Origin of the sequence: Phyllobacterium pellucidum, from assembly GCF_013327855.1 — a bacterium.
In the GTDB taxonomy this organism is placed as follows: domain Bacteria; phylum Pseudomonadota; class Alphaproteobacteria; order Rhizobiales; family Rhizobiaceae; genus Phyllobacterium; species Phyllobacterium pellucidum.
This window is the reverse complement of sequence record NZ_JABUMX010000007.1, coordinates 115,344-208,275: the sequence shown is the minus strand read 5'-3', so window position 1 is coordinate 208,275 and position 92,932 is coordinate 115,344. Positions and strand designations below refer to the sequence as shown.

General features: G+C 58.8%; 84 protein-coding genes (1 of these 84 running past the window's edge). 43 read left to right on the top strand and 41 right to left on the bottom strand.

The window, feature by feature from the left end:
• Positions 1-1,758, bottom strand: a 1,758-nt coding sequence (locus tag HQ945_RS21355; protein WP_174208484.1) for a metallophosphoesterase family protein, incomplete at its 3' end; no start/stop codon positions are given.
• A 214-nt stretch (positions 1,759-1,972) separates the two neighbouring features.
• Between HQ945_RS21355 and HQ945_RS21350 the strand changes: the two genes are divergently transcribed.
• Entirely contained in the window at positions 1,973-2,803 is an 831-nt protein-coding gene (locus tag HQ945_RS21350; RefSeq protein ID WP_091925286.1) for an MBL fold metallo-hydrolase, read from the top strand.
• Between the two features lies 1 nt (position 2,804).
• On the opposite strand, the gene HQ945_RS21345 is transcribed toward HQ945_RS21350, so the two are convergent.
• Together HQ945_RS21345 and HQ945_RS21340 are read right to left on the bottom strand one after the other, a co-directional pair.
• Positions 2,805-3,566, bottom strand: a complete 762-nt coding sequence (locus HQ945_RS21345) for a polysaccharide deacetylase family protein (protein WP_113282260.1) — start codon at positions 3,564-3,566, stop codon at positions 2,805-2,807.
• A complete protein-coding gene (locus tag HQ945_RS21340) occupies positions 3,556-4,650 on the bottom strand; it encodes a glycosyltransferase family 4 protein (protein WP_113282291.1) in 1,095 nt (364 codons plus the stop codon). The genes HQ945_RS21345 and HQ945_RS21340 overlap by 11 nt, the downstream gene beginning before the upstream one ends.
• A gap of 237 nt (positions 4,651-4,887) precedes the next feature.
• Here HQ945_RS21340 and HQ945_RS21335 point away from each other — a divergent pair, with 237 nt between their 5' ends.
• The gene (locus tag HQ945_RS21335; protein WP_113282261.1) at positions 4,888-6,588 is read left to right on the top strand and encodes an adenylate/guanylate cyclase domain-containing protein; all 1,701 of its coding nucleotides are present in this window, start codon (positions 4,888-4,890) and stop codon (positions 6,586-6,588) included.
• Positions 6,589-6,665: 77 nt separating this feature from the next.
• The gene (locus tag HQ945_RS21330) at positions 6,666-7,502 is read left to right on the top strand and encodes an FkbM family methyltransferase (protein ID WP_245273662.1); all 837 of its coding nucleotides are present in this window, start codon (positions 6,666-6,668) and stop codon (positions 7,500-7,502) included.
• On the opposite strand, the gene HQ945_RS21325 is transcribed toward HQ945_RS21330, so the two are convergent.
• The 16 genes from HQ945_RS21325 to HQ945_RS21250 form a co-directional block, all read right to left on the bottom strand.
• On the bottom strand, positions 7,455-7,937 hold the full coding sequence (locus tag HQ945_RS21325; protein WP_027233119.1) for a class I SAM-dependent methyltransferase: 483 nt from the start codon (positions 7,935-7,937) through the stop codon (positions 7,455-7,457). The two genes, HQ945_RS21330 and HQ945_RS21325, sit on opposite strands and share 48 nt — an antisense overlap.
• A gap of 134 nt (positions 7,938-8,071) precedes the next feature.
• Positions 8,072-10,066, bottom strand: a complete 1,995-nt coding sequence (fhuB, locus tag HQ945_RS21320) for a Fe(3+)-hydroxamate ABC transporter permease FhuB (protein WP_174208483.1) — start codon at positions 10,064-10,066, stop codon at positions 8,072-8,074.
• Positions 10,063-10,923 (bottom strand): ABC transporter substrate-binding protein, encoded by an 861-nt coding sequence (locus HQ945_RS21315; RefSeq protein WP_113282263.1) that lies wholly within the window; start codon positions 10,921-10,923, stop codon positions 10,063-10,065. The genes fhuB and HQ945_RS21315 overlap by 4 nt, the downstream gene beginning before the upstream one ends.
• Positions 10,924-10,925: 2 nt before the next feature.
• On the bottom strand, positions 10,926-11,714 hold the full coding sequence (locus HQ945_RS21310; protein WP_174208482.1) for an ATP-binding cassette domain-containing protein: 789 nt from the start codon (positions 11,712-11,714) through the stop codon (positions 10,926-10,928).
• A complete protein-coding gene (locus HQ945_RS21305) occupies positions 11,714-13,885 on the bottom strand; it encodes a TonB-dependent siderophore receptor (RefSeq protein WP_051615356.1) in 2,172 nt (723 codons plus the stop codon). The genes HQ945_RS21310 and HQ945_RS21305 overlap by 1 nt, the downstream gene beginning before the upstream one ends.
• A 227-nt stretch (positions 13,886-14,112) precedes the next feature.
• Positions 14,113-15,006, bottom strand: a complete 894-nt coding sequence (locus HQ945_RS21300) for an alpha/beta hydrolase (protein WP_113282266.1) — start codon at positions 15,004-15,006, stop codon at positions 14,113-14,115.
• Between the two features lie 53 nt (positions 15,007-15,059).
• Positions 15,060-15,689 carry a class I SAM-dependent methyltransferase gene (locus HQ945_RS21295; RefSeq protein ID WP_343051294.1) on the bottom strand — a complete coding sequence of 210 codons (630 nt, stop codon included), beginning with the start codon at positions 15,687-15,689 and terminating at the stop codon, positions 15,060-15,062.
• A gap of 66 nt (positions 15,690-15,755) precedes the next feature.
• Positions 15,756-16,220 carry a hypothetical protein gene (locus HQ945_RS21290; protein ID WP_113282267.1) on the bottom strand — a complete coding sequence of 155 codons (465 nt, stop codon included), beginning with the start codon at positions 16,218-16,220 and terminating at the stop codon, positions 15,756-15,758.
• Between the two features lie 36 nt (positions 16,221-16,256).
• Positions 16,257-16,523 (bottom strand): DUF2277 domain-containing protein, encoded by a 267-nt coding sequence (locus HQ945_RS21285; protein WP_027233125.1) that lies wholly within the window; start codon positions 16,521-16,523, stop codon positions 16,257-16,259.
• Between the two features lie 94 nt (positions 16,524-16,617).
• Complete coding sequence (locus tag HQ945_RS21280; RefSeq protein ID WP_113282268.1) at positions 16,618-17,052, bottom strand: type II toxin-antitoxin system VapC family toxin; 435 nt, start codon at positions 17,050-17,052, stop codon at positions 16,618-16,620.
• A complete protein-coding gene (locus HQ945_RS21275) occupies positions 17,052-17,306 on the bottom strand; it encodes a type II toxin-antitoxin system Phd/YefM family antitoxin (protein ID WP_228020220.1) in 255 nt (84 codons plus the stop codon). Before HQ945_RS21275 ends, HQ945_RS21280 begins: the two co-directional genes overlap by 1 nt.
• A gap of 53 nt (positions 17,307-17,359) precedes the next feature.
• Positions 17,360-17,896, bottom strand: a complete 537-nt coding sequence (locus HQ945_RS21270) for a DedA family protein (RefSeq protein WP_113282269.1) — start codon at positions 17,894-17,896, stop codon at positions 17,360-17,362.
• Between the two features lie 83 nt (positions 17,897-17,979).
• Complete coding sequence (locus HQ945_RS21265) at positions 17,980-19,554, bottom strand: alpha/beta fold hydrolase (protein ID WP_113282270.1); 1,575 nt, start codon at positions 19,552-19,554, stop codon at positions 17,980-17,982.
• A gap of 238 nt (positions 19,555-19,792) precedes the next feature.
• Positions 19,793-20,830 (bottom strand): L-threonine 3-dehydrogenase, encoded by a 1,038-nt coding sequence (gene tdh, locus HQ945_RS21260; RefSeq protein WP_027233130.1) that lies wholly within the window; start codon positions 20,828-20,830, stop codon positions 19,793-19,795.
• A 9-nt stretch (positions 20,831-20,839) separates the two neighbouring features.
• Entirely contained in the window at positions 20,840-22,030 is a 1,191-nt protein-coding gene (locus HQ945_RS21255) for a glycine C-acetyltransferase (RefSeq protein WP_113282271.1), read from the bottom strand.
• A 45-nt stretch (positions 22,031-22,075) separates the two neighbouring features.
• Positions 22,076-23,254 (bottom strand): ROK family protein, encoded by a 1,179-nt coding sequence (locus HQ945_RS21250; RefSeq protein ID WP_113282272.1) that lies wholly within the window; start codon positions 23,252-23,254, stop codon positions 22,076-22,078.
• 106 nt (positions 23,255-23,360) lie between these two features.
• Between HQ945_RS21250 and HQ945_RS21245 the strand changes: the two genes are divergently transcribed.
• The 3 genes from HQ945_RS21245 to HQ945_RS21235 are packed head-to-tail and all read left to right on the top strand — an operon-like array spanning position 23,361 to position 26,356.
• A complete protein-coding gene (locus HQ945_RS21245; RefSeq protein ID WP_246272755.1) occupies positions 23,361-24,113 on the top strand; it encodes a glucosamine-6-phosphate deaminase in 753 nt (250 codons plus the stop codon).
• Positions 24,110-25,129: an amidohydrolase family protein gene (locus HQ945_RS21240; RefSeq protein WP_113282273.1), complete on the top strand. Its 1,020-nt coding sequence runs from the start codon at positions 24,110-24,112 to the stop codon at positions 25,127-25,129. Before HQ945_RS21245 ends, HQ945_RS21240 begins: the two co-directional genes overlap by 4 nt.
• Before the next feature lie 27 nt (positions 25,130-25,156).
• Positions 25,157-26,356 (top strand): extracellular solute-binding protein, encoded by a 1,200-nt coding sequence (locus tag HQ945_RS21235; RefSeq protein ID WP_113282274.1) that lies wholly within the window; start codon positions 25,157-25,159, stop codon positions 26,354-26,356.
• 43 nt (positions 26,357-26,399) lie between these two features.
• On the opposite strand, the gene HQ945_RS21230 is transcribed toward HQ945_RS21235, so the two are convergent.
• Together HQ945_RS21230 and HQ945_RS21225 are read right to left on the bottom strand one after the other, a co-directional pair.
• Positions 26,400-28,214 (bottom strand): ABC transporter ATP-binding protein, encoded by a 1,815-nt coding sequence (locus HQ945_RS21230; protein ID WP_174208481.1) that lies wholly within the window; start codon positions 28,212-28,214, stop codon positions 26,400-26,402.
• A gap of 16 nt (positions 28,215-28,230) precedes the next feature.
• Complete coding sequence (locus HQ945_RS21225; RefSeq protein ID WP_113282276.1) at positions 28,231-29,442, bottom strand: aminotransferase class V-fold PLP-dependent enzyme; 1,212 nt, start codon at positions 29,440-29,442, stop codon at positions 28,231-28,233.
• 105 nt (positions 29,443-29,547) lie between these two features.
• Between HQ945_RS21225 and HQ945_RS21220 the strand changes: the two genes are divergently transcribed.
• Positions 29,548-30,375 carry an IclR family transcriptional regulator gene (locus tag HQ945_RS21220; protein ID WP_425500684.1) on the top strand — a complete coding sequence of 276 codons (828 nt, stop codon included), beginning with the start codon at positions 29,548-29,550 and terminating at the stop codon, positions 30,373-30,375.
• Between the two features lie 11 nt (positions 30,376-30,386).
• Here HQ945_RS21220 and HQ945_RS21215 read toward each other — a convergent pair whose 3' ends face one another.
• The 7 genes from HQ945_RS21215 to HQ945_RS21185 form a co-directional block, all read right to left on the bottom strand.
• A complete protein-coding gene (locus tag HQ945_RS21215) occupies positions 30,387-30,884 on the bottom strand; it encodes a RidA family protein (protein WP_051615331.1) in 498 nt (165 codons plus the stop codon).
• Positions 30,885-30,894: 10 nt separating this feature from the next.
• Positions 30,895-32,106 (bottom strand): amidohydrolase/deacetylase family metallohydrolase, encoded by a 1,212-nt coding sequence (locus tag HQ945_RS21210; protein WP_027233140.1) that lies wholly within the window; start codon positions 32,104-32,106, stop codon positions 30,895-30,897.
• A gap of 2 nt (positions 32,107-32,108) precedes the next feature.
• Positions 32,109-32,978: an ABC transporter permease gene (locus HQ945_RS21205; protein WP_027233141.1), complete on the bottom strand. Its 870-nt coding sequence runs from the start codon at positions 32,976-32,978 to the stop codon at positions 32,109-32,111.
• The gene (locus HQ945_RS21200) at positions 32,978-33,919 is read right to left on the bottom strand and encodes an ABC transporter permease (RefSeq protein WP_162737302.1); all 942 of its coding nucleotides are present in this window, start codon (positions 33,917-33,919) and stop codon (positions 32,978-32,980) included. The genes HQ945_RS21205 and HQ945_RS21200 overlap by 1 nt, the downstream gene beginning before the upstream one ends.
• A 79-nt stretch (positions 33,920-33,998) precedes the next feature.
• The gene (locus HQ945_RS21195) at positions 33,999-35,528 is read right to left on the bottom strand and encodes an ABC transporter substrate-binding protein (RefSeq protein WP_113282277.1); all 1,530 of its coding nucleotides are present in this window, start codon (positions 35,526-35,528) and stop codon (positions 33,999-34,001) included.
• Between the two features lie 142 nt (positions 35,529-35,670).
• On the bottom strand, positions 35,671-36,963 hold the full coding sequence (rhaI, locus tag HQ945_RS21190) for an L-rhamnose catabolism isomerase (protein WP_174208480.1): 1,293 nt from the start codon (positions 36,961-36,963) through the stop codon (positions 35,671-35,673).
• A gap of 20 nt (positions 36,964-36,983) precedes the next feature.
• Positions 36,984-39,080, bottom strand: a complete 2,097-nt coding sequence (locus HQ945_RS21185; RefSeq protein ID WP_174208479.1) for a bifunctional rhamnulose-1-phosphate aldolase/short-chain dehydrogenase — start codon at positions 39,078-39,080, stop codon at positions 36,984-36,986.
• 217 nt (positions 39,081-39,297) lie between these two features.
• Between HQ945_RS21185 and HQ945_RS21180 the strand changes: the two genes are divergently transcribed.
• The 7 genes from HQ945_RS21180 (at position 39,298) to HQ945_RS21150 (ending at position 46,429) form a co-directional block, all read left to right on the top strand.
• On the top strand, positions 39,298-40,107 hold the full coding sequence (locus HQ945_RS21180; protein WP_091944812.1) for a DeoR/GlpR family DNA-binding transcription regulator: 810 nt from the start codon (positions 39,298-39,300) through the stop codon (positions 40,105-40,107).
• Between the two features lie 52 nt (positions 40,108-40,159).
• Positions 40,160-41,158: a rhamnose ABC transporter substrate-binding protein gene (gene rhaS / locus HQ945_RS21175; protein WP_091924972.1), complete on the top strand. Its 999-nt coding sequence runs from the start codon at positions 40,160-40,162 to the stop codon at positions 41,156-41,158.
• A gap of 65 nt (positions 41,159-41,223) precedes the next feature.
• Entirely contained in the window at positions 41,224-42,744 is a 1,521-nt protein-coding gene (locus HQ945_RS21170) for a sugar ABC transporter ATP-binding protein (RefSeq protein ID WP_174208478.1), read from the top strand.
• A 4-nt stretch (positions 42,745-42,748) separates the two neighbouring features.
• A complete protein-coding gene (locus tag HQ945_RS21165) occupies positions 42,749-43,747 on the top strand; it encodes an ABC transporter permease (RefSeq protein WP_027233149.1) in 999 nt (332 codons plus the stop codon).
• Positions 43,744-44,745: an ABC transporter permease gene (locus tag HQ945_RS21160; protein WP_174208477.1), complete on the top strand. Its 1,002-nt coding sequence runs from the start codon at positions 43,744-43,746 to the stop codon at positions 44,743-44,745. Before HQ945_RS21165 ends, HQ945_RS21160 begins: the two co-directional genes overlap by 4 nt.
• On the top strand, positions 44,742-45,065 hold the full coding sequence (gene rhaM, locus HQ945_RS21155) for an L-rhamnose mutarotase (RefSeq protein WP_113282282.1): 324 nt from the start codon (positions 44,742-44,744) through the stop codon (positions 45,063-45,065). Before HQ945_RS21160 ends, rhaM begins: the two co-directional genes overlap by 4 nt.
• The gene (locus HQ945_RS21150; RefSeq protein ID WP_113282283.1) at positions 45,062-46,429 is read left to right on the top strand and encodes an FGGY-family carbohydrate kinase; all 1,368 of its coding nucleotides are present in this window, start codon (positions 45,062-45,064) and stop codon (positions 46,427-46,429) included. The genes rhaM and HQ945_RS21150 overlap by 4 nt, the downstream gene beginning before the upstream one ends.
• Before the next feature lie 46 nt (positions 46,430-46,475).
• Here HQ945_RS21150 and HQ945_RS21145 read toward each other — a convergent pair whose 3' ends face one another.
• Positions 46,476-47,804, bottom strand: coding sequence for a dicarboxylate/amino acid:cation symporter (locus HQ945_RS21145; protein WP_113282284.1), 1,329 nt, complete (start codon positions 47,802-47,804; stop codon positions 46,476-46,478).
• A 245-nt stretch (positions 47,805-48,049) separates the two neighbouring features.
• Between HQ945_RS21145 and HQ945_RS21140 the strand changes: the two genes are divergently transcribed.
• Positions 48,050-49,900, top strand: coding sequence for a sensor histidine kinase (locus HQ945_RS21140; RefSeq protein WP_113282285.1), 1,851 nt, complete (start codon positions 48,050-48,052; stop codon positions 49,898-49,900).
• Positions 49,897-51,255: a sigma-54-dependent transcriptional regulator gene (locus HQ945_RS21135; protein ID WP_113282286.1), complete on the top strand. Its 1,359-nt coding sequence runs from the start codon at positions 49,897-49,899 to the stop codon at positions 51,253-51,255. Before HQ945_RS21140 ends, HQ945_RS21135 begins: the two co-directional genes overlap by 4 nt.
• On the opposite strand, the gene HQ945_RS21130 is transcribed toward HQ945_RS21135, so the two are convergent.
• Positions 51,252-52,382: a LacI family DNA-binding transcriptional regulator gene (locus tag HQ945_RS21130; RefSeq protein WP_162737303.1), complete on the bottom strand. Its 1,131-nt coding sequence runs from the start codon at positions 52,380-52,382 to the stop codon at positions 51,252-51,254. The two genes, HQ945_RS21135 and HQ945_RS21130, sit on opposite strands and share 4 nt — an antisense overlap.
• Positions 52,383-52,549: 167 nt before the next feature.
• Here HQ945_RS21130 and HQ945_RS21125 point away from each other — a divergent pair, with 167 nt between their 5' ends.
• From HQ945_RS21125 to HQ945_RS21095, 7 genes are all read left to right on the top strand, one after another.
• Positions 52,550-53,530, top strand: coding sequence for an ABC transporter substrate-binding protein (locus tag HQ945_RS21125; RefSeq protein ID WP_091924952.1), 981 nt, complete (start codon positions 52,550-52,552; stop codon positions 53,528-53,530).
• A 99-nt stretch (positions 53,531-53,629) separates the two neighbouring features.
• Positions 53,630-55,168, top strand: coding sequence for a sugar ABC transporter ATP-binding protein (locus HQ945_RS21120; protein ID WP_113282287.1), 1,539 nt, complete (start codon positions 53,630-53,632; stop codon positions 55,166-55,168).
• Between the two features lie 44 nt (positions 55,169-55,212).
• On the top strand, positions 55,213-56,160 hold the full coding sequence (locus HQ945_RS21115; RefSeq protein WP_113282295.1) for an ABC transporter permease: 948 nt from the start codon (positions 55,213-55,215) through the stop codon (positions 56,158-56,160).
• Positions 56,157-57,134, top strand: coding sequence for an ABC transporter permease (locus tag HQ945_RS21110; RefSeq protein WP_091924945.1), 978 nt, complete (start codon positions 56,157-56,159; stop codon positions 57,132-57,134). Before HQ945_RS21115 ends, HQ945_RS21110 begins: the two co-directional genes overlap by 4 nt.
• A 2-nt stretch (positions 57,135-57,136) precedes the next feature.
• A complete protein-coding gene (locus tag HQ945_RS21105) occupies positions 57,137-58,156 on the top strand; it encodes an aldose epimerase family protein (RefSeq protein ID WP_113282288.1) in 1,020 nt (339 codons plus the stop codon).
• A 53-nt stretch (positions 58,157-58,209) separates the two neighbouring features.
• Positions 58,210-59,529 (top strand): NAD(P)H-dependent oxidoreductase, encoded by a 1,320-nt coding sequence (locus tag HQ945_RS21100; RefSeq protein WP_174208476.1) that lies wholly within the window; start codon positions 58,210-58,212, stop codon positions 59,527-59,529.
• Positions 59,530-59,718: 189 nt separating this feature from the next.
• A complete protein-coding gene (locus HQ945_RS21095; protein ID WP_174208475.1) occupies positions 59,719-60,093 on the top strand; it encodes a hypothetical protein in 375 nt (124 codons plus the stop codon).
• Positions 60,094-60,119: 26 nt separating this feature from the next.
• On the opposite strand, the gene kynA is transcribed toward HQ945_RS21095, so the two are convergent.
• The 3 genes from kynA to HQ945_RS21080 are packed head-to-tail and all read right to left on the bottom strand — an operon-like array spanning position 60,120 to position 62,961.
• Complete coding sequence (kynA, locus tag HQ945_RS21090; RefSeq protein WP_113282188.1) at positions 60,120-60,959, bottom strand: tryptophan 2,3-dioxygenase; 840 nt, start codon at positions 60,957-60,959, stop codon at positions 60,120-60,122.
• Entirely contained in the window at positions 60,956-62,203 is a 1,248-nt protein-coding gene (gene kynU / locus HQ945_RS21085) for a kynureninase (protein ID WP_113282187.1), read from the bottom strand. Before kynU ends, kynA begins: the two co-directional genes overlap by 4 nt.
• 14 nt (positions 62,204-62,217) lie before the next feature.
• Positions 62,218-62,961, bottom strand: coding sequence for a GntR family transcriptional regulator (locus tag HQ945_RS21080; RefSeq protein WP_162737293.1), 744 nt, complete (start codon positions 62,959-62,961; stop codon positions 62,218-62,220).
• Between the two features lie 106 nt (positions 62,962-63,067).
• Between HQ945_RS21080 and HQ945_RS21075 the strand changes: the two genes are divergently transcribed.
• The 4 genes from HQ945_RS21075 to HQ945_RS21060 all read left to right on the top strand — a co-directional run bounded on the left by HQ945_RS21075 (position 63,068) and on the right by HQ945_RS21060 (position 66,708).
• The gene (locus tag HQ945_RS21075; protein ID WP_113282185.1) at positions 63,068-64,042 is read left to right on the top strand and encodes an ABC transporter substrate-binding protein; all 975 of its coding nucleotides are present in this window, start codon (positions 63,068-63,070) and stop codon (positions 64,040-64,042) included.
• Between the two features lie 109 nt (positions 64,043-64,151).
• The gene (locus tag HQ945_RS21070) at positions 64,152-64,934 is read left to right on the top strand and encodes an ABC transporter ATP-binding protein (RefSeq protein WP_027232997.1); all 783 of its coding nucleotides are present in this window, start codon (positions 64,152-64,154) and stop codon (positions 64,932-64,934) included.
• Between the two features lie 3 nt (positions 64,935-64,937).
• Positions 64,938-65,849 (top strand): ABC transporter permease, encoded by a 912-nt coding sequence (locus tag HQ945_RS21065; protein WP_113282184.1) that lies wholly within the window; start codon positions 64,938-64,940, stop codon positions 65,847-65,849.
• Positions 65,850-65,874: 25 nt separating this feature from the next.
• Complete coding sequence (locus tag HQ945_RS21060) at positions 65,875-66,708, top strand: alpha/beta hydrolase (RefSeq protein ID WP_113282183.1); 834 nt, start codon at positions 65,875-65,877, stop codon at positions 66,706-66,708.
• A gap of 73 nt (positions 66,709-66,781) precedes the next feature.
• Here HQ945_RS21060 and HQ945_RS21055 read toward each other — a convergent pair whose 3' ends face one another.
• A complete protein-coding gene (locus tag HQ945_RS21055) occupies positions 66,782-67,042 on the bottom strand; it encodes a helix-turn-helix domain-containing protein (protein WP_027233000.1) in 261 nt (86 codons plus the stop codon).
• Between the two features lie 779 nt (positions 67,043-67,821).
• Between HQ945_RS21055 and HQ945_RS21050 the strand changes: the two genes are divergently transcribed.
• The 4 genes from HQ945_RS21050 (at position 67,822) to HQ945_RS21035 (ending at position 72,203) form a co-directional block, all read left to right on the top strand.
• A complete protein-coding gene (locus HQ945_RS21050; RefSeq protein ID WP_027233001.1) occupies positions 67,822-68,778 on the top strand; it encodes a sugar-binding protein in 957 nt (318 codons plus the stop codon).
• Between the two features lie 79 nt (positions 68,779-68,857).
• The gene (locus tag HQ945_RS21045) at positions 68,858-70,426 is read left to right on the top strand and encodes a sugar ABC transporter ATP-binding protein (protein ID WP_162737292.1); all 1,569 of its coding nucleotides are present in this window, start codon (positions 68,858-68,860) and stop codon (positions 70,424-70,426) included.
• Positions 70,423-71,421, top strand: coding sequence for an ABC transporter permease (locus HQ945_RS21040; RefSeq protein ID WP_091925249.1), 999 nt, complete (start codon positions 70,423-70,425; stop codon positions 71,419-71,421). Before HQ945_RS21045 ends, HQ945_RS21040 begins: the two co-directional genes overlap by 4 nt.
• Before the next feature lie 17 nt (positions 71,422-71,438).
• Entirely contained in the window at positions 71,439-72,203 is a 765-nt protein-coding gene (locus tag HQ945_RS21035; RefSeq protein ID WP_027233004.1) for an SDR family oxidoreductase, read from the top strand.
• 32 nt (positions 72,204-72,235) lie between these two features.
• Here HQ945_RS21035 and HQ945_RS21030 read toward each other — a convergent pair whose 3' ends face one another.
• Together HQ945_RS21030 and HQ945_RS21025 are read right to left on the bottom strand one after the other, a co-directional pair.
• On the bottom strand, positions 72,236-72,877 hold the full coding sequence (locus HQ945_RS21030; RefSeq protein WP_027233005.1) for a 3-oxoacid CoA-transferase subunit B: 642 nt from the start codon (positions 72,875-72,877) through the stop codon (positions 72,236-72,238).
• 1 nt (position 72,878) lies between these two features.
• Positions 72,879-73,601 carry a CoA transferase subunit A gene (locus tag HQ945_RS21025; RefSeq protein ID WP_091925246.1) on the bottom strand — a complete coding sequence of 241 codons (723 nt, stop codon included), beginning with the start codon at positions 73,599-73,601 and terminating at the stop codon, positions 72,879-72,881.
• A gap of 164 nt (positions 73,602-73,765) precedes the next feature.
• Here HQ945_RS21025 and HQ945_RS21020 point away from each other — a divergent pair, with 164 nt between their 5' ends.
• Positions 73,766-74,269 carry a LuxR C-terminal-related transcriptional regulator gene (locus HQ945_RS21020; RefSeq protein WP_091925320.1) on the top strand — a complete coding sequence of 168 codons (504 nt, stop codon included), beginning with the start codon at positions 73,766-73,768 and terminating at the stop codon, positions 74,267-74,269.
• On the opposite strand, the gene HQ945_RS21015 is transcribed toward HQ945_RS21020, so the two are convergent.
• Positions 74,266-74,814, bottom strand: coding sequence for a cupin domain-containing protein (locus tag HQ945_RS21015; protein WP_113282181.1), 549 nt, complete (start codon positions 74,812-74,814; stop codon positions 74,266-74,268). The two genes, HQ945_RS21020 and HQ945_RS21015, sit on opposite strands and share 4 nt — an antisense overlap.
• 136 nt (positions 74,815-74,950) lie before the next feature.
• Between HQ945_RS21015 and aptA the strand changes: the two genes are divergently transcribed.
• Entirely contained in the window at positions 74,951-76,282 is a 1,332-nt protein-coding gene (gene aptA / locus HQ945_RS21010; RefSeq protein WP_174208474.1) for an omega-aminotransferase AptA, read from the top strand.
• Position 76,283: 1 nt separating this feature from the next.
• Here aptA and HQ945_RS21005 read toward each other — a convergent pair whose 3' ends face one another.
• Positions 76,284-77,498, bottom strand: coding sequence for an ROK family transcriptional regulator (locus HQ945_RS21005; RefSeq protein WP_174208473.1), 1,215 nt, complete (start codon positions 77,496-77,498; stop codon positions 76,284-76,286).
• A 218-nt stretch (positions 77,499-77,716) separates the two neighbouring features.
• Between HQ945_RS21005 and HQ945_RS21000 the strand changes: the two genes are divergently transcribed.
• From HQ945_RS21000 to HQ945_RS20975, 6 genes are all read left to right on the top strand, one after another.
• The gene (locus HQ945_RS21000; RefSeq protein ID WP_091925237.1) at positions 77,717-78,955 is read left to right on the top strand and encodes an extracellular solute-binding protein; all 1,239 of its coding nucleotides are present in this window, start codon (positions 77,717-77,719) and stop codon (positions 78,953-78,955) included.
• A gap of 90 nt (positions 78,956-79,045) precedes the next feature.
• Positions 79,046-79,927 carry a carbohydrate ABC transporter permease gene (locus HQ945_RS20995; RefSeq protein ID WP_091925234.1) on the top strand — a complete coding sequence of 294 codons (882 nt, stop codon included), beginning with the start codon at positions 79,046-79,048 and terminating at the stop codon, positions 79,925-79,927.
• A complete protein-coding gene (locus HQ945_RS20990) occupies positions 79,927-80,772 on the top strand; it encodes a carbohydrate ABC transporter permease (protein ID WP_027233013.1) in 846 nt (281 codons plus the stop codon). The genes HQ945_RS20995 and HQ945_RS20990 overlap by 1 nt, the downstream gene beginning before the upstream one ends.
• Positions 80,773-80,780: 8 nt before the next feature.
• Positions 80,781-81,791, top strand: a complete 1,011-nt coding sequence (locus HQ945_RS20985) for an SIS domain-containing protein (RefSeq protein WP_228020651.1) — start codon at positions 80,781-80,783, stop codon at positions 81,789-81,791.
• A complete protein-coding gene (locus HQ945_RS20980; RefSeq protein ID WP_174208471.1) occupies positions 81,791-82,726 on the top strand; it encodes a carbohydrate kinase family protein in 936 nt (311 codons plus the stop codon). The genes HQ945_RS20985 and HQ945_RS20980 overlap by 1 nt, the downstream gene beginning before the upstream one ends.
• Complete coding sequence (locus HQ945_RS20975) at positions 82,723-83,799, top strand: ABC transporter ATP-binding protein (protein ID WP_174208470.1); 1,077 nt, start codon at positions 82,723-82,725, stop codon at positions 83,797-83,799. The genes HQ945_RS20980 and HQ945_RS20975 overlap by 4 nt, the downstream gene beginning before the upstream one ends.
• A 4-nt stretch (positions 83,800-83,803) precedes the next feature.
• Here HQ945_RS20975 and HQ945_RS20970 read toward each other — a convergent pair whose 3' ends face one another.
• Both HQ945_RS20970 and HQ945_RS20965 read right to left on the bottom strand, forming a co-directional pair.
• On the bottom strand, positions 83,804-84,178 hold the full coding sequence (locus HQ945_RS20970; RefSeq protein ID WP_113282174.1) for a YbaN family protein: 375 nt from the start codon (positions 84,176-84,178) through the stop codon (positions 83,804-83,806).
• A 112-nt stretch (positions 84,179-84,290) separates the two neighbouring features.
• A complete protein-coding gene (locus tag HQ945_RS20965) occupies positions 84,291-85,007 on the bottom strand; it encodes a hypothetical protein (protein ID WP_174208469.1) in 717 nt (238 codons plus the stop codon).
• A 1,016-nt stretch (positions 85,008-86,023) separates the two neighbouring features.
• On the opposite strand from HQ945_RS20965, the gene repA reads away from it, so the two are divergent.
• The 3 genes from repA to repC all read left to right on the top strand — a co-directional run bounded on the left by repA (position 86,024) and on the right by repC (position 89,677).
• Positions 86,024-87,226 (top strand): plasmid partitioning protein RepA, encoded by a 1,203-nt coding sequence (repA, locus tag HQ945_RS20960; protein WP_113282172.1) that lies wholly within the window; start codon positions 86,024-86,026, stop codon positions 87,224-87,226.
• 68 nt (positions 87,227-87,294) lie between these two features.
• Complete coding sequence (repB, locus tag HQ945_RS20955; protein ID WP_174208468.1) at positions 87,295-88,299, top strand: plasmid partitioning protein RepB; 1,005 nt, start codon at positions 87,295-87,297, stop codon at positions 88,297-88,299.
• Positions 88,300-88,456: 157 nt separating this feature from the next.
• Positions 88,457-89,677 (top strand): plasmid replication protein RepC, encoded by a 1,221-nt coding sequence (gene repC / locus HQ945_RS20950; RefSeq protein ID WP_113282170.1) that lies wholly within the window; start codon positions 88,457-88,459, stop codon positions 89,675-89,677.
• Between the two features lie 25 nt (positions 89,678-89,702).
• On the opposite strand, the gene selD is transcribed toward repC, so the two are convergent.
• Positions 89,703-90,770 carry a selenide, water dikinase SelD gene (gene selD / locus HQ945_RS20945; RefSeq protein ID WP_113282169.1) on the bottom strand — a complete coding sequence of 356 codons (1,068 nt, stop codon included), beginning with the start codon at positions 90,768-90,770 and terminating at the stop codon, positions 89,703-89,705.
• 368 nt (positions 90,771-91,138) lie between these two features.
• On the opposite strand from selD, the gene fdnG reads away from it, so the two are divergent.
• Positions 91,139-92,932: the 5' portion of a formate dehydrogenase-N subunit alpha gene (gene fdnG, locus HQ945_RS20940; RefSeq protein WP_113282168.1), read on the top strand. Its footprint extends 1,293 nt past the window's final position; only the first 1,794 of its 3,087 coding nucleotides appear in the window; the start codon lies at positions 91,139-91,141; its stop codon lies beyond the right edge, outside the window.

Below are 92,932 nucleotides of genomic sequence, written 5' to 3'. Positions count from 1 at the left end.
AATTTTTCCGGTTGCGAGATCGATCGTGAAATTGCGTGATGGATGGCCAGATAGATATCGGGCCATCATGCGAAACAACCGCATAAACGTGTCCTGTGCCTCGCCCGATTTCACCGAACTTTGGTCGGAAAAAAGCTCCATGAGGTAGCGGTACATCCTCATCCTATCGCTTGGAATGCGATCCAGCCCCAATTCACTGCCAAGCCGCAGTTTGTACCAGTCCCCGAGTAGTTTCAGGCACGTTATGGCGTCGAGTTCATCGAGAGTAAGCCCCGCGGCTCGCAATGCGCTTCGTATCCGCTCCATGGACTCGTAGCGGCCGCGTTCGGCGTGAAGCAGAACGGTGGCGTCGGCAAGTGCGACCGCCTGATGGTGATGGCCGAGTACGGCCAGGTCCCCCAGATTAATCTGCGCAAGGACCCTAGCTAGATCCTTCGGCCATTCCCTCCGCAGGTAGCGGTGGACGACGAGTTGATCGACATGTTCCGCAATGAAGGTACCGTAATCGGGTGCATCGAGTATTTGGCCGACCTTTTTACCCGTTACGCCGATCTCGACACGGTATTGCTCGATCAGGAGCGGATCGATGGGCACTTTATCGAGCGCCACGGTTTCGACCTTGAGGCTGTCCTCGCCAAACGTGATGATCTTGAAGACCGGGGGAAATGCGACAAGCGATGGTACGCCGATGTTGATAAGAAATGTGTCATCCCGATCCGCGCGTGCCGTATCGTTGACATGCAGGTGGCCGCTGAAGTGGATGTGGATGCCTGCATCCATGAGCGCATCCGCAACGGCGCGGGAGGGTATGCGTTCAATCGAACTCGTTCTGCCGATCACTGCAAGCTCGTCATCCATCGTACCGTCGAGCATGTCGAGCGCCGGATAATGCGAGAAGGCAAGCAACGTCTTGCCGTTGAGCCTCGCCCTTGCAGCGACGTCTTTCGCCCAATCGAGGATGAACGCCTTGTGCTCGAGCATGGCATTCCAGCCGGCATTGGTGCTATCGACAAACGCGCCTGCATGGCCCTCGACGAACTCGCCATTGCGCGGCTCAAATACGTTTGCGTCGATCATCAGCAGCCAAACGCCCGGCTCTGGCTCAACCAGATAGGAAGCATCCATCAAGCGGTATTCGTTACAGCCATCTTCTGAGCGCACCGCGTAAAGCCGCCTCTCGGGTCGGTCGTCGGCCCCGAACGGTGTTTCCCAGTGCAGGTCGGATGCCTTTCGAAAGAAGCCGAGATCGGGCAGCGCGCTCAGCCCGGCCGGATAGCCGGAGCAATACATTTTGTCCGTCGTCACCATGCCGTCCGCATCATCGTCGACGAAGTCACCGTCGCTGGCAACAATCGTATAGGTGCCGTCCGGATTGAGAAGGCGCTTGGCATGGTGGCGTCCGGTGGGGCCGAAAATATCGTGATTTCCAGGAGTTGCGATGAAATTAAGCCCGTGATCGCGCGTATATCCATCAAGAACCTCGCGCAGGGCGCGTATGGTCGCCGCCTGCCCGTCGTCCGAATAGTCGCCGAGCAGCACAACATGCTTCATGCCGCGCTCGATCACCGTGTCCAGGGCCGCGCGCAAGGCGCGATAGCTTTCGTTGAAGACACGGGTCGACCTTACGGTGTCGGTCAGCCGCCGCGCGGACATGTTGCGCCCGGCAACATCGATGCCGCTGAAATCATAATCGCCGTAGAGATCGTGAAAATGTGCATCCGCGATGATAGCAATGGGCGGGAATTGCGAAGACGACATGAACGAAGCATTCCGGTGGAAAGATACGCAAACTTATACATTTGTATCGACAATTGTCATGAAGCTTAAAAAGCGTATGACTATCGCTTATATACGTTGTGTTTTGGGTGTTTATTGCGCCCATGGCAACTAATTCGAAAGCCAACGCTCGCATTAGGAAAGCGGTTTGGCTACGATACCCGACAGGCGCGGGGGATTGGGTGTAAAAATCGGAATGAACGACGAAGTGTTTCGGGTAAAATTCTGGGGGACGCGTGGCAGCGTCGCCGTTTCGGGACCCGAGTTCGAGCGGTACGGTGGAAACACCGCGTGCATTGAAGTTCAGTGCGGCAAGCACAGGCTGATTTTCGACGCCGGATCGGGCGTGCGGCAGGCAGGGGAAGCTCTGACGCGGGAAGGCGCCGATGAGCTGGATATCATCTTCACCCACTGCCACTACGATCATATCATCGGCCTGCCCTATTTTGCGCCGCTCTACAATCCAATGATGAATGTGCGCATCTGGTCGGGCCATCTTGCCGGCGTCATGTCGACGCGCGAGATCGTCAAGCAATTCATGCGTCCGCCCTGGTTTCCTGTCGAGCCGGAAATCTGCAAGGCATGTCTGGGCTTTCGCGATTTCCGTTCCGGCGACGTGCTGGAGCCGTTTGAGGGTGTAAGGATCGAGACGGGTAGTCTCAATCATCCGGGCGGCTGCATCGGCTATCGCATCGAATGGGCAGGCAAAGTGCTGGCATTGATCTACGACACCGAGCACGAGGCCGGGAAGTTTGACCCCGAGGTGATGCGGCTTATCAAGGGCGCCGATCTTGTCGTCTATGATTGCACCTATACGGAAGATGAAATGCCGCGCCGGTTTGGCTATGGACATTCAACCTGGCAGCATGGCGTCCTTCTTGCGAAGGCAGCAAACGTGAAGAGGTTTGCATTGTTTCACCATGCGCCGTCGCGCACAGATGACGAACTCGATGAGTTCGAACATCTGGCAAGGGAGCACTTTCCGGGTGCGTTTTCCGCGCGCGATTTTCAGGAGATCGATCTGTAGATCATCGACCCTGAATGAGCTCGCCGAGCGCGGCCCAGCGGGCATTCGGCGCTGCCGCGATGATCGCAAAGAGCTTATGCAGGAACTGCCAGGCCGCTTCGTCATGGACAAGGTGGTGGGTCAGAATTCCGATGGGCTCGCCCAGGCCGTCAAATCTGCTCTGAAGTTCCTTGACGATAGCGGCAACCAGTTCCTCATGATTGCGGCCACCGCGCGTTCCATGCCAGTCCATGAGATCGACATGGGTGTTGACGACGGGAATGAATGCCGTCTGCTTCGCCTTGGCAGGGCCGAAAACGGAAAGCGCGTCAAATCCAAGTCGAGGCAACTCGGCAATCAATCCTTGGTCGATGCGATTCCAGGGTGGCACCAGCACCGGCACGAAGCGCTGCGGGAACAGCGTGCGAATACGCGCGACACCTTCGCCGATTTCGCCGAGGACCATTTGGCGCGGTCTATGCGAGCCGAGTTCCTGCTTCTTCTCGGTGATCGGGGCGTGATTCTGGTGCGACCAGCCATGGACGGCGACAAGAATGCGCTGTTCATCGGTCAATCGCTCGGCAAGCGTTGCCTCGGCATGAGCAGGGACCACAGCCAAGGTCATTGGCACGTCATTCTTGTTGCTGAGCTCGAGCAGCCGCTCCAATGCGGATGTGGGTTTGACCGCATCGTCATCGCGCAGCCAGAATTGCGCTTGGCGCCCGGCGTCGAACCAGCGCTGCAATTCGGAGCGCAGAGGCTGCCAGGTCGCATCAATTCCCATTCTGCTGCCCCAGATATTGTCGCAAAATTTGATCAAGCCGCGCCGACGCCCCCTCGAGGGAACGCTCTTGCGCAATGAAGCGGTGTGCCTCCAAGCCCATACGTGTGCCCCTTCCCTCATCGTCAAGCAATGTGGCAATGGCCCGGGCATATGCCTGGGTGTCACCGGCCGGAGTGAGGATGCCGGTCTTCCCATCTTTTACGACTTCGGGAACACCCGCTAGGGCTTGCGCGACGACTGGCACCCCTGCCGCCTGCGCTTCCATGTAGGCGATCCCATAGGCTTCGCCGACACCCGGCCAAACGTAGACGGACGCCTGTTGCAGGACGCCCTGGATGACGGCTGGAGGCTGTTCCCCCAACCATTCGATGCGTTCAGGCTCGAACCTTGAGAAAAGTGCTCTTGTCTCGGAGGCCGCCGGTCCGTCACCGATGATCGTCAATGTCCAGTGCTCGTCCTCGATCGCCATCAGGGCGTCCGCCAATATTCTATAGCTCTCTAGCTTGTCGCCGCTGCGCATCATGGCGATTGTCATCAGCTTTCGCGGCTCTCTTTGCGCTTTTGACATCTTGAAGGGCGCGACATCGATGAATGGAAACAGACGTTCGAGCCGTGCCTCGGGGATCGCCGCCGCAAGACCCTGCCGGTCCCGCTCGGTAAAGCAGAGATTGACGTCCGCCTGCCGCACGGCGTCCGCCACGAGCGATTGCAGGGCTGCCCATCCGCTCTTGTCGCGCCGATGCGAAAAGGAGGCCTCCGCCGTGACATAGGGTATGTTCAACGCGGCAGCCACTCGAGGGCCGATGAGGTCCGGCGCCTTATAATATGGATGGTAGGAGAGCCAGACATCCGGCCTCTGCTCCGACCGGCGGGCAAGCCGCTCTACCTCCTGCGCCGCTGCGGCTGCTATCTCCCCGCGCCTGCTATCCTCGGGAGTGGCGGTAAAACTCCGCAACTCCGATGCCAGATCGACGCTATGGCCGGCAAGCTCCAAAGCAGCGATCAATAGCCGCGCCATCTGACGGTCACCCGACGGGACCGGATGGTTGGGCGATTTCAATGGTGCATAGAACGCTATGCGCATGAGCAATGATTGACTTTCTGTCGGCAGCAACTGCCATCCTGATGGAATCTGCATGGCACGATTTCCAGCGCGGCGCCAATTGCTTCGGATGTTGCTAACGATATTTTGATGGTTCGTGCGTTCTGGAATGTTCAAAAAGCCATTGTTGTAGACCACCAAGCTTGCGTTTGAGTTATACAGCCCGTATCGCCAAAGGGCCGGGCTTCGCATAGACTGGTCGAGGAAAATCAGGTGTTTATGACAGCAGCCACGACCAAGCCGACCGGTATTTCAGAACGATCCTTGCGCCGGACAAGGCTGGCCTCCGGCTTGATCATGCTTGTCTTCGTATCATTCCATCTCGCCAACCACGCACTCAACCTCATTTCGCTCAGTGCCGCCGAAGCGGGTCGCCTGTGGTTCATTGCCATCTGGCGCAGCCCGCCTGGCACGGTGCTGCTCTATGGAGCGGTTGTCGTCCACGTGGCGCTGGTCATGCGTTCGCTCTATCAGCACCGCACCCTGGTAATGCCTGCGCGCGAAGCGCTGCAGATCGTGCTTGGATTGCTCATCCCTCTTTTCATCATCGAACACGTGGCGGCGACACGTATTCGTTTCGATCTAGCGGGAATTGAGCCGACCTACGAAAGCGTCATTCGTGGATTGTGGATCGACTCGCCAGCCAATGGCCTGCGGCAAAGCATTGCTCTCTTCATTGTCTGGACCCATGGCTGTATCGGCGTCCACTTCTGGCTGCGTTATCGCTCCTGGTACAACAAGGCTGCGCCGTACCTTCTGACCGTTGCCATCCTGCTTCCTGTTCTAGCACTCCTCGGATTTGCCGATACGGGCCGCGTTCTCGAAAGCGAGCCGATTCAGTCAAGTTATGGCCGGGCCGTCGAACCGGCGCCTGCAAGGCACCTTCGTGAAGCGAGGCTTGAAGACGTTCAGACCGTCAAATACACGCTCTACGGCGCTTTCGCTGCAACGCTGCTCAGCGTTATCGGCTTGCGCACACGCCGAAGCTGGCGGGAGCGCATCGACCAGATCGAGGTTCGCTATCCGGGCGGTGAAACGGTGCGGGTTCCGCGTGGATTCAGCGTTCTCGAAGCAAGCCGCCTTGGCGGAATACCGCATTATGCCGTCTGCGGTGGCAAGGGGCGATGTTCCACCTGCCGGGTTCAGGTCATTGAGGGTGTATCGAAACTTCCGCCGCCCGAATCCACTGAGCTTGCGACGCTGAAGCGTATCGGTGCAGAGCCCGGCGTGCGGCTGGCCTGTCAACTGCGCCCCTCCGGCGACATCAGTGTCGTTCCCCTCCTGCAGCCGTCAAACGAGGGCATCGTGCCCGTCGGCAGCCAGCAAACCAATCCGGGACGTGAACAGGAAATTGCAATTCTCTTCTGTGATATCCGCAGTTTTACCATGCTGACGGAGGCGCGCCTTCCATACGACATTGTCTTCCTCCTCAATCGCTATTTCGCCATTGTCGGGCAGGCTGTCGAGCGGTCGGGTGGCCGTCTGGACAAGTTTATCGGCGACGGTGCCATGGCGCTGTTCGGCTTGAACGGCTCGGCTGAGGAGGGTTGCCGCAATGCGCTGAAGGCGGCGGCGACGATCACGCACGAGATGGAACGGCTGAACGAAGAACTTGCTGGAGAACTGTCGATGCCGATACGTGTCGCCATCGGCGTTCACGCCGGGCCCGCAATTATCGGTGCCATGGGTTACGGAACGGTGAAGAACCTTACAGCGATCGGCGATACCGTCAATGTCGCGAGCAGGCTTGAGACGATCGCGAAGGAGCTCGATGCGACCATTGTCGTCTCCGAGCCGACCATCCGTCTCGCCGGGTCCGACACCGAAACGCTTGAAAGCCGTGAGATTGCCATTCGGGGCCGCGTCGAACCGCTTCGTGTCTACATCATCCCTCAGGAATTGACCGTGCGTTTTGTATAATCGGGGCCGCATACATGTTCGCTAACAAGCCATTTGGCAGGCACTGGCGCAGGCTTCGGGATCGAGTAGCCCGGCGAATGTTCAATACGCGGCTCGGCCGCGAAGTCCTGATTCACGGAATTGGACCGCGCGTCCTTACCATGACAGTGGATTGCGGCGACCACGTCATGAGCTTTTCCCCGTCCGACTACATCGGCAGGAAAGTCTTCCGCAAAGGTAATTTCGACCGCGATCACGTCGATCGCCTGCTCAGTATTCTGCGCGACCGGCAATTGCTGGGGCCCCAAACCACGCTGTTGGAACTTGGCGGCAATATCGGCACCCAAACTGTCTATTTCGCCTTGAGCAAGGCATTCGGTCATATCGTCAGCGTTGAGCCCGATCCGCGCAATTTCGAACTCCTTCGGCTCAACATCGAGCAGAACAGGCTGACGGACAGTGTTACGCTCCTCAATTGCGCTGCGGGCGACACGGACGGTCAGATCGATTTTTTCCAGCACCGCGACAATCACGGGAAGAGCAGCATGATCCGGCAAAGCAGCAAGGATCATTGCATCGTTGTCGCCGTCAAGCCTGTCGAAGCGATCCTGCAGGAAGCACAGGTAAGGTGCGAGGAAATTGGCCTGGTCTGGATGGATATAGAGGGCTACGAACCGCAGGCTTGCAGATCAATGGAAGTGCTTCTCGCGCGGCGTGTCCCCGTCTACCTTGAATTTTCGCCGGCCTTCTACGGCCAGGGACGAACTGCTGACTTTGTCAAATATCTGGCCAAATTCTACGAGGATTGCCTGATTTTCCGTGAGGAAAGCATTGAGGCCTCGAAGGTCGCCACGATCCCTGTCAATGAACGGCAATTCGACCTGCTGCTATTCGATGCGGCGATAAAGGAAGTAACGGCCGACCGGGACGCTTGAGCAAATGGGCAATGCTTCAAGTTGCGGGTGAAGCAGTTCGAGACCGCTCACGACAAGGCCTTGCGGACGAAGCAGGCCAGCAGCGAGTTGCGGCAACCAGGTGAGTGTGATCGCATCCTTGTCGTCATAGCCGGTGCCTATATCAACATGGACGAGCGCGGCGCCGACGCCGACGAAGGTCTGGGCGGTTTCGCGAATTTCGCCAAGGACGATGTTTTCGGGCGCGGGCGTCGACGTCTTGTGCGAGCCGACCGCCCGGTCGAACGCGATGATGCGTTTGTCTGGAAACAACGCGCGGAGATGATCGAATGTCCGGCCGTTGCCGAGTCCGAGTTCAAGCACCGGCCCTTCAATTTCGTCCACCGTCTCGCGAATATCGTTAAGAATATCGCGTTGCGCGGTCAAGCGGTGAATGAAGCTGTCAAGCCGGCTCATGAATGCCTCCGTTCTCAATCATATCGTTGACCCGCTTAACATGTTCGCCCCATTGGGTCGACCTGTACAGATCGCCATTCGGATATGATCCATGTCTCCCTCAAGGGGGCGTTATTCGCAACCAGAAGGGGATGTTAATGTTGCACGGACTGGCGGCTGCCGCGGATGATCAGCACCGCAAAGATCGGTCCGCCAAGCAATGTTGCAACGAGACCCGTGGGTAGTTGCCACGGGAAATAAATGGTTCGGCCGATAAAGTCGGCTGCCGCCATCAGCAATGCCCCGAAGAGCGCCGACCCCAGGATGTGCGTCGTCCCGCGCGGCAAGCCGACGCGTTGCGCGAGATGAGGCGCCATCAATCCGACGAAACTCAACGGTCCGACGACCAGGGTGGCAATGGCCGTCAATAGCGCGGAAAGGCCCAGGATAAGGGCGCGGAAGCGCTTGATGTCGACGCCATGGGCATGGGCGGAGATGTCCCCCAGCGCGAAATGCTGCAGGGGCCGCGCGAGCAATATCACGGCGAAGAGGCCGGCGATCGCAAATGCCGCGGACGTCCATGCCAGCAGGGGCGTAACGCCATAGGTAGAACCGGCCATCCAACTGAGAAGGAAGAGCGCGCGCGGATCGCCGGAAGCAAGGATGACAGAAACGAGCGCCGTCAAAAGTGCCCCGAGCGATACGCCAAAGATCAGAAACTGGTTTCCCGCATGCGATCGCCGGTTGACGGCAAAGAGGATCACGAGCACCACGCCGGCACCGGAAAAGCCGCCGATCAGCCTGTGAGCATAGGTCGGCTGCGCGACAAGAAAAAGCATGCACAGCAATCCCAGCGCCGTGCCGGCGCTCACGCCAAGCACCTCGGGACTGGCGAGGGCGTTGCCCGTCAGCCTCTGCAAAAGGCTTCCTGACAAGGCGAGCAGAACGCCCGCAGAAATGGCGGCAACTAGACGCGGCACGCGCCATGGCAACAACGACCGCAGGGTTTCGCCCGCCTGGCTTGCCCATCCTGCATTGATGTCGCGGCCAACAACGATAGCAAGCAGAGCAGCCGCCGCCAAAAGCAACAAAAGCAATGACAACAGCAAGCGAGGCCTTGGAGTGGCTACGATAAGCGCTTTCCCCTGAACCGCGATCGCGTTAGGCACGTTGCGCCTCAACATCAGAAACAACAAGAAAGGTGCCCCGATGACTGCAGTGACTGCGCCGGTCGGAAGGCTAACCCCGGATACCGCCCCGTAAAACTGCACAAGCTGATCGACGATGATGAGAAGTGCCGCGCCTGCAAGCGAAGCCGCGATCAACCGCGTTGCGATGCGCCTTGCCCCGATGGCCCGCGCGATGGCCGGCGCCGCCAGACCGAGGAAACCAATGATCCCCACCGCGCTGACCGTAAATGCAGTCAACGCAACGGCAACGAAGAGCGCGCCGGCGCGAATGCTTTGTATCTTGACCCCGAGGGCCTGTGCGGCATCTCCGAGCGTCAGAACACTGAGCTGTTTGACCAGCAGGAGTGCGAGAACAGAGCATCCGATGATTTTTGGTGTGAGGGTCGCCACCTGCCGCCAGTCGTTCTGATTTAGCGAACCGCCTCCCCAGATGAAAAGGCCGGCAAGGTAGTGGTCGTTCATGAGGGTGAGCAACGTGACGACTGCAGTGCAGTAGAGCCCCGTGACCATGCCTGTCAGAATGACGACGACGGAATTGAATCTATATTTCCAGCCCACGGCAAAAACGATGCCGACAGCGGCGAACCCGCCAAAGGCAGTGGAAATATCCCGGCTCCAGCCGAGGATTGCCGGAAACCAGAGCATGGCAATGCCAAGGCTGAGTTGCGCGCCGGCCTCGATGCCGAGCGTTGACGGCGATGCGAGAGGATTGCGAAGGACATGTTGGAACAGCATGCCCGAAAGTCCAAGTGCGAAGCCGCAGATGGCTGCCATCGCGAGACGGGGAAGGAGGCTGTAATGCGCGAGTACCGCACGGCTGTCGTCGGGTGATGGGGTCGAGAACACACTGCCGAGGCTGAGCCCTTCCAGCGATGGCAAAAGGTTGAAAGCGGTAATGGCAAGCGCGGCGGCCCAGAGGGCGCCGATCCATAGCCATGGCTGGGCGTCTTTACGTTTCATGTGGTGGCTTCCACCAGCAGGCGCGCAAAGCGGGTCATCGAGGGTAAGGTGCCGAACATGAGCACACTGTCCATGCGTCGCGCACGGTCTTTCTGGACGAACGGCATGCTTTGCCAAAGGGGGCTTCCGGGAAGCGTTGCGAGTACATCCGGTGGCACCGGATCGATGTAGAAGAGCCAGTTATCGCCGACTTCAATGAGGTCGGCGATGCCGCCATCGCTGAAACCCCATTCATTGGTTGGGCGCTTCCAGGCATTTTCGAGACCCAGGCGGTCGAGAACATCCTGAAAATTGCCACCCGGTCCATAGAAGCGGATGTTGCGAGCATCCATGAAGGTCATGACGGCGAGCTTGCCAAGATGTTGCGCTTTGGCCTTGGCGGCCTCAAGTTCGCTTGCGGTACGCTCGATAAGGGCTTCCGCTTCCGCCGTTCTGCCGAGCATGCTCCCGAGCTCGCGCGTCGCGGCCACGATATTGGGATAGGGCGAGGTACCTGTCGCATGGATAGGAAAGGATTTCACAGGCGCAATCAGTTCGAGCTGCGGCCTGACCCATTCGAGATAGGGTGTCGACAGGATAAGGTCAGGCTTCAGGAGTTGCAGAAGTTCCATGTTGATCTCATGCGCCGAGCCCATGTTGGCAATCCCTTGCGGGAGGGGCGGCTCGACAGCCCAGATGGGCCAGCTTGGGGTATCGATCAGGCCGATGGGGGTGGCGCCGATTTCGATCAGCGTTTGCGCCAGGCCATAATCGAGACTGACGACACGCAGTGTCGCTGCGCCGCTTCTCACGATGGAAAGCATGGGCGCGAGCGCCATGGTGCCGAGGAGAAATGCGCGTCGTGAGAGGGCGGCCATGGCTAGAGAACGTAGCTGATTGGCGATTGCGTCTGCGGATGCGGAAAAATGCCCATGCGAACGCCGTAGATCGCATCGAGACGCTCCGCCGTGATCAAGGCGGCGGTTTCGTCGTGGGCCACCAGACGGCCACCGGCAAGCGCGATGAGCCGGTCGCAGTAGCGCGCTGCCATGTTGATATCGTGGAGCACGATCAGCACAGTTTTCTTGTGCTCATGCGCCAGCATGCGAATGAGTTCCATGACCTCGATCTGGTGGCTGATATCGAGCGCCGATATCGGCTCATCCAGCAACAGGCATTCAGTATCTTGCGCGATCAGCATGGCGACAAAGGCCCGCTGACGCTCGCCGCCCGAAAGCGTATCGACGACGCGGTCGGCGAGCGCCGTCATTGAAGTAAGCTTCAACGCGTCCGCCACCTTGAGCTTGTCTAGGGCAGAGAAGCGGCCAAGCGCGCCGTGCCAGGGATAACGTCCGAGGGCAACGACCTCGCGCACCGTCATGCCATCCGTATCAGGCGTCTGCTGCGGCAGATAAGCCACGCGCCGTGCATAGTCCTTGGTGCGAAACGATACCAGATCCTGTCCGGCATATTCCGCCCGCCCCGCTGTCGGGGCCTGAAACCGGGCCAGTATCTTCAGGAGCGTGGACTTTCCCGAACCATTATGCCCGAGTATGCCGACGACCTCCCCGGTTGGAACGCTCAACGTCAATGGATGCAACAGTGCCTTGCCATCGATCTCGAAGCCAATGCCATCGAGCGAGAAGGAAGTTCCAGTCATTGCAGCCATCAGAACTTCGCCGAAAGCGTGGCCTTGATGGCCCGGCCCTCGCCATAAATGCACATGGGATTGCCGATGTCGTCGCTGGAACAGGTCGAGTAATACTCCTTGTCGAAGATGTTGCTCGCCTTCAGCGATCCCTTCCAGCCGTTCTTTTCATAGCTGATCAGCGCGTCGACAAGCGTGTAGCTATCTACCTTGATCAGATTGGCGTTGTCGCCATACGTACTTCCGACATAGCGAACACCCGAGCCGACGTTAAGACCCTCGAGAGCGCCGGTCTCGAATGTATACTTTGCCCAGAGACCCGCCTGGTGTTCGGGCACCAGCGCCGGACGGTTGCCAACCTCCCCGTCGATGTTGCTCGACGTGATTTCGGCGTCGAGATAGGTGTAGCTCGCGATCAGGCTGACGCCATGGAACAGGTTGACGACGGATTCGAGTTCAAAGCCGCGATGTCGGACCTCGCCGGTCTGCACCTGGAACGTCGGGTCCACCGGATCGGGCGTCAGCACGTTGGACTTGGTGATCTCGAATACCGAGCCTGTCACCGTGCCAGGGAAATAGTCGGGCTCATATTTGACGCCGGCTTCGTACTGCTTGCCCTCCGAAGGCGCAAAGGTCTGGCCGCTGGAGCCCTGGCCAATGACCGGACTGAACGATTCCGTATAGCTGATATAGGGCGTAAAACCGTTATCGAAGAGATAGCCAAGGCCGGCCTTACCGGTGAAGGCGTTGTCGTCCTGGGTATCGGAGGTGTCGCTCAACCGGTCGAAATTCTTGTTCGTCACCCACGACTGGCGCCCGCCCAGCGTAAGAAGCCAATGATCGTCGAACTTGGTCTGGGTCTGTCCATAAAGTCCGATTTGATCGACCGTCTGCTTGCGGTCGACATAGATTGCGGGCGATTCGATGTCGAGATGGTAGTCGGGGTTGGTGATGTCCAGAGTCGGACCCTCACCGTAGCCGTTGTGGCCGTCGACAGTCTGGCGCGTATAGTCGAGACCCATCAGCAATGTATTCTTGATGCGGGCATTTTCGTAATCGTACTGCACGTTGTTGTCGACGCTGAAGATCGTCGCTGTCTCATCCACCGTGAACAGCGTCCGGTTCATGGTCGTATCGTCAGCCATGCTTGAATAGTAGAGATGCCGATAGTCGGTATCCTGCGATGAATAGCGAAGGTTCTGCCGAACCTTCCATGCGTCGTTGAAGCTGTGTTCGAAAAGATAACCGATCGAGCCGTGATTGGCGTCGAAGTCGTTGAAGCCTGGCTGCGCCGTGGTGAAGCTGCGCGAGAATTTCGGCAGGTCGGGAAAAGCCGGGTTGGCAACCGGAAGGAAGGCATTGGGAGTGAGCTTGTCCCACTGGTAGTTGGCAAGGACTGTCAGCGACGTGTCGGCGCTGGGCGACCAGGTAATTGCCGGGGCGATGTAAACGCGATCGTTCTGGGAAAAATCTGTTTCCAGTTCGCCGTCGCGCAGCAGGCCTGTCAAGCGATAGGTCCAGACGCCTTCCTTATCGAGCGGTCCACCGGCGTCGATCCCGAGTTCATAGGTGTTGAATGATCCATAGCCGGCATAGGCGCTGTAGAACGGATCGGTTGTCGGTCGCTTCGTCACCAGGTTGACGAGGCCGGCCACATCATTTTCGCCGTAGAGAACCGAGGACGGTCCCTTGAGGACTTCGACTCGTTCCATTCCATAGGGTTCGGATTTGAAGCCGGAAAAGTCGATGGCTTTTTGCGGCAGACCATCGCGGAATACGGCATAGGTGCCAACGTCAAAGCCGCGGATCAGAAACTGATCGAAGCGCTCGTCGACCCCCCAGGGCGATGCCGTAACGCCCGACGTGTAAGCTATGGCGTCTTCGACGCGGTCGACAATGCGGTCATCCATCTGCTCGCGCGTAACGACGGAAATCGATTGCGGAATCTCGCGGATCGGCACGTCGGTTTTCGAGCCCGTCAGGGTGTTCTTTGCGATATAGCCCTTATCAGGACCGACTGGGTTGCTGTCGCCATCGATGACGATCGTATTGAGCTGGATATTGCCTGCGTCCTGGGAGCGCGCGACGCCGGCCATCATCAGACTGGCGACCGCTGTCGACATCAACAGGAACGTCAATTGCTTTGGCGCTACCGAATTGAAAGACCGTCTATCGGTTTCGTGAACGCGCATAACCCACCCCATGTATAATCCATTGACATTGCTGGAAGTTTCATGAGTGCCGTACTCATGTTCAAACATGACTACATTTGTCATATTATATTAGTCAAGCTGTGCGTGTGGTTTTCCCGTGCGCGCCTCGTGGTTGCAATCAAGGGTGTGACTTTGATGTTACACGCGGGACGAGGCGGCTTGACCTGGCTCGATTTCGCGACGCCCGCATCGCGGCGGCGGGCGCGCTAGTCGGATGGGACCTTGCGGATGGCAAAGGCGTGCTGAATGGCGCGATTGACCGCCACGGGCAGCACCGACATGTGGGTTTCACCCGAGTAAAGCTCGAACGAGGCGCTGATCGGACGGCCCGGCAAATTGTTCAGGCGATCCCGCATTTCGATCGCCAACACATCGTTGAGCGTGACCTTTTTTTGGGCAAGGCGCTCCGCCTCGTCGGGTGCGCCGATCTGAAACGGCGCCAGGTTCTCGGTTTCGTACGCGCCGCAGGAAAGATACAGCGCCGCGCCAGCGTTGGTGTCGGGTGCCGCCGCGAATGCCGGATAGAATTGTTCGATCGCGCGGTCTTCCCAATAGATCGAAGGGCTGGCCGCAATCCAGGTGGTGAATGCCGAGGGACGTGTGAAGAGGCTGTACAGAACAAAGAGGCCGCCGAAAGAATGGCCGAACAACGCCTGACGCTTACGATCGATCGGAACGGTCGCTTCGACCATCGGCTTGATCTGATACTCGATGAACGTGATGAAATCCTCGGCGCCTCCGGTCTTAACAGGCGGCGTATTTTCATAGAAGGGTGGATAGGTCTTGCCGGGCGGCACGCCGAGATCCCACGAGCGGCGCAAGGGATCATATGCGGCATCGACCGGGTAACCGATCGTCACAATCACCCCTTGCGCAACATTGGTGCCGCTCGGATAATCAGCCTGGGCACGTATCACATCGACCGCGGTCCCGATCACGGCATTGCCATCGGTCATGTAGATAACGGGCCAGCCTTCCTTGGGCGCATCGCCATTCGGGCGATAGATGAAAATGCGGTACGTTGCCCCATTCTCTGCCGATACGACATCGTGGAATGTGGTGCCGCCGATCAGGGCAGCGTTGCTATTTTGGGTTGTCATGCCCCGACGGGTTAGTAAACATGAGTCGAACAGTCAATATTAAATTGAGCCCGCTAGGTGAAGGCATAAACCGAGCTTGGCTTCACGGCACGACCTTCGGCGTCGGCAAAGTCGCTGACGAAGTACTCAGCGATGAGACGCAGGTGCGCGCGGGGCAGATAGGAGCGGCCAGGATCGCCAATGAGAATTTGCATGCCGGCAGCCGCGCAGCGAAGCAGAAACCCGGTGACCTGGCGTGCCGTTGCTTCATCATAGAAAAGATCGCCTACAAGGATCAGATCGACACCGGGCGGGTCACCAATCGTAACGTCGCCATTGATCGCTTCAATATTTACGCCATTAATGAGTGCGTTAAGCTGTGTCGCGACAAGCGCGTTCGGATCGGTGTCCGCGGCGATTACCTTCCCGGCGCCAGCCATTGCTGCGGCGATGCCGACAATGCCTGAGCCTGATCCGAGGTCGAGGACACGTAACCCCGAGACTACCTCCGGGTGATCGAGAATATGGCGGGCAATGACCGTCCCGCCTGCCCAGTGATAGGCCCAATAGGGTGGCGGGTCGTTCTCGGAATCGACCAGCCGTCCGAGCCCGCTTCCAGGATGCGCCCTATACAGGTCAAGTTCCGGAACGTGCGGCGCCCGACGCACCTCCATGTTCGCGATGATGAACGATTTGACGTCCACCCGGACATCTGATGCTAACCTGCGCAAATGCGGCGAATCCTTAATGAGGGCGGTGGCAGCGAGCGCCTATTTCTTGTTCGTGCTATCGAACATGCTCTTGGTGTCCGCCATCTGATCGTTTGCAAGCTTGTCGACGCCGCCTTGCAGTAACGAAGCGAGGTCGTCATCGATCCTCTGCTTGAATTGCGTGGGCAGCCGATGCTGTGTGGCCAGCACATCGGTGGAACACGCCGCATCGATGGAATTGATCGCCGCGTAGGCCGGGCCGAGCGATGCAATGTAGCCGGGCAGTGCGCGCGCGACGTCGGTCTCCTGCAATGCGATGTTGATCTTCATCTTTCCGACAATGCTTGCATAGCGCGCAGAGGCGAGAAGCTGGGTAGCCCTGTCGAGGGCGAACTTTGCGCCCAGATAGTCGTCGACTGCAGCCTCATAGGTAGCCGTAGCCCGCTCGCAGGTTTGCGCCAGCACCGGCCCCGCACTGAACACACCAAGGGCGAGAACCGCTGAAACAAGAGTCCACTTGTGCATACCGGTCCCTCCCATTTTGAGTGCGGTCGGCTTTCCCTAGGCGAATCGAGCACGCGAACGTTCGCGCAATTTTTCAGCCTCGACCTCCCGGTCACGTGCCGGCGCGTGTGTGTGGAGTGACGCCAGCAAGCGGCGCGCAGAAGCGGATACCTCCGCCACTGCGCGGTCAAATGCTTCGGCATTCGCCTGCGACGGCTTGTTGAAGCCGGAGAGCTTGCGCACGAATTGCAGTGCGGATGCATCGATTTCGTCCTGTGTTGCCGGAGGATCGAAATTGAAAAGTGTCTTGATGTTGCGGCACATGACTTGCTTCCTGTTCTGACAACAAAATAGTCGGCCTGACCAAATGAAATAGCACGAATGGCTGTCCGAGGGAAAGCAAGGGCGCTATTGACGCTCAAGGTGCCTTGGATGCTTCGTGCTTCCATGGATCGAAGCATGCGACCTCGAATGGCGTGAAGTCCGCAATATTGCGGGTGGCAATCCGCAGTCCATGTTCGAGAGCCGTAGCAGCAATCATTGCATCCGCTGACGGGCGTTTTCCCGCGGTTACAAGCGTGCCTGCGCGCATGGCGACATCGAGGTCGAACGGCAGGATACGGCCTGCGAAGCTTGGCAATACGATCCCATCCAGCCAGCGCTCGAGATCGGCGGCAAAGGCCGGGTCGTTCCGCTTTTCCCGTTCAATACCGAATTTGATCTCCATGATCGTGATCGCAGAAAGGTACGCAGTTGCAACGTCGAATTCCTGCAGGAATTGCTGGAAGGCACTGTCTTGCTTCTCCGGCCGCCTTGCTGCCGAAATCACATTGGTATCGAGCAGCAGTGCCATCAGAACTTGGGCGTCCTGCGATCGAATTCTATCCGTTCCGGATCGAATTCCTTGGTCTTAGGAGCATCAGGATCGCGAAGCGCCTCGTAGAGGGTCCTGGGCTTGTTCCAGTTTGCTTCGAATTCGCTGTAGCGCAAGAGCACATAGCTCGCCTCCCCATGGTCTGTTATGACCACGGGCCTCTCATTGGCTTCCTTCTTAGCCCGACTTGGATTCTGATTGAAGGAAGCGCTTGTCATATAGGTAACACGCACGGCATTCTCCATCTAGTATATTTTTCCATAAATATACTACTTTTGTCGGCGCTTCAAGCCCAACCGACCCAATGGCGCCATTGCATGAAGGCATCGCCGAGAAAATAAGGTCCAAAGGTCCACACACTCGCCCAAAGCAGGCCGCCAAGCGCATTGGCGATTAGAAAGCGTCCGAAATGCATGCCGACCGAGCCGGCCACGAGCCCGTTCAACTGGCGCAGGATGACGACGAAGCGGGCGCCGAAGACAATGATCGGACCGCGCTTTTCAAAAATCTCTTCCAGGGATCGTTGCCGCTCTGGCGTGAGACGCACGATCCAGCCATAGCGACGGAGCAAGGGACGACCGCCGAAATGACCAATGGCATATCCGGTACTGTCGCCGATAACGGCAGCGACCCACACGGCCAGGAAGAGATCAATTATGGCAAAGTCGCCGCGCGTTGCGAGAAGCGCAGCAGCCACCAGCGCACTCTCGCCTGGAAGTGGCGCGCCGAACGATTCCAGATAAATGATGACGAAGATGGCGTAGAGGCCATATTGCCGGATGTAGGGTTCGAGGAAGGCTGTTCCATCGGTGAGAAATTGCAAGCTGCCGCGTCCCTGTCCAGCGTGTTTGTAAAAAACAGCCTAGACATTCGGGATGCGAATGGAAAGATGGCTGGCAAATGCCGTTATCTGTGCAACATCGCAGGCTGGGCTGATCCGGTAAGCAGCACCGAGGGCTTATCGTCGGGCGGCCCAAAGTGCGGTTCGGTCATATCGCCGATACAGGGTGTACTGACTTTCGCGTTGGGATTGTCGAGGAAGTCGGCAACCACCTCCCCGCCGCATTCGGTCGTATCAAGCACATCATGGCCGACACCGCGGAAGAGCACCAGTTGACTATGGCCGGTTGTCCTGATCACGCGCTCTGCCCAGCTTGTCGGGGTCGCGGGATCGTAATCGCCGGCGAGCAGCAAGACCGGCACCCTGTTCTGGGCCAATGATTTATAAGCTCTCTTCGGCGTGGCGGTAGGCCATAGTGGGCAGGCCCAGCTGTAGAAATTGTTCTGCGCCCAGCGGTCGAGAAGCGGAAACGCCGCAAAGGACGCCGCCGCCGAGACACCGTCATTGCAAACGATGGAAAGATGCATGCCGTCAGCAAAGGCGTCGCCGTCGTCACCGCTCAAGCCTATCATTTCCGCCAGCGGGCCATAGTTCTGATTGGCCGTGTCCTTGATCAGCTGCGGCAGGAGTTCGATCGAGTCGCGATCATAAAACTGGTTGAACAGGACCTCGAGGAAGTCGTTGCCCGATACGCGCGTGAATGCACTGGGTTCTCCCGCCGCCTTGAGGCGCAGAAGCACGGGCTGGGCGTCGAGTTGCTGAACGATTTCGGTGATCATCGTTCTAAGGCTTGTGCCGTCAGATCCGCATTCCTGGCGCGCCGCGCAGTCCTTCTCAAGCTTCTTCAGGACCCCGTCAAAGTTGGCGGCGTCCTGGTCGACATAGTCGACGTCAAGCGGCAGCGTGGAATCGAGGACCACTGCAACGAGGTTCTCCGGATGATCTTCCAGAACCTGCAAGGCAAGTTTTGTACCGTAGGAAATGCCGAAGACGACCCATTTGTCGATATTGAGAGCGCTGCGCAAGTCATGGATATCGGCTGCATTCTCGGCGGTGTTATAGGCGGAAAGGTCGATGTGCCTGGCCTGAAGCGCGTCGCGGCAGGCTTTAACCTCGTTCTTCTGCGCCCCGTCGAAATCGACAATCTCCTCCGGGCGGGACATGATGCCGCCCCAGACCTTCGGGCTGTAATGTTCGGCACAGCTCAGCGACGGCTTCGAAAGACCGACGCCCCGCTGGTCCACTACGACAAGCCGCCGTCCGCGCAGCCAGTCGCCGTTGTCGATGAAGCTCCACCAATCGTCGATCTCCTCGCGCGTCTCGATGCGTGCAGCCTGTCCGGGCCCGCCATTAAGATAAACGACCGGGTCATGGCGAACGCGGTCCGGTTCGAAGATCACCACTGCAAGTTCTATGGTGGCGCTATCGGCCTTGCTGCGGTTTTCCGGGACCAGCAGATGCCCGCAGCGCATGTCCCGGTCCTTGGGCAAGGCAAACCAGCACGGCGTTTCCCGGAATTCGGCCGCTGCAGCCAAGGCTGGTACTGCTGGAAGCATTGCGGCAAGCAATAGCAGCGTTGCAAACAGCATCAGGCACAATGCTGGCGAATCCAGATGAAATCTGTATTTGGTCGCAGCCATGTTCGTTGGTCCCCATTGCCGCGTGGGCTGCTTTCGCGAAAGTGCCCCACAGCATTGCCAACAAAATACCTGTTTTTGGCCTCGGAGGGCATCACCCCGGCGGGTTAATTCCGTTCGCTGCTTTGATGTACGAAAAGTAACTCGATGATTTTATCGAGCGATGGTCCTCTGGCCATGAAAATGAATGATGGGACGCCGTCGGCGTCCCATCATTGTTGAAAAGAGTCGTGCAAATTGGTTATTGCCAGTCCAGCACGACCTTGCCGGAGCTGCCGGATCGCATGGCGTCGAAGCCTTCCTGGAAATCGTCGATCGGCAGGCGATGCGTGATGATGGGCGATAGGTCGAGGCCGCCCTGCACAAAGGCTATCATCTTGTACCAGGTCTCGAACATTTCGCGGCCATAGATGCCCTTCAGATTGAGCATCTTGAAGATCACCTTGTTCCAATCGATCTCGAACCCTGTCGGAGCAATGCCGAGAATTGCGATCTTGCCGCCATTGTTCATCTTGTCGATCATGTCGCGGAAAGCGGGTGCCGCGCCCGACATTTCGAGGCCGACATCGAATCCTTCGGTCATGCCGATTTCGCGCATGACGTCCGCCAGGTTCTGCTTGGAGGCATCGACGACATAATCGATGCCGAGCTTCTGTGCCAGTGCGAGGCGCGAAGGATTGATATCGGTGATCACCACCTTGCGGGCACCGGAGCGCTTTGCCACCAGCGCGCCCATGATGCCGATCGGGCCCGCCCCGGTGACCAGCACGTCTTCACCGACGAGGTCGAAGGAAAGCGCGGTGTGAACGGCATTGCCGAACGGATCGAAGATCGCGGCGATTTCGTCGGGTACGTCGTCCGGTATCGGCACGACATTGGCCTCGGGAATGCAGAGATACTCGCCGAAAGATCCCGGACGGTGGACACCGACGCCGAGCGTGTTGCGGCAAAGGTGTCCCCTGCCCGCACGGCAATTGCGGCATGTTCCGCACACGATATGACCTTCGCCGGAAACGCGCTGGCCGACCGTGTATTTGGTCACGGCCGAGCCGATCTCGGCGATCTCGCCGCTGAATTCGTGTCCGACGACCATGGGAACGGGGATCGTCGCCTGCGCCCACTTATCCCAATTATAGATATGCACATCAGTTCCGCAGATGGCCGACTTCCTGACCTTGATGAGGACGTCGTTTGGTCCGGGTTCCGGAACAGGCACGCGTTCCATCCAGATGCCAGGCTCCGCCTTCGCCTTGACCAGTGCCTTCATCATGTTCGACATGGTGTTTTCCTATTTGATGATGCCGAGATCACGCCCGACTTCGGCGAAAACCTCGATCGCCCGGGCGACGTCTTGCGTGGTGTGAGCGGCAGACATCTGCGTCCTGATGCGGGCCTGGCCGCGCGGTACCACCGGGAAGGCGAAGCCGATGACATAAACGCCCTTCTCCAGCATCCGCGCCGCCATTTCCTGCGCGAGCGTCGCTTCGCCCAGCATCACGGGAATGATCGGGTGATCGGCACCGGCGAGGGTGAAGCCGAGCTTCGACATGTCGCGGCGGAAATGTTGCGCGTTGGCTATCAGGCGGGCGCGAAGGTCCGCGCCATTGTCGATGAGGTCGAAAACCTTGAGCGAGGCAGCAGCGATGACCGGCGCCAGCGTGTTGGAGAAAAGGTACGGACGCGAGCGTTGGCGCAGCCAGTCGACTACTTCCGTCTTGGCGGACGTATAGCCGCCAGACGCGCCGCCGAGCGCCTTGCCGAGCGTGCCGGTAATGATGTCGACACGTCCCTCCACACCGCAATGCTCGGCCGAACCGCGGCCATTTTTGCCGACGAAGCCGACCGCATGGCTGTCATCGACCATGACCATAGCGCCATGTTTTTCTGCAAGATCGCAAACACCCTGCAGGTTGGCAATGATGCCGTCCATCGAAAACACGCCGTCGGTGGCGATGAGCTTGAAACGGCTACCTTCGGTCTTCTTCAATTCTTCTTCGAGCGCGGCCATGTCGTTATTGGCGTAACGGAAGCGCTTGGCCTTGGAGAGACGCACCCCATCGATGATCGATGCATGATTGAGCGCATCGGAAATGATCGCGTCTTCTTCGCCAAGCAGGGTTTCGAACAGTCCGCCATTGGCATCGAAGCAGCTCGAATAGAGGATCGTATCCTCAAGGCCGAGGAAAGAGGAGATGCGCGCTTCAAGCTGCTTGTGCTCTTCCTGTGTGCCGCAGATGAAGCGCACTGACGCCATGCCGTAGCCGTAGCGGTCGAGTGCCGATATTGCGGCAGAGGCGAGTTCCTCGTTGTCGGCAAGGCCGAGATAGTTATTGGCGCAGAAGTTCAAGACTTTTGCGCCCGTAGAAATCTCGATTTCGCCTGCCTGCTTGGAGACGATGACGCGCTCGCTCTTGTAAAGGCCGGTCTCCTTCAACTGGGCGAGTTCGTGTGACAAATGGTCGATAAATGGCTTGGTCATGATTATTCCCGCTTCATGCGTACATCCGTTATAGCGGTTCTCATCTCACGATCGGATGAATGTCTCAAGCCCCAGATTGAGCAAGGGCCGAACCGCACCGAGGATAGCGTATTCCTCGCTGGACCGGTCGGCAACCAGAACGGGAAGCGCCAGGCCGCTCATGATTCCTTCCGCCTGGAATGCATCTGAAAACGCTTTCCAGAGTGCGGTATTGCCGACAAAGGGACCGGTGACAATAACTCTCTTCGGGAACAGCAGGCGGCAAACATTGCCAAGCGATCGAGCCATGAGGTGGATTGCCGTCGCAATCTCCGGTCTTTCAGCGATATCAAGGCTGGTCAATTGCCCGGCAACCCGTTCCTCGTCCTCCGAAAGCTCCGGCCAGCTTGCTCGCAGTTGCGGCAAGAGGGCCCAGAGCGCCGCAGCCGTTTCAAGGCAGCCATGGTTGCCGCAGCCGCATTGGCGCTGATCGAGCATATTGAAGCGCCAGTGGCCGATTTCGCCAAAGGGATTGCTCGCCGACATGAAAGGCTCGCCTTCGACGCTGTACGCAAGTCCTACACCCCAGCCCCAGTGCAAGAGGAGCGTGCTGTCCCGGCCCTGCGCACCGTCCTGCATGGTCCGCGCCGTCAATTCGGCATCGAGATGACGGCAGACGAAGACGACAGGCGTAACCGGCGCTAGAGCGGCAGCAAGGTCAAGATCGCGGACATGGGGCCAGCGTGATGTGATCAGCCATTTGCGGTCACGCACGTTCACGACACCGGAGACCGACACCGACGTTCCCACGTGGCTCATGCCCGCCGGCAAATCCGTCAGTAGAGAGTTTATAAGACCGCGCATCCGCGCAGCCATGGTGTCATTGTCGGCGCTTTCGGGCACGTCGGCAGTGCAGCGTCCGATCACGCGGCCACTCAGATCGACCAATACGCCGAGCAGCGAACGGCTGCTCATGAGAACGACCGTCGCGCCCAGCCGTGAATGGTTCAGGGCGATCTGGATCGCAGGCCGGCCGCGTCCGCTCTTTTCGCCTGCTTCCCCGATGACGAGGCCGCGCTCCAGCAGATCCGCGACGACACGCGATGTCGTCGTCGACGTCATTTGCAACGCTTCGCTCACATTCGGACGCGAATGCGATTCTCCATCTGAAAGCAAGGCCGCAACCCGCGCGCAATCGCGTTGGTGGGCATCCTCATAGCGGGTCTCGTCAATCGTCAAAATCATGCTGGAAAAACCTGATCCTTATTTTTGAATAATATTATTCGAAAATGCTTGCGATGCCAGGGGCAGCTGTGGTTACATTGCCCGCAGCCCGATAAAGCACAAGCAGATGAACGGAAAATTGATGGTGGATATACGCATTTTGAACGACAAGGAGGCGCTGGGCGCTGCTGCTGCCGATCTTGGCGCTGAAGCCATTCGACGGGCGATCGCGGAGAAAAGCAAGGCGTCGATTATCGTTGCTACGGGCGCGAGCCAGTTCGAGGTCCTGCGCAATCTCGTTGCGGCCAAGGACATAGACTGGTCGAAAGTGACGGCTTTTCACCTTGATGAATATGTCGGCATGGACATCGGCCATCCGGCAAGTTTCCGCAAATATCTGAACGAACGCTTTGTCGAACCGCTAGCAGGCAAGGTGACGTTTTATCCGATCGACGCGGAGAGTGATGCGCACGCGGAAGCCGAGCGGATCAGCAAGCTTATCAGCGGGCACGAGATAGATGTATGCTTTGCCGGGATCGGCGAAAACTGTCATCTCGCGTTCAACGATCCTCCGGCCGATTTCGAAACCGAAGAGCCCTATATCGTCGTGACCCTTGATGAAGCCTGCCGCAAGCAGCAGTTCGGCGAAGGCTGGTTTCCCGATCTCGCTGCGGTTCCCGAGCAGGCGGTTTCAATGAGCATCCGGCAGATCATGAAGAGCAAGTTCATAGTCCTCTCGGTGCCCGATGCGCGCAAGGCGCAGGCGGTAAAGGATGCGATCGAAGGAGAGGTGGATCCGCGCCATCCCGCCTCGATCGTGCAGGAACATCCCAATGTCGTGCTCTTGCTCGATCCCACCTCGGCGTCGCTGCTCGCATGATCACGGCCGGCCTCGTCGATATCCAGGTCAATGGCTTTGCCGGTGTCGATTTCAACGACGCTGGCCTGACCGCAGAAGCCTTGGACCGAGCGCTCGAAGCGATGCTGGCGAGCGGCGTGACGACCTGCCTTCCGACGATCATTACAGCCACCCCGGCGGAACTCGACGCCCGCTTCGCCGCCCTGGACCGGAGCGTTGCAGAAAGCCGGCTCGGTCCGCTGATGTGTCCGGGCTACCATCTGGAAGGGCCCTTTCTCAACCCCGCTGACGGATTTTCGGGGTGCCATCCGGCGAGCGCCATGACCGCAGCCGATCCGGCGCTCGTCCTCGACCTTGAGAAAAGGCTGAAACGGCCAATTTTGCTCGTCACCGTCGCTCCGGAAGTCGGCAATGGGATCAGTTTTATCGAAGCCATGATTGGCCAGGACAGGCTTGTGTCGATTGGCCATTCCGCGCTCGATTTTGAAGGTGTCGATGCGGCCGTCGCTGCCGGCGCGCGCCTTTCCACCCATCTCGGCAACGGCCTGCCGCAGGTACTGCCAAAGCTTGCCAATCCGCTCTTCGCGCAGCTGGCCGAAGATCGGCTGCTCGCAACATTCATCGCCGATGGCATTCACGTTCCGCCGCCGGCGCTGAAGGCGCTCATACGTGCCAAGGGTTTCGAGCGGTCGGCGTTGGTGACCGACGCGACGGCAGCTGCCGCTGCCGAACCCGGCGACTATGACTTTGCCGGCATGCGCATCCGCCGCTCCGCCGACGGCAGCGTCGGACTGGCCGGGCTCGCCGGGCTTGCCGGATCGGCGCTTCGCCTCGACGATGCGGTGCGCAACCTTGTTCACTGGAACATCACCACCTTCGAGCAGGCCGTGGAAATGGCATCGCGCCGGCTTGTCGATGCGCTGGCGCCTGTTCTCAGCGCGCGGGGAATCACCTTGCCTGCCGCGGAAATCGAATGGACGGACGCGATGAACATACGCCGCGTCCGGATCGGCAGCGAAGAACGGACTTTCAAGTGAACGCGATAAAACACAGGGGAATTTGACATGACAAATAATTTTACTCGCATCAACCGCCGTACGGTACTCGGCGGTATCGCCGTATCCGCAGTAGGCGGCATCACAGGCGCATGGGCGGCGGCGCCTGCACTGCCCGCCGCTCCTGTCCTGATCACCGTCATGGATGTCGGCGGCGCACTCGCCCTGATGCAGCCGGCCTTCGAGGAATATGCCAAGACCTATCCTGAACGGGCCTCCCGCATCGTCTTTACCAAGGCGCCGGTAACGGAACTTGCCGGCAAGCTGAAGGCGCAGCAGGCGGCAAAGAGCGTTGACATCGACATCGTGCTGACTGGCAGCGATGGGTTGGCGGCAGGTCTCGCCAACGAAACCTGGATGAAAATCCTGCCGGATTTTGCCGACAAGCTCCCCGGCCTCGAAGAAAACTACGAGCCGGCGGCGCTCGCCCTGCACAAGGCTCAAGGCCAGGGTTTCGGTGTGGTCGTCAATTACTACCCGTCGGGGCCACTGATCGAATACGATCCCGAGCGCGTCAAGCAGGTGCCGACGACCGCCGAGGAACTCCTCGCCTATGCCAAGGCCAACGCCGGCCGCTTCATGTATGCGCGTCCGACCAATTCCGGACCGGGCCGGACCTTCATGATGGGCCTGCCCTATCTCCTCGGCGACAAGGATCCGCACGATCCGGTCAATGGCTGGGAAAAGACCTGGGCCTATCTTACCGAGATCGGCCAGTATATCGATTATTATCCGGCGGGTACCGGCGCGACCATGAAGGAATTCGGCGAGGGTTCGCGCGACATCATCATCAGCACGACCGGATGGGACATCAATCCCCGTGCCCTCGGCATTGTGCCCGAGACGGCGAAGATCGGTACGCTCAAGGGCTTCCATTGGGTGTCGGATGCGTTTTTCATGTGCATGCCGAACGGCATCGCGAACGACAAGGTCGCTGTCGTACTTGATTTGATGGCCTTCCTGCTCACCCCCAAGGCGCAGGCCTATGCCTATGATGAAGGCTATCTCTATCCGGGCCCGGCCGTAAAGAACGTGCCGATCAGCATGGCGCCGCAGCACAGCCAGGATGTCATCAAGGAGTTCGGCAGGCCTGAATATGCCGACCTCATTGCCAACAACCCGATCGAACTGCCGCTGAAGCCGGACCAGATGGTCTTGGCGTTCCGCAAGTGGGACGAACTCGTCGGGTCGCAGAAGAAAGCACAATAAGCATAGAGGTTGGGTAGCCGCGGCGAACTTGCCGCGGCCTCTCCTACATCTGCACTAGATGTCCGCTTGAGACTTCCGCATATTGGCGCGACGGAACGACGAATTCCGGGGCGCGCACCGGGCTTTTGATTTCGTCGTTGGAAACCGGGCGCCTGACGCCGCGACGCGATGGATCAGGCACCGGAACGGCCGAAATCAGCTTCTTCGTATAGGGATGCTGCGGATTCTCGAAAATCGCTGCCCGCGGACCGATCTCCACGATTTCCCCGAGATACATCACAGCAATGCGATGGCTGACGCGCTCGACAACCGCAATGTCATGCGAAATGAAGAGATAGGCCAGGTTGAGGCTGGCCTGCAGGTCGAGGAGCAGGTTGATGACCTGGGCCTTGATGGAAACGTCGAGGGCCGAAACGGATTCATCCGCAACGATAAGCTTCGGATCGAGCGCCAACGCACGGGCAATGCATACGCGCTGGCGTTGACCGCCGGAGAACTCATGCGGATAGCGTCCGGCCATATCCGTTTTGAGCCCGACACGTTCGAGGAGATCGGCGACGCGGTCGCGGGCCTGTGTGCGGGTTCCAAGCCTGTGCTCGAGATAGGGTTCGGCAATGGCGGCGCCGACGGTCATGCGTGGATTAAGGCTGGCGAAGGGATCCTGGAAGATCATCTGCATGGTGCGGCGCATGTCTCGCATCTGCTTCGGATCCATGCCGAGGACGTTCTGACCGTTGAGCAGTACCTCGCCGCTCTGCGGCTGAACGAGGCGCATGATCGAGCGGCCGGTCGTTGATTTGCCGCAGCCAGACTCGCCGACAAGCGAGAGCGTTTCTCCAGGCTGAAGGGTAAAGGAGAGGTTTTCAACCGCATGGACCCGCCCCTCCAACTGGCCGAACATGCCAGAGTGAATATTGAAGCGCGTCGTCAGGTTGCGGACCTCAAGCAGCGGGGGCTTGTCGGCCTGCACCGTATCGGCGGTCTCGACTGGCGTATCCGATGTGCCAGTCGCGCGATCGACCACCGGGAAGCGCAGCGGCCGCTCGTGCCCTTTCATCGAGCCCAGAACCGGCACGGCGGAAAGCAGTGAGCGCGTATAGGGATGCTGCGGGTTCGCGAAGATTTCGTCGGTGTTGCCGGTTTCGACGGCCTCGCCATTATACATGACCACCGTGCGGTCAGCGATTTCCGCTACGACACCCATGTCGTGGGTGATGAAGAGGACGGAAGTGCCCTCCTCCTCCTGCAGAAGTTTGATGAGATCAAGGATCTGTCCCTGGATCGTCACGTCGAGTGCCGTCGTCGGCTCATCGGCAATCAGCAGCTTCGGTTTGCTGGCGAGTGCCATCGCGATCATCACGCGCTGTCTCATGCCGCCCGAAAAGCGATGCGGATATTCGTCGAAGCGCGAAGCAGCCGCAGGTATGCGAACCTTTTCCAAAAGCCGGATCGTCTCGGCCTTTGCCTCTGCCCGCGAGATATTGCGATGACACAGCAAGGCCTCGCTGATCTGGCCTCCTACCGTGAAAAGCGGGTTGAGGCTGGTCATCGGCTCCTGGAAGATCATGGCAACGTCATTGCCGCGCACAGACCGCATCTGCCTCTCCGGCAAGGCGAGAATGTCCTTGCCATCCAGCATGATCTTGCCTTCGATGCGGCTTTTGTCTTTTTGCAGAAGCCGCATGATCGAGAGCGACGTCACGCTCTTGCCGGAGCCGGATTCGCCGACAATCGCCACCGTCTCCCCCGGTGCTACGTCGAAGGAGACATTGCGCACGACCGGTCGCCACTGGCCATCACCAAGGAAGGACGTGGTAAGGTTCGAGACGGAAAGAACGGGGGCGGCGGGCTTTTCCATAAGCTGTCCTCTCAAATCAGTCCGGCCAGCGCATCAGGCCGGAGATACGACGGGCGTAGCGCTCTTCGAACGGAGTTGCGATGATCTCGTTGGACGCTCTCGCTTTGCGAAGTTCCTCTTCGAGGCGGCCGGCGACGATCGTTTCTTCGCCCGGATGGAGGTTGCACGGGTCCATGTAGAAGTACCCATGCTCGGCCTCGTGATCGCGGACGATGATCGGCCGCTCGCCTTTCGCCAATGCGTCGGCGAAGTCCCAGGCGGTGATATGCGCCTCGCGCGGATCGATGGTAACCCGCAGCCGATCCAGAGGGTTATGGGTCGGATCAGCTTCGATCTCCGCGGTAACGCCCGGCTTTCCGGTCAGGGTCTGCTTCCAGAGGTGGAGGTAGCCGGTTTCCTTCTCGCGAATGCCGGCGTGGTCGCGCTTCTCCCAGGCTTCGAGCGCTGCGATCGTGCCGAGGATGCTTTCCTTGCCGAGCTTCATGCCCCGTCCAACGCCCATGTTCTGCAGGAACGCACTGCGCACGAGGTCCTTGCGCCCGGCAACAATGCCTCCCGTGGGGCCGCCGAGAAACTTGTGCGAGGAATAGATCGCTATGTCGGCGCCTTCGGCGAGGAAAACCTTGAGGTCATATTCCGATGCCGCATCAACAATCACCGGCACCCCGCGGGCGTGGCATATTTCAGCGAATTTCTTCAGCGCAACGAGGCCGTACTGAACGGTATGGTGCGAGACAACAAAGACGGCCGCAGCCGTACGCTCATTGATTGCCCCTTCCAGATGATAGGGGTAGCAGGACGTAGCCTGGCCGACCAGTACGGCCTTGGCGCCGGCAAGCTTGATAGCCTGATCGACTGGAGCCCCGTAACTTACCACATGGCCGGTCTGAATAAGGACCTCATTCTTGAGTCCGGTTGCATCAGGCAGGCGCTCGATCGCGGCCAGATCAGGTCCGGTCATTGTCGCGGCAACCGCCAGGGTAATGCCGGCGGAACAGGACGCCGTAACGAAACCGGCCTCGCCGCCTGTCAGACGGGCAATGACGGGACTTGCCATGCGGTGCAGGTCGTTGATTTCGACGAATTGCGGCAGTATGGAACTCATGGCCGCGATTGCTTGCGGTACGACGATCGAAGCGCCAAGCGAGGTCATCGTGCCGGATACGTTGATGACGCGGCGAAGCCCGAGGGATTCGCGTATATCGGACGGTGTTTGTTGGTCTGTCATGGTCTTCCCCTTGAGGTGCCGGCCGGCAAGTATTCCATCGGCTTGGCAGCTATGCCTTTATAATGTAATAATTCGTTGAATGACTCGAACGGTGCGGAGTGTGGCGTGGACGCAAAGATTTCAGACATGGAGAGCACCGGCGGCATCGCGAAGGAAGACAGCGCGAAGGCGCGCCGCTCGCGTGTGAGCGGCATCGACCGTGCCTTGCAAGTCATCGATTATCTTTACGAGACCGGCAGCCCGGCGGGTGTCTACGCGATCGCCAAAGCAATTGGAGCACCGCTCTCCACGGTCTATGTGATCGTCGATGACCTTGTCGAAAAGAACATGCTGTCGCGCAACAGCGACAGTTCGGTATGGCTTGGCGCGCGGCTTTATCACTACGGTCTTGCCTATGCTCGCTCGCTGGATTTTCTCAACGTCGCCAACCACGAAATGCACAATCTCAGCCGCATATCCGGCGAGACGGTGCAGGTGTGCGGACGCGATGGCGACCATATGCTGGTTCTTGCCATGGCCGACGGGCCGGGTCATTTTCAGGTGACGTCCCGCGTCGGCACGCGCGTTCCACTCAACTGGACGGCGTCGGGACGCCTGCTCGTAGGGCATCTGCCGGAAGCCGAGCGCCTCGACCTTTTCGAGCATTGCGCCAAGTCCTCGCCGACGGGCCGCGCCGTCATTGACCCCGCCGTACTTTCGGCGTCCGCCAGGCAGGCGCTTGATGCGCGGCTTTCCATTCAGGCCGGAGAGTCCGATTATGCCGTTGCCTGCGTTGCCGCGCCGATCTGCGACGACAAGGGCGCATGCATCGCCACGATTTCCATCGTTCTGCCGGAACAGAAGGTCAGCGACAACCCCGAACGCTATACCAACGAGGTGAAGGCCTCGGCGGAGCGGATCGAAACGGTAATGGGCTGGCGCAGTCATACGTAGGTTCCTGGCGTTCAGTTTTTGAGTGCGACGATCGCCTCGATCTCGACGGTTATATTGCCCGGGAGCGAGCCGAAGCCCACTGCCGAGCGCGCATGGTTGCCGGCTTCACCGAAGACATTGATGAAAAGGTCCGAGCAGCCGTTGATGACCGAGGGGTGATCGGCGAAGTCGGGAACGGCATTGACCATCCCCAGCAGCTTGACGACCCGCTTCACCCGGCCAAGATCACCCAGCGCCGAATGCATGACCGCAAGGAGATTGATGCCGGTTAGGCGGGCATGCTCGTATGCCTCCTCGACCGAAACATTGCCGCCGACCTTGCCGGTGTGAAGATAGCCATCATTCTCGCGCGGCCCCTGCCCCGACAGATAGAGCATGTTGCCCTCTTGGATATGGGTGACGAAATTGGCGATCGGGCTTGGCGCCGGCGGCAGGGTCAACCCGAGCGCCTTCAAACGATCGTAGGGTGATTTGCCGGCGCTGACTGCCGGGCTGGGTATGGTGCTCAAGACGTGTTCCTCAGCGGTAAGAATAGGGCGCTATCGCACCCGAAGTTTCAGGTTTGGCGGGTTGGTAACGACCTGCCTTGACCAATTCGTTGCCGAGCACTGCCCAGCGCGGTTCGAAGAGCTTTTCGAGCCTCGCTTCGTAGCCCATGGAGTCGATGACAGTGAGATCGGAGTCGTCGAGCTCGAAGATGGTGAAATCGGCGCGGGTGCCGACGGAAAGCAGGTTTTCGGTAGGCAGTCCAATGGCCGAGGCAGGCGAAAGGGTCACGGCCTCGACGACCTTGTCGAAGGGCATGCCGACGTTCAAAAGCTTGGACATGGTCGTCGCCAGATCCCAGACGGCAAAGTTGAGGCTGCGCAGGTGTATGTCCGTCGAGATCGAGAAGGGCAGAAGACCGCGCTGGATCGCCACTTCCGCGACGCGGAACGAGAAGGATGCGCCGCCATGGCCGATGTCGAGGCGGATGCCCTCCCCGGCGCAACGCGCCGCGAGTTCGAACAGGTCTTCATCCTCGATGATGCTGCTGCCGACCTTTCCGTTGAAGCAATGGGTGATGATATCGCCGGGTCCAAGAATCTCGAGTACTTCATCATAGAGGGCGGGCGGTTCGCCCACATGCACCATCATCGGTATCTTGAGGATCTTGGCGATCTTCTTGCCGACCTTGACGGGCGTAACGCCCCATGAGCCGGTGATTACGTGGCTGGCGCGGACCTTGAGGCCGACAATATGGTCGCGGTTTTCGTTGACGCAGGCGACGGTACGGTCGATGTCGATCGAACGGATATCGCTAAGCTCGCTGACGCGGTTGCAGGCAACGAGGCCGATGGAGCCGAGGTTCAGGAAGGCCTTGATGCGCTCGCGCGCCGGATCGATGATATATTCGCGAAAGCCGTGAAAATTGGCCTCTCCGGCCGATCCCGCATCGACGATCGTCGTAACGCCGCGCTCGGCGCCGCATAGTTGTGGGCGCACAGAAATGTCGGTGCCGCCATGCCAGATATGTGTATGCAGATCCACCCAGCCTGGGGAAATCCAGGCGCCGTTGCCGTCGATACGGCGAATGTCGTCCTGAACATTCAGCGAGGGGCCGAATGCAGCGATCTTGCCATCGGCATCGACAAGAATGTCAATGCGGGACGACGGCATACCGGGTCCGAAGGCAACCGGCCTTACGTTGGTCACAAGCAGGCGACCATCGGTTGCGGGGGAGGCAGACATGATCAGAGATCCTTTCTGAGGCGGGGGTCAAGAAGATCGCGGAAGCCGTCGCCGACCATCTGCAGCGACAGAACGGCGAGCACGATCGCGATACCGGGGAAGAGGGTCATCCAGTCGGCCTTGCCGATATATTGGCGACCTGATGCAATCATCGTCCCCCAGGTGGGTACTTCCGGGCTGACACCAAGGCCGAGGAATGAAAGTCCGGCTTCGGCCAGCATGGCGCTGGCGAAGAGGAATGTGCCCTGCACGAGAATGGGAGAAAGAAGATTGCGCAATACGTGCCGGGTCATGATGTGGCGTGTGGAAATCCCGAGCGATGTCGCCGCTTCCACATAGGGGAGTTCACGAATGACAAGTGTCGAGGCCCGCACGATACGGGCAAGGCGCGGCGCATAGACGATACTGAGCGCCACGATCACGGTCGTGAGCGATGGCCCAAGCGCAGCAACGAGCGCGATGGCAAGGAGAATATCCGGGAACGCCATCATCGCATCGATGAGACGCGTGATCGGCGCGTCGAGCTTCTGGAAGAAGCCGGCGAGCAGGCCGAGCGTGACGCCGATGAGCGAGGCAAGGACGACCACTGCGAAACCGACGAGAAGTGAAAGGCGCGCCGAGTAGATCGTGCGCGAGAAGACGTCGCGGCCGAACTCGTCGGTTCCGAAGAGGAACTTCATGTCCGGCGGCTTCAACCGGTTGACGATCGAAAGCTTGCTTGGCGAGAACGGCGTGATCAGCGGTGCAAAAACGGCAAGCAGCACGAAGATGGCCAGCACGATCATGCCGAACAGCACAGTCTTGCGGCGGATCAGGACGCGGAAGAATTTGGAGCGCTCGCTGACGGGCGCGGTGGACACGATTTCGGTCATCAGTAGCGCACCCTTGGATCAACGACGAGATAGAGCATGTCGATGGCGAAATTGATGAGAACGTAGAGCGCCGCGATAATCAGCAATGCGCCCTGGATCACCGGGTAATCGCGGCGCAGCACTGCCGAAACGACAAGGCTGCCGACGCCGGGAAGTCCGAACACCGTTTCGGTCACGACCGCGCCGGAAATCAGTACCGCGGCGGTGAGGCCGAGAACGGTAAGGATCGGAATGAGTGCATTCTTGAAAGCGTGTTTCAGGACGACGCTCGCCTCGCCGACGCCCTTGGCTCGAGCGGTTCGAATGTAATCGTCGCCGAGCACGTCAAGCATCGAGGCGCGGGTGAAGCGCATGATCAGCGCGGAAGATACGATGCCGAGCGCGAAGGCCGGGAGGACCAGATAAGACAGGCGTTCGCCAAGCGAGGTTCCCGGGCCGCCATAACCGGAGACCGGGAACAGTCCGAAGCGCACGGCAAAAACCTGCATAAGAATGAGGCCGAGCCAGAAACTCGGAATACTGGCGGCGAGCATAGCAAGGGCCGTTGCCGCCTGGTCGAACAGCGAGCCCCGCCGATAGGCGGCGTAGACGCCGATCGGAATGGCAATCACGCTGGCGATCAGCAGGGAAAAGATGGTGAGGAAAAATGTAGGCTCGGCCCGTTGCGCGAGCGCCCGCAATACCGGTTGGTTGAGAAAGATCGACTGGCCGAGATCGCCTTTGAGAAGGTTGCCGATGAAAAACACATATTGCACCGGTATCGACTGGTCGAGCCCGAGGCGCTGGCGCAGCTCGGCGATATCGGCGGCGGTCGCTTCAGGCCCGAGCATGACGGCGGCGGGATCACCCGGCGTGACGCGGACGATGACGAAGACAATCGTCACCACCAGGAACATCACGACAATCATGCCGATAAAGCGTTGAATAATGTAACGGAGCATGTGGCCAATCGATCCCAAATTGACGAGGACTGGGCAGCCGGGCGCAGTTGGCACGTCGCCTACCGCACCCGGCAAAGCACTACTGCTTGAGCGATACGTTCCAGAAATATGGCCACGGTGCAGGCGTGAAACCTTCGAGCTTCGGTGACTTCGCCGAAAGCGCATTGAAATCGCCGATCTTGATGATCGGTACTTCGGCATAGATCACCTTCTGCACCTCGGCCCATAGGGCGATGCGCTTTTGCGGATCGACCTCGGAGTTGAACGCATCGACGGCGGCCTTGCGCGCCGGCGTGTCCCAATTGCCCGGTGCGCTCGTCGACATGGCGCCGATCAGCGCAGGTTCGGGCAGGAACGGGCTGTGGCTGATATAGATATCCCAGAGCTTGGGATCGGCACGGCGCTGCGTCAGCGTCGCCCAATCGACGACCTGAAGATCGACGGTGAATCCGGCAGCCTTCAGATATTCCGCCGCAACCTGCGCCATCTTGTAATGAAATTCATACTGCCGGCTGGTGAGAATGCGCAGCGGCTCGCCATTGTAGCCAGCCTTTTTCAACTCCTCGGCAGCCTTCTCCGGATCGGCGACATTATAGGCGCCTTCGGTTCCGGCTTCAGTCTTCCAGTTGTAGCCATCAGGATACATGGACGGATTGAGCGCATAGAAGTCCGTGCTGCCGAAGGCGGCAGCCAACATGTCTTCTTCGCTGAGCGCATCACGGACAGCGAGGCGCAGATCCTGATTCTTGGTGATGCCCTGACTGGTGTTCATCACGAAGACCGGCCAGCCAAAAGGTTTGAGGAGGACCGCCTCGGTCGTTTTCTGGCCTTTCAGCTGTTCGTAGGATTCGACCGGCAGGCTGTCGACATAGTCGAACTGGCCGGAGAGAGCGCCCTGCACGCGCGTGTTCGCGTCCGGTACGGGAACGAAGCGGATTTCATCGAGATACTGATGACGCGAGCCGCCATAGCCGTTCTCGTCGCCTTCGGGCGACTTGTAGCCGTCAAAGCGGGTCAGCTGGATGTACTGGTCGGGCTTGCGCTCTTTCAGCATATAGGGTCCGGTGCCGACCGGTTCGGTCATCGGGTTCTGCTGCTTTTCGCTTGGAAGGATAATCGCAGCTGCATTGTTGAACGCGAGCAGCGAGACCAGCGGCGCGTAAGGCGTATTCAGCGTGATCTTGACCGTCGCGGGATCAAGAGCTTCGATCGAGGTGATCATAGAGGCGGTCTGCTTGCCGCGCGATGCAATCTGCGTCCAGCGCTGCAGCGATGCGACGACGTCGGCCGAATCCATATCCGTGCCATCGTGGAATTTCACGCCCGTGCGCAGCTTGATCGTATAGACCTTGCCGTCAGCCGAAACTTCCGGAAGGCTCGCGGCAAGAAGCGGCGTGACGTTCCAGGCCTTGTCGAATGTATAAAGCGTTTCAAAAATGTGCTGGGAGACGATGCCGACGAGATCGGCCGTCGAGGCCATCGCATCGAGCGTTGGTGGTTCGCCGATGGTGGCAACATTGATAACGCCGCCCTTGGACTGGGCGAAAGCGGATGGGCTTAGAGCAACAAGTGCCGAACCTAGAAGGAGCGCAAGCTTCAATGACTTCATGACAGTTCCCTTCGTATTCCACTATAATGGATTATAATGCTTTATAGTAGAATAAGACCAAATGTGTAGAAGGCTGTCAATTCAAAAAAGGAAAAAGCAGCGCCTGGGCGCTGCTTGTTAATCCTCGAGAGTCGAAAAATGACTAGACGATGCCGCCGCTTCCCGCGGTGCTTGCGGGACGCTTGTCACTTACGAATTGCCGATAGCCGCTATGGCGATAGGCGGCGATCGGATCGATGGCCCCACCCGCCAGCAGGCGCGCTTCCGCGAGAATTGGCTCCACATCGGTGCGATAGGCGCGCTTCAGCGTATCGGACGCCATGAGCGCATCGTTGTCGTCCTGATAGCCGGCAAGAGCTTCCCGATCGACGAGCAAGGCCTGGGCATAGGCACGGCGGATCTCGTTGGCGCTCGATATCAGGCTTTCGATCGGATCGGTCACATTGTGCGACTGGTCGATCATGTGCGCAGGATGGAAATCCGTCACGCCGCGATGATCGGCATCGACCAACTCGTTGAAGACGAGAAAGAGGCGGTATGGATCGATGGACCCGGCATCCAGATCGTCATCGCCATATTTGGAATCGTTGAAATGGAAGCCGCCGAGCTTCTTGAACTGGATGAGACGAGAAACGATCATCTCGATATTGGTGTTGGGCGCATGATGGCCGAGATCGACGAGGCAGAACGCCTTTGGTCCGAGCGTCTGTGCGATCAGGTAGTTAGTGCCCCAATCCTGCACGACCGTGGAATAGAAGGCGGGCTCGTACATTTTGTGCTCGGAGAAGATGCGCCAGTCATCGGGCAACGCCTTGTAGACGTCCTGCATGGCGGCGAGATAGCGCTCGAAGGACTGCGCGAAATTTGTCTGGCCCGGGAAATTCGATCCGTCGCCGATCCAGACGGTGAGCGCCTTGGAACCGATGGCCTTGCCGATCTCGATGCACTCGATGTTGTGCTCGACGGCTTGCGCGCGGGTGGCGGCGTCGACATGGCTGAGCGAGCCGTACTTGTAGGAATTTGTCTGTCCCGGTGCATCCGAAAACGTGTTCGAGTTCATTGCGTCGAAGCCGAGACCGAGCGCGTCAGCATGCGCCTTGAGTTCCGCAGGATCAGCTTTGTCCCAGGGAATATGCAGCGACACCGTCGGCGTCGCGCGCGTCAGTTGCTGAACGACGGCGCAATCATCGAGCTTGTCGAAAATGCCCCTCGGCTCACCGTTGCCGGGAAAGCGCGCAAAGCGGGTTCCGCCGGTTCCGACACCCCATGAGGGCACCGCAACGAAAAATCGCGCTACCTCTTTCGTGACTGCGCCGATGTCGATGCTGCGCCGCGCCACATGAGCGCCAAGCGCCTCGTAGTCGCTCTCGTGGGCGGCAAGCAGCCGGTCGTTCTCAGACGCGATCAGGTCGTTGGATATCTTCTGTTCAGCCATCATGTCCTCCCGAGACAATCCTAACGCGTGAAGCTCTGGGCGTTGCCGGCATCGACGTTGATGATATTGCCCGTCGATTTGGCTGCCGCGTCCGAGGCAAGGAAGTATACGGCCTCGGCAATATCCTCCGGCAGCACGTTGAGCTTTAACAGCGAGCGCTTGCGATAGTGCTCTTCGAGTTCGTCCACCTGAAGGTTCGAGGAAGCCGCACGCTGCTCGCGCCATTCCCCGTTCCAGATTTTCGAGCCACGCAGCACGGCATCGGGATTGACGGTATTGACCCGGATTCCTGCCTCCGCGCCTTCAAGGGCGAGGCAGCGCGCAAGGTGTATCTCGGCGGCTTTCGCGGCGCAGTAGGCACTGGCGTTCGGCGAAGCCGCAAGACCGTTCTTCGAGGCAACGAACACGACATTGCCGCCGAGCTTCTGCCGCCGGAACAGCCTGAAAGCTTCGCGCGAGACCAGGAAATAACCCGTCGCCAGAATGTCGATGTTGCGGTTCCACATCGAAAGTTCGGTCGTCTCAATCGGAGCCGAGGAGGCTATGCCGGCATTCGAGACCAGGATATCGACACCACCGAATTCCACGGCCGCTTCCGCATAGCTGGCGATGACACCGGCCTCGTCAGTCACATTCAAGGGAACGCTGCGCACGGCATCAGATGAATAGCGCTTGGCAAAATCGTCATGGGCGAGCTTCAACGCCTCCTGATCGATATCCGCGAGCATCACGCAGGCGCCCTCCCCGAGCAGGCGTTCCGCCGTCGCACGTCCGATGCCGCCGGCGCCTCCGGTAACGAAGGCGACGCGACCGGCGAGTGATTTCGGCTTGGGCATCCGCTGCAGCTTTGCTTCCTCGAGCAGCCAGTATTCGATGTCGAAGGCCTCCTGTTCGGAAAGCCCCTGGTACTCGGACACAGAAGATGCGCCACGCATCACGTTGATCGCATTGACATAGAATTCGCCGGCGATGCGTGCTGTCGCCTTGTCCTTGGCAAAGGACAACATGCCGACGCCCGGAATAAGGAAGATCACCGGATTGGGATCGCGCATGGCGGGCGAATTTGCATGCTTGCACGCGTTGTAATAGCGCGCATAGTCGGTGCGGTAGTCTTCGAGCGCCTGGTCAAGCGAAGCAACGACGGCATCCGCATCCGGATTGGCGGGATCGAACTGGAGCACCAGCGGACGGATTTTCGTGCGCAAAAAATGGTCCGGGCAACTTGTTCCAAGCGCCGCAAGCGGGCGCAAATCGTGCGAATTGACGAATTCGAGAACGGCGGGCTGGTCGTCGAAGTGGCCGAGTTTGCGCTCCGAAACCCCGATCTTACCGCGTATCTCCGGCATCAGACGCGCTGCAATTGCGCGCCGGATTGGCTTATCGAGGCTCGCGACGGCTTCACCGCCGAAAGTCTTGCGTCCCTCCGACTTCGTGTCAAGCCAGACGATTGCCTTATTGATGATATCGAGCGTGAGTTCGTAGCATTCTTTTGCATCATCGGCCCAGGTGAAAAGCCCGTGGCTTTCGAGCACGACTCCCTTGGAATTGGGGTGGGCGGCAACATAGGCGCTGAGATCGAGACCGAGCTGGAATCCGGGACGGCGCCAGGGCAGCCAGCCGATCTCGTCGCCGAACACTTCCTGCGTCAGTTCGCGCGAATTCTTCGAGGCGGCAATGGCGATGATCGCATCGGGATGCATGTGGTCGACGTGCTTAAATGGCACAAAACCATGCAAGGGGGTGTCGATCGATGCGGCGCGGCTGTTCAGGTTGAATGTGCAGTGTGGTAGGAACCCCACCATGCGGTCTTCATCCTCGACGCCCCTGTAGATCGACTTCAGCGATTCCAGCTTGTCCATATACAGCGTCGCGAAGCCATCGAGCTTGATGGTGCCGACATCCCCGCCCGAACCTTTGACCCACAGGACTTCAACGGTCGCGCCCGTCAGAGGATCGGTTTCGCTGACTTTAGCCGAGGTATTGCCCCCGCCGTAATTGGTAATGCGCTTGTCGGCGCCGAGCAGATTGGAGCGATAGAGCAATTTGCCAGGCTCATCGAGCCCGGCTGCTTTTGCATCGTCCCAGCGGTTTTCCAGAAGTTGGACCCTGTCTGCCATATTCGCCTCCCGATAGGTCAATTGCCGGTCTGGCTCGATTTGCCAGCGCCGCGATTTCCTTTAGCTATGGAGCACAACCGGTTTTATTGTCAATCATAAACAATCAAATCCAATCATATTAGCATCATTGTGCAGTGCAATATGAAATTATTTGATTGAAGTTGATTGACACTGATCACAACTTTGCGCAATAAATCTTGGCAGGAGGAGACGACGAATGCACGAGCGTGAGCGCCACCGCATCATCTTGAGCGCTGTTCAGGAAAAGCCGGTCATCACCATTCAGGACATCGCCGATCTGACGGAAGCGTCAGAGGCAACGATCCGCCGTGACATCGCTTCGCTTCACGTCAAGGGCAAGCTGCGCCGTGTGCGTGGCGGCGCCGAAGCCGTCCATCCGCCGCAACTGACGCCGCTCGCAGGTCGACATTTCCATGTCTCGGAATCCGAAAACGCGGACAAGAAACGTGCCATTGCCAGGGAGGCCGTGGCGTTGTGCGAGGAAGGGGACGCCATCATCATCAATGGTGGCACCACCACTTTCCAGATGGTGCATTTCCTCGCGTCGCGACGGCTGCAGGTCATGACCAATTCTTTTGCCATTGCCGAACATCTGGTGAAGAACTCCAAAAGTTCCGTGATCGTCCCGGGCGGCGCCATCTACCGCGAGCAGAGCATCATCCTGTCGCCTTTCGACAATGACGTGACCCGCAACTTCTACGGAAAACGCATGTTCATGGGCGCGCAGGGCGTTGGTCCGTTCGGCGTCATGGAATCCGATGCGCTTATCATCCAGGGCGAGCAGAAGCTGATCAACCAGGCCGACGATCTGGTGCTGTTGGTCGATTCGACGAAGTTTTCGCGCCGTTCCAGCCTGATCCTGTGTCCGTTGCAACGGGTGGCGACCATCATCACCGATGACGGCATTACCGATGCTGACCGGAAAATGGTGGAGGATGCTGGCATTCAGCTGATCGTCGCCAAGGTCAATCAGGACAAGTCACGAAATTCCGCTTCGGTCGCTTGAGGGCGTAGCGGTCACTATCCAACGCATGGTTCAAACTCTGGGAGGACAGACAATGAAACTATTGAAGAAACTCATACTGGGATCGGCATTCGCCGTTGCCATGCTCGCAACGCAGGCGCAGGCCGCCGATACGGTAAAGATCGGGCTGGTCGTCAAATCGCTGGGCAATGGCTTCTTCGAAGCTGCCAACAAGGGCGCGCAGGAAGCTGCCAAGGAACTCGGCGGCGTCGAAGTCATCTATACCGGTCCGACCTCGACCACGGCGGAAGGCCAGATCGAGGTGATCAACGCTTTGATCGCGCAGAATGTGAACGCCATCGCTGTCTCGGCTAACGACCCCGATGCGCTTGTGCCGGCACTGAAGAAGGCCATGGCCCGCGGCATCAAGGTTATTTCCTGGGACTCGGCTGTCGGCAAGGATGGCCGCATCATGCACCTCAATCCGTCATCCAACGAACTCATTGGCAAGATGTGCCTGCAACTCGCCGCCAACCATCTGAAGGACGGCAAGGGTGATTTCGCCATTCTCTCGGCAACCACCACCTCGACCAACCAGAACACCTGGATTGCCGAGATGAAAAAGCAGTTGCCGAACTTCCCGGGCCTCAACCTCGTTACCACCGTCTATGGCGATGACCTTTCCGACAAGAGCTACCGCGAAGCACAGGGCATCCTCACCTCCCAGCCGAACGTGAAGGTCATCGTCGCGCCGACAACGGTCGGTGTCCTTGCGGCCTCGCAGGCCGTCGCTGATGCCAAGAAGATCGGCGATGTCTATGTCACAGGCCTCGGCCTGCCTTCGGAGATGGCCGGCGCTATCAAGTCGGGCGTTACCAAGGAATTCGCCATCTGGAACCCGATCGACCTTGGCTACTCAGCCACGCAAATCGCTTATCGCCTCGTCAAGGGCGAGACGGACGGAGCGCCCGGCAGCGAGATCGATGCCGGCCGCATGGGCAAGATCAAAGTGGGCGAGAACGGCGAAGCCGCCATGGCCGATCCATTCGTCTACAACGCAACGAACATCGACCAGTTCTCGAAAATCTTCTGATTTTCGACACTGCCCCCCGCCCGGCAGCACGTCTGCCGGGCATTCCTTCACTCTCGGAATGCTCGATGAACCAGATTGCCATGTCAGATCAACGCTTGGAGACGCCGCTTCTCGAAATGCGCGGAATTTCCAAGTCGTTTCCCGGCGTCAAGGCACTCAACGACGTCAACATTGCCCTCTATGCGGGGAAGGTGACGGCGCTGATCGGCGAGAATGGTGCGGGCAAGTCGACTCTGGTGAAAATTCTGACCGGGATTTACCAGTCTGATGAAGGCGAGATCCGCGTCGATGGCGATGCCGTCAGCTTCACCAATGCGCAGGACGCCATCGATTTCGGCGTTACGGCGATCCATCAGGAGACGGTGCTCTTCGACGAATTGTCGGTGGCCGAAAACATCTTTCTCGGCCACGCGCCGAAGACCAGGCTCGGTTTCGTCAACTGGAAAGCCGTCAATGCGCGGGCTCTTGCGCTGTTGCATTCGCTTGAAAGCAATATCGATCCACGCACCCGCCTGAAGAATCTTTCGATCGCACAGCGCCATCTCGTGGCGATTGCGCGGGCACTCTCCGTCGAAGCTCGCATCGTCATCATGGACGAGCCGACGGCGGCACTATCGCGCAAGGAGGTCGATGATCTGTTTCAGATCGTTCGGCGGCTGAAGGGACAGGGCAAGGCGATTCTTTTCATCAGCCACAAGTTCGACGAAGTTTATGAAATCGCCGACAACTATGCGGTGTTCCGCGACGGCAAGGCTGTCGGCAGCGGCGTGCTCGCCGGCACCGGGCAGGACGAGATCGTGCGGCTGATGGTTGGCCGATCCATCGAGCATGCCTTTCCCAAGGTGGAAATTCCGCTCGGTGAAGCGGTGCTATCCGTCGAGAACTACACGCATCCGACGGAATTTCGCGATATCACCTTCACGCTGAGGAAAGGCGAGATTTTCGGCATCTATGGCCTGGTGGGTGCCGGCCGTTCGGAGATCTGCCAATCCCTGTTCGGCGTGACCAGGCCGTCCGGCGGCAAACTGCGGCTTCATGGCGAAGAGATCACGATCGGCTCTCCGGGCGAGGCGATCAAGGCTGGTATCGTCTACGTTCCCGAAGAGCGCGGCCGTCACGGCGCGGTTTTGGAACTGCCGATCTACCAGAACATATCGCTGCCTTCGCTGACGCGCACGTCGCGCTCCGGCTTTTTGCGCGCGTCAGAGGAGTTCGCGCTTGCCAGGAAATACGCCGAACGGTTCGATCTTCGCGCCGCGGCGCTTTCTGTTCCTGTCGGAACGCTCTCGGGCGGCAACCAGCAGAAGGTCGTCATAGGCAAATGGCTGGCGACACAGCCGAAGATCCTCATCCTTGATGAGCCGACCAAGGGTATCGACATCGGGTCGAAGGCGGCCGTTCACGCATTCATCAGCGAGCTCGCCGGCGAAGGCCTCAGTATCATCATGGTTTCCTCTGAGCTGCCGGAAATCCTCGGCATGTCCGACCGTGTGCTCGTCATGCGCGAAGGGCTTTCGGCGGGCATTTACGAGCGAAACCACCTCAATGCCGAGACGCTGGTTCGAGCCGCAACCGGGAATGCGTGAAATGATCAGACAGTTGTTCAAATATCGCGAAATGCTGCTGGTGGTGGTCATCGCCATTCTCGTCGCAGCATTTTCCACGCGCTCACCCGGCTTTGCCCGCCCCGCAAATCTTGCGAACATCTTTAACGATACATCGATCCTGATTATTCTCGCGCTCGGGCAGATGACGGTGATCCTGACGAAGTCGATCGACCTTTCCGTTGCCGCCAACGTGGCATTTACCGGCATGGCGGTCGGCATGTTGAATGCGGCTCATCCCGATTTGCCGCTCGCCGCCATCGTGCTTGTGGCTCTCGGCATAGGCGCTGTCCTTGGTGCAATCAACGGTCTGTTCGTCTGGAAGCTGGGTATCCCGTCGATTGTCGTCACGCTTGGAACCCTGACGATTTATCGCGGCATGGCGTTCGTCCTTTCAGGAGGCGCCTGGGTTAACGCTCACCAGATGACCGAGCCCTTCCTGCAGACGCCGCGGCAGCTCTTTCTCGGCTTGCCACTTCTTGGTTGGACGGCAATCGTCATAGTCGGCATCATGTATCTCATCATGTCGCGCACATTCCTCGGACGCGCTATCTATGCTTCCGGTGGCAACCCCACGGCAGCAGTCTATGCAGGCATCGATGTCGGGCGGACGCGGTTCTATGCATTCGTGATCTCCGGCACGCTTGCCGGGCTCTGCGCCTATCTTTGGGTATCGCGCTATGCGGTGGCCTATGTCGATATCGCTGCCGGTTTCGAACTCGATACGGTCGCAGCTTGCGTCATCGGCGGAATCTCGACCCTTGGCGGCATCGGAACCGTAGCGGGCGCGGTGCTCGGAGCTCTGTTTCTCGGTGTCATCAAGAATGCGCTGCCGGTCATCGACATATCGCCCTTCGCCCAGATGGCGATTTCGGGTTCGGTGATTATTGCCGCCGTCATATTCAACGCGCGCCAGGAACGCCGCCGGGGCCGCATCATCCTGCGCGATCGCGGTGCATCAGAAGAGATAGGGGTGGCAGCATGAGCGCGGTTTCCGAAAGACGACAGATTCCCGATCGCCTCGGCACATCCACGACGCGGCTGTTCGCGAGTTGGGAAGCGCTCCTATTCATGGTGGCGGTACTGATCTTCATCGCCAATGCCTTCGCCTCGCCCTACTTCCTCAACGCATGGAACCTATCGGACGCGACCTTCAACTTCACTGAAAAAGCCATGGTCGCCTTTGCCATGGCGCTGCTGATCATTTCCGGCGAGATCGACCTTTCGGTGGCCGCAATCATCGCCCTCGCCTCTACCGCCATGGGCGCGGCGGCGCAGGCAGGCATCGGCACTCCCGGACTCGTCCTCATCGGCATTGGCATTGGCCTCGGCTGCGGCCTCATCAACGGTATTCTCGTGGCAGGACTGCGGTTGCCGTCCATTGTCGTGACCATTGGCACGATGAGCCTGTTTCGCGGCATCGCCTACATCGTGCTTGGCGATCAGGCCTATGGCGGCTATCCACCTTCGTTCGCCTATTTCGGCCAGGGCTATGTGTTCTGGGTCATTTCCTTCGAGTTTTTTCTTTTTGGCGTGCTTGCCGTGATTTTCGCAGTCGTCCTGCACGCGACCAATTTCGGTCGCCGCATCTATGCGATCGGCAACAACGAGTTCGCGGCCCGTTTCTCCGGCATCCATGTCGAGCGCATCAAATTCACCCTGTTCCTGTTGACGGGTCTCATGGCGGGAATTGCTTCCGTTTGCCTGACCTCGCGTCTTGGATCGACACGCCCCTCGATCGCGCAAGGCTGGGAACTCGAGATCGTCACCATGGTCGTTCTTGGCGGCGTCTCGATCCTCGGCGGCTCGGGAACGATTGGCGGCGTCGTTATCGCAGCCTTCGTCATGGGGCTCGTGACGTTCGGACTAGGGCTCCTCAATGTGCCCGGCATCGTCATGTCGATCTTCATCGGGTTGCTGCTGATCACAACGATTACCCTGCCGATCATCATCCGCCGGTTGGGACGCAGGAAGCCAGCATGAGCGAGCTTGAAAAATACGCTTTCAAGATGCACCTCAATCCTGGCATGGAAGCCGAGTATCGACGCCGCCACGATGCGATCTGGCCGGAACTCGCCAGTCTTCTCCATGATGCGGGCGTCAGCGACTATTCGATTCACCTTGACCGCGAATCCAACACGCTCTTTGGTGTCTTTACGCGTCCGAGCGATCACGGAATGCAAGGTTTGCCCGATCATCCGGTCATGAAGAAGTGGTGGGCGCATATGGCGGACATCATGGCGACCAATGAGGACAACTCGCCGGTGCAGAGCGAACTTGTCTGCCTTTTCCATATGCCATGACGTCGCGCCACAACATAGCCGTCCTCGATATCGGCAAGACCAATGCCAAAGTGGTGGTCGTCGATGCCGCGACCGGAGCCGAGATTGCGGCGCGCAGCGTCGCCAACACCGTCATCCGCGAGGGCCCATATCCGCATTACGATGTAGATATGCTCTGGGATTTTGTTGTGGGCGCACTGGCAAGTTTCGTTAAGGCGCCGAGTGTCGATGCGATTTCCGTTACAACACACGGGGCGGCGGCGGCGCTGCTCGGCGATGATGCGCTGGCCATGCCGGTGATCGATTACGAATATGAATACCCGGAAAGCGTGCGCTCCGCTTACAGGAAGCTGCGCCCGCCCTTTGCGAAGACCAGTTCCCCGCTTCTCTCCGGAGGATTGAATGTCGGTGCGCAGGTACATTTTCAGAAGACCGAGTTTCCTGAAGCCTTCGCCAAGGTGCGCACGATCCTCACCTATGCTCAATATTGGGTGTGGCGGTTGACGGGAATTGCCGCCAACGAGGTTACCTCGCTCGGCTGTCACACGGATCTGTGGAATCCGCAGGCAAATGCCTATTCGAGCCTCGTCGATACCTTGGGTATTCGTGATCTGATGGCGCCCATTCGCTCGGCCTTTGAGCGGATCGGCAATTTGGCGCCCGCTGTCGCAGGTAAGATCGGCGGCGACAGGGCTATCCCGGTCTATTGCGGCATTCATGATTCCAACGCTTCGCTGCTTCCCCACCTTATGACCCGAAAATCGCCCTTCGCGGTCGTATCGACCGGAACCTGGGTCGTTTCGTTTGCTGTCGGCGGGCAGCTCGACCGCCTTGATCCTGACCGGGACACGCTCGCCAATGTCGATGCCAACGGCCATGCCGTGCCTTCCGCTCGGTTCATGGGCGGGCGCGAATTCGACATTCTCACCGCAGGCGACAAGCGCGAACCCGATGCCGGTACGCTGCGCGATGTTGTGGACAGACGGCTGATGATTTTGCCGGGCGTCGTCAATGGGTCCGGCCCCTTCCCGCAGCGCAAAGCCGTTTGGCCGAACGGGGAACCTTCCGATAGCTTGGAGCGAAATTCCGCAGCTTCGCTCTATGCCGCCTTGATGACGCATACCTGCCTTGGACTGATCGGCGCTTCGGGGCCGACTGTCGTGGAGGGCCCGTTTTCGCGCAACGGCGTTTACCTCTCGGCGCTGCGCTCGCTTACCAGCCGCGAGATCATTGCGCTGCCAGGCTCGACTGGTACAAGCCTCGGAGCCGCGTTGCTCGCCGGCGCCACATGCGATCTTCAACAGTCAAGCGTTATGGTTGAGCCCCTTGACGAAGAATTCCTGGCCTATGCCGCGGAATGGCGCGAGCGACTGTCCGACAAATGAGAAGGCGGGCCCTTGAGCCCGCCTTCGCTTCGAGACGCTGGTAGTATTACTCCGCGGGGACGAGTGCCTCGTCTTCGCTGAAGCCGCAGTTGAGGGCGAGATCAAACTGGTTCTTGTCGAACTCGCCTTCCCACCGGGCAACTACGATCGTGGCAACTGCATTGCCGACGAGATTGGTGAGGGCACGGCATTCGGACATGAAGCGATCTATGCCGAGGATGAGTGCCATACCGGCAACGGGGACCGCGGGAACGACCGATAGGGTGGCAGCAAGGGTGATGAAGCCCGCCCCGGTAATGCCGGCAGCGCCTTTCGAACTCAACATGGCAACGAGCAGCAGAAGCACCTGGTCGGTAAGCGTCAGCGGTGTGTTGGTCGCCTGGGCGATGAACAGGGCCGCCAGGGTCATGTAGATGTTGGTGCCGTCAAGATTGAAGGAATAGCCGGTGGGAATGACCAGGCCAACGACGGATTTCTTGCAGCCGGCCTTTTCCATCTTGGCCATAAGTGTCGGCAATGCCGCTTCCGACGAACTCGTACCGAGGACCAGAAGCAGTTCTTCCTTGATATAGCGGATAAGCGCGAGAATGGAGAAGCCGTTATACCAGGCGACGGCGCCAAGGACGAAGAACACGAAGAGCAGCGAGGTCAGATAGAAGGTTCCGATCAGCATGATCAGATTGGCGACCGAGCCGATGCCGTATTTGCCGATTGTAAAGGCCATCGCGCCGAAAGCGCCGATGGGGGCGGCCTTCATCAGGATCGCAACCAGCTTGAAGATCGGGGCTGCAAGGGCCTGCAGGAAGTTGGTGACCGGCTCTGCCCTTTCGCCAACCATTGCCAGCGACACGCCGAAAAGAACCGAGAAGAACAAGACCTGCAGGATGTCACCGGAGGCAAACGCACCGACGATCGTTGTCGGGATAATATTGGTGAGGAACCCGACGACGCTCTGTTCATGCGCCTGCTGCGTATATGTTGCCACTGCCTTTGCATCGAGCGACGCCGGATCGATATTCATGCCCGCGCCCGGCTGAACGAGATTGGCAACGATAAGGCCGACGATGAGCGCAAGTGTCGAGAACGTAAGGAAATAGATCATTGCCTTGCCGGCGACGCGGCCGACTTTCTTCAGATCGCTCATCCCGGCGATGCCGGTGGAGACCGTCAGGAAAATGACAGGGGCGATGATCATCTTGACGAGCTTGATGAAAGCATCGCCGAGCGGCTTCATGCTCGTGCCGATTTCCGGATAGAAATGGCCGAGCAGAATGCCGATGGTGATCGCAACGATGACCTGGAAATAGAGATGGGCGTAAATTGGTGTCTTGCCGCGCGATGGCTGCGGCGCTGTGTTGATTGTCACAGGACTCATGACTTCCTCCATGGTATGAGCCGCGTCTGGCAGAAAAGCCTGTCAGCCTCCCGAGGCTCGTTTAGGGCTGGAATGGTCCATGCCTTGAGATTTGGTTTTGCAAGCGTCGTGCCAGTTTCGTGGAAATTAATAAAGCATTGAAAACAAAAGATATTATTTGCACCTAAAAATGGGTTGTCGTGGGTCCGTGCGAAGTTTCGCACGACATTATTGTTATTTGTGCGGATTTATGCACAGATGGAAAAATGGAGCACGCTTCCGAAATCGGCCCTGTCGACGCCTATGGCAAGTCAAAGCCTGTGGCGAAATATGTTTTCGCCGTCGTTGCGGCGATCCTGATCGGCGTGTGCCTTTTTGGCGCGGCGCGCTATGGTCGCGAGCGTGCCTATGACTCGCTGCGGGCTCGCGCACAAAGCAGCGCCGAACTTAACGCCGTCCTCTTGCGGACCGTGCTTGAAAAGCAGCGGTCCCTGCCGCTGGTGCTTTCGCAAGACCGTGACGTTCTCAGCGCCCTGTCGTCGGGCAGTGAGAGCATGTTCAAGCTGATTAGCGGCAGGCTCGAAAGCCTCGTTCCCGGAACCCGGGCGGCCGTCATTTACCTTCTCAATGCCAATGGCCTTGCGGTTGCCGCGAGCAATTGGCGCGAACCCACCAGTTTCGTCGGCATCGATTACAGCTTCCGTCCCTATTATACGCGGGCGGTGGAAAACGGCAGCGCCGAGCACTACGCACTTGGAACCATAAGCAAGCGCCCAGGCCTTTATATTTCCAAGCGGATCGATGGTCCTTCCGGTCTCCTCGGGGTGATTGTCGTGAAGGTCGAGTTCGATGAACTGGAAACCGATTGGCGCAAAAACAGCGACCCGACCTTTGTCACCGACCAACGCGGCATCGTCCTGATCACCAGTTTCCCTGAATGGCGCTTCATGACTCGCGAGGCGGTTCCCGCCGACCAGAAGCGGCCGCTGCGCGAAAGTCTCCAGTTTGGCGATGCGCCGCTGGAGCCCCTTAATGTCATTCCTGCTTTGCCGCAAAGCCAGCCTGATATCGTGGCGGCGCGCCTGCCCGGCGCGACCAAGAGCGCGGAGTTCGTGCGTGTCGAAGCTGCGGTTCCAACCACCAACTGGACGTTGCAGCTGTTAACGCCATCGACAGCCGCCGTGGCAGAAGCAACCCGCACGGCGCTTTCTCTCGCACTGCTCGTGCTCGCCCCGTTGGCCGGACTGGCGGCATTTGTCATGCGACGACGGGGCCTTGCACTGCGCCGGGCCCGCGAACAGGACGCGGCCCGGATCGAGCTTGAGCGCCGGGTGGCCGCACGCACGGCCGATCTCAGCGCCGCCCACGCGGAACTCGTCATGGAATCGGAAGAGCGGCAGAAGACGGAAGCAAAGCTCCAAACGGTTCAGCAGGAACTTGTACAGGCAAACCGCCTCGCCATCCTCGGGCAGGTCACAGCCGGCGTCGCTCATGAGATCAACCAGCCTGTCGCCGCGATCCGCGCCTATGCCGACAACGCCCAGATCTTTCTTGACCGCACGCAGTACGATTCCGCCAAGGCAAATCTCGCATCGATTGCCGGGCTCACCGAACGGATAGGCAGCATCACGGATGAACTGCGTACATTTTCACGCAAGGGCACGGGCGACACCGGCCGAATCGCCGTCTGCGACATCATCGATGGTGCCATGCTTCTGCTCGGTAGCCGGTTTCGCCAGACGGTAGGACACATCACGACCGACATCCCGCCTCCCGAAATCAAGGTGAACGGCAATCGCATCCGGCTCGAACAGGTACTTATCAACCTCATGCAGAACGCCCTCGAGGCGACGGAAGGTGGGCCAAAAAGCCGTATCAATCTGCGCTATGCGGTGAACGAAGACGAAGTTGCGCTCATTGTTTCTGACAATGGCCCCGGTATTCCGGACGTCATCATGCAGGCGATGTTCACGCCGTTCAACACGTCGAAGGAGCGTGGCCTCGGCCTGGGGCTGGTCATCTGTCATGACATCGTCGCCGAATATGGAGGCCGTATCGAAGTCGTATCGAGTTCGGGCGGGACGACGTTCACTGTGCATTTGCCGAGGGTCGCATGACGGATATCCAGCCAACGGTTGCTTTTGTCGATGATGATGACGAGTTGCGCAACGCCAATCGCCAGACGCTGGAACTTGCCGGTTTCAATGTCGCTCCCTTTGCCGATGCGATGAGCGCGCTGCGGTTTCTGACGCCGGATTTCCCGGGTATCGTCGTCACGGATGTGCGCATGCCGCATATGGACGGCTTCGAACTGTTCCGCCGGTTGGGCGCAGTCGATCCGGATCTGCCGGTTATCCTCATCACCGGGCATGGAGATATCGAAATGGCGGTCGAGGCCATGCACCAAGGAGCCTATGACTTCATCGCGAAACCTTTTGCCGCCGAGCGCCTGGTGCAGAGCATAGGGCGTGCGTTGGAGAAACGGCGGCTGGTGATCGAGAACCGCCAATTGCGCCTGGCACTCGAATCGTCCGACGAGGCGATGCCTCTGCTCGGCCAGACCCCGGTCATGCAGAATTTGCGCAAGACGTTACGCCATGTCGCCAACGCCGATGTCGATGTACTGATCGCCGGCGAAACCGGTACCGGCAAGGATGTGGCCGCCGGCCTGTTGCACGAATGGAGCCGCCGCAAGCAAGGAAATTTCGTCGCGCTCAATTGCGGGGCCCTACCCGATACGGTCATTGAAAGTGAATTGTTTGGCCATGAGGCGGGAGCGTTTACGGGGGCCCAGAAGAAACGCGTCGGGCGTATCGAACATGCGAGCGGCGGCACGCTATTCCTCGACGAGATCGAAAGCATGCCGCTTGCGACGCAGGTTAAATTGCTGCGGGTTCTGGAGACGCGCGAGGTTGCGCCGCTCGGAACCAACGAGCACCGCTCCGTTGATCTGAGGGTGGTCGCTGCCGCAAAGGTCGATCTTGGCAGTCCCGAGCAGCGAGCCAATTTTCGTGAGGATCTGTTCTATCGTTTGAACGTCGTCACTGTCTCTATTCCGCCTTTGCGCGAGCGAAAGGACGATATCCCGCTTCTCTTCACGCACTTTCTCAACCGCGCGGCCGCTCGTTTCAAATCGGAACCGCCGGAATTTACCACTGCGATTCGCTCGCGGCTTATGGAGCACGACTGGCCGGGGAATGTGCGCGAGCTTGCGCATTTTGCTGAGCGGATGGCGCTTGGCCTCCACGATGTTTCCGATGTCAAACCCAGTCAGGCGCCTAACCCGAAAAGCTTGCCTGAGACCATGGAAAAGTACGAGGCGAAACTCATTAGAGATGCCCTTTCAGCAAATCATGGTGATGTGCGAACGACAATTGAAGCGCTCGGCATACCCCGCAAGACGTTTTACGATAAACTGCAACGGCACGGCATCGATCGAAGCGACTATGTGAAGAGAAAATCCGAGGCCTAGCGATATGCGGCTTTCCGGTCAGCACAATCGGTCACCGACAGTCGCTCGACGAGCGGACATTCGAGCTTCGTCACCGGATAGCGCTTGGCCGGGTTGTGAAGATAGCTGTCGAGTTGCTCGATTGCCCAACGGCCCATGGCGCGATGCGGCAGAACAGAGGTGGAAAGCTGCGGATGCAGATGCCGCGAAATTTCCTCGTCGTCGTAGCCGATAACGGAAATATCCTCGGGAATGCGCAAGCCGGCTTCCTTCAGGGCTTCATAGCAGCCGATGGCGGTGCGATCGTTCTGGCAAAAAATGGCGGTCGGCCTGTCATCGAGCTCAAGCAGTTTTCGCGTCGCGGCATAGCCCGCACTTGCCGACCAGTCGCCTTCGATGACGAGTTGCCGGTCGAAGGGAATGTCGGCCGTGGCAAGGGCGCGCCTGTAACCTTTCAGGCGATCCTTGGCCGCTTCCATCCACGGTTCGCCAGTGATCGTGCCAATGCGGCGGTGGCCATGGTGAATGAGGTGGCGGGTCGAATGCTGGCCGCCGGCAATTTCGCTGGGCACAACGGCGGGAAAGGCGTGATCGGCCGAGTAGCAGTTCAAGAGTATGACCGGCACGTCGAGTTCATAGACCGCCTTGGGAAGCACCACCTCGCGGGTGAAGATCGCCATGTAGATGAGCGCCGATATACCTTGCTCGCGCAGGGCATGGATGGTGCGTGGCTCCATTTCCGGATCATTCAGCGTCTGCGCAACAAGGATGATATTGCCAGCATTCCATGAGGCCTGCCGCGCACCCTCAATGGCGACGACGGCCTCGGGGCTTGTGGCGAGCTGATCGACCACGAACCCGATCTTGCCTTCAATGCGGGGGATATGGGCCTCGCCAGGTTCCATGTGAGCAAAGCTCGGCGCGGCATACCCGAGGGTGCGCGCAGCTTCGATGACGCGCTCGCGCGTCTCAGCGGCGAGCTTGATACCCGGAGTCTTGTTGAGCACGAATGAGACGGTCGCCTGCGAACATCCCGCCGCACGGGCGATATCCGTCATGGTCACGCGTTTGCTGACCCGCTTGCGGCGGGTGGTCACGCGAGCCCTTTTGGTTTTCTCAGTGGGGTCTTTTTCCACTGTTTCGCTCATTTGCGTTGTTCACCCCTCCTGCCCGGCGCATCGACTCGCCCCGAACCTCTGGCGATATTAGGAGCAGTTGATCCGACTAATCAATATAAATAATTATTGACTAATTTTTATAAGCAGCGATGATCGCTTAGTGGGACGACCCCGCTGATTTCTGGGAGGGAATTTTTATGACCATCACTCGCCGCACTCTGCTTTTAACTTCGGCCGCAGGATTTGCTGCTGCCGTGTTTGCCGCCAACGCCTTCGCGGAATCGCCGCCGCTGAAGAAGAAAGATACCTACAAGGTTGGCTTTGCCCAGACCGAGAGCAACAACCCGTGGCGTCTCGCTCAGACCGCCAGCATGCAGGACGAAGCCAAAAAGCGCGGCTGGCAGCTCGTCTACACCGACGCCGCAAGTTCCGCCGCAAAGCAGGTCGCTGACGTCAACTCTATGATCGCCCAGGGCGTCGACCTCATCTTCCTTGCCCCGCGCGAAGAAAAGCCGCTGATCCCGGCCATCAAGGCCGCCAAGAATGCCGGCATTCCGGTCATTCTGCTCGACCGTAATGTCGATGCCTCGCTTGCCAAGCCGGGTGAGGATTACGTTACCTTCATCGGTTCCAACTTCATCGAGGAAGGACAGCGCGTCGCCGATTGGCTCGTCAAGAATGCAAATGGCAAGACGACGATCATCGAACTTGAAGGCACCACCGGTTCGTCGCCCGCCAACGACCGCAAAAAAGGCTTTGACGACGTCATCGCCAAGAACTCGGACTTCAAGATCGTAGCCTCGCAGACCGGCGACTTCGCGCGCGACAAGGGCCGTCAGGTTGCGGAAACTCTGCTCCAGGCCCATCCCGACGCCAATGTCGTCTATGCCCACAATGACGAAATGGCCATTGGTGCCATTTCGGCTATCGAGGCTGCGGGCAAGGTGCCGGGCAAGGATATTCTCGTGCTTTCGATCGATGGCGGCAAGGAAGCCGTGCAGGGCGTTGTCGATGGCAAGATCGCGGCAGTCGTCGAATGCAATCCGCGGTTTGGTCCAAAAGCGTTTGATACGGCTGTCGCCTACGCAAACGGCGAAAAGATACCTGCCAAGCTCATCAATCCGGACCAGTTCTATGACGCCAGTAACGCCAAGGAACTGCTGAGCACCGCCTATTGATTTTATCAACATGCCAGCGCTCAATAGGGCGCTGGCCCTCCTTCGACGTGTTCTATTCGGCGTCGAAGCTTTTCCACGTTCTGCAGAAACGGCTTGGTAATGAACACCGGTACACTTCTATCGATGACGGGGATCGACAAGCGGTTTGCCGGCATTTCGGCTCTGTCCGGCGCTTCATTCGAAGTGGGGCGCGGTGAGGTCCATGCCCTGATCGGCCAGAACGGTGCCGGGAAATCAACCCTGATCAAGGTGCTGACCGGTTATCATCGCCGCGATGCCGGCGAAGTGACGTTTGACGGCCGGCCGTTCGAGGTCTTTTCGCCACATCAGGCCCAGGCGAGCGGCATCAGCACGATCTACCAGGAGATCAACCTCGTCCCCTATCGCTCCATCACGGAAAACATCTGTCTTGGCCGGGAGGCACGTCGCTTCGGCTTTCTCGACTGGAAGCGCATGCACCAGGAAGCCGAAACATTGCTGCAGCGATTCAACGTGCGTATCGACGTGCGCCGCCCGTTGATGGAATTCAACACGGCGACCCAACAGATGGTCGCCATTGCCCGCGCCATCGGTTTTTCTGCCAAGCTGGTCATTATGGACGAGCCAACCTCGTCGCTCGACGAACGCGAAGTGAGCGTGCTCTTCGACGTTATCCGCCAATTGAAACAAGAGGGGGTCTCGGTCATTTTCGTCAGCCACAAGCTCGATGAACTTTACGAAGTTTGCGATCGCGTCACGATCATGCGCGATGGACGGACCATCAAATCTGCGCGGATGATCGAGATCGACAAGATCGGGCTTGTCTCTTCCATGCTCGGACGCACGATAGACCGCGCCGAAGGGCATGCGACCGCCTTCAGCGAGCGGGATCGACGCAAGATCGGCGATGTTCTGTTGTCGGCAGAAAATCTCGCAATCAACCAGGCGGTCCAGGATGTTTCCTTCGACGTACGGCAGGGCGAAATTGCGGGGTTTGCTGGTCTCCTCGGTGCGGGGCGCACCGAGACGGCGCGGCTTGTCTTCGGCATCGACCGGCCACGCGCCGGTACGATGCAACTCGACGGGCAAAAATTCGCACCACGCGGCCCCGCAGAAGCCATTGCCGCAGGGATGGGATTTTGCACCGAGGACCGCAAGAGCGAAGGCATCGTGCCTGAAATGAGCGTGGCCGAAAACATGATGCTGGCCTTGATGCCGAAACTCAGCAAATCCGGTATCATCGACGAGAAGGCGCAGCGCGAAATCGTCGAACGTTTCATCAAGCAACTCGGCGTAAAATGTTCGGGACCTGACCAGAAAGTGCGCGAACTTTCCGGCGGTAACCAGCAGAAGGTCCTTCTGGGACGGTGGCTCGCCATGAACCCGCGCCTGCTCATCCTCGACGAACCGACGCGTGGCATCGATGTCGGCGCCAAAGGCGAGATCCAGTCATTGATCAAATCGCTCGCCGATGAAGGCCTCGCAGTATTGATGATCTCATCCGAACTCGAAGAAGTCACCGAGGGCGCCGACAGGGTCTTCGTCCTGCGGGAAGGCTTGAGCGTCGCCACATTCGACCGCAGTGAGGCGACGGAGGATGCGGTGATGTCGGCCATGGCGCATGGCAGCCCACCAACGATTGCGGAGGCCCTGTCTTGACCGATACGACCCGGCAGCAGAGCGTTTCGCGACCCTTCATCCCCATGGATTTCATGGCGCGCTACGGTACCCTGATTGCGCTCGTCGCACTCCTTCTCTTCAATTTTGCTTTTACCCGTAATTTTGCGACGATGCAGACGCTCAACGTCAACCTTACGCAGGTTTGCACCATCGTCATCGTCGCGGTGGGCATGACGCTCGTCATCGCAACCGGCGGTATCGATCTTTCCGTCGGCTCGCTGATGGCGATTTCAGGTGCGCTGGCACCGATGATCTTCCTGGGCAAGATCATTCCGATCGACAATGTCGGCCTGGCAGTTGCTGCGGCAATGATCGTCTCGGTCGGCATTGCCGGGCTGCTTGGACTTTTTAATGGCTGGCTAATCGCCAAGTTCCGCATTCAGCCGATTGTCGCGACACTCGTGCTTTTCATCGCCGGGCGCGGCATTGCCCAGGTGTTGACCAACGGTAATTTGCAGACCTTCCGCGTGCCGGAATTTCAGTTCATCGGTCTCGGCCGCATCTTCGGCATTCCTGTCCAGGTGGTGCTCATGGCGCTTTTGGTCGTCGCCGCCGCCTGGGTGCTGAGACGGACCGTCTTCGGCAGGCAGATTATCGCAATTGGCGGCAATGAACGGGCGGCGGAACTTGCGGGCATCGCGGTGTCGAAGGTGAAGCTGGCGGTTTACGCCATCAGCGGACTGTGCGCGGGGATAGCGGGACTCATCGTCATCGCCATCAACTCGTCGAGCGACGCCAACCTCGTGGGGCTCGGCATGGAGCTCGATGCGATCGCGGCCGTCGCGGTCGGCGGAACGCTTCTCAGCGGCGGGAAGGCAACCATCATCGGCACGCTTCTCGGCGCGATGACTATCCAGCTCGTTCGCTATACGCTGCTCGCCAATGGTGTGCCGGACGCAGCGGCCCTCGTCGTCAAGGCTGGCATAATCGTGCTCGCCGTCTGGATACAGCAACAGGGCAGGCGCGCATGACCAGAACCAGATTGATCTCCCTGCTTGGAAGTTATGGTGTCGTGGTTGCGTTGCTTTTGCTCGTCCTCTTTGGCTGGGCGCGCTACGACTATTTTCTCGGTTTCTTCAACATCACCAGCGTGCTTCGCTACAACTCCATGTTTGCGCTTGTCGCCCTCGGCATGTGCTTCGTCATCATGACCGGTGGCATCGATCTTTCGGTCGGTTCGACTGCGGCGCTTGGCAGTGTCGTTGCGGCGCTCGCCAGCCCCTACGGCGTCTGGATCGGACTTGGTGCCGGCGTTGGTGCTGGCCTCTGCGTCGGTCTCGTCAATGCGATCCTCGTGACGCGTCTGCGGATAATGCCTTTTGTCGCCACACTCGCCATGATGCTCGCTGCGAGCGGAACGGCGTTGCTGCTTGCCGACAATCAGTCGGTATCCGTATCCTATGACAGCGGCTTCACGTCGATCGGACAAGACAATTTCCTCGGTTTTCCCATTCCCGCATGGATCGCGATGCTCGCCTATCTCATTGGCTGGATCGTCCTGAACTTCACGGGAACGGGTCGCGGCGTCCTCGCCGTCGGCGGCAATGAGGACGCGACGCGCCTTATGGGTCTGCCGGCCGACCGGATCAAGTTCCTCGTGTACCTCGGAAGCGGCGGGCTTGCCGGGCTTGCCGGCGTGATCCTGGCCTCACAATTCGGCGCCGGCCAGCCTATCGAGGGTGTCGGCTGGGAGCTTTTTGCCATTGCCGCAGTCGTTGTCGGCGGCACGTTGCTGACAGGCGGCGTCGGCTCGGTCGGGGCGACACTTGCCGGCGTGCTCCTTTTGGGCATCCTGTTCAATGTCCTCAATTTCGAGAACGGCAAGGGCTGGATATCGCTTTCGGCTTACTGGCAGTCGGTCATCCGCGGGCTCTTCCTGCTCGTCGTCGTCATGCTGCAGGCAAAGCTTGCCGCGCGCAGCCGAACCGTTGCAGGAGAACACTGATTTTGCGTGGCGTCACAAATACGAAAGACTTTGGTGAGTTCGAGGGCGACCTGGTATCGGAAGTCATCATTCGCTCTGCAGCGGGCGCGATTGCCCGCATATTGAATTGGGGCGCCGTTATCCGTGATCTGGAAGTCCCGCTTGCCGACGGCAGGCTCCAGCGCGTGGTGCTCGGTTTCGATGAATTCGCCCCCTACCCCCAGCGCTCACCCTATTTCGGCGCGCTCGTTGGGCGTTATGCCAATCGCATCGCCAATGGCAGCTTCGTGCTCGACGGCAAGACCATCGTTCTCGACCGCAATGAACGGGGTGTCCAAACTCTCCATGGGGGCAGCGGCGGCGTTTCCCAGCGTCTCTGGAAAATCGTCGACCACGACGAAAGTGCGGTAACCCTCACCCTCCACCTTCCGGACTGCGATCAGGGTTTCCCAGGCAATCTCGATGTGCGCTGCACGTATCGGTTCGTGGAAGATGCGACGCTGCGCGTCGATATCGAAGCGACGGCCGATGCGCCGACGGTCGCGAATTTCGCGCAGCACAGCTATTTCAACCTCGACGGTTCGAACGACATTCGCGATCACCGCCTGCGCATCCTCGCCGACGTCTATACACCGGTCGATGCGGGTCTCATTCCCACCGGGGAGATCGCTCCGGTCGCCGGTTCGCCTTACGATTTCCGCTTGGCGCGCCGCATTGCCGTCGTGGGATCGACGCCCTATGACCACAATTTCGTCCTCTCCGAACCGTTGAGCCAGGGCATGCGATTTGCCGCGTCGCTTGCCGGCGGCAATGGCCTTGCCATGCAAGTTCATACCAGCGAGCCCGGCCTGCAGTTCTACGACGGCGCGATGATTCCTTCGCTTGCCGGTCTTGGCGGCAGAAACTACGGGCGGTTCGCCGGACTGTGTCTTGAAGCGCAGCATTTCCCTGACAGTCCCAACCAGCCACATTTTCCTAGCACGATCCTCATGCCCGGCGAAACCTACCGGCAACGCACGGAATTTCGCTTCCACAGTTCCTAGACAATCGCCTCCTGCCGTCCTATTCCGGTCCCATCAAACCGGAGGATAATCAGATGAGCACCAATGTTGCACTGACGGGACTGGCGCGAGACATGCAGGCGCGGGCGGATGCCGGGCGGCCGATCCGCATCGGGCTGATTGGTTCGGGCGAGATGGGCACCGATATCGTGACGCGCGTGGCGCACATGCCGGGCATCGAGATCGGCGCGATCTCGGAACTGAAGCTGCCGAATGCGCTGAAAGCCGTCGACATCGCCTACCAGGAGAGCGGCCATGGCCGCGAGGTCGCCAATGCCACGGCGCTGACGGCGGCGATGGAGGCCGGCAAGGTTGCCGTCACCGACGATGCCAATCTCATCCTTGAAAACGACCTCATCGACGTCGTCATCGATGCGACCGGGGTTCCGGCGGTCGGGGCCGAGATCGGCCTGCGGGCAATGGAGCACGGCAAGCACCTCGTGATGATGAATGTCGAGGCGGACGTGACCATCGGGGCCTATCTGAAGAGCGAGGCCGACCGGCTCGGCGTCACCTACTCGCTCGGCGCCGGCGACGAGCCGTCGTCGTGCATGGAACTCATCGAATTCGTCTCGGCCATGGGCCATCCGATCGTCGCCGCCGGCAAGGGCAAGAACAACCCGCTCAACATCGATGCCATTCCCGACGACTATGCCGAGGAAGCCGAACGCCGGCACATGAACGTGCGCATGCTGGTCGAGTTCGTCGACGGCTCGAAGACCATGGTGGAAATGGCGGCGATCGCCAATGCCACCGGGCTCGTGCCCGACAAGCCCGGCATGCACGGTCCGGCGGCAACGCTCGACCAGTTGTCGAAGACGCTGATCCCGGAAAAGGATGGTGGCGTGCTCTCACGGGTCGGGGTCGTCGACTATTCGATCGGCAAGGGCGTTGCCCCCGGCGTCTTCGTCGTCGCCGACATGTCGCATCCGCGCATTTCCGAGCGCATGGAAGACCTGAAGATGGGCAAGGGCCCGTACTTCACCTTCCACCGGCCCTATCACCTGACTTCGCTCGAAGTACCGCTGACCTGCGCCCGTGTCGTCCTTTACGGCAAGCCCGACATGGTGCCGCTGGCCAAGCCCGTTGCCGAGGTCTGCGCCGTCGCCAAGAAGGACATGCAGCCGGGCGAGAAGCTCGATGCCATCGGCGAATATTGCTATCGCGCCTGGATCATGACCGCGGCGGAAGCGCGTGAAGCGGGGGCGATCCCCTGCGGGCTTCTGCAGGGCGGCACCGTCACGGCGCCGATCCGCAAGGGCGAACTCATCACCAGCGCAAATGCCGCGCCGGTGCCAGGCTCGAAGATCGTCGAACTGCGCGCCCGCCAGGACAAGCTCGTCTACGGCGCGTGAGCGAGAAGAGAGGATCCATGTAGTCGATCCCATTCATTTCGCTTTCGGAACGACTGGAGAAGACCGAGGCTAATCAATACGTTGCTTGAGTGCGTCATCGATAAATTAATCTGTGCAAAACCCCGACATCCTTGAAAAAGACTGCATCGCAAACAATATTAAGAATTGGTTAACGCGGTTGAGTCTTTGATGCAGGAGAAGGTTTTGCCAGCATATCAAGTCAAGTTCGCTTATCTGACGAAGTATAAACAGACACGTCATCTTTATCATCAGCTTGTTATTGAAGATGATGAAGCGAGTGCGCTCAAGCGTGGCCGGCAAATTATGATGAGACGGTCGCCGGATGCGCGCATCGTGCACGAATCCTGTGTACTGCGTCCTGACAGCGCCGATATCGAAAGCGCCGCTGCCCAAGGCTGGAAACTCAATGAAAACTGGTGGTCGCGGCCAATCCGGCCCGATGACGATCTTGCAGCAATTGCCAAACATGGTTTTGCGCACAGTAACCAGGTCCATGCAAAATCGGCGATGGACTGCGTGATGATCGACAAGCGGGCAGCCTAGGCAGCAATTCTATCTCGACGAATAAGCTAAAGCTCGGTCCGCACGTTCCAGAGTTCGGGAAACAGCACCACTTCGAGCATCTTGCGCAGATAGTTGACGCCGGATGTGCCGCCCGTGCCGGTCTTGAACCCGATGATGCGCTCGACCGTCGTCACATGGTTGAAGCGCCAGCGCCGAAAGTAATCCTCGAAATCGACGAGCTTTTCGGCAAGTTCGTAGAGGGACCAATTTGCTTCGGGATCGCGATAGATTTGGAGCCAGGCATTGCGGACGCTCTCATTGGGCTGGTAAGGCCGCGACCAGTCACGCTCCAGTACGGCGTGATCGATGGCAAAGCCCTTGCGCGCGAGGAGCCGCAGGGATTCGTCATAGATGCTGGGCTTGTGCAGGATGTCCTTGAGCCAGGCGTGAATGTCCGGCTTGTGCTCATGCGGGCGCATCATCGCCGCGTTCTTGTTGCCGGCAAGGAACTCGATCGCACGGTATTGGAACGACTGGAATCCAGACGACATGCCGAGGGCTTCGCGGAACGTCGTGTATTCGCTCGGCGTCATGGTGCGCAGCACATCCCATGCCGAATTGAGCTGATCGAGAATGCGCGAAACCCGCGCAAGCATCTTGAAGGACGGCGCGAGATCATCGCTTGCAATGTGCTGGCAAACCGATGTCAGTTCGTGAATGACGAGGCGCATCCAGATCTCTGATGCCTGGTGCTGCACGATGAACAGCATTTCGTCATGAGCGTCGGACAGCGGCGTTTGCGCTGAAAGAATCCTGTCGAGGCGCAGATAGTCGCCATAGGACATTCGCCCATCGAACATCATCTGCGCGCCTTCCTGTTCCGGATCGTAAGGCGTACGCGTCATGTCACGGCGCCCCGGACGTGGAATTCCGGCGCATCCCAGGCGCTTGTTTCGAGAATGTCCTTGAGGATTGCTGCCGCTTTTTCGACTTCGGCGAAACTCAGATAAAGCGGCGTGAATCCGAAGCGAATAATATCGGGCGCACGGAAATCGCCGATCACGCCGCGCGCAATCAGCGCCTGCATGATCGCATAACCGTTTTCGCAAGAATAAGAGACCTGGCTGCCGCGCAATTCCGGTTCTCGCGGCGTAACCAGCCGCAAACCAAGACGCTCGGCGAAGCTGTCGATCTCCTGGATAAACAGGTCGCAAAGCGCTATCGACTTGGCGCGGAGCGCCGCCATGTCGACGTCATCCCAGATGGCCATCGCTTCATCCATGGCGACCATCGCAAGAACCGGGGGCGTGCCGCATAGATACTGCTCGATCTTGTTGGAAGGTGTATAGGCGGAGTCGAAATCGAACGGCGCACGGTGACCGAACCAACCGGAAAGCGGCTGGCGGAAGCCGCCGTGATGCCGAGGATTGACGTAGAGGAAGGCAGGAGCGCCCGGACCGCCGTTGAGGTATTTATAGCCACAGCCAATGGCGAAATCCGCCTCGGCTCCGCTTAGATCGACCGGCATTGCGCCTGCCGAATGTGCCAGATCCCAGATGACGAGAATGCCCTTGTCATGGGCGGCGCGCGTCAGTGCCGCCATGTCGTAGCGATAGCCGGTGCGATAATTGACGTGCGTCAGCATGAGCACCGCGACGTCTTCATCGAGCAATCCTGGGATATCCTCGGGCGAATCCGACAGAACCAGCCGGTGACCCTTGCCGATCTGCTTGGCGACGCCCTCCGCGATATAGAGGTCTGTGGGGAAGTTTTCGCGCTCGGAGACGATCTTGCTGCGGCCGGGGTTCAAGTCGAGGGCGGCTGAAAGCACCTTGAACAGATTGATCGATGTGCTGTCAGCGGCGACGACGGCCCCCTCCTCCGCACCGATGATGCGGGCTATGCAGGCGCCAACACGTTGTGGAAGGTGCACCCAGTCGGCGGTATTCCAGCTGCGGATGAGATCGACGCCCCACTCCTTGTCGATCGTGTTCAACACACGCTGGCGGACGGATTCAGGCAAAGCGCCGAGCGAATTGCCGTCGAGGTATATGACGCCCTCCGGCAAATGGAAGCGTTCGCGAAAACCACGAAGCGGATCGGAACGATCTGCCGCCGCGGCGTCAATTCTTTGGGTGGTATTATCCATGGTGTCCCTGTTCGTCAGGCGGCGGCATCAATGCCGGAAATGCCGCTGGCCTTGGCAAGTTTCAAAAAGGCGTCCTTGGCGAGACGCACGTGGTCGAGCATCAAGGCCTCGGCCTTCGATCTGTCCCGATCGAGCGCCGCCTGCATAAGCGCCGTGTGCGCATCGATACCAAGCGCTTCGCGTGACAGGACGCCCAGCGAGCCGTTGCCATTTTGCGCTGCGGAGCGATTGAGGTGATCGATGCGCAGGATGATGTGTCGGCGGTAGCGTTGCAGCTGGGCATTGACCTGTCGTGCGAAATTCATCAGCCAGAGTGAGGCGGCGCCGTCAATCAGGGCGAAGTGGAACTCCGTATGTGCGGCGTCCCAAAGATCGATTGCTTCCGATTGGGAAAATGAGTTGGGAACCTCGCATTTCGACAGCCGGTAATGGGCGCTGACGAGGCGCGCTTCCCAGTCGCGCTCGCCCTTGTCGATCGATCGCAGCAGCAGCTGGGTTTCGATCGCAGCGCGGGCCGATTCCAGATCTTCAAGTTCCTCGAGCGTTACAGTTGCAACACGGAAGCCCTTGTTGGCTTCGGTCGTCACGAAGTTTTCGGCATGCAGGCGATTGAGCGCTTCTCGAACAGGTGTTGCGCTGCCGCCCAATTCCTCGGCAAGCGCGCGTAGCCGCAACGACTGGCCCGGACGCAATCTTCCATTGAGAATGCGCGATCGCAGCGCCGCGTAAAGGCTGTCCGATTTGACGCTCTCGGCCATCGTTCCCTCTGTGGGTTTGCCCCATTTTGTATTGTATATCATTTCACGCTTGTTATACTATTTTCAAGCCTCAGGGGTTGGAACACACAAAAAAGGGAGACATTCGATGATTGGCGCAAAATATGCGGTGCGCACTGCGCTCGCGGCAGCACTCGGCCTTAGCCTGCACATAGGCGTGGCCTCAGCCGAAACGAAAATCGGCATTGCCCAGTTCGGCAAGCATCCGCAGCTCGACGAAACCGTGACCTCGTTCAAGGCGGAATTGGCGAAACTCGGCGTTGCCGATGCTGTCTATGATGAGTTGCAGGTCAATTTCGATGCGACCCTCATCCCGCAAATGGTCACGAAGCTCGTTTCGGGAAGCCCGAAGCTCATCCTCGCCGTCACCACTCCGGTCGCACAGGGCGCGCGCCAGATCGTCGGCAATTCCGGCACGCCAGTCGTCTTCGCAGCGGTGACCGATCCGGTCGCAGCAAAGCTGACGCCATCCTGGGAAGCTGGCGACACCGGCATGACTGGCGCGTCGGATTTGCAGGACGTCAGCTCAGTGGTCAAGTTCATCCGCAAGCTGCTGCCCGATGCCAAGCGCCTCGCCTATCTCTACAATCCGGGCGAAGACAACGACGTTGCCGTGCTCAAGCTGATCAAGGAAGCCGCTAAGGCCGAAGGCATGGAGCTAGTCGAAGTCGGCCTCGACAACACCAACGATATTCCGATCCGCGTCAGCTCGCTCGCCGGCAAGGCGGACGTCATCTACGTTCCGGGCTCGAACCTGGTTCAGCCAGCTGTGCCCGCCGTTGCCGCAGCCGCCCTCTCGGTCAACATTCCGATCGTCAACGCATCGGCACAGGCGGTACGTGACGGTCTCGTTGCTGCAGCTTTCGAGGTCTCGTACACCAAGGTCGGGCAGAATGCGGCAAAGCTTGCAGCGGAGATCATTGCCGGCAAGTCGCCAGCAAGTCTTGCTCCGATCAAGCCGACTTATGAAGACCATACTGCTTTGATCAATGAGGCCGTGCTTGCCAAAACCGGACAAAAAGTGCCGGAAAGCCTCAAAGATTGCGAGTGCTTCGTCAAATAAGCCTTCTCCTTTCGCCTGCAAACCTATAGTTCCTGCGCCAACCATGACGCAGGAACTATTGCGTGGGGCATACAGCTCGGAGTTCGAGGGCTCATCAATGACAAAGAACATGCTTTCCGTAACGGGCGGCACAAAGATTTTCTATCGCGGTACGCAGGACGAGCGCCGGGCGCTCGACGGACTCAATGTCAACCTTGCACCGGCGGACTTTTGCATCGTCATCGGCAGCAACGGCGCCGGCAAGTCCAGTTTCCTCAACGCGGTCTCCGGCAAGCTGCCGCTCGACTCCGGACGCATCTCCATTGACGGGCAGGACGTCACGCGCCTCAACGCGCATCGCCGGGCCCAGTTTATTGCCCGCGTCTTCCAGGATCCGATGATCGGTACCGCGCCAACGATGACCATTGGCGAGAACATGCTCCTGGCCGAACTGCGCGGCAAACGGCGGGGCTTTTCCTTCGGACTAACGTCAGCGCGGCGTGCCAGATACAGCGAGCAACTCGCCGAACTCAACCTTGGACTCGAAAAGCGTCTGGACATGCCGGTTGGGCTCCTGTCCGGCGGTCAACGCCAGTCGCTTTCGCTGGTCATGGCGGTCTCTACCCAGCCAAAACTGCTGCTTCTCGACGAGCATACGGCAGCGCTCGATCCGCGCACGGCAAAGCTCGTGATGGACACGACGGTGCGCGCGGTGGAAGAGCTCAAGCTCACGACGCTGATGGTCACCCACAACATGGAACACGCGATCAATTACGGCAACCGGATCGTCATGATGGACGCCGGCAAGGTGCTGGTAGAAATCGGCCCCGAGGAGAAGCGCGGCATCACGGTCTCTGACCTCATCGACCGGTTCCACACCAAATCCGACGCTATCGCGCTGCAGGGAAATTGAGCCATGGACGTTTTCACCAGCTTCTACGGACTGATCCCGGTCACGATTGCCCAGAGCCTCATCGTTGCCTTCGTTGTTCTCGGCGTCATGCTGCCCTTCCGAATATTGAACTTTCCGGATTTGACCTCCGAAGGTGCTTTTCCGCTCGGTGGCTGTGTCTGCGGCACGCTGATCGCAGGGGGCGTCAACCCGTTCCTGGCCTGCTTCGTTGCCCTGATCTGCGGTTTCATCGCCGGATGCAGCACAGCGTTCATTCATCTGCGCTTCAAGATCAATACGCTGCTTGCAGGTATCCTGGTGATGACGATGCTTTACAGCATCAACCTGCGCATCATGGGGCGCACCAATATACCGCTGTTCACCTACGACACCGTGTTCACGCTGCTTGCTGGCGCCTTGGCAAATCTGCCCTGGGTCAAGATCCTGATCGTCGGCATTCTGATCCTGCTCGTCGTTGCGGCAATGCTCTATTTCTTCATGTCGGAGAAAGGCACATCGATGCGCGCGGTTGGGGCGAGCCCGGACATGGCCGAAGCGCAGGGTATCAATGTCGGCACCGCGACGATCATCGGCGTCGGCGCCGCGAGTGCGCTTTCGGCAACCGGCGGGAGCATCATGGTGCAGACGCAAGGTTTTGCCGACGTGAACATGGGCTTCGGCATTCTGATCAATGGCCTTGCCGCCCTGATCATCGGCGAGGCTATTACCGGACGGCAGACTATTCTGCGCCAGGTGCTCGCGCCGGTCGTCGGCTCGCTGGTCTACTATCAGCTCATTTCATTCTGCCTTACGCTCGGCCTCGCTCCCGCGGACCTGAAATTTGCGACCGGCGCCTTTGTCCTGTTGATGCTGGCCTTGCCGAATCTGCGCAAGTCCGGCGGCGGGTTTGCCGTTCGCGAGAAGGTCAGGGAATAGCGTTAGAGCGCCGGGAGGAAACAGGATGGTCACGCAAGAACCAATCGACTGGGACGACGCCTATTCGAATTTTGCCTATATACCCGATGGCTTCGGATACCCGGCAAAGTGGCTGGAGCAGGCCACGAGCTTTCGCGAGGAAATGGACCGCAAGGGTCTGTTGAAGCTCGACGTCAGCTACGGCGAACACGATCGCAATCGGCTCGACCTGTTCATGCCGTCAGGCGACCTGCGCGGCCTAGCGGTCTTCATTCATGGCGGCTACTGGATGGAGGATTTCGACAAGTCCGCGTGGTCGCATTTGGCAAGGGGTGCGGTGTCGAACGGGTTTGCCGTCGCCATTCCTTCCTATGTGCTCTGTCCGGAGGTGCGCGTCAGCGACATTACGGTTCAAGTCGGTCTTGCCATTGCGCACGCTGCAAACGAGGTCGCAGGGCCGATCCACCTGACCGGTCATTCAGCGGGAGGTCATCTTGTCGCCCGGATGATGACTGCAACCTCGCCCCTGCCGCAGGCAGTGCGCCAACGCATCCGCAAGACGGTCCCGATATCGCCCCTCGTCGACCTGCGGCCGTTGATGAAAACGGAGATGAACGAAACTCTGCATCTTGATGCGGTTGAAGCACGGCTCGAGAGTCCTGCCCTCCTCGAACCACAGGAAGGGATTGACGTGACCGCATGGGTCGGCGCGCTGGAGCGCCCGGAGTTCGTGCGGCAGAATGCGTTGCTGGCCAACGTTTGGTCGGGATTTGACTGCCGGGTGGAAGCAGTCGAAGAGCCCGGCAGGCATCACGCGAATATCATTGAGGGGCTGACGGACCCCGACCATCCGCTGACCCGTAATTTGCTTGGATTATAGCCAAACAAAAAGCTGCCAGAGTTGGGATATCACCCTGGCAGCTTTTTGAGTCCGATTTATTAATTTAAAGATTTCAGGCGCTTAGGCGCTTCGATTCTTCAATGATCATTGCATTGTTGGGAAGCCCCAATGCGTGGGCAATACGCTCCAGTTTGGCTGGGTCGTTGTTTTGACCGCTTTCGATCGTTTCAATTTCGAGGGAAGTCAGACCGCATGCTACGGCCAAATCCTCGACGGAATATCCGAATTGTTCGCGAAATGCCGTGACAATATTGGTACCTTTGGCTAGCGCCGTGGAAATTGTTTCTGGCAACGTATAGTCGCTGTTGTTCATCGCTTTGCTCCTAACGTGAAAGGTTTGGTTAACAAATCGGAAGGCCGAACTTATACGTCAATCCCGCTCGATCAAGCCTTTTGTGCAGGCTCACGGAAAACGTGAACACAACCTTAACGGGTACTTGCCTTATTCTGGCACCAGATTTTGCTAGACTGCTGCGGCTGCCGATTGTCGGTTCGGTCAATTAGTGAAGAATATCAGTGGATTGTTACGCCACTGTGTCACTTTCAAACGCTCATATAGGAACGAGATCGAGGAAAATGAACCACCAAGGCAGGAATTATTTCAGGGCCATATTCCTGGTGATTGTAACATTCGCTCCGCTGCTTTCGGGCTGCGCGCGCGTCTATTACGGGACTTTCCGTTATGATGCTGCCTGCGTCGAGCAGGATCCCCAGTACCCTGGCGCAAGCCCCGTCTGCGTCGTGAAACGGACGAGGTAGCGAGCCCCCACTCGTCGAAAGCTCTGCGATTTCTGGCTTTCCTGATCTTCGAAGGCTGGTCGCTAGAATCAGATGGACCCAATCTTCGCTCAACCTCTCATGGTCCCGTTCCGCCGCCGGCCACCCCGCAGCGGCCTCGTACGACGCACGTGAAAGATTGATAATACTATATGATAATAGAGTTTACTAATAACAATTACCCAATTAAAGTCATGGTCGGAAAGCCGATTTCATCGGCTCCCCGTTGTGTCGTCGGCCTTGGAGGAAGGAACGACGCGATGGTCAGATTGCCAACGGTCCGGGCGCAATACGGACTTTAATGGGAGGTTAGTTATGAGACTTGCATTAGCTGCTGGCTTAACCGCTGCTCTTGTCCTTGGGGCAGCCGGAGTGCCCATCGCCAACGCCGCGGATAAGCCCACCCTGGCCTTTGTCGTCAACGGCGCCTCCGACTTCTGGAAGGCCGCAGAAGCCGGTGTCAAGAAGGCCCAGGCGGAACTGCCGGACTACTCGCTCGAGCTTAAATATCCGGAGCAATCCTCCGTTGCCATCCAGCAGCGGTTGATGGACGATCTCGTTACCGCCGGCGTCAAGGGCATCATGGTTTCAGCGGTCGATCCCAAAACGTCGACTGACGGGCTGAACAAGATTGCCTCGCAGACCGCGCTCTTCACCACTGACAGCGATGCGCCGCAGACCAACCGCGTCGCCTATATCGGGTCGTCGAACGTCGATGCGGGCAAGCAGGCAGCCGAAATTGCCAAGAAAGCCATGCCGAATGGTGGCAAGTGCATCGGATTTGTCGGCCTGCTCGGGGCGGACAACGCCAAAGAGCGCATTCAGGGCATGAAGGATGGTCTTGCCGGTACCAAGATCGAACTCGTCGATGTGCGCGGTGATGATATCGACCAAACGCGTGCCAAAAAGAACGTTGAGGATGCGCTTGTCGCGAGCCCTGACGTGACCTGCATGGTCGGGTTCTATTCGTACAATACGCCGCGAATCTACGAAGCGCTGCGCGATGCCGGTAAGCTTGGCCAGATCACGGTCGTCGGTTTCGACGATGATCCGATCACGCTGGGTGGCGTCAAGGAAGGGACTGTTGCCGCCACTGTCGTGCAACAGCCGTTCGAATGGGCCTACCGCGGCATGAAGCTGATGGCGGCTTATCTCGGTGGCGACAAGTCGGGTATCCCTGACAATAAGCTGATCATCATTCCAACCGTGATCATCGGCAAGGACGATGTCGACAAGTATGCAGCAAATCTGAAAGCAATGGCTGGAAATTGAACCAGACTATCAGGATAATCAGGAAGACGTCGCCCGGTGGCGGCGTCTTCGATGATCTCGAGTTCTGGTTTATGCAGCTATGTTGAATGTACCTGAAACATCGTCGTTCGCTGGCGTCGAAGCGCCTTTCTTGAGCCTTTCGGGCGTGCGCAAGAGCTATCCCGGTGTCGTTGCCCTCGATAATTTTTCCATGGAGGTGGCTCCGGGGGAAGTGATCGGCCTCGTTGGCGAGAACGGCGCAGGCAAATCCACATTGATGAAGATACTCGGCGGCGTGGTGAAGCCCGATCGTGGAACGATCACGGTCGATGGCATCGAACACGACCAATTGAGCGTCGAAGGCAGCATGAACGCCGGTATCGCTTTCGTTCATCAGGAACTAAACCTCTTCGACAATCTCGATGTCGCCGCAAATGTGTTTCTCGGCCGCGAACCGCTGCGCGCCGGACCTCTGAAACTCGTCGACCGCGCCAAGCTGCGCGAAATGGTGGGTTCGCTTTTGAAGCGCGTGGGTGCGAATTTCAGTGCTGACACGCCGGTCTCGAAGCTTTCGCTCGCCCAGCAGCAGATGGTGGAAATTGCCAAGGCGCTCTCGATAAATTCGCGGCTCGTCATTCTCGATGAACCGACGTCGAGCCTTCCCCTCCCCGAGACAGAGAAGCTTCTGGCGGTCATCAAGGGCCTCAAGGCGGATGGCATCAGCGTCATTTTCATCTCGCATCGCCTGCATGAAATAGAGCGCGTCGCCGATCGCGTGCTGGTCCTTCGAGACGGGATCCTCGCCGGGGTCTTGCCGAAAAGTGCGATTGATCATGACGAGATGGTTCGACTGATGATCGGAAGGGCGCTGAAGGCACGGACAGCCGTTTCGATGCAGACACCGGGAGCGGTAGCACTCTCAGCGCAAGATATTCGCACCACGACCTATCCGCACCACCCGGTCAGCCTCGAGATTCGTCGTGGCGAGATCCTCGGACTTGCCGGCCTTGTCGGTTCGGGCCGCACCGAGCTTGCCCGCGTCCTCTTCGGTATAGATGCCAGGCTCGGCGGCGAGGTCTATACCGATGGCAAGAAACTTGGGCTGCACTCTGCTGCCGATGCGGTCGCGAACGGCATCTTTCTTGTTCCGGAGGACCGCAAGCTCGAGGGTATCCTCCTCGATTTTCCGATTGCGCAGAACATTTCACTGCCTGACATGCCCGCGCATTCGAAACGATATCTCGTCTCGGTCCGCAGCGAAAACAAGACGGCGGAAAAGCAGCGATCAAGTCTCGGGATCAGAGCGCCTTCCGTCGCGACGCGGACGGGCTCTTTGTCGGGCGGCAACCAGCAGAAGGTCGTACTGGCCAAATGGCTCGCCATGAATCCGAAAATCATCATCATGGACGAGCCGACCCGCGGCATCGACATCGGCGCGAAGGCTGAGATCTACAATCTCATGCGGGTTCTTGCCGAGGCAGGTGTCGCGGTGCTGATGATCTCGAGCGACATGGAAGAAGTGATCGGCGTTTCCGACCGCGTAGCGGTCATGCACGAGGGCCAGATCTCGGGCATTCTCGACAAGGACGATCTCAGCCAGGAAAACGTCATGCTGCTTGCGGTTGGAAAAAAGCCTAGACTAGCAAAGAGAGAGCCGGAGGGGCGATGAGCAAGAAAGATATCGGGCTATTACTTCTCATTCTGGTCGTGGGCGCGGTCGTTGCTGCGATCAATCCCCGGTTTTTGCTGCCCATCAACCTCGCCAATACGTCCAACCTGATCGGCCTCTTCGGCATCCTTTCGATCGGCCAGGCCTTCGTCATCATAACCGGCGGCATCGAGCTCTCGGTCGGTTCGTCCATCGCTCTCCTCGGCGTGCTGTTCATAGATTTTATTGCGACGAGGGGCATGGATTGGCCCGTCGCATTTATTCTCATCCTCATACTGGGCGGCCTTATCGGCCTGGCGCATGGCTGGCTGATCGCACGGCTGAAGCTGCAGCCCTTCGTCGTCACCTTGTGCGGCCTTCTGATCTATCGCGGCGTTGCCCGCTTCTATACAGCTGACGGCACCGCCGGTTTTGCCTTCGGCCAGAATTTCCCGACGCTAGAGTTCCTCACCGCTGGCCGCACCTACGGTGTGCCAAACAGCTTCATAGCGCTGATCGTCATCATGGCGATAATGTGGGTCGTCCTGCACCGCTCGGTCTTCGGCCGCTACCTCTACGCGATCGGCAAGAACGAGGAAGCGGCGCGCTTCTCCGGTATCCGTACCGGTCGGATCATCATGGCAGCCTATGTGATCTGCGGTGTCCTTACCGCGCTCGCTGCAATCTACTTCGCCATGTATACCCGCTCGATCTCGCCGGCCAGCCATGGCAATTTCTACGAGCTCTACGCCATTGCTGCAGCGGTGCTCGGTGGCTTCTCGCTGCGCGGCGGCGAAGGCTCCATCGTCGGCGTCATCCTTGGCACAATCCTTTTGCAGGAACTGCAGAACCTGGTGAACCTCCTCGGCATACCGTCTTCCCTCAACTTCTCGGTGATGGGCGGCGTTATTCTCATTGGCGTGCTGGTCGACCAGCAATGGGGCGCGTTCCGCACGCGGCGGCGTCTGGTAAGGGCTGCCCGCGCCGAGCCTAGCACCGAGGGCCAGAGGAACTAGCCGGAAAAGGACTGGACATGGACCTTTTCGATCTTCAAGGCGAAATTGCCCTCGTGACGGGTGCCGGCAGCGGCATTGGCCAGGCCATAGCTATTGGGCTTGCCGAAGCGGGTGCCGATATTGGCTGCTTTGGCCATTCTTCCGGCAGCGGGCTCGACGAGACGGCCAAGCGTATTCGCGCGACCGGGCGCAAGGTGATCACGATTGAAGGCTCGGTAACGTCAGCCGACGATATCGCAACCGCCGTGGAGCGAATCGAGAGTGAACTCGGCCCGCTGACGATTGCCGTCAACAATGCCGGCATCGGGGCGGGCGGCGCAGCCGAAACGCTGGCACGCGAAAACTGGCAGCATGTCTACGATGTCAACGTCACCGGTGTGTTCCTGTCCTGCCAGGCGGAGGCCCGCGTCATGCTGCCGCGAGGCAAGGGCTCCATCATCAATATTGCCTCGATGTCGGGCTCGATCGTCAATCGCGACCTCAAACAGGCAAACTACAACTCCTCAAAGGCAGCAGTCATCCACCTGTCGAAGAGCCTCGCAATGGAGTGGGTTGATCGGGGCGTGCGCGTCAACTCGATCAGCCCTGGATATACGCTAACGCCGATGAACCGGCGCCCGGAAGTTGCCGATCAGGTCAAGATCTTCGAACGGGATACGCCAATGGGCCGGCTTGCCGCGCCAGAGGAAATGATCGGTCCCGCAGTGTTTCTTGCCAGCCGCGCCTCGTCCTTCGTGACGGGAATCGATCTCGTCGTCGATGGAGGCTTCGTCTGCTGGTGAATGGGCGCCGCCTCGCCGGCGGCGCTCAAGGTTCAGATCGCGACGTCGTATTTCGCCTGGGTTTTTGCCTTGATTTCGTCAAGCGTCACGCCGGGCGCAATTTCGATCAACGTCATCTTCGGCTCGCCGTGACGCTCGAAGGAAAAGACACCGAGATCGGTGATGACGAGGTCGGTGACGCGCTGTCCGGTAAGCGGCAGGGTGCACTCTTCGAGAAGCTTGGCTTCTCCCTTGGCCTCATGCTCCATGACGACGACGACACGCTTGACGCCCGCAACGAGATCCATGGCGCCGCCCATGCCCTTGACCATCTTGCCAGGGACCATCCAGTTCGCGAGGTCGCCGCTGCGGGAAACCTGCATCGCGCCGAGAATGGAAAGGTCGATATGGCCGCCGCGTATCATACCGAAGCTGTCCGCACCGGAGAAATAGCTGGTCGTCGGCAGTTCGGTGATGGTCTGCTTGCCGGCGTTGATCAGGTCGGCATCTTCGTCTCCCTCATAGGGGAACGGGCCCATGCCGAGCATGCCGTTTTCGCTCTGCAACTGAACGCTCATGCCGGTGGGGATATAATTTGCAACGAGGGTCGGAATACCGATGCCGAGATTGACGTAGAAGCCGTCCCGCAGTTCCTTGGCGGCGCGTTCGGCCATTTGATCGCGTGTCCAGGCCATCTTAGTTCACCTCACTTGCAGCAATGATACGCGGGCGGGTCGTTCGTTGTTCGATATGCTTGACCGGATCGGGCACATGCACGATGCGTTTCACGAAGATGCCAGGCGTGTGCACCTGATCGGGGTCGATCTTGCCCGCATCGACAAGATGCTCGACCTCGGCGACGGTGACCTTCGCGGCCGTCGCCATGATCGGGTTGAAGTTGCGCGCAGTCTTCCGATAGACAAGGTTACCTTCCGTATCGCCCTTGAAAGCGTGGACGATGGAAAGATCGGCAAACAGGCCGCGTTCCATGACGTAGGATTCACCATCGAACTCGCGCACGTCCTTGCCCTCGGCAATGATCGTTCCGACACCTGTCTTGGTGAAGAAGGCCGGGATGCCCGCGCCACCGGCGCGAATACGTTCGGCAAGCGTGCCTTGCGGATTGAACTCGAGTTCGAGTTCGCCCGAAAGATATTGCTGGGCGAAGAGCTTGTTCTCGCCGACATAGGACGAGACCATCTTGCGAATCTGGCGCGTTTCCAGGAGAACGCCGAGGCCTATGCCGTCAACGCCCGCATTGTTGGAAATCACCGTCAGATCCTTGACCCCTGAATCGCGGATCGCATAGATCAACGCTTCGGGGATGCCGCATAGGCCAAAGCCGCCGGCCATGATGGTCATGCCGTCGAACAGCAGGCCATCGAGCGCGCCGCTCACATCTGAATGAACTTTTTTCAAGGATAATCTCCCATTTCTCCATCCTCTGACAGCAACGGTATGGCTTGTCGAGGCGGTACAGGTAGTCGTATTAATACTGCATGACAGCAGCGGCATCTCTGAGTTCCGACATCGCAAATCCTGAAAGCGCCAAGCGCTTCTGGCTGGCCGACCTGCCGGTGCCGATGGTCTATGCGACGTACCGTATCATACGCGATTGCAATGTCGAATTCGCCAAGGAGTTCGGCTATGAGCGCGATGAACTGATCGACCAGAGTTTTTCCAAGCTCTATCCGAAGCTCAGGGATTTCGTGCGGACCGGCGAAATGTGGCAAACGAACTTCGCTGGCGGCAGGGTCTATTATGACGAGCGGCTGATGCGCCGGCGTGATGGCACAAGCTTCTGGTGCAAGGTAAGGGGGCGCAGCCGCAACCACGCAGACCCTTTCGCCGAGGCGCTATATTGTTTCGAGCCGATGAGTCGAACGGTTGCCGCCACGACCAGCCTTATCTCCGATCGGCAAAAGCAGGTGCTTACCCTCGTCTCGCAGGGCAAGACCAACTCCCAGATCGCTCAGGAAATCGGTTTGTCTAAGCGGACCATCGAAGCACACCGAGCGCGGCTGATGCGCGCCCATGGCCTGCGCAACAGCGCCGAACTCATCGCCTGGTTTGCGGCTCTCCGCTAAAAAGTCGGCGGAGTGCAAGCGCTGACAACCTCGCAGGGGTTGGGGCCGACGCAGCGGAACCGATGCGGCCTGCGGCTTTCGAAATAGTAGGCGTCACCGGGTCCAAGTATCCGCCGCTCATCGTCGACCGTTACTTCAAGACGCCCGCTTATGACGATGCCGCCTTCCTCGCCTTCGTGAACCAGAGGTATCTTTCCCGTATCCCCTCCAGGCTCATAACGTTCCTTGAGGATCTGCAGCATTCGCCCGAAGAGATTTTCGCCAATTTGCCGGTACGAAATATTGCCCTTGCCGATTTCAACGAGGTCGCCCGCTTCGTAGAAGACTTTTTGCCGGCGGTCGGGCTCGAGCGCAAAGAATTCGGCGAGGCCGATCGGAATGCCGTCGAGTATGCGCTTCAATGCGCCAACCGAAGGATTCGTCTGGTTGGATTCGATGAGCGATATGGTCGAATTGGTCACGCCTGCGCGCTTGGCCAGTTCCCGCTGCGAGAGTCCTTGCCTTTCACGCAGGAAGCGCAGCCGGCCGCCGAGATCGATGCTCATTGCTGTTTCACCTGTTTGGTATCACGCAAATATCCCACGCGGTTGCAACAAAAACAATGGTTTGATTTTACCCAGAAAAGGACTTGTTGGGCAATTCAAAGCGTGGCCTTTTCGGCAAAGAAGAGGAGACCTCCCGATGCTAATGTCGAACACCCCATCGCTTGAAAATTTTTGGATGCCGTTTACGGCTAACCGCCAGTTCAAGGCGGCACCGCGGCTGCTCGCGGGCGCCAAGGGCATGTATTACACCGATGTGGATGGCGGGCAGGTGCTTGACGGTACCGCAGGTCTCTGGTGCGTCAATGCAGGTCATGGCCGCGAAAAGATTGCCGACTCGGTGTCGCGCCAGCTCATGACGATGGACTATGCGCCCACGTTCCAGATGGGCCATCCCTACGTCTTCGATTTCGCCGAAAAGCTTGCGGCAATTGCGCCTGGCGGCAAGGCGGCAGGGCTTACGAAGGTGTTTTTCACCGGGTCTGGTTCTGAATCGGTCGACACCGCACTCAAGATTGCCATCGCCTATCAGCGTGCAATTGGCCAAGGCACGCGTACACGCGTCATCGGCCGTGAGCGCGGCTATCATGGCGTCGGCTTCGGCGGCATTTCCGTCGGCGGGCTCGTCAACAATCGCCGCGTTTTCCCGACCCTGCCCGGCGTCGATCACATGCGCCATACACACGATCCGGCGCGCAATGCCTTCGTCAAGAATGGTCTGCCTGAACATGGCGCTGATCTTGCTGACGATCTGGAACGCCTTGTCGCCCTCCACGGCGCGGAAACGATTGCCGCTGTCATTGTCGAGCCGGTTGCAGGTTCGACGGGCGTGCTCTTGCCGCCGAAGGGCTATCTCGAAAGGCTTCGGGCCATCAGCAAGAAGCATGGCATCCTGCTCATATTCGATGAAGTGATCACTGGCTTTGGTCGCCTCGGAACGCCTTTCGCGGTCGATTACTTTGGTGTAGTTCCCGACCTCGTCACCACGGCGAAGGGTCTGACCAACGGCGTCGTTCCAATGGGCGCAGTCTTTGCCAGCGAAGCGGTTCATGATGCGCTGATGGTAGGACCGGAAAGCCAGATCGAACTTTTCCACGGCTACACCTATTCGGGACATCCTGTCGCCTGTGCCGCAGGTCTGGCGACGCTTGAAATCTACCGCGAGGAAGGCCTTCTCACCCGCGCCGCCGAACTTGCCGACCATTGGCAGGAGGCGATGCACAGTCTGAATGGCCTGCCGAATGTCATCGATATCCGCACCATCGGCCTCGTGGCCGGTATCGAACTCGCACCTCGCGCCGATGCGGCGGGCGCGCGCGGATATGATGTGTTCGTCGACTGCTTCAACAAAGGACTGCTCGTCCGCGTGACCGGCGACACGATCGCGCTGTCGCCGCCATTGATCGTCGAAAAAGAACAGATCGACACGATGGCTTCGATGCTTGGGGATGCCATTAAGCGCGCCGCCTGAGCTAGTTGCTCTTCAAAATGGCCGAGAAGCGCGGATCAAAAGTCCGCGCTATCGGTTCGGCCGCCGCGCCAAGCGCCACCGACCATGGATCGGCCAATCCGGCCTGAAGCCGCGCCTCCGGGAAGCGGCTCGCCCGATCGGCAATAGAGGGCAGCAAAGGCCCAATCTCCTTGACGAGACGGTCGATGAGGCGACGCGGGGCGCCCCCGCAAAGGATGATCGTCTGCGGATCGAATATGGATTCGAGCGCCTGAATGGCTCGTCGAAGGCGCTGCGCCACGTCGGCAATCCATGCTTCGATTTGGGGACTGCCCTTTTGCAGGGCATCGCTCACCATTTCAAAAAGCTGCGGCTCCGATGGATCTATGCTCAGCAATTTGCATAGAGACGCCATCGATGCGTAATGCTCCAGCGGCTCGACATCAGCCCCATCGCCAGGAATCAATGCGAGGATCATGCCGATCTCACCGGCATTCGCATGCGCACCTCCGTAAAGTTCGCCGTTCAAAATAAGGCCAGCGCCAAGCCCGTAACCGAAATAGATGCAGATCGCATGGTCGAGACCGTGCGCCGCGCCGAGCAATCGCTCGGCCGTAGCCGCCGCCGCCGCATCGTTCTGCAAGGCCACTTCAAGGCCGGTGCCCTCGGCGATACGATCTATCAATGGAAAGTTCTGCCATGCGGTCATCATCCAAGGGTCGTCATAGAGCGTATTGATCCCGAACGGACCCGGCATGGCGACGCCGAGACCAACGAGGCGCTTATCCGCGTCGCTCGTCCGGGCGGCAAGTTGCGCGCGCGCCCGCCTGACGAGATCGAGAATCACCAGCACGCCTTCCGCTGGTCCCCCCGGCGGCAACTTTGCCTCGAACTTTACCAGTACTTCGCCGACTAAGTTCACGATCACCGTGCGAGTGACGTGGCGATCGATCTGCAAGCCGATTGCAAACGCGCCTTCCGGTACGAGCTGGTAAGGGGTGGCGGGCTGTCCCCTCCCCCGCCGCACCGTCGCCTGCGAGCGCACCAGACCGTCGGATGCAAGTTCCTCGATAATGTTGGAGACCGTCTGCGGCGTGAGGCCGGTAGCTCTCGCGAGATCGGCGCGCGACAGGGCGCCGTTGACGCGCAGCGCATCGATCATGATGCGGCGATTATGCGCGCTTGCACCGCCGAGGTTCGTCCCGCTCTTGGCTCTGATCGGTCTCTTGTCGTTCATCCACAGTCCCCACTTGACTCCAGAAGAATATTGAACAACTAATAAGTCAAGACAATTGATTTAATAAAAGACCCCAAGAGTCTTCGGGGAATGAGCACTGGCCGGACGAAGGGAAGTCGCGGGCAGGTCCTAGTTAAAAAGCTCTCGGACTTAACGACCAACCGGCGTCTCTCGCTCGAGTGGCTCCGCAACCGACCAAGGCCAAATAGGAGGTAATAATGTTGAAATCCGTGCAGACCGCGCTTCTCGGCGCGACACTCCTTGGAGCGGCGCTCTTTTCGCCAGCCCATGCGGAGACGAAGATCAATGCGCTGTTCATGGCGCAGGCTGCCTATAGCGAGGCAGACGTTCGTGCCATGACTGAGGCCTTCACCAAGGCAAATCCGGATATCTCGGTCAATCTCGAATTCGTTCCCTATGAGGGATTGCACGACAAGACCGTGCTCGCCCAGGGATCGGGCGGCGGCTACGACGTCGTTCTCTTCGATGTGATCTGGCCGGCAGAATATGCAACCAATAAAGTCCTGACGGATGTAACGGACAAGATCACGCCGGAAATGAAGTCGGGTGTATTGCCGGGCGCTTGGACCACCGTCGAATATGACGGCAAACGTTATGGCATGCCATGGATTCTCGACACCAAGTATCTCTTCTACAATAAGGAAATTCTGGAAAAGGCAGGCATCAAGGCGCCGCCGACGACATGGGCGGAGCTTGCCGAACAGGCCAAGACGATCAAGGACAAGGGCATACTTGCCACCCCGATCGCCTGGAGCTGGTCACAGGCGGAAGCTGCCATTTGTGATTATACGACGCTCGTCAGCGCCTATGGCGGCAGCTTCCTCAAGGACGGCAAGCCCGCCTTCCAGACAGGCGGCGGTCTCGATGCGCTGAAATATATGGTCGATAGCTATACGTCCGGCGTCACCAATCCGAACTCCAAGGAATTTCTGGAAGAAGATGTGCGCCGCCTGTTCCAGAATGGTGATGTAGCGTTCGCCCTTAACTGGACCTACATGTACAACATGGCCAACGATCCGAAGGACAGCAAGGTCGCCGGCAAGGTTGGCGTGGTGCCTGCCCCGGGTGTCGAAGGCAAGAGCAAGGTTTCGGCGGTCAACGGTTCGATGGGCCTGGGTATTACCTCTACCAGCAAGCATGCGGACGAAGCCTGGAAATACATCACCTTCATGACCTCGCAGGCTACGCAGAACCAGTATGCTAAGCTCAGCCTGCCGATTTGGGCATCCTCCTATGACGATCCGGCCGTGGCAAAGGGTCAGGAAGAACTGATCGCCGCCGCAAAGGTCGGGCTCGCTGCCATGTACCCGCGTCCGACGACACCGAAGTATCAGGAGCTGTCGACAGCACTGCAGCAGGCGATCCAGGAATCGCTGCTCGGCCAGGCAAAGCCGGATGCAGCGCTCGAAACAGCCGTCCAGAACAGCGGTCTTTGATATTTTAGCGCGGGCGGCTGCAGACATTGCTCCGCCCTCGCCTTTCACAATGATTCAATATTGTCGGATCGTATGCACAGGCGGATTTTCATGACGAACAACTGGATCACGACCCGCGCATGGTTCCTGATGTTGCCGCTCCTGATCGTGATGGTTGCGATTATCGGCTGGCCGCTGTTCGACACGGTGCGACTTTCCTTTACGGACGCCAAGCTCGTCGGCACCGCAGGCAATTTCGTTGGTTTCGAAAACTACGTCCGCATCCTTTCCGGGCCCAATTTTCAGCGAACGCTGATCACCACATTCTGGTTCGCTGTGCTTTCTGTCTCGGCGGAGATGGTCATAGGCGTGCTTGCAGCATTGCTGCTCAATCAGCAATTCTACGGGCGCTCTGTGCTGCGCGCCCTGATGATATTGCCCTGGGCCTTGCCGACTGTGGTTAATGCCACACTTTGGCGTCTGATCTACAATCCCGAATATGGGGCACTCAATGCGGCCCTCACCCAGATGGGGATCATAGGGGCCTATCAATCATGGCTGGGTGAGCCCGGCACCGCACTCGCGTCGCTCATCGTCGCCGATTGCTGGAAGAACTTTCCTCTGGTTGCGCTTATTGCCCTCGCCGCCCTCCAGGCCGTACCGCGTGATATTACGGCGGCGGCGATGGTGGATGGCGCTGGTGCATGGTCGCGCTTCCGCTTTGTCATCATGCCCTATCTCGCCGGTCCGTTGATGGTCGCCCTCGTCCTGCGCACGATCGAAGCGTTCAAGGTGTTCGATATTATCTGGGTCATGACGCGTGGGGGACCAGCAAACAGCACGCGTACGCTTTCGATCCTCGTCTACCAGGAAGCGTTTTCGTTCCAGCGGGCGGGATCCGGCGCTTCCCTCGCCTTGATCGTCACGCTGCTGGTGACGATCCTCGCCGTCGCCTATGCGGCCCTCATTCGCAAAAGCGCAGGTGTGTCCTGATGGAACGTAGAAGCCTTGCAGCGACCATTTTCGTACATCTCGCGGCCCTGCTTTTGCTGGCGGTGATCCTTGCGCCGGTGCTCTGGCTCTTCGTCATGAGCATTTCTTCAACGCCCGATCTCATCGCCAAGCCCCTGCACTGGTGGCCGGATACCGTGGACCTGTCCCGTTACGGCGTCTTGCTGTCTTCGGTCGCCAACAGCGCCGGACAGGCTTTTGTCGCCTCCCTCTTCAACAGTATCAAGGTCGCGGGCATGGCGACAATCGCCGCGCTCATCGTTGCGATCCCCTCGGCCTGGGCCGTTTCGCGAACGCCATCCGTCGGCTGGTCGCTCTACGCGGTCATCGCCACCTACATGCTGCCGCCCGTCGCGCTCGCCGTACCGCTCTACATGGCCCTTTCCTGGCTGGGTCTTCTCAACAACGTCTTCGGGCTCGCGCTGGTTTATCTCACGATCCTCGCTCCGTTCACGACGTGGCTCCTCAAGTCAGGCTTTGACTCCATACCCCGTGAGATCGAAAGCGCGGCGACCATGGATGGCGCGCGCCTCGACCAGATCCTTCGCATTATCACGCTGCCGCTGGCCGCGCCGGTCATGGCAACCGCAGCGCTTTTCGCTTTCCTGCTCGCCTGGGACGAATTCTTCTATGCCCTGCTCTTCACCTCCGATCAGCGTGCGAAGACGCTGACCGTCGCGATCGCCGACCTCGCCGGCGGACGCGTCTCAGATTACGGCCTTATCGCCACAGCGGGTGTCCTGGCCGCCCTCCCCCCGCTGCTGATTGGCCTTTTCATGCAACGCGCCCTTATCTCGGGGCTGACCAGTGGCGGCGTCAAAGGATGACCAAGGACATGAACACCACCCGGCCCACCGGACTTGTCGCGATCGAATATGAAATGTCACGCCAGAATGCCGACGCCATCGCCTCGTTCGACGCTGCCTCTTCGCTTGCGGCGACGATTGCCGCATCGCTGCGCAAGAATGGTCGTCTGCTGCTGCTCGGCATGGGAGGCTCACACGCCGTCGGACGTGCGGTCGAACCATTTTATCGCGCATTGGGAATCGATGCGGTTGCTATCCCGCTCTCCGAACAGCTCGGCCAGCCGCTGCCGCTGTCTGGAAAAACGGTCTTGCTCACATCGCAGTCGGGCGAGAGCGCGGAAGTGTTGCGCTGGTTCGCCGAAGTCGGCGTGCCCGCTGATACGTTCGGCTTGACGCTCGAGGGCGGCTCTACGCTCGCCCGGACTGTTCCGTCCCTCGTCGGAGCCGGCGGCACGGAAAAAGCCTTTGCGGCAACGCGCAGCCTCACGCTGAGTTTCGCCCTGCATCTCGCCATACTGAGCGCGCTCGGCGAAGATGCCGAACCTGCCCTCGCGCTGCTCCGATCCGAGCGCCAGCCCGACGTCAAGGCCGCTGTCGACGCGCTTGCAGATGTTGGTTCGGTGGTAACCTCCGGCCGTCGCCTGCAGGGCGTAGCCGAGGCGATCGCGCTTGGGCTAACCGAGCTTTCGCGAGTTCCCTGCTTTCCGCTCGAGGGAGGCCAGCTGCGACACGGACCTATGGAAATGCTTGGACCGAAGATGGGCGTCGTATTGTTCCGTGCGCGCGATGAAACCGCAGAGTTCGTAACACGGATGGCGATTTCCGCCCTCGAAGCAGGATCGCCTGTCGTCGTGTTCGATGCGTCCGGGCAAGTGCCCGTCGAAGGCGCGGTAACGGTCGACGTCGGAACCGCGAGCGACATGGCCGCCGTATTTGCACTTCTGCCGGCAGGCCAGCACTTTATGCTCGGCTTTGCCGGCATGCGGGTCGAGGATGTCGGTACGCCGGTCCGCTCGACCAAGATCACCCGGAGCGAATGATGCGCCCGCTTGCCGTCATCGGAAACGTCAATGTCGATCTGATCCTCGGGCCCGCTGATCCCTGGCCGACCCCGGGAACCGAAATCATGGTCGATTATGACGAGTTGCGTGTCGGTGGATCGGCAGGCAATGCGGCCCTTACCTGGCAGGGCCTCGGTGTCGACTTCCAGATCGCTGCCAATATCGGCAACGACCAGTTCGGCGCATGGCTGCGCCAGGGATTTGGTGCTGTGGCCGTAAATTGGCCCGTCGCGCCCACGGGCACAACGCTTTCGGTTGGCATCACGCATCCGAATGGTGAGCGCACCTTCTTTACCACGCGGGGTCATATCGGAGCCCTCTCCTGGCAGGAGGTGGTATCGATGCTCGATACTGAAAAGCTGAAGGGTGGCATCGTCATCCTTTGCGGGGCCTTCCTGACAGATGGCCTCGTTGCCGAGTATGACCAACTTTTCGCCTGGGCCGATGCAAATGGCATTGCGCTTGCGCTCGATACCGGCTGGCCGATCGAAGGATGGACGCAGGCAAATCGTGAAAAGGCGCGCCGGTGGCTCTCGCGCTGCACGCTTGCGCTGTTCAACGAAGTCGAGACAACTCAACTTGCCGATTGCGGTGATCCCGTTGAAGCGGCCCGGACATTGAAGGCGCTTATGCCGGTCGGTGCGACCGTCGTCGTGAAGCGTGGTCCCGATGGAGCGCTAGCGATCGATCCTGACAACAGGCTCGTCTCGGTCGCGGCGCCGCTGGTTGCCGTTGCCGATACCATCGGCGCGGGTGACGTGTTCAATGCGGCTTTCATAGCAGCGCAAGCCGATGGCCAGACGCTAGAGCACAGCCTGAAATGCGGTGTGCGTATCGCCTCGACAGCCATATCCACTGTTCCGCGCCGCTACGACGGCGAGATCCTTCATTCATCCCTGGAGAACGCGCCATGAGCGCCCTTGAACTCGTCAATATCCGCAAGCGCTATGGCAGCGTCGATACGCTCAAGGGAATTAACCTGTCATTGGCGAGCGGCGAGTTTCTGGTACTGCTCGGCTCGTCAGGCTGTGGCAAGTCCACTTTGCTCAACATCATTGCCGGCCTTGCGGAGGCGACGGAAGGTGACGTACGCATCGGTGATCGTTCGGTGACCGGCGTTCATCCAAAGGACCGCGACATCGCTATGGTGTTCCAGTCCTATGCCCTCTATCCCAATCTTTCGGTCGCTCGCAATATCGGCTTCGGCCTTGAAATGCGCAGAGTACCGGCTGCCGAACGGGCAAAGGCGGTCGAAAAGACCGCGAAGATGCTGCAAATCGAGAACCTTTTGGGCCGCAGGCCATCGGAGCTTTCCGGCGGCCAGCGACAGCGTGTCGCCATTGGCCGGGCGCTTGTGCGCGATCCGAAGATTTTCCTGTTCGACGAGCCCTTGTCCAATCTCGATGCGAAGCTGCGAATGGAGACGCGTACCGAACTGAAGCGCCTGCATCAGATGCTCGGTACCACGATTGTCTATGTGACGCATGATCAGATCGAGGCGATGACGCTCGCCACGCGCATCGCCGTCATGCGCGACGGCCACATTGAACAGCTGGCGTCGCCCGACGAGATCTACAATCGTCCGGCCACACGCTACGTCGCAAGTTTTGTCGGTTCGCCGCCCATGAACATGCTCGATGCGACGCTGGTGGATGGGACCGCTCAGATTGCCGGTTCACAAACGGTAATCCCCCTCCCCTCCTCCTTGCGAAGCCAGGCATCGCGCAAGGTGATCGTTGGCATCCGCCCGGAGAATCTCAGCCTCGCACTGGGCGACCCAAGCAAGCTCACTATCGAAGCCAAAGTCGAAGTGGTGGAATTGACCGGACCTGAACTCGTGGTCACCTCATCCATAGGCAACCAGCGCCTTACTGCGAGCCTGCCGCCACGTTCGCAGGTGACGGTCGGCTCGCTACAGCGCTTCAGCATCGATGCCGATGGACTTCATGTCTTCGATGCGGTGACCGAAAAGCGGATCGACGCCTGACAGATTACGCTGCAACACTCGGGCGGCTGACGACATAGGCCGCGCAAGCGATGAAGAACAGCGCAACGATGCCGCCAAGCAGCGGCGACGGCCGGGCGAAATAGAAGAACATGGCATAGCCCACTGCCATGCCGCCGCAGGCGAGAAGCTTTACTCGCTTCGGTATCGCGCCATGTTCGCGCCAGTGCACCAGCGTCGGGCCGAAGACCGGGTGCTCCAAAAGCCATTTTTCAAAGCGTGGGGACGAACGGCTGAAGCACCATGCGGCAAGAATGAGAAATATGGTGGTGGGCATGACAGGCAGAAGCGCGCCTATGAATCCGAGCGCCACCATCAGCCAGCCGAGTAAGAAATAGACTGTCCGCTTTGTTCGGTTCATTCCTGCGCTCTGTTTACATCGTCGCGGGTTAAATGTCAGCGATCCGGATAGATTTGCCGCGATAAGACTGCCCGGGCCTACCCGGGCAATCGAGATTTTACTTAATGCAAGACTACTCGGCCTTCAGCCGTGTATTGCATGCGCTCCAATATTGCGGCCATGTCTTGCCACCCGTCTTGTTGCTCGCCTTGGCCTGCTGCCACTGCTCGCCACAGGCGCTGATCCGCTGACGGAAAGCAACCTGGCCGGGGGTCAACGGCTTTCCATCCGCTGTCGTTGCAGCGGCGGCTGTCTTGGTCGTGGTCTTGGTGGCTGCCGGTGTCGGCTCCGGAGGTGTCGATGCATCGGAATTGTCGGATTTCAAGCTTTCGCTGCAGGACGAGAGAAACTGGTTCCACGTCTGGCCCTTCAGCGTACCGGCTGACTTTGCCGACTGGTATTGCGTGCTGCACTCCTTGGTGATCGCCTTGGCGGACATTCCGCCGGCTCCTGCAGTTTCGGTGGTCTTGGCGGGTTTGGCTGCTGCAGCATCCTTGGACTGCTTTGTCGTAGCCGTGTCCTTCGTTGCCTTCTTCGTCGGGGTCGTGGCGGCGGGTGCCGCAGCATCAGTTGCTCCCGCGTCTTTTAGCTTGGCGCTGCAATCTGAAAGGAACTGAGGCCACTTCTGGCCATTCAGGGTGCCGGCCTCCTTGGCGGCATTATACTGCGTGCTGCATTGTTTGGTGACGGATTGCGCCGCGGTGGCGGCGGAGGCCGGGAGCGTGAGAAAAACCAGCCCTACGCCGGCAATGACCGTCGCGGCGACTGTAGTGATACGAAATTGAATCATAACGTGAGTTCCCTTGCGATCGTGTCCGCGGTTCCCCCGAGAACGCACCATGCGTTTCGGCTGGCCTGCACTGCAAGATGATCCCGCACCATTGAATGGCCCGCCGAAAAAACGGCGGACATCCCGGGTCATCGCTTGATGATTGCACTTTGATTGTGGCCAAAAATGTCTGACGTCCAATGAGTGCTCAGGTGAAATATGCATCATGCTCAAATAGACCTGCCCAACCAGACTCGTGATCAATGGCATCGCCATGCCAGCATCGCTCTTTCGCCACGCGAATGCAAGAAATGCATAGATCGCCGCCGTGCCAATCCACCCTCACCTGACCGAAATGGGTATCACCGCATAGGCGCGTTGTACCAATGGCGAAATATCATTCTATCGTCTGCCGGGTGTAACATCCTGCAGGGCGGATGGGGCGTGCCGATGGCCGTATTGGGGCTGTTGCATTGCCCAGCGACCGGATCCCAAAGCCGACGATATTCACTGTCGCCTTTGGATTTTTGGAAGTCATCCCAATCTGACTGCAACTCGTGTGTGGTTGTTATGAGTAGTCGTGCAAGCGTAACGCGTTGATAAATCGTTAACTATAACGATGAACGGAAGTTAAACTGGAGCTAATTTCTGTTCGGCAGGCTCTGGAGGGGAACGGAGCTTGGGAGGCCGAGTAGCCCGGCACATCGCCGGGCTACTACGGCTCTTGGCGATTTGCCTAGGATGCCACTCCCATCAATGGCCGTCAACGTGATCGCGATATTACCTGCCCGGCCGCGGTTTGTATGCGCGAAGGCTTCTTTAGCATTGTAACAAATAGTCCGCCGTCTAAACGGTGAGAAACCTGTTACCTATCAACGGATAAGCGCTGGAAGCCTCGCCAAGGCAGACGGTATCAGTCGGCCGCATCGTTAACCAGTTGTTAACAGTAAAGTTCTTGCTGTCTCGAGCGAATCGGACATAATGACGGCATTCGGACGGTTTTAATGGAAATGCCGTCATTTGAGGCCCGGTCGACGATGAACATCGCAACAACAGCAAAAAAAGCTTCCTTTGATGACACGATTCTCGCGCAAGGTCGCGAGATTTCGCGGAAGCTCAATATGCTTCGCATGGAAACATTTCCCCCGAATGCCCGCAAGACGTTGCGCCAGTTTTCTCTCGCCGAGGCCGCATATTTTCTTGGCGTTTCGACCAGCAATTTGAAAAAGCTTCATCTCGAAGGCAAGGGCGTCGAACCGACGATTCATACCGGCGGCCGCAGGAGCTACTCAGCCGAACAGATCATGCAACTGCGCCATTGGCTCGATCGCAACGGCCGCGCCGATGTCAAGAAATATGTGCCGCATCGCCGCGGCGATGAGAAGCTGCAGGTTATCGGCGTCGTTAATTTCAAGGGTGGATCCGGCAAGACGACGACTGCCGCCCACCTCGCCCAACATATGGCGTTGACCGGACATCGTGTTCTTGCCCTCGATCTTGATCCGCAAGCCTCGCTTTCCGCGCTCTATGGCATCCAGCCGGAACTCGACCAGAACCCCTCCATCTATGAGGCGATCCGCTACGACGATTCGCGCAAACCCATTACCGACGTAATCCTGCCGACCAATATTCCCGGCCTTGACGTCGTTCCCGCCTCGCTGGAATTGCAGGAATATGAGTACGACACGCCGCTTGCCATGCAGAGCAAGAATTCGATCGCCGGCAAGACCTTCTGGAACCGCATCGAAAATGCACTGAAGGAAGTGGATGGCCGCTACGACGTCGTCATAATCGATTGCCCGCCGCAGCTCGGCTATCTGACGCTCACGGCGCTCGCCGCGGCGACGGCGGTATTGATAACGGTTCATCCGCAGATGCTCGACCTGATGTCGATGTCGCAATTCCTGTTGATGCTCGGCGATATCCTCAAGACCGTCGGGGCTGCCGGCGGCGATGTCGATCTCGACTGGTTCCGCTATCTGATCACACGCTACGAGCCGACTGACATTCCGCAAACGCAGATGATGGGCTTCATGCAGTCCATGCTGGCGCCGCAGATGCTAAAGCACCAGATGCTCAAATCGACGGCCATATCGGATGCGGGCCTTACCAAGCAGACACTCTATGAGGTGGAGAAGTCGGCAATGAACCGGCACACTTATGATCGGGCGATGGAATCTATGGAAGCGGTCAATTCGGAAATCCGCGAACTCATCCACGAGGCGTGGGGACGAAGGTAGACGGCAGGCTAAATACGGAATTCAGTCAATGAATTCATCGCATTGACGCGATTTCGGGGAAATTGATTATGGCACGTAAGAACATCTTTGAAAGCATCATGCACGGCGAACCCGATGTGGCGGTCGATGCTGAGCCAAGCGGCGGCTTCCGCAAGTTTGGCGCCGCGAAATCGATGTCGTCATCGATCGACGAGCTGGCGCGCCAGGCCTCGAAACTGGTTGACGGGGAAACGGTCGTCGATCTCGACCCGAACTTGCTGGACGCTTCGTTTGTGACCGACCGGATGCCGGAAAGTGACGACGAAGAGTATCGCGAATTGTTGAACGCGGTCAGGGAGAGGGGGCAGGACAGCCCCATACTTGTCAGGCCCCACCCGAAGGGCGATGGACGGTATATGATTGTCTTCGGGCATCGCCGGGCGAGGGTTGCAAAGGAACTCGGGCGCACGGTCCGCGCCGTTGTAAAGCCGCTCGCCGATCTCGACCATGTAATCAGCCAGGGACAGGAAAATTCGGCGCGCGCCAATTTGAGCTTTATCGAACGCGTGCAGTTCGCCGATCGCCTTGAGAAGCTCGGCTATGCGCGAGACGCCATACAGTCGGCGCTGTCGATCGACTATCAGACGCTTTCGAAGATGCTGACCATTCCAAAGGCCATCCCGGAAGCAATCATTGCAGCAATCGGCCCCGCCAAGGGAATAGGGCGCGACCGCTGGCTTGAGATGCGCAAGCTGATCGAAAACCCCAGGCACGGTTCGCAGGCTCTGCAATTCGTTGAAAGCGCGGAATTTGCTGCGGCGAAATCGGCAGATCGCTTCGACCAACTCTTCGAGTTCCTCAGGGGCGCCGGATCCGGAAAGCCGGTACGCAAGGCCATCGGCGGAAGCGCCGGATCGGTTTGGACGCCTGACGACAAATCGGTGAAGGTTGCGACAAAGCTTTCCGGCAAGACGTTCTCGATTGCCTTGAACGAAAAGAATGGCAGGGAATTTGGTGTGTTCATCACCAATAACCTTGATCAGCTCTATGAAGCGTTCAAGGAATCGAAAAAAGTGACTGAAACAGGAGATTAGACCCGCAAAAGAAAAAGGCCCCCAAACGACCCGGTCGTGGAAGCCTCTCTCAAAGTTCTAGCAGACTGAGAATCGCATTTCCACGAATCACTGTCAAGAGTCCCCGACGTCGTTTTGACGAGCAGATTTCTTTTGCCTTTTGAAAAGGGCAATGAGGATGAATGGAAATCTGATAACGACGCCCTTCGGGCGGCGGTCGATGTCGCTTGCGCATCTTCGGGCACAGACCCGGGCGCAAGATATTGCGCCGGGAAAGTCTGCAGACAAGTGGCAGGTCTATCGCTGGCTCTGTGAAGGCAAGGAAGAGGTTGGGATCAGCGACAGATCGCTCGCTGTGCTCAACGCCTTGTTGTCGTTTTTGCCGGACAATGAACTTTCCGAAGAAAACGGCACCATTGTCTTTCCATCGAATGTTCAGCTTTCGATGCGTGCGCATGGCATGGCCAACGCCACGCTCCGCCGGCATCTTGCTGCGCTGATTGAATGTGGTCTGATCTCCCGCAAAGACAGCCCCAACGGCAAACGCTACTCGCGCAAGGGCAGGGGAGGGGAGATCACCGAGGCTTTCGGGTTCTCGCTTGCGCCGCTCCTGGCGCGTGCAGAGGAGCTCCAGGCGGCCGCTGAGCGCGTGCGCGCCGAACGCCATGCCCTGAAGCTCGTCAGGGAGCGCATCACGCTTCACAGGCGGGACATCGCAAAGCTCATCGAGATGGCGATTGCCGAAGCTGTCTCTGGCGATTGGCAACAGTTGTGGACGCGATTTCGCAGCATTGTCGATGCTATCCCGCGCCAAGCGGAAAGGGGAACACTTCAGGAGATCCTGGCTCACCTCGTTGCTTTGCACGATGAGGTGGCTATCGCATTGGAAAATAAGCTCAATGAAGAAAATATGAGCGGCAATGAGTCCCGCGATGAACCGCAGCAACAGAATTCAAAACCCGACTCTTTCATTGAATTTGAACCTGGCTCTAGAAACAGCCAAGGGGCTGAAACTGCGCTACAACAGGAAACAACGGAACACGTCACCCAGACATATCCAGTTGGGTTTGTGCTTAAGGCTTGCCCGGAAATGAACGACTATGCACCTGGCGGCATTGCGAACTGGCGCGATCTGATGGCGACAGCGGCACAAGTGCGCGGTTATCTTGGAATTTCTCCCTCGGCCTACGCGGATGCGCTCGATGCTCTCGGCCAGGAGCGTGCCGCAATCGTCATTGCCTGCATCCTCCAGAGGGCCGAACAGATCAATTCGGCCGGCGGCTATCTTCGGGCGCTGACCGAGAAGGCGAGGGCAGGGGCGTTCTCGGTTGGACCCATGCTGATGGCGTGCCTGCGCTCGACGGGATCGCATCTACGGGTGGTTGGTGATGACGGATGAGCCGGGGTCCAGCGAGGCAAAGCGGCTAGACAACATGCACTGCCGCAGATGTTCCAGTGTCTACGCCGGATACGGTGCCTATAATCCGTGCCGCGGGATAATCGGCGTCAATGATGGTCTCGAGGAGATCTTTGGCTCGCTCGGGACGGCAGGCAATCAGCAATCCGCCCGACGTCTGCGGATCCGTCAGCAGGTGCCTTTGCCAGATGGGAAATCCCGCCGGAAGGACTACCGCTTCGCCATAACTTGCCCAGTTGCGGTGCGAGGCGCCCGTTACGAAGCCCTGTTGGGAAAGGTCGGCTGCCTGCGTAAAATAGGATATGTCGTCCGCGCGCAGGAGGATCGTTGCATTCGAGCCTCGGGCCATCTCAAGGGTATGACCGAGGAGCCCAAATCCCGTCACATCCGTGATTGCGTGCACGTCATTATCGCGAGAAAGTTCTGCACCTACGCGATTGAGCAGCGTCGTCGACGCGATGAGCTCACCATAGGCTTCGTCGGGCAGGGCGCCCTTCTTGAACGCCGCCGCATAAATGCCGACTCCGAGAGCTTTCGTCAGTATCAAGGCGTCGCCGGGTTTCGCGCCACTATTGCGGCGGATATTGGCAACCGGGCATGTGCCGATAACGGCCAGTCCGTAGATTGGCTCCGGCGAGTCGATAGAGTGTCCACCGGCGACCGGAATACCTGCATCCGCACAGACAGTGCTGCCGCCGCGCAGGATTTCACGCACCAGCTCGGCCGGCATCTTGTCGATCGGCATGCCCAGGATTGCGAGCGCCATGATCGGCTTTCCGCCCATGGCATAAACGTCAGAGATGGCATTCGTTGCGGCAATCCGGCCGAAATCGAAAGCGTCGTCGACCATAGGCATGAAGAAGTCCGTCGTTGCGATCACGCAAGTCTCGTCATCCAGCTGCCAAACCGCAGCATCATCGCCGGTTTCCGTTCCGACAAGGAGTTGCGCAAAGGGTCCCGCAATTGGCTGGTCTGCAAGCAGTTGCTGCAGTACCGACGGTGCGAGCTTGCAGCCGCAGCCGCCGCCATGTGCAAGCGACGTCAAGCGGAGCGGCACAGCGGTTCGATCATCCATGGCAGCCTCCTCGCACGTTGAAAGTACAGCAGGTGGCGACATTCTTGTCCATTTTGCGCAGGACGTCAAAGGTGAGCCACGGTTAGCTTATTGCTGCGCTGCAATGACAGTCGCAGGGAGTAAAAGCTTCCGCATGACAAGTAATTGTGGTGTTCGAAGTGATTTGGGCGGGCGTATATAGGACGTTCGTACAACCCAATTAATCATGATTGTTGTACTCATATTATAGGGCATCTTATTGGTTTGACAATTGAACTTCATCAGGTAGCATTTTGTTCGGAACGCTCGCGCGTTCCAAGTTGCCGAGCACTTGAAGTTTCCGGCATGCCGTGTTGGTAGGGCCGGCCCATTAAGGGAGGTGACATGCCATGAACATGGAACTCTCGCGGCGCCAGTTTCTTGCGGCGGCCGGCGCTGGTGTGGCGGGGTCAGCGCTGGGAGCCTTCGGCTTCGGCGCGGTGGAATCCGCCCACGCCAAGGCCATCCGCGATTTCAAATTGGTGAACACGACGGAGACCCGGAACACATGCCCGTATTGCTCCGTTGCATGCGGCATCATCATGTATTCCAAGGGTGACCTGAAGAAGGGCGAGAGCGCCGAAATCGTTCACATCGAGGGCGACACTGATCATCCGACGAACCGCGGCACGCTTTGCCCCAAGGGCGCGGCGCTGCTCAATTTCGTCAAGGCCGAGACGCGGCTGAAGTATCCGATGATCCGCAAGCCGGGTTCGGACAAATTTGAGAAAGTGTCCTGGGATGATGCCCTCGACCGGATCGCGCGCCTGCTGAAGGACGATCGCGACAAGAACTTCATTCAAAGGAACAATGACGGCGTAACGGTCAATCGCTGGACGACGACCGGGTTCCTCGCCGCCTCCGCAACGACGAATGAAACGGCCTGGGCGACCTACAAGGTCGTACGCAGCGCCGGAATGCTGGTATTCGATAACCAGGCACGTGTCTGACACGGCCCAACGGTGTCCAGTTTGGGCCCAACATTTGGCCGTGGTGCAATGACCAACTCCTGGACCGACATCAAGAACACGGATCTTGTTGTCATCATGGGAGGCAATGCCGCCGAAGCGCATCCATGCGGCTTCAAATGGGTCACGGAGGCCAAGGCCAACCGCGGCGCGAAGTTGATCGTCGTCGATCCGCGATTTACGCGCTCGGCATCTGTCGCGGATTTTTATGCGCCGATCCGCCAGGGGACGGATATCGCATTTCTCCTTGGGGTGATGAACTACTGCATCCAGAACGACAAGGTGCAATGGGACTACGTCAAGGCGTTCACCAACGCGACATACATCGTCAAGGACGGCTTTGAATATAAGGACGGTCTTTTTACCGGTTATATCGAAGCCAAGCGCGACTACGACAAGTCCACTTGGGAATATGTCATCGGTGATGACGGCTACGCCGTGGTTGACGACACGCTGACCAACCCGCGCTGCGTATGGAACCTCCTGAAGGCGCACGTTTCCGTCTACGTACCTGAACTGGTTGAGCGTATCTGCGGCACCCCGAAGGACAAGTTCCTGAAGGTAGCCGAGATGATCTCGGAAATGTCGTCGCCCACCAAGACGATGACTTCCATGTACGCGCTTGGCTGGACGCAGCATTCGAAAGGCTCGCAGAACATCCGCTCCATGGCGATGTTGCAACTCATCCTCGGCAATATTGGCGTGCGCGGCGGCGGCATGAATGCGCTACGCGGGCACTCCAACATCCAGGGACTGACCGATGTCGGGCTGATGTCGAACCTGCTTCCGGGTTACATGACACTGCCGACGGAAAAGGAAGTGGACTTCGACGCCTATATGTCGACGCGGGGCTTCAAACCGCTTCGGCCGAACCAGATGAGCTACTGGCAGAACTACAAAAAGTTCTTCGTCAGCTTCTTGAAGTCGATGTGGGGAGCGGCGGCGACGCCGGAAAATCACTTCGCCTATGACTGGCTGCCAAAGCTCGACGTCCCCGGTTACGATGTCCTGCGGGCATTCGAACTCATGAATCAGGGCAAGATGACCGGCTATGTCTGCCAGGGTTTCAACCCGCTGCTGGCAGTGCCAAACAGGAAAAAGCTCACGGACTCACTGTCCAAGCTGAAGTTCCTCGTGACCATGGATCCATTGGACACGGAGACATCGCGGTTCTGG

Bases quoted from the DNA above. Each gene is read 5' to 3' on its own strand.
- HQ945_RS21310 (WP_174208482.1), bottom strand. From the start codon at position 11,714: ATGGCTGCAATGACTGGAACTTCCTTCTCGCTCGATGGCATTGGCTTC.
- HQ945_RS21210 (WP_027233140.1), bottom strand. From the start codon at position 32,106: ATGTCTGCCTCCCCCGCAACCGATGGTCGCCTGCTTGTGACCAACGTA.
- aptA (WP_174208474.1), top strand. From the start codon at position 74,951: ATGCTAATGTCGAACACCCCATCGCTTGAAAATTTTTGGATGCCGTTT.
- HQ945_RS20990 (WP_027233013.1), top strand. From the start codon at position 79,927: ATGGAACGTAGAAGCCTTGCAGCGACCATTTTCGTACATCTCGCGGCC.
- HQ945_RS21180 (WP_091944812.1), top strand. From the start codon at position 39,298: ATGCACGAGCGTGAGCGCCACCGCATCATCTTGAGCGCTGTTCAGGAA.
- HQ945_RS20965 (WP_174208469.1), bottom strand. From the start codon at position 85,007: ATGATTCAATTTCGTATCACTACAGTCGCCGCGACGGTCATTGCCGGC.
- HQ945_RS21195 (WP_113282277.1), bottom strand. From the start codon at position 35,528: ATGAAGTCATTGAAGCTTGCGCTCCTTCTAGGTTCGGCACTTGTTGCT.
- HQ945_RS21240 (WP_113282273.1), top strand. From the start codon at position 24,110: ATGATCACGGCCGGCCTCGTCGATATCCAGGTCAATGGCTTTGCCGGT.
- HQ945_RS21285 (WP_027233125.1), bottom strand. From the start codon at position 16,523: ATGTGCCGCAACATCAAGACACTTTTCAATTTCGATCCTCCGGCAACA.
- repC (WP_113282170.1), top strand. From the start codon at position 88,457: ATGAATGGAAATCTGATAACGACGCCCTTCGGGCGGCGGTCGATGTCG.
- HQ945_RS20970 (WP_113282174.1), bottom strand. From the start codon at position 84,178: ATGAACCGAACAAAGCGGACAGTCTATTTCTTACTCGGCTGGCTGATG.
- HQ945_RS21055 (WP_027233000.1), bottom strand. From the start codon at position 67,042: ATGAACAACAGCGACTATACGTTGCCAGAAACAATTTCCACGGCGCTA.
- HQ945_RS21125 (WP_091924952.1), top strand. From the start codon at position 52,550: ATGACCATCACTCGCCGCACTCTGCTTTTAACTTCGGCCGCAGGATTT.
- tdh (WP_027233130.1), bottom strand. From the start codon at position 20,830: ATGTCGAACATGATGAAGGCACTGGTCAAGGCGAAGGCGGAGCCTGGC.
- HQ945_RS21225 (WP_113282276.1), bottom strand. From the start codon at position 29,442: ATGACAGACCAACAAACACCGTCCGATATACGCGAATCCCTCGGGCTT.
- repB (WP_174208468.1), top strand. From the start codon at position 87,295: ATGGCACGTAAGAACATCTTTGAAAGCATCATGCACGGCGAACCCGAT.
- kynU (WP_113282187.1), bottom strand. From the start codon at position 62,203: ATGGATAATACCACCCAAAGAATTGACGCCGCGGCGGCAGATCGTTCC.
- HQ945_RS21170 (WP_174208478.1), top strand. From the start codon at position 41,224: ATGAACCAGATTGCCATGTCAGATCAACGCTTGGAGACGCCGCTTCTC.
- HQ945_RS21280 (WP_113282268.1), bottom strand. From the start codon at position 17,052: ATGGCACTGCTGCTCGATACCAATGTGATTTCGGCAGCAAGGCGGCCG.
- HQ945_RS21050 (WP_027233001.1), top strand. From the start codon at position 67,822: ATGAGACTTGCATTAGCTGCTGGCTTAACCGCTGCTCTTGTCCTTGGG.
- HQ945_RS21255 (WP_113282271.1), bottom strand. From the start codon at position 22,030: ATGACCAAGCCATTTATCGACCATTTGTCACACGAACTCGCCCAGTTG.
- HQ945_RS21135 (WP_113282286.1), top strand. From the start codon at position 49,897: ATGACGGATATCCAGCCAACGGTTGCTTTTGTCGATGATGATGACGAG.
- HQ945_RS21290 (WP_113282267.1), bottom strand. From the start codon at position 16,220: ATGCACAAGTGGACTCTTGTTTCAGCGGTTCTCGCCCTTGGTGTGTTC.
- HQ945_RS21300 (WP_113282266.1), bottom strand. From the start codon at position 15,006: ATGACAACCCAAAATAGCAACGCTGCCCTGATCGGCGGCACCACATTC.
- HQ945_RS21205 (WP_027233141.1), bottom strand. From the start codon at position 32,978: ATGACCGAAATCGTGTCCACCGCGCCCGTCAGCGAGCGCTCCAAATTC.
- HQ945_RS21015 (WP_113282181.1), bottom strand. From the start codon at position 74,814: ATGAGCATCGATCTCGGCGGCCGGCTGCGCTTCCTGCGTGAAAGGCAA.
- HQ945_RS21185 (WP_174208479.1), bottom strand. From the start codon at position 39,080: ATGGCAGACAGGGTCCAACTTCTGGAAAACCGCTGGGACGATGCAAAA.
- HQ945_RS21200 (WP_162737302.1), bottom strand. From the start codon at position 33,919: ATGCTCCGTTACATTATTCAACGCTTTATCGGCATGATTGTCGTGATG.
- HQ945_RS21065 (WP_113282184.1), top strand. From the start codon at position 64,938: ATGGACGTTTTCACCAGCTTCTACGGACTGATCCCGGTCACGATTGCC.
- rhaI (WP_174208480.1), bottom strand. From the start codon at position 36,963: ATGGCTGAACAGAAGATATCCAACGACCTGATCGCGTCTGAGAACGAC.
- kynA (WP_113282188.1), bottom strand. From the start codon at position 60,959: ATGACGCGTACGCCTTACGATCCGGAACAGGAAGGCGCGCAGATGATG.
- HQ945_RS21115 (WP_113282295.1), top strand. From the start codon at position 55,213: ATGGATTTCATGGCGCGCTACGGTACCCTGATTGCGCTCGTCGCACTC.
- HQ945_RS21345 (WP_113282260.1), bottom strand. From the start codon at position 3,566: ATGGGAATTGATGCGACCTGGCAGCCTCTGCGCTCCGAATTGCAGCGC.
- HQ945_RS21305 (WP_051615356.1), bottom strand. From the start codon at position 13,885: ATGCGCGTTCACGAAACCGATAGACGGTCTTTCAATTCGGTAGCGCCA.
- HQ945_RS21150 (WP_113282283.1), top strand. From the start codon at position 45,062: ATGACGTCGCGCCACAACATAGCCGTCCTCGATATCGGCAAGACCAAT.
- HQ945_RS21080 (WP_162737293.1), bottom strand. From the start codon at position 62,961: ATGGCCGAGAGCGTCAAATCGGACAGCCTTTACGCGGCGCTGCGATCG.
- HQ945_RS21060 (WP_113282183.1), top strand. From the start codon at position 65,875: ATGGTCACGCAAGAACCAATCGACTGGGACGACGCCTATTCGAATTTT.
- HQ945_RS21030 (WP_027233005.1), bottom strand. From the start codon at position 72,877: ATGGCCTGGACACGCGATCAAATGGCCGAACGCGCCGCCAAGGAACTG.
- HQ945_RS21120 (WP_113282287.1), top strand. From the start codon at position 53,630: ATGAACACCGGTACACTTCTATCGATGACGGGGATCGACAAGCGGTTT.
- HQ945_RS21000 (WP_091925237.1), top strand. From the start codon at position 77,717: ATGTTGAAATCCGTGCAGACCGCGCTTCTCGGCGCGACACTCCTTGGA.
- HQ945_RS21045 (WP_162737292.1), top strand. From the start codon at position 68,858: ATGTTGAATGTACCTGAAACATCGTCGTTCGCTGGCGTCGAAGCGCCT.
- HQ945_RS21130 (WP_162737303.1), bottom strand. From the start codon at position 52,382: ATGAGCGAAACAGTGGAAAAAGACCCCACTGAGAAAACCAAAAGGGCT.
- HQ945_RS21100 (WP_174208476.1), top strand. From the start codon at position 58,210: ATGAGCACCAATGTTGCACTGACGGGACTGGCGCGAGACATGCAGGCG.
- HQ945_RS21330 (WP_245273662.1), top strand. From the start codon at position 6,666: ATGTTCAATACGCGGCTCGGCCGCGAAGTCCTGATTCACGGAATTGGA.
- HQ945_RS21250 (WP_113282272.1), bottom strand. From the start codon at position 23,254: ATGATTTTGACGATTGACGAGACCCGCTATGAGGATGCCCACCAACGC.
- HQ945_RS21230 (WP_174208481.1), bottom strand. From the start codon at position 28,214: ATGGAAAAGCCCGCCGCCCCCGTTCTTTCCGTCTCGAACCTTACCACG.
- HQ945_RS21340 (WP_113282291.1), bottom strand. From the start codon at position 4,650: ATGCGCATAGCGTTCTATGCACCATTGAAATCGCCCAACCATCCGGTC.
- HQ945_RS21095 (WP_174208475.1), top strand. From the start codon at position 59,719: ATGCAGGAGAAGGTTTTGCCAGCATATCAAGTCAAGTTCGCTTATCTG.
- HQ945_RS21020 (WP_091925320.1), top strand. From the start codon at position 73,766: ATGGTCTATGCGACGTACCGTATCATACGCGATTGCAATGTCGAATTC.
- repA (WP_113282172.1), top strand. From the start codon at position 86,024: ATGAACATCGCAACAACAGCAAAAAAAGCTTCCTTTGATGACACGATT.
- HQ945_RS20985 (WP_228020651.1), top strand. From the start codon at position 80,781: ATGAACACCACCCGGCCCACCGGACTTGTCGCGATCGAATATGAAATG.
- HQ945_RS21325 (WP_027233119.1), bottom strand. From the start codon at position 7,937: ATGAGCCGGCTTGACAGCTTCATTCACCGCTTGACCGCGCAACGCGAT.
- HQ945_RS21035 (WP_027233004.1), top strand. From the start codon at position 71,439: ATGGACCTTTTCGATCTTCAAGGCGAAATTGCCCTCGTGACGGGTGCC.
- HQ945_RS20995 (WP_091925234.1), top strand. From the start codon at position 79,046: ATGACGAACAACTGGATCACGACCCGCGCATGGTTCCTGATGTTGCCG.
- HQ945_RS21245 (WP_246272755.1), top strand. From the start codon at position 23,361: ATGAACGGAAAATTGATGGTGGATATACGCATTTTGAACGACAAGGAG.
- HQ945_RS21350 (WP_091925286.1), top strand. From the start codon at position 1,973: ATGAACGACGAAGTGTTTCGGGTAAAATTCTGGGGGACGCGTGGCAGC.
- HQ945_RS21140 (WP_113282285.1), top strand. From the start codon at position 48,050: ATGGAGCACGCTTCCGAAATCGGCCCTGTCGACGCCTATGGCAAGTCA.
- HQ945_RS21005 (WP_174208473.1), bottom strand. From the start codon at position 77,498: ATGAACGACAAGAGACCGATCAGAGCCAAGAGCGGGACGAACCTCGGC.
- fhuB (WP_174208483.1), bottom strand. From the start codon at position 10,066: ATGAAACGTAAAGACGCCCAGCCATGGCTATGGATCGGCGCCCTCTGG.
- HQ945_RS21040 (WP_091925249.1), top strand. From the start codon at position 70,423: ATGAGCAAGAAAGATATCGGGCTATTACTTCTCATTCTGGTCGTGGGC.
- HQ945_RS20980 (WP_174208471.1), top strand. From the start codon at position 81,791: ATGCGCCCGCTTGCCGTCATCGGAAACGTCAATGTCGATCTGATCCTC.
- HQ945_RS21070 (WP_027232997.1), top strand. From the start codon at position 64,152: ATGCTTTCCGTAACGGGCGGCACAAAGATTTTCTATCGCGGTACGCAG.
- HQ945_RS21265 (WP_113282270.1), bottom strand. From the start codon at position 19,554: ATGGCTGCGACCAAATACAGATTTCATCTGGATTCGCCAGCATTGTGC.
- HQ945_RS21110 (WP_091924945.1), top strand. From the start codon at position 56,157: ATGACCAGAACCAGATTGATCTCCCTGCTTGGAAGTTATGGTGTCGTG.
- rhaM (WP_113282282.1), top strand. From the start codon at position 44,742: ATGAGCGAGCTTGAAAAATACGCTTTCAAGATGCACCTCAATCCTGGC.
- HQ945_RS21335 (WP_113282261.1), top strand. From the start codon at position 4,888: ATGACAGCAGCCACGACCAAGCCGACCGGTATTTCAGAACGATCCTTG.
- HQ945_RS21315 (WP_113282263.1), bottom strand. From the start codon at position 10,923: ATGGCCGCCCTCTCACGACGCGCATTTCTCCTCGGCACCATGGCGCTC.
- HQ945_RS21235 (WP_113282274.1), top strand. From the start codon at position 25,157: ATGACAAATAATTTTACTCGCATCAACCGCCGTACGGTACTCGGCGGT.
- HQ945_RS20975 (WP_174208470.1), top strand. From the start codon at position 82,723: ATGAGCGCCCTTGAACTCGTCAATATCCGCAAGCGCTATGGCAGCGTC.
- selD (WP_113282169.1), bottom strand. From the start codon at position 90,770: ATGGATGATCGAACCGCTGTGCCGCTCCGCTTGACGTCGCTTGCACAT.
- rhaS (WP_091924972.1), top strand. From the start codon at position 40,160: ATGAAACTATTGAAGAAACTCATACTGGGATCGGCATTCGCCGTTGCC.
- HQ945_RS21160 (WP_174208477.1), top strand. From the start codon at position 43,744: ATGAGCGCGGTTTCCGAAAGACGACAGATTCCCGATCGCCTCGGCACA.
- HQ945_RS21145 (WP_113282284.1), bottom strand. From the start codon at position 47,804: ATGAGTCCTGTGACAATCAACACAGCGCCGCAGCCATCGCGCGGCAAG.
- HQ945_RS21075 (WP_113282185.1), top strand. From the start codon at position 63,068: ATGATTGGCGCAAAATATGCGGTGCGCACTGCGCTCGCGGCAGCACTC.